The sequence below is a fragment of the Mesorhizobium sp. P2_D6 genome, assembly GCF_056404315.1.
In genome coordinates this window covers 55235-165385 of the sequence record NZ_JBFUEG010000008.1, presented here as the reverse complement: position 1 = coordinate 165385, position 110151 = coordinate 55235, and the positions used below count along the sequence as shown (strand labels likewise).

The window sequence follows — 110151 nt, the reverse complement described above, 5'->3', positions numbered from 1 at the left end:
GATGGCGGCGGGCGGGGAGTTCGGCATCGGCCTGTTCGGCTCGCGCGCGCTCAATGCGCTGCGGTTGGAGAAAAACTATGGTTCATGGGCGCGCGAGTACCGGCCGATCTACGGGCCGCTGGAGGCCGGGCTCGACCGCTTCGTCGCCTATGGCAAGGATGCCGATTTCATCGGCAAGGCCGGCGCTCTGGCCGAGCGCAAGCAAGGCGGCAAGCTCAGGCTGCGCACCTTCATTCTCGATGCCGACGACGCCGATGTCATCGGTGACGAGTCGATCTGGTTCGGCGGCGCGGTGCGCGGCTGGGTGACGTCAGGCGGCTATGCGCATCATCCGAAAAAATCCGTCGCCCTCGGCTATGTGCCGAAGGAGATCGCCGACGAGAGCGACGGCTTCGAGATCGAACTTTTGGGCAAGCGCCATGCCGCACGCATGCAGGCGGCGCCGCTGTTCGATGCTAATTTCGAACGGATGAGGGGATGAAGTTTCACCCCCTTTATCTCGCCCCTGAAGCGGGTCAGCCGTTGCGGCGGTTGTCGAGCGCGAAGGCGCCGGCGCCGGCAAACACCAGATAGAGGAAGATGAAGCAGAAGGAGATGGCGGCGTCGCCGTTGTTGTTGATCGGGAAGAAATCGCGCGGGTAGTGCGCCATGAAATAGGCGATGGCCATTTCGCCGGCCAGCAGGAAGGCGACGGGGCGCGTGAGGAGACCGAGCGCCAGCAAGATGCCGCCGGCGAATTCGAGAATGCCTGCCGTCGTCGTCAGCCCGTTGAGAGCGTGAGGCTCGGCGTTGACCGGGAAGTTGAACAGTTTCTGCGAGCCATGCTCGATGAACTGCAGGGCCGTGATGATGCGCAAGATGCCGAGCATCTGCGGCTGAAACCTGGCGAGACCGTCAAAAAGCTTCATCTAAACTCCATTTTCCAACCCTTTGGCCCGGCCATAGATGATCACTTTGCGTTGGACCATTCACTTCGCGGGGCCTGCCATCAACAATCGGTGATTGGAAATTGCTTCCTGTCGAACTTCGATATTTGTTCTCGGTATGGTTGCATTTATATCGCTATGGTTGTATATCTGTGTGTAGACTCTCCAACCAAATGGGTTCCCCTGGTCATGAAAAAAGTCGTCCTCAGCCTGTTCGCAATCCTTGCAGGCACCAGCTTCGCCATGGCCGCAGACGGCGGCTGTGATGCCTTCAAATGGCCGGTGGCGCGCGAGCAGGCGCTGTTTGCGGCAGCGCCTGCTACGCAGTCCGGCGCTGCCCTCGCGGCTGGCGAGGCCGCGGACCTGGCGCTCGAGCCGGTCGATGCGGTCAGCTATACCGTGCCGCCGGAACGTGCGCCGGCAGCCGGAACGTTTGGCGCGACGGCGAGCGTGACCGTCCCACCGGAAGGCGAGCTCCAGATCAGCCTGTCAGGCGAGGCCTGGATCGATGTGATTCAAGACGGCCATGCCACGAAGTCGGCAGCGTTCAGCGGTGTGAAGACCTGTCCCGGCATTCGCAAGAGCGTGCGTTTCAAGCTGACGCCGGGCGCAGCCACCATCCAGCTCAGTGGCGCCAAGGACGAGAGCATCAAGGTCGCGGTGCTGGCGCCGGAATGATGCGCTTTCTCGTCGCACCGGCGTGCGATGAGGGCAGTTTCCTGTTGATGCGCCTCTGGCCGGATCAGCGTCCCGGCGCGATCAGCGCGAAATAGGCGCCTTGCGGATCGGTGAACTGGGCGATCCATTGGCCGGTCGGCACCGGCATCGGACCCATGACGATCTTGCCGCCATTGTCGGTGACGCGCTTGGCGGCGGCGTCGATGGCATCGACATTGAAGTAGAACAGCCATACCGGCACCGGAAGCTGCTGCGGCTTGTTCATGATGCCGCCGCCGGATTCCGGGCCGGCCCCGAAGGTCTGGTAGATGCCCATCTCGCCGATGTCCATGCTACCGGCATCGGTCCAGCCGAACTGGCTTGAATAGAAGTCGAAGGCCGCCTCCCGGTCGGCTGCATAGAGCTCGTGCCAGCCGACATGGCCGGGTGTGGTCGCTGGAAGGATAGGCTGGTCGGGTCCATTGGGCTGCAGGAACATGAAGGTGGCGCCCTGCGGGTCGGCGACGACGGAAAAGCGGCCGACGCCGGGAATGTCGTCGGGTTCGCGGTGGACAGTTCCGCCGGCGGCCTTCAGCGCCTTGGTCGAAGCGTCCGTGTCCCTGGTGTGGATATAGCCGAGCCAGGCCGGCTTCATGCCCATCTTGGCGGCGTCCTCGGGCATGGTCATCAGCCCGCCGACGCCACGCTCGGCGGAGTTCACCACGACGTAGCGTGGCATGCCGGGAGCCTTGTCGAAGGGCTCGGCCCGCCAGCCAACGACTCTGGTGTAGAACGCTTGCGCGGCATCGAGATCGGTGGTCATCAGTTCGTACCAGAAGAAGGGCATTGGGTTTTTCGGCATTTTTTCGGTCTCCTCACCTTCATGCATCGATCGTCGTCCGATCCATCAAAGGACGATTTCAGCGGCGCAAATCCGACAGCGCGCATGAGAAAATTCAACGGCTGCGTTGACACATCGTTCCGCATTTCGTCGCGCCCGGCCGCTTGCACGTGCGGCGGTTTTCGACTTTCCTTGGGCAAACGAGGGGTTGTCGTTTCATGCGCCGTATGTCGCTCACGCCTGAGCTTGTTTCACTGTGCCATCGGCAGGAGGTGGATCCCGGCCCCGACGGCAGCTGGACGCAGCTCACCGACGAGGATTTCCGGGCCCTTTCCGTGCAGCTTTCCGATGAAGCCGATGCGGGGCCGCTATGGGTGTTCGCCTATGGGTCGTTGATCTGGAAGCCGGCTTTCGAATCTGTCGAACGCCAGCGCGCCACCGCGTTCGGCTGGCATCGATCGTTTTGTCTCGACATGGTGCGCTGGCGCGGTACCGCAGCACAACCGGGGCTGATGATGGCGCTCGAACGCGGCGGGCGATGCGACGGCGTCATCTACCGCCTGCCCGACGGCGACAAGCCACAGCAGATCGAAAGACTTTTGCGGCGCGAGATCGACGACCATGAGAGTGTCAGCTCGGTCCGTTGGGTTCCGGTGCGCACGGCGCAAGGGGTGGTGCGGGCGCTCGGCTTCTGGGTCGGGGTGACGGGCAGGGGGACGTCGCTCGGGCAGCCGCTGGACGCGGTGGCGCGGGTGCTGGCGAGAGCCTGCGGGCATGTCGGCTCGGGTGCCGAATATCTCTACAACACGGTCAGCCACCTCGAGGAATTCGGCATTCGCGACCGCAATCTGTGGCGATTGCAGCAGCTGGTCGCCGACGAGATCCGGTCAATCCATGAGGGCGCTCCGGTCTCTGGCCTTTCGCCGGCAGCACAGAGCGAAAGCCTATAACATGAGTAAAAAAATCATGTTTTTATCCAGCCTTTTCAGCGGCTTGCACCGAAAATTGACCAATTGATAAAAAAATAAAACGTGCTAGCCTTCCCCAAAACGAAAACATGGGGAACTGACGATGCCAGAAGGCCGGTTCAAGGACGGTATTGCCGGTGGCCGGCTGCCGGCCGACCAGTATGCCGAGAATTTTTCCGACCTGCATCCGCCGCTCGATCACCACGAGGCCCTGGTCGAATCCGATCGCTGCTATTTCTGCTACGACGCGCCGTGCATGAATGCATGCCCGACCTCGATCGACATTCCGCTGTTCATCCGCCAGATTTCGACCGGCAATCCGATCGGCTCCGCCAAGACCATCTTCGACCAGAACATTCTGGGCGGCATGTGCGCCCGCGTCTGCCCGACCGAGACGCTGTGCGAAGAGGTCTGCGTGCGCGAAGTGGCGGAAGGCAAGCCGGTGCAGATCGGCCGTTTGCAGCGCTATGCCACCGATGTCGCGATGGCCGAGCACAAGCAGTTTTATCCGCGCGCTGAAACAACCGGCAAGTCGGTCGCCGTGGTCGGCGCCGGGCCGGCCGGCCTTGCCGCCGCCCACCGACTTGCCCGCCATGGCCATGACGTCACCATTCTGGAAGCCCGCCCCAAGGCCGGCGGCCTCAACGAGTATGGCATCGCCGCCTACAAGAGCATCGACAATTTCGCCCAGGCCGAGGTCGACTATGTCACGGCGATCGGCGGCATCGACATCCAGAACGGCAAGGCGCTCGGCCGCGACTACCAGCTGTCGGACCTGATCCGGAATTACGATGCCGTCTTCCTTGGCATGGGGCTTGGCGGCGTCAATGCGTTGCGCGCCGATGGCGAAGACGCGGATGGCGTCACCAATGCGGTGGAGTTCATCGCGGAACTGCGCCAGGCCAGCGATCTGGCCAGCCTGCCGGTCGGCCGGCGTGTCGTCGTCATCGGCGGCGGCATGACGGCGATCGACGCCGCCGTGCAGTCGAAGCTGCTCGGCGCCGAGGAGGTGACGATCTGCTACCGGCGCGGCCAGGAGCATATGAACGCTTCCGAGTTCGAGCAGGATCTGGCCGCCGCCAATGGCGTTACCATCCGCCACTGGCTGCAGCCGAAGCGGGTCATTGCCGAGAACGGCAAGGTGTCGGGCATCGAACTCGAATACACCGCCATGAACGGCGACAGGCTCGCGGGCACCGGCGAGCGGCTGACGCTCACCGCCGACCAGGTGTTCAAGGCCATCGGCCAGAGTTTTGTGCCGGCAGCGCTCAACGGCAGCGGTGCATCGATCGAACTCGAAGCCGGGCGCATCAAGGTCGATGCGGAAGGGCGCACCTCGCTTGCCAATGTCTGGGCCGGCGGCGACTGCATTTTTGGCGGCGACGACCTGACCGTCTCGGCAGTGGCGCAAGGGCGCGATGCGGCTGAGAGCATCAACAGGAGTCTGACGCAGGGATAGAGATCATGGCCTCGGTGGAATCGGGCATCGCCCGTCACTACGACGTATCGGGTCTTGAGCAGCACATTCTTGCCGTGCTCGCCGATACCGGTGTGGACATTGCCCATCTGCGCGCCGGCGATCTCGAAGCGGTCGACGAGTTCCACATCGGCGGTATCGCCGCCACCCGGGAACTCATCGGCCAGATGGGTTTGAAGCCGGGGACCAGGTTGCTCGACATTGGTTCCGGCGTGGGTGGTCCAGCCCGCTTTGCCGCCAACAATGCCGGCGCCGATGTCACCGGCATCGATCTGACGCAAAGCTATGTCGACATCGCGACCAGCCTGTCGAAGCGGGTGGGAATGGCCGACAAAGTCCGGTTCGTGCAGGGCAGCGCGCTGGACATGCCGTTCAGCAACAAAAGCTTTGATACGGCCATGATCCTGCATGTCGGCATGAACCTTCCCGACAAGAAAAAGCTGATGAGCGAGGCGGCGCGTGTGCTCAAGCCGGGCGGCGTCTTTGCCGTCTACGATGTGATGCGGCTCAAGGCAGGTGCGCTGACCTATCCCCTGCCATGGGCATCCGACGAGAGCATGTCCTTTGTCGCCACATCCGACGACTATCGCTCAGCTGCCGCGGCTGCAGGGTTCTCCGTAGCCGCCGAGCGCCCACGCGGCGCCTTCGCCATCGAATTCTTCGCCACCATACGGGCGCGCATGGCTGCGGCGCAGGCGGAAGGCAAAAAGCCGCCGCCCGGCGTCAATCTTATCATGGGCGAGAACGCCCGCACCAAGATCGCCAATCTCACCGCCGCGCTTGAAGGCGGCATTCTCGCACCCGTCGAACTGCTTCTTCGTCTCGGTTGAAAGGGACCTGTCATGGCTGACATCCGCAACAATTTCGTCGGCATCAAATCGCCCAATCCGTTCTGGTTGGCTTCGGCGCCGCCGACCGACAAGGCCTATAACGTCATCCGCGCCTTCAAGGCGGGGTGGGGCGGTGTCGTCTGGAAGACGCTCGGCGAAGAAGGCCCGCCCGTGGTCAACGTCAACGGCCCGCGCTATGGCGCGATCTGGGGTGCGGACCGGCGCCTGCTCGGCCTCAACAACATCGAACTGATCACCGACCGCGACCTGCAGGTCAATCTGCGCGAGATCAAGCAGGTCAAGAAGGACTGGCCCGACCGCGCCATCGTCGTCTCGCTGATGGTGCCGTGCGTCGAGGAAAGCTGGAAGGCGATCCTGCCGGTGGTCGAGGAGACCGAGGCCGACGGCATCGAGCTCAATTTCGGTTGCCCGCACGGCATGTCGGAGCGTGGCATGGGCGCGGCTGTTGGCCAGGTGCCGGAGTACATCGAAATGGTGGTGCGCTGGTGCAAGGCCAACACCCGCATGCCGGTCATCACCAAACTCACGCCCAACATCACCGATGTGCGCAAGCCCGCGCGCGCAGCCCTTGCCGGCGGCACCGACGCGGTGTCGCTGATCAACACCATCAATTCGATCACCGGCGTCAATCTCGACAGCTTTGCGCCAGAGCCAACCATCGACGGCAAGGGCTCGCATGGCGGCTATTGCGGCCCGGCGGTGAAGCCGATCGCCATGAACATGGTGGCCGAGATCGCGCGCGATCCCGAAACCCACGGCCTGCCGATCTCCGGCATTGGCGGCATCACCACCTGGCGAGACGCCGCCGAATTCATGGCGCTCGGCGCCGGCAATGTGCAGGTGTGCACGGCGGCGATGACCTACGGCTTCAAGATCGTGCAGGAAATGATCGCGGGGCTGGAAAACTGGATGGACGAGAAGGGCCATGCCTCGCTCGACGACATTATCGGCCGCGCCACGCCCAACGTCACCGACTGGCAGTATCTCAACCTCAATTATGTCGCCAAGGCGCGTATCGACCAGGACGCCTGCATCAAATGCGGCCGCTGTCACATCGCCTGCGAGGACACCTCGCACCAGGCGATCACCAACATGGTCGACGGCGTCAGGCACTTCGAGGTGATCGAGGCCGAATGCGTCGGCTGCAATCTGTGCGTCAATGTCTGCCCGGTGGAAAACTGCATCACCATGGAGCCGCTGGCCGCAGGCGTGATGGACCAGCGCACCGGCAAGCCGGTCTCGCCGGTCTACGCCAACTGGACGACGCATCCGAACAACCCGATGGCCAAGGTGGCCGCGGAGTAGGGTTCGCTAGCGATCTAGCTCAATCGCCCTGCGCGTCCGCATCAGGCGATTTTGCATGTGTGCGACGCTTCGATTTCAGAGGTCAGCGCCGCCCCTCATCCGCCCTTCGGGCACCTTCTCCCCGTAAACGGGGAGAAGGCAATTGCACCGCCGCTGTCGCCTTTTCCTGCAACGTCGGTAATTGGCGAAATCATCGATGACGGCATCTTTCGCCCCGTTACGGGGAGAAATGCCCGGCAGGGCAATGAGGGGCAGCGCCAACCTTCGAGGGTATTCGCGGAGAACCTTAGCTCTCCACACCACCGTTGGCCGAACGAATATCACCGTCGCTAACATGTGAGATTTTCCATTTTCCTATTGCAGATAAAATTTATCCACGATAAAATGTATCCATGAATTGGAGATGGTCACTATGAAGCTGGGCGAGGGCGTTGAGGCGGCCATCCATTGTGCGGCCACGCTGGCCAGCGTCGAGGGCAACAGCACCATGCCGGGCGCTGCCTTGGCAGAGTCTTTCGGCCTGTCGCCGAGCTATCTCTTGAAGCATCTCAACATGCTGACGGCCGAGCGCATCCTGGAATCGGTACCCGGGCCGGCGGGTGGTTACCGGCTGGCGCGGCCGGCCGAGCGCATCACGCTGCTCGATATCGTGCTTGCCATCGAAGGGCGGGAGCCGGCGTTTCGCTGCGGCGAGGTCCGCCGCAACGGGCCGGTCAAGCTCGACGCGTCCGCCTATGTAAAACTGTGCGGCATCAACGCCGCGATGCTGAAGGCGGAGCGCGCCTATCGCGCGGCTCTCGCGGAAACCCGGTTGTCCGACATCGTGGCTGACTACCAGGCAGAAGGCGATCCGAGATCGATCGCCGCCAGCTGCGCCTTTGTGGCGCGCCATCAGCGGCCGCAGAAATCCGCTTCGACCAAGCAAGTTTAATCCTCGCGAGAGAGACGTGAAAGGAAAGACGATGAAACAGAGACTGCAATTCTTCGCCAAGGCGCCGGAAATCATGAAGGCGGTGTCGGCGCTCAACAAGGCGGTCGACGAATGCGGGCTGGAAGTGGGCCTGCTGCATTTGATCAAGCTCAGGGCTTCGCAGATCAATGGCTGTTCCTACTGCGTCGAGATGCACAGCCGCGAGGCGCGGCGCGACGGTGAGACCGAGACGCGGCTCTATCTGGTCGCAGCCTGGAAGGAATCGCCGCTGTTTTCCGAGCGCGAACGGGCGGCCTTGGCCTGGACCGAGGCGACGACCCTGATTGCCAACAATGGCGTTTCGGACGAACTCTATGCCCGCACGCTCGCGCATTTCTCTGAAGAGGAACTGGTCAAGCTGTCTGTTGCGATCGGCATGATCAACACCTGGAACCGGCTCTGCATCCCGTTCCATGCCATTCACCCGATGCCGGCGGCCAAAGCAGCCTGACCTTCCGGTTTATCCATGGAGCGCCGTCGAGAGGGCGGCGCTCCAACTGTTTTTAAAGGGGAGAGTTTTATGCCTGTCGATTTGCCTTTGACCTTGTTGTTTCTCGGCCGCCTGTTGCTCGGCGGCGCCTTCGTCCTCGCCGGCCTGCGCAATGTTCAGAACGAGACCTTCCTGACCGGGCCGATGGCCGCGCGCGGCGTGCCGCAGGCCAAGCTGACGCTGTGGGCCGGCATCGTCCTGCAGACCATTGCCGGCGCGCTGGTGATGGCAGGTGTGTGGACCGCGATCGCAAGTGCTGCGCTGGTGCTGTTCCTCATCGTCGCCACGCCGATGTTCCACAATTTCTGGGACCATCAGGGCCCGGACCGGGCATCGCGCATCAACGGCTTCGTCGGCAATGTCGCGCTCGCCGGCGGTTTTCTGACGCTGATCGCGCAGTCGCTGTAAGTTTACGCCGCGAAGCGCAAACCACCATCGCAGGTCAGCACCTGACCGGTCATGAAGCCGTTGGAGACGAGGAAGGCGATCGCGCCGGCGACATCCTCGGCGTGGCCGATCCTGCCGACAGGGGTCTTGCCGGCATAGTCGGCAAAGACCGCCTGCCGCTGGTCGTCAGGCATAAAGTCCCACCAGGGCGTGTCGATGACGCCGGGCGCGACGACATTGACGCGCAGCGGCTTCAACTCGACCGCCAGGATCGGCACCACGGTCAGCAGCATGCCGTTGACGGCGGCGATGCCGGCAACGCCGGGCGCGGTCAGTTGCGCCGACACCGCCGATATGAAGGTGACCGATCCCGATTTGTTGAGGGTCGGCAAAGCCGCCTGCAGGCAAGACAGCTGCGGCCGGACTTTCTCGTCGACGCCACCGGCGACGTCGGCAAGGTCCAGGCTCGCGAACGGGCCAAGCCCCTTGCCGCCACTGGCAGCCAGCACAAGGTGATCGAAGGGCCCGACTTCCCCAAAGAACTGGCGGACTTCGTCCGGCTTCGAAGCATCGAAGGCCGCCTTGTCGGCAGCGCCGCCGAGGCTCTTCCAGGCGCTGGTGAGTTTTTCCGGATTGCGGCCGGTGATGGTGACTTTCATCCCAGGGCCGAGCAGTTTGCGCGCGGTCGCCAGTCCGATACCGGACGAGCCGCCGATGATGATTGTGTGTTGGATGTTGCTGGTCATGAATGCTGTTCCTTCGATTTTGCGGAGGCTTGGCCGACGAGGTCGAGGCTTAGAGCTCGCAATTGTTCTCGCGCCTTCGCGTCATAGGCTTGCGCATCGGCACGCGATTCCTTTTGGCCGTCGAAATAGAGGCCGCTCCGCCCTTCAAGGGCGGGCGATGTCGCGAGGTTGAGGATGGCGTCGGCGCCGGTCTCGACCGAACTCCACGGTGTCACACCGGCCTGGCGCACCATGGTGGTGTTCATGTAGCTAGCCGGATGCAAGGCGTTGGCGGTGACGCCGCTGCCCTTCAGCTCTCCGGCCAGGTCGATGGTGAACAGGATCTGCGCCAGCTTGCTCTGGCAGTAAGCGCGCACGCCATCATAGGAGCGCGTCAGCATGACATCGCCGAAATCGATCGCTTGCTGGCCGGCCGAGGCGACATTGACGATGCGCGCCGGGGCGCTGGCCTTGAGCAGCGGCAGCAGCTCCGACGTCAGCAGGAAACCGGCGAGATAATTGACTGCAAAGCGCAGTTCGAAGCCATCGGCGCTGAGCTGCCGCTTGGCGCCGGCGGTACCGATGCCGGCATTGTTGATGAGGATGTCGAGCCGGTTGGTTCTCGCAAGCACGGCCTCAGCGAGGCGGCGAACTTCGGCCAGCGAAGCGAGGTCGGCGGCGAGGAACTCGGCCTTGCCGCCGGCGGCTTCGATTTCGGCGACGGTTGCCTTGCCGCGCGCGGCATCGCGGCCGTGCACCAGCACACGGGCGCCGCCGGCGCCAAGCCGTTGCGCGATGACGCGGCCGACGCCGTCGGTTGAGCCGGTGATGAGGATTGTCTTGTCTTTCAGATCCATGTCGGAGAGCCTCCATATTCGCTCTGGATAACAAGATGGGGCGATCGGCGCGCCGCAAACAGTTCAAACTTTATCCTGGTATCGATACTGCTATACTGAGCCCATGGATGTTTCCGTACCATCACCCGAAGACAGCCGCCGGCGCGAACTTGGCGCCTTCCTGCGCTCACGCCGCGAAAGGCTTTCGCCGTCTGCCACCGGCATTGCAGCCGGCGCCAGGCGGCGTACGCCCGGTCTGCGCCGCGAAGAGGTGGCGATGATCGCCGGCGTCGGCACCACCTGGTACACCTGGCTGGAGCAGGGCAGGGACGTACGGCCCTCCGTGGAGGTGCTGACGGCGCTCTGCGAGGCCTTGCGGCTCGATGCCGCCGAGAAGCGGCATTTGTTCACGCTTGCCGGCCGCCAGCAGCCCGAGCGGCGGCGCATTACCCCGGTCAAGGTCGAAGGTCCCCTGCTGCACATGCTGCAGAGCCTCGTCCTGCAACCGGCCTATATTCTCGGGCCGCGCTGGGACGTGCTGGCCTGGAATGCCGGGGCGGTCGCCATTTTCGGCGATTACGGCCTGTTGGAGGGCGACGCCCGCAATATCCTCCATGGCGTGTTCACCGATCCGCACCGGCGCCATTTGCTGGTCGACTGGGAGCAACTGGCGCGCGCCACCCTTGCCGCGTTTCGCGCCGAGAGCGCGAAATACACCGGCGATCCGGACTTCGAGCGGCTGATTGCGCTGATGATGCGCTCCAGCCCGGAATTCCGCGAATGGTGGCCGCTGCGCGATGTGGTGCATCGTCTGTCCGGCAAGAAGTATCTGCGCCACCCGATCGCCGGCGCGATGGCGTTTGAGCATATGAGCCTGTCGATCGACGACGGCTCGGACATGAAGCTGATCGTCTACACGCCGCTGGCCGAGCAGAATTCGGTTGCGAAGCTGGAAGAGCTGCTCGACGCGATTCCGGTGGAGCGCCGCAGCGCGTAGCGTTGGTGGCTGCAGCCTCTCAGCTTCGCCCTAGAATGACGAAATCAATGTGCGCTTCGGCCAATCTCCACCGTCCGCAGCAGCCCCGACGACCGGCAAGTTGGCCCCCAAGCGCGATCTTGCCTCAGCCTTTCGGCTTCAGCCCATCAATGAACAACTGCTCGAGAAATCGCGCCGCGTCCTCGAAGCGGCCGTCGCCGCCGCGGTCGGCGCCGAGTACGGCGCGGACCTGGACGTCGAAATCGGCGTAGTGCTGCGTCGTCGCCCAGATCGAAAAGATCAGGTGCCAGGGATCGGTACGGGCGATCTTCCCGGCGCGCATCCAGCCCTTGATGACATTGGCCTTTTCGTCGACCAACGTTTTCAGCTCGCCTTCCAAAAGCGGCATGATGCGCGGCGCGCCCTGCAAAATCTCGTTGGCGAACAGCCTGCTCTCCCGGGGAAAATCGCGCGCCATTTCGAGCTTGCGCCTGATGTAACTCCGGAGTTCGGTCAAGGGATCGCCGATATCGTCGAGTTCACGCAGCGGCGCCAACCAGGTAGCGAGCAGCCGCTCCATCAGCGTTTCGTGGATGTCTTCCTTGCGGCGGAAATAATAGAGCAGGTTCGGCTTTGACATCCCCGCGGCTTCGGCGATCTGGTCGATGGTCGAGCCGCGAAAGCCGTTGGTGGAGAAGACTTCGAGGGCTGCTTCCAGGATCAGTTCGCGCTTTTCCTGCTGGATGCGGGTGCGGCGGGGAGCGGAGCCTTCCATCGCGTCGGTCATGCGGCCAAGCCTTGGCCGCGCGGGCCATCTGGACCAATTCTCTGGACCAGTTTTTCCCTGAGCCGTGGAGCGCACTTCGAAGGCCGCATTTCCGCTAGTAATCCCTTGACCGCCGACAGGGCGGTGCTAACGTTTGTCCAATCGGTCAAAATTTGCGTAGCATGAAAACGTCGCAAAGACCAAGTGTTGGAAAGACCAAGCGTTAGCCGCACCGAAACAGGTTACAAGGGGAAGTCTTGGTCATGTCCAACCGGCTGAAAGTCACGCCGAACGATCTCAGCGCATTCTGGATGCCGTTCACGGCAAACCGGCAGTTCAAACAGGCGCCACGCATGTTCGTGTCCGCCAAGGACATGCACTACACCACCAGCGACGGCCGCAAGGTGCTCGACGGCACCGCCGGTCTGTGGTGCGTCAATGCCGGCCATTGCCGGCCGAAGATCACAGAGGCGATTCAGCATCAGGCCGCCGAACTCGACTATGCGCCGGCCTTCCAGATGGGCCACCCCATCGTGTTCGAACTGGCCAACCGCTTGGTCGACATTGCGCCCAAGGGCATGGACCATGTCTTCTTCACCAATTCCGGTTCGGAATCGGTCGATACGGCGCTGAAGATGGCGATCGCCTATCACCGCGTGAAGGGCGAGGGCGCGCGCACCCGGCTGATCGGCCGCGAGCGCGGCTATCACGGCGTCAACTTCGGCGGCATCTCGGTCGGCGGCATCGTCAGCAACCGCAAGATGTTCGGCACGCTGCTCGGCGGCGTCGACCATATGCCGCATACGCATCTGCCGGAGAAGAACGCCTTCTCCAAGGGCGTGCCGGAATATGGCGCGGAGCTTGCCAACGAGCTGGAGCGCATCGTCACCCTGCATGACGCCTCGACCATCGCCGCCGTCATCGTCGAGCCGGTCGCCGGCTCCACCGGCGTCATCCTGCCGCCGAAGGGCTATTTGCAGAAGCTTCGCGAAATCTGCACCAAGCACGGCATCCTGTTGATCTTCGACGAGGTCATCACCGGTTTCGGCCGCCTCGGCGCACCCTTCGCCGCCGACTATTTCGGCGTCACGCCCGACATCATGACCACCGCCAAGGGCGTTTCCAACGGCGTCATCCCGATGGGGGCGGTGTTCGTGAAGAAGGAAATCCACGACGCCTTCATGACCGGTCCCGAGCACATGATCGAGTTCTTCCACGGCTACACCTATTCGGGCAATCCGATTGCGTGCGCCGCAGCACTCGGCTCGCTCGATACCTACAAGGAAGAGGGTCTGCTCACCCGTGGCGAGGAACTGGCGCCGTACTGGGAAGACGCGCTGCATTCGCTGAAGGGTGAGCCGCATGTCATCGACATCAGGAATATCGGCCTGATCGGCGCGATCGAACTGGCGCCGATTGCCGGCCAGCCGACCAAGCGGGCCTTCTCGGCCTTCGTCAAGGCATTCGAGCGCGGCGCGCTGATCCGCACGACCGGCGACATCATCGCGCTGTCGCCGCCGCTGATCATCACCAAGGGCCAGATCAACGAATTGATCGACCATGTGCGTGAAGTGCTGAGGGCGATAGACTAATCTATTGAGCCAATCCGGCGGTGGCGGGAACCGCCGCCGGGTCGGTTATATGAAATGAGAGGATTTTGAATGGCCGCCCCAGGCGAGAATCTGCGAATCAATTCAGACCGTTTGTGGGATTCCATCATGGAGATGGCGAAGATCGGCCCCGGCGTTGCCGGCGGCAACAATCGCCAGACCGTGACCGACGAGGACGGCGAGGGCCGGCATCTGTTCAAGCGCTGGTGCGAGACGGCCGGGCTCGAAATGGGCCTCGACGAGATGGGCACCATGTTCGCCCGCCGGGAAGGCGCCGATCCCAGCCTGCCGCCGGTCTATGTCGGCAGCCATCTCGACACGCAGCCGACGGGCGGCAAATATGACGGCGTGCTCGGCGTGCTGGGCGGGCTGGAGATCATCCGTTCGCTCAACGATCTCGGCATCACCACCAGGCATCCGATCGTCGTCACCAACTGGACCAACGAGGAAGGCTCGCGCTTTGCCCCGGCGATGATGGCGTCCGGCGTGTTCGCCGGCGTCCTGGAGCAGGCAGACGTGTATCAGCACACCGATAAACAGGGAAAAAAATTTGGCGAAGAGCTGGAGCGTATCGGCTGGAAAGGCACGGAGAAGGTCGGCGATCGCAAGATCCACGCCTTCTTCGAATTGCATATCGAGCAGGGGCCGATCCTCGAGGATGAAGGCATCGACATCGGCGTCGTCACCCATGGCCAGGGCCTGAAATGGCTGCAGGTGACGCTGACCGGCAAGGAGGCGCATACCGGTTCGACGCCGATGCCCAAGCGACGCAATGCCGGGCTCGGCATGGCCCGCGTGATCGAGCTGGTGCACGAGATCGCCATGGACTACCAGCCGGATGCCGTCGGTGCGGTCGGCCATATGGAAGTGTTTCCCAACTCGCGCAACATCATTGCCGGCCGTACCGTCTTCACCATCGACATCCGCTCGCCGGAAAAGGAAGTGCTGGACGCGATGGACGGCCGGATCCGCGAAGGCATCGACACGATCTGCGAGGCGCTCGATATCCAGTACAAGGTCGAGCAGGTCGGCGCTTTCGATCCGGTGACCTTCGACGCCGGTTGCGTCAAGGCGATCCGCGATGCCGCCGATCGACTCGGCTATTCGCACCGCAACATCGTTTCCGGCGCCGGCCACGATGCCTGCTGGATCAACCGCGTGGCGCCGACCGCCATGGTGATGTGTCCGTGCGTTGACGGGTTGTCACACAACGAGGCCGAGGAAATTACCAAGGAATGGGCGGGCGCCGGCGCCGACGTTCTGTTCCACGCGGTGGTGGAGACGGCGGGGATTGTGGCGTGAGTCATGGGCGAGCAGGACGATCTGGATTTTGATGCCTTGCTCGCGCTTATTCGCAAGGAGATCGACGAATACAATTATCAGGCGCTTACAGAAGATCGCACGGATCTAGTGGGAGTGCCGGTATCGCAAGATCGTATTGATGCTGACCTTGCTCGGTTTCGTTCGGCATTGGTGAACCCTTACTGGATCGACGTTGTTCGTCGTGACACGATTGAGGATTTGGAGAACGAGACGCCCTTTGTCGAGAGATGCGCGGTGGTGACAGACGATAGAGACAGCTACCTGTTGGCTTATGTGCACCAAAGGCGCGAGTTCGTTCTGGTTGACCGAATGGGCGATCAATACGTGACGATCGGCGTACGAGGTGATCCGGTCGGTTGTTATTTGGCAATGTAGTGGTTTGGCAGGGCAGCCGTCGAAAAGAGCTGGCGCCTCGACAGTCGGAACAAGGGAACAAGAAAAATGACCAAAGTCATCCGAAACGGCACCATCGTCACCGCCGACCGCACCTGGAAGGCCGATGTGCTGATGCAGCACGGCAAGATCGTCGCCATCGGCTCCAACCTGCATGGCGATCATGAGTTCGACGCCACCGGCTGCTACGTCATGCCGGGCGGCATCGACCCGCATACTCATCTCGAAATGCCGTTCATGGGCACTTATTCGGCCGATGATTTCGAGTCCGGTACGCGCGCAGCGCTTTCCGGCGGCACGACGATGGTCGTCGATTTCTGCCTGCCGTCGCCGAAGCAGTCGCTGCTCGAAGCCTTGCAGATGTGGGACAACAAGACCTCGAAGGCGTCCTGCGATTATTCCTTTCACATGGCGATCACCTGGTGGGGCAAGCAGGTGTTCGACGAGATGGCCACCGTCGTCGACAAGGGCATCACCTCGTTCAAGCACTTTATGGCCTACAAGGGTGCGCTGATGGTCGACGACGACGAGATGTATGCGTCGTTCCAGCGCTGCGCCGACCTCGGCGCGCTGCCGCTGGTGCATGCCGAGAACGGCGACGTGGTCGCCGCTCTGTCGCAAAAGCTCTTGGCCGCCGGCAACAACGGCCCGGAGGGGCATGCCTATTCGCGCCCGCCGGAAGTGGAAGGCGAGGCGACCAACCGCGCCATCATGATCGCCGACATGGCCGGCGTGCCGCTCTATGTCGTGCATGTCTCCTGCGAGCAGAGCCACGAGGCCATCCGCCGCGCGCGGCAGAAAGGCATGCGCGTCTTCGGCGAGCCGCTGATCCAGCATCTGACACTCGACGAGAGCGAATATTTCAACAAGGACTGGGACCATGCGGCGCGGCGCGTCATGAGCCCGCCCTTCCGCAACAAATTGCACCAGGATTCGCTATGGGCCGGCCTGCAGGCCGGATCGCTGCAAGTGGTGGCAACCGACCATTGCGCCTTTACCACCAAGCAGAAGCGCAACGGCGTCGGCGATTTCACCAAGATCCCGAACGGCACCGGCGGGCTCGAGGATCGCTTGCCGATGCTGTGGACCACGGGCGTCAACACCGGACGGCTGACGATGAACGAGTTCGTCGCGGTAACCTCGACCAACATCGCCAAGATCCTCAACATGTATCCGAAGAAGGGCGCCATCGTTGAAGGGGCGGATGCCGACATCGTCGTGTGGGACCCGAAGCGCAAGAAGAAGATCACCTCGAAGAAGCAGCAATCGGTGATCGACTACAACGTCTTCGAAGGTTTCGAGGTGACCGGCCTGCCGCGCTTCGTCTTCTCGCGCGGTGAACTGTCGATCGAGGAAGCCGAGGTCAAGGCCAAGCCCGGCCATGGCGAGTTCGTCGCCCGTGAACCGAACGCGGCGGTCAACCGGGCGCTGTCGACCTGGAAGGACATTACCGCGCCACGCAAAGTGGAACGCACCGGCATTCCGGCGACGGGGGTCTGAGGTTGCCGAATTCCGCAGCGTTCATCTCACTGGTCGCGGCGACCGTCATCGCCGGTCCGGCAGAAGCGGCCAGCGTGCTGGTTGGCTCCTGGGGCAACGATGCCGGCTGCGTTGTCGCAAAGGCTGGTTACCAGGACGGCGACGACTATATCGTGCTGACTGCCGAAGGCATCGAGACCTATGGCAGTGGCTGCCGGTTTGCGCAGCAATTGACCTCGGCGCCGGGTACCCAATCGCTTGATGCGACCTGTTCCGCCGAGGGCGAGGCGGGAACGACGGCTGAAACCGTGGTGGTCACCAACGACGGCGAGGGTGGTTTCTTCGTGACCATTCCCGGCCTTGAAGAAATGGGACCGCTGCTACCGTGTTCGTGACGTTGGATTTGGGGGAATGAGTGTGCGTGGTTTTGGTCTCTCTGTGGCGGTGCTTGCCGTTCTGGCTGCCGGTCAGGCTGTCGCGGCCGGCATCGACCTGTCGAAACCCTATGGCGACAAATATGGCTGCATCAACCGCAACGGCCAGGAAGTCGCCGCCGATCAGATGCTGCTTTTGACCGACGAGGCATTGGTCACCGCCGCCAGCGCCTGCACCTTCACGGACAAGCAAGCACAGGCCGATGGATCGCTGGTGGTGACGGCAACATGCGAGGCGGAAGGCGAAGAGGGCTCGGAGCCGACCAAGTTCACAATCAAGCGCAGCGCCAAGAACGCCAAGAAACTGACGATCGCCGACGAAGATGGCAACGTCATGGGCGAGGTTGCGCGGTGCAAATGACGGCGATCCCGTCAGTGTCAGGCCACCAGCGCATCCAGTTCCGGCAGCAGGACGACGCTTTCCTGTTCGTTGGGATCGGTGCGGGCGATGACCGCCGACGAGGGGGCGTTGCTGAGATTGGCCGGCAGATGTGGCACACCGGCAGGGATGTAGAAGAGGTCGCCGGCCTTGACGACGATGTGGTTCTCAAGCCGGTCGCCATACCAGGTGTGGACCTCGCCGGAGAGCACGTAGATCGCCGTCTCATGGCTTTCATGCAGGTGTGCCTTGGCGCGGGCGCCGGGCGGCATGGTGAGCACGTGCATGCAGATGCCGGAGGAACCGACCGACTCCGCCGCGATGCCGGCAAAATAGGTCAATCCCTGCTTGCCTTCATAAGTGCTTTCAGGACGGATAAGGTGACAGGTGGGTTTGGGCGACATCGGCAAGGCTCCGGGCGTCGATTGATGGGGATTGGACGAGTGGAAAACAACATCAACGCAAATGCAACGGCATTTCATCCTGCGCGGCAGCGGCTGCGAAAGGCAGGCTGCGGCAAATGACGGGAACCTCGCCAGCCGTCGTTTCGGCAAGCAAACTTGGCCTCACCTTTCAGACCAATGACGGTCCGGTACAGGCGCTCTCCAATGTCGACCTCACCATCGGCAAGGGCGAGTTCGTCTCCTTCATCGGCCCATCGGGCTGCGGCAAGACCACCTTGCTGCGCGTCATCGCGGATCTGGAGAAGCCGACCTCGGGGACGATTTCGATCAACGGCATGACGGCCGAACAGGCGCGCGAGAAACGCGCCTATGGCTATGTTTTCCAGGCCGCCGCGCTGTTTCCGTGGCGCACCATCGAGCGCAATGTCGGGCTGCCGCTGGAGATCATGGGCCTGTCAAAGGCAGAACAGAGGGAGCGGATCAACCGCACGCTCGACCTCGTCAACCTCTCAGGTTTCGAGAAGAAATATCCCTGGCAGCTTTCTGGCGGTATGCAGCAGCGCGCCTCGATCGCCCGCGCGCTCGCCTTCGACGCCGACCTGCTTTTGATGGACGAGCCGTTCGGCGCGCTGGACGAGATCGTGCGTGATCACCTCAATAAGCAATTGCTGGAATTGTGGGAGCGGACGAACAAGACGATCTGCTTCGTTACCCATTCCATTCCCGAAGCGGTCTACCTGTCGACGCGCATCGTCGTCATGTCGCCGCGCCCGGGCCGGGTCACCGACATCATCGAATCGACGCTGCCGCAGAAGCGGCCGCTCGACATCCGCGAAACGCCGGAGTTTTTGGCGATTGCGGCCCGGGTGCGCGACGGCTTGAGGGCGGGGCATAGCTATGATGATTGAGGGGGTGAACGATGGGCTCCCTCCTCTCCCCAACGGGGAGAGGGTGGCCGGAGCGAAGCGGAGGTCGGGTGAGGGGGCGGCGCCGACGGATCCGACCAAGAGGAAGGCCGGGGCAACCGCTCGTGCCCGAGAGCTTCGGTTTGACGAGACCGAAGCTGAGTATCGGCTTTGGGGGGAACTGAGAGGTCGTCACCTCAACGGCTACAAATTTGTACGGCAAGTGCCGCTCGGTCCTTTCATTGCCGATTTCGTTTGTCGCGAGCAGGGCCTGATTGTCGAACTGGATGGCAGCCAACACGCGGATTCGCTGACCGATCCCGCCAGGACAGCTTGGCTGAATGGTCAAGGTTATTCCGTTCTGCGCTTCTGGAACCACGAGGTTCTGGCAGAGCGCCGAGCCGTTCTTGATACGATCTTGGCTTGCCTTGACGGAAAGATTTCTACCCCCTCACCCGGCCTCCGCTTCGCTCCGGCCACCCTCTCCCCGTTGGGGAGAGGAGGGCGCCTACCCGGCGAGGCCCGCTGATGGACACCTTCCGCGACAAGCTTATCCCCGTAACCTCGATCCTCCTGGGTGTGGTCGTCCTCTGGTACTTCTTCGCCGTCGTCCTCAACGCGCCGTTCCAGCGCGACCTCGACCGGCGTGCCAACGAAACCTCCGGCACCGTCGAATTCATCGGCAAGACGTTGTCGCAGCCGAAGCCGACGCTACCGGCGCCGCATCAGGTCGCGGTGAATTTCTTCGAGAACACCTTTCTGCGGCCGATCACATCGACCCGCAGCCTCGTCTATAATGCCTGGGTGACGCTGTCGTCGACGCTGCTCGGCTTTGCCTTCGGCACGGCGCTCGGCATCATCATCGCAGTCGGCATCGTGCATGTGGCGACGCTCGACCGCAGCCTGATGCCGTGGATCATCGCCTCGCAGACCATCCCCATCCTGGCAGTGGCGCCGATGATCATCGTCGTGCTGGGGGCAATCGGCATCAGCGGCCTGATCCCGAAGGCGATGATCTCGACCTATCTGTCGTTCTTCCCGGTGACGGTGGGCATGGTGAAAGGCCTGCGCTCGCCCGAACTCATGCATCTTGACCTGATGCATACCTACAATGCCAGTGTCTCGCAGACCTTCTGGAAGCTCCGCGTGCCGGCCTCGGTGCCGTTTCTGTTCACCTCGATGAAGGTGGCGGTGGCGGCAAGCCTGGTCGGCGCCATTGTCGGCGAACTGCCCACCGGTGCTGTCGCCGGGATCGGCGCCAAGCTGCTCGCCGGCGCTTATTACAGCCAGTCGATCGACATCTGGTCGGCGCTGGTCGCGGGCTCGGTGGTGGCGGCGCTGCTGGTCATGGTGGTCGGCATTGCCGGGCGCCTCGTCGACCGCGCCATGGGCGGGAGGCCGGCATGAACTGGCTGAAGCCATCCTGGCAAGCGGTGCTGGCCATCGTGCTGTGCCTCGTCGCTCTGGCGCTCGGCGCGATGTCGACGCCGGAAGCGGCTGCACTGGCAAATCCGGCCGCCAGCTTCGACTATCCCTATTTCGGAATAAAGACCCCGATGATCGGCCTGGCCGTGCTGGCGGGGCTGATCTCGATGGCCAGAATTCCGTCGCTGGTCGAGGCCGTGGTGCTGTTTATCGGTGCTCACCTCGTCGCCTGGATGCTGGTCTCGGGCATTACAGGTTTCGAAGGCACGGCATTGGCGCCGTATTTCCTGCTGCTCGCCGCTGCCTGGTTGCTGGCCTGGCGCTGCGTGGCGGTGCTGTCGGGGCTTCGACCGACGGCAAAAGGAGAGCGGATGGCGTTGCGCCTGATCATCCCGGCGATCTTCGGCGCCTGGATCCTGATCATCTGGGAAGCGGTGACGCGCGGCGCCGGCATTCCCTTTATCCTTTTGCCGCCGCCGAGCGCTATCGGCGCGCGCATCGCGAGTTCCCTGCCGGTGCTTGGCGCCGACGTGCGGCAGACCATCTTCAAGGCGGTGATCTTCGGTTATGTCGTCGGCAGCAGCGCCGGCTTCCTGGTGGCCATCGCGGCCGACCGTGTGCCGTTCCTGCGCCGTGGGCTCTTGCCGATCGGCAACATGGTCTCGGCGCTGCCGATCATCGGCGTAGCACCGATCATGGTGATGTGGTTCGGCTTCGATTGGCCGTCCAAGGCAGCTGTCGTCATCATCATGACCTTCTTCCCGATGCTGGTGAATACGGTCGCCGGGCTTGCGGCCTCCGGCCATATGGAGCGCGACCTGATGCGGACCTATGCCTCGAGCTACTGGCCGACGCTGTTGAAGCTCCGGCTGCCGGCCGCGGCGCCCTTCATTTTCAACGCGCTGAAGATCAACTCGACGCTGGCGCTGATCGGCGCCATCGTCGCCGAGTTCTTCGGCACTCCGGTCGTCGGCATGGGCTTCCGCATCTCGACCGAGGTCGGGCGGATGAACATCGACATGGTCTGGGCCGAAATCGCAGTTGCAGCCCTTGCGGGTTCGGTCTTTTATGGCGTGGTCGCTCTTATCGAGAGAGCCGTCACGTTTTGGCATCCCTCTGTCCGTGGTGGATAGGGCGGTGGGTTTTGGGTGTTAACTTCAGAGGGTAAAAACATGAAAAGACTGATGATTCCGTTGCTGGCCGGCGCGATGTCGCTGGCCGCGTTCCAGGCCATGGCCGCCGACAAGGTGACCTTGCAGCTGAAATGGGTCACGCAGGCCCAGTTCGCCGGCTATTATGTCGCCAAGGCCAAGGGTTTCTATGAGGCCGAAGGCCTCGACGTCGACATCAAGCCGGGCGGTCCCGATATCGCGCCCGAGCAGGTGATCGCCGGCGGCGGCGCCGACGTCATCGTCGACTGGATGGGTGGTGCACTGGCCGCGCGCGAAAAGGGCGTGCCGCTGGTCAACATCGCCCAGCCGTTCAAGAAGGCCGGCATGGAACTGGTCTGCCCGAAGGACGGCCCGATCAAGACCGAAGCCGATTTCAAAGGCCACACGCTGGGCGTCTGGTTCTTCGGCAACGAGTATCCGTTCTACGCCTGGATGAACAAGCTCGGCCTCAAGACCGAAGGCGGCCCGGACGGTGTCACCGTTCTCAAGCAGAGCTTTGACGTGCAGCCGCTGATCCAGAAGCAGGCGGATTGCATCTCGGTCATGACCTATAACGAGTACTGGCAGCTGATCGACGCCGGCTACAAGCCGGAACAGCTTACCGTGTTCAACTACTCGGCGATGGGCAACGACCTGCTCGAAGACGGGCTCTATGCCTCGGAAGACAAGCTCAAGGATCCGGCCTTCGAGGACAAGATGGTGCGTTTCGTGCGCGCCTCGATGAAGGGCTGGAAATATGCCATCGACAACAATGACGAAGCCGCAGGCATCGTCATGGACAATGGCGGCCAGGACGAGAACCACCAGAAGCGGATGATGAGCGAAATCGCCAAGCTGATCGACAATGCCGACGGCAAGCTCGATCCGGCGACCTACGAGCGCACCGCCAAGGCGCTGCTCGACCAGAAGATCATCACCAAGGCGCCGACCGGCGCTTACACCACGGCGATCACCGACAAGGCGATCAAATAAGCCTGGTTAGGTCGTTTCGATCTTGAGAGCGACAAAGAGCGGTTCGAAAGAACCGCTCTTTTTCTTTGTTTGATGCATGTCGTTGCCCCAAAACCGCTGCACACTTTTGGGCGACATGCATTGTCAGAGGCGCCGTTCCTTTATGGTGTTCATGACGAAGCTGGTCTCGATCGAGGCGACGCATTTCAGCCGCGCGATCTTTTCCTTGATGAAGCGCTCGTATTGGTCGAGGCTGCCGGTCACCACCTTCAGCACATAGTCGCGCGACCCGGTGACGAGGTGGCATTCCAGCACCTCTTCCCAGCCCCGGATCGCCTCCTCGAACATGACAATCTCGTCCTCGTTCTGGCGGCTGAGCCTGACGGTAGCGATGGCGACCATGCTCCAGCCGAAGGCTGAGGGATCAACCAGCGTGGTATAGCCCCGGATGATGCCGGCTTCCTCCAGCCGCCGCACGCGCCGCAGGCAAGGCGATGGCGACAGGCCGATGCGCTCGGCAAGCTCATTGTTGGTGATACGCGCGTCGGCCTGCAGTTCACGCAGGATTTTAAGGTCGAAATCGTCGGCTATCTTCTGCTGCAATTTTGCTCGCTCCTGGCAGTTTGTTGCCGGGATGCAGCCATGAGAGGCCGAAAATAGCAAGGACTGCGCGTTGGGGATCGCATAAATTGCCACGCGAGACTCCTCCAGAACGCAGGAAAAACCATGACCGCGCCGCGCCCTTCGAAAACCCATATCGGTAACCACAAGCTCCATCCGGAGACGCTGATGCTGAGCTACGGCTACGATCCGCAGCTGTCGGAGGGCGCGGTCAAGCCGCCGGTGTTTTTGACCTCGACCTTCGTGTTCAAGTCGGCGGAAGAGGGACGTGACTTCTTCGACTACACGTCCGGCCGCAAGGAGCCGCCGAGCGGCACGGCGTCGGGCCTGGTCTATTCGCGCTTCAACCATCCCAACTCAGAGATCGTCGAGGACCGGCTGGCGATCTATGAGGGAACGGATGCCTGCATCCTGTTTTCATCGGGGATGTCGGCGATAGCGACGACGCTGCTTGCCTATGCCCGTCCGGGCGATGTCATCCTGCACTCGCAGCCGCTTTACGGCGGCACCGAGACGCTGCTGACGCGCACGCTGTCCGGCTTCGGCATTGGCGCTGTCGGTTTCGCCGATGGCGTCGACGAGAAGGCGGTGCGGGCGGCTGCGGACGCGGCAGTTGCGAAGGGCCGTGTGTCGGTCATCCTGATTGAGACGCCGTCCAACCCAACCAACAGCCTGGTCGACATCGCGCTGATCCGGAAGATCGCCGACGAGATCGGCGGCAAACAAGGATCGACGCCGATCATCGTCTGCGACAACACGCTGCTCGGCCCGGTGTTCCAGCGGCCGATCGAACACGGCGCCGATGTGTCCGTCTATTCGCTGACCAAATATGTCGGCGGCCATTCCGACCTGATCGCGGGTGCGGCCATGGGCAGCAAGGCGGTGACCAAGCCGATCAAGGCGCTGCGCGGCGCCATCGGCACGCAGCTCGACCCGCATTCCTGCTGGATGCTCGGCCGCTCGCTGGAGACGCTATCGATCCGCATGGAGCGGGCCAACGACAATGCGCGCCTGGTGGCTGAATTCCTGCGCGACCATGCCGAGGTCGAGAAGGTGCATTATCTGCCGTTCCTCGGCGAGGATACGGCCGCGGGCCGCGCCTATAAGGCGCAGTGCGGCGGCGCCGGCTCGACCTTTTCTTTCGACATCAAAGGCGGCGAGAAGGCGGCCTTCGCTTTCCTCAACGGGCTGCAGATCTTCAAGCTGGCGGTAAGCCTCGGCGGCACGGAGTCGCTCGCCAGCCACCCGGCGGCGATGACCCATTCCGGCATTCCCTTCGACGTGCGCCAGCGCATCGGCGTGCTGGAGACCACGGTCAGGCTGTCCATCGGCGTCGAGCACCCGGACGATTTGATCGCCGACCTGACGCAGGCGCTGGCCGGCGTTTGACGGCAGCTCTTCTGGAACTGGAAAGGGGGCGAGCGATCCCCAGTCACAAAACCGTGTGTCGGGAAACATTGCGCCGCCCAGCCGTTTCGGTTGACGCATGCGCGCGCCGCGGGAGCCGCGACGCATGGGACATGTAATCGGAGGTTCTTCATGCGCACTCAATCCGTCCTGCCAGTGCTTTCGGCGCTGGCCATTTCGACCGCTTTCCTGTTCGCGTCCCCAGCCATGGCTGAGGTGGTGAAATACAAGGCGACGCTTGATGGCAGCCAGCAGAGCCCGCCCGTCACCACCAAGGGCAAAGGCACCGCTACCTTAACGTTCGACACCAGCAAGAAGAAGCTCAGCTGGAACGTCAAATATTCCGGCCTCAGCGGCCCGGCAACGGCGGCGCACATTCACGGCCCGGCGGCGATGGGTGCGAATGCCGCTCCCGTCATCCCGTTCAAAGGCAAGCTCAAGAGCCCAATCAAGGGCTCGGCCGAATTGACCGATGCGCAGGCCGCTGACCTGGCTGCCGGAAACTATTACGTCAATGTCCACACTGCCGCCAACAAGGATGGCGAGATCCGCGGGCAGATCGAAGCCGTGAAATAACCCCAATCAAACCGACAAAAAGGGGCGGCCGACCGCCCCTTTTTTCGTCAGGCCTTGTCGCGGATCTGCGTCATCGTCCGGGTCGGCGTAATCGCCTCGGGATCGAGCCTGATTTCGACGATTGCCGGCTTGCCGCTGGCGCGGGCGCGCTCGAAGGCGGGGGCGAAATCGGCTGTCCTCTCGACCGTCTCGCCATGGCCGCCATAGGCGCGGGCAAGAGCTGCAAAGTCCGGGTTCTTCAGGTCGGTGGCGACGACGCGGCCGGGATAGTCGCGCTCCTGATGCATGCGGATGGTGCCGTAAATGCCGTTGTTGACGACGATGACGATGATCGGCAGGTCATACTGGACGGCCGTGGCGAATTCCTGCCCGTTCATCAGGAAGCAGCCGTCGCCGGCAAAGGCAATCACGGTGCGGTCCGGGTGCAGCGCCTTGGCGGCGACCGCAGCCGGCGTGCCGTAACCCATCGAGCCGGAGGTGGGCGCGCCTTGCGTGGCAAAGCGGCGGAAGCGATGGAAGCGATGCACCCAGGTGGCGTAATTGCCGGCGCCGTTGGTCAGAATGGCGTCGTCGGGCAGCACCTTTGCCAGGTAGTTCATGATCGGCCCCATCTGGACGGCGCCGGGCCCGGTCTCAGGCGGCGTCGACCAGTCGAGATAGGCGGCATGTGCTTTCGCCGTCTCATCCGCCCAGGACGGCGTGCCAGCCGGCTTGCGCTTGGCAAAAGCTTCGACGAAAGCCAAGGGCGAAGCGTTGATCGCCAGCGTCGGCCGGTAGACGCGGCCGAGCTCGCCGGCATCGGCGTGGACATGGACCAGCGTCTGGTCGGGGTAGGGGCTCTTCAGCAGCGTATAGTCCGAGGACGGCATCTCGCCCATGCGGCCGCCGATCAGCAGCACCAGATCGGCCTGCTTGATCGCCGTTGCCAGCTTCGGATTGATGCCAATGCCGACATCGCCGGCATAGTTCGGGTGGACATGATCGAACAGCATCTGGCGACGGAAGGAGCAGCCGACCGGCAGCGACCATGCCTCGGCAATGGTGCGCATCCGTGCCACCGCTTCCTCGTTCCAGCGCGTGCCGCCGAGGATGACGAAAGGACGCTTGGCCTTGCCGAGCAGCTTCTCCAGTGCAGCGAGCTCGGTCTCGCCCGGCCGCGTTTCGACCGGTGTGTGCGGCAAGGCTGCGGGCGCTTCGACCAGACTGGTCAACATATCTTCGGGCAGCGAGATCACGACAGGACCGGGGCGGCCTGAGGTTGCCACGGCGAAGGCGCGGGTGACGAATTCCGGGATGCGCGCGGCATCGTCGATCTCGACCACCCATTTGGCGATGTCGCCGAAGAACCTCTTGTAATCAACCTCCTGAAAAGCCTCGCGCTCCTTGGCGTGGCTGGCGACCTGGCCGATGAACAGGATCACGGGGATCGAATCCTGCATGGCGATGTGAATGCCGGCCGAGGCGTTGGTGGCGCCGGGGCCGCGGGTGACGAAGCAGATGCCGGGCTTGCCGGTCAGCCGCCCCTGGCAGTCGGCCATCATGGCAGCGCCGCCTTCCTGGCGGCAGACAATGGTGCGGATCGGTGAGTCATGCAACGCGTCGAGCACCGCGAGATAGGATTCGCCCGGCACGCAAAAGATGCGATCGGTGCCGTTGGCCTCGAGTGCGTCGACAATCAATTGTCCGCCGGTCTTCATCGTCCAGATTTCTCCAGTTCGGCAAGGATTTCGTCAGTGTGTTCGCCAAGGCGCGGCGAAGGGCGCTCATAGACCAGCGGTGTGCCGGACATCACCATCGGCGCGCGCACCGAAGGCAGACGGTTGCCGTGGCCATCGTCGAGGTCGAGGCGCATGCCGCGCGCGATGGTCTGCGGATCGGCAAACATCTGGCCGATATTGTTGATCGGGCTCGCCGGCACGCTGGCCGCCTCGAGCTTCGCCAGCAGCGGGTCGCGATCCCAGTCCTTCAGGGTCTGGATCATCTGCTCGCGCAATTTCACCCGGTTGGCGACGCGGGCCGGGTTGGTGGCGAAATCGGCATCCGCTGCGAGATGGTCGAGCCCGACCGCGGCGCAGAATTTGCCGAACTGGCCGTCATTGCCGACCGCGAGGATGATGTGGCCATCCCTGACCGGTACAACCTCATAGGGCGCGATGTTCATATGCGCATTGCCCATCTGCACCGGCGATTTGCCGGAGACGAGATAGTTGAGGTTCTGGTTGCCGAGTGCGGAGATCTGGGTGTCGAACAGCGCCATGTCGATGTGCTGGCCTTCGCCGGTCTTTTCGGCATGGCGAAGCGCTGCCTGGATGGCGATCACCGAATAGAGGCCGGTGAAGATATCGGAAATGGCCACGCCGGCCTTTTGCGGCTCGCGCCCGGCCTCGCCGGTGATCGACATCATGCCGGCCATGGCCTGGATGATGAAATCGTAGCCCGCACGGGGTGCGTAAGGCCCATCCTGGCCGAAGCCGGTGATGGAGCAATAGACGAGGCGGGGATTGATTGCCTTCAGGCTCTCGTAATCAAGGCCATACTTCTTCAGGCCGCCGAGCTTGAAGTTCTCGATTAGCACATCCGAGGTAGCGACCAGCCGGCGTATCGTTTCAGCACCCTCAGGCGTCGAGAAGTCGATGGCGATGGAGCGCTTGCCGCGATTGCACGAATGATAATAGGCGGCCGACAGGTTCTCGCCGTCATGGCTCATGACGAAGGGCGGACCCCATTTGCGGGTGTCGTCGCCGCCATCGGGGCTTTCGACCTTGATGACATCGGCGCCGAGATCGGCCAGCAACTGACCGGCCCATGGCCCGGCCAGGATGCGGGCCAGTTCGACGACGCGGACGCCTTTCAGTGGAGGTTCAGCCATAAAAACACCAGAATGGGTCGGAACCGCAGCCTCTATCAATCCGGGATGCCGCTGTCACGAGCCTTGCGCTGGGCCAGCGATGTCACCGTTTCAGCACGCTGTTGGCCCAGGCGGCAAAATCGTCCATGACGATGTCGCGGTTCACTTCGTTCAGGCTTTCGTGGCGGGTGTCGGCGTAAACCTTTGAAAGCAGATTCGAAAAGCCCATCGCGCGCATGCGTTTGGCGAGATGATCGATGGCTTTGCCGTAGTCGGAAGCCGGGTCTTTCTCGCCGCCGACAATGCTGACGGGAAGATCGCGCCTTATGCCGGCAAAGCCGGAATCCTTGCCGCCCTTCTGCGCCATCTGGACGACGTCGTGCCACATCGAGATCGAGGCATCCCAGCCGCAGAGCGGATCGGCGACGTACTTGGCCACTTCCGCCTCGTCGCGCGACAGCCAGTCGAACAGCGTCTTATGGTTGGGCACGGCCTTGCCCCAGGCCTGGAAGGTCAGCCGGGGCAAGATACGCGAGGGGACATCGGAGCCGAGCCTGAACCGCTCATAAGCCAGGATGGCGAGCGCAAGCTGACCAAGCAGGCCTTGCGAGAAATTGCCGTTCCAGATCGCAGCGGCGCGGACGCGCGGCGAGTGTGCCAACAGGTAGTTCAGCGCCACCGACGCGCCCATCGAGTGGCCGAACAGGATGACCGGCACGCCGGGCTGCTCTTTTGCGATCAAGTCGTGGACGGCGTCGACATCGGCGATCACCTTGGCCGGGCCGTCTGTGCCGGCAAACCTGCCGAGCGGCGCATCGGGCGCCTTGGTCGCGCCGTGGCCGCGGTGGTCGTGGACGTAGACATGAAAGCCGCGCGGCGCGAGGAAATCGGCAAAGCGGGCATAGCGCGCGGCGTGCTCGGCCAGGCCGTGGTTGATCTGGACGACGGCGCGCGGAGTGCCGCTCGCGTGGTTTACATAAAGGTTGAGCGTGGCCCCGGTCGGTGAGGCCAGCGTCGTCTGCTTGTCAAATGCCATGTCTAGCTCCCTCCGCGACTGTTGGGCGACGGCGCGACCGACGTCAAGGGGAGGTCGGGAAACGTCAGCCGCACCTTATGGAGATTGTTTTTTGCGGCGGACGAAAGAAATCGTAATTCTGACATGTCGTACGTTTCTAGCTTGCGGCATGAAACGCTAGGAGTTCTGGAATGCGGATATCGGCGATATGGGCTGCGGTGTTGGTGGCGCTGGCCAGCGCAGGCATGGCGCGAGCCGACGTCAAGATGAGCGGCTCTTTCGTCGCAGACGCTGCCTGTCCGGCAACGCAGGCGATCAAGAGCGGCAAGAATCCGGGCAATATCTCGACTGCGGCCGGACAGAGCTACGACCTTCTGGCTGGCAACAAGGATGCGCCGACGCATTACCTCATCCGCGTGCCCGGCGCCGATCCGGAACGCCGCTGGGTCAAGATCAGCTGCGGCCATGTTTCCGGTGGTAGCGCGGGGCCGGCCGCGCCGGCCGATCAGGGCAAGCCTGCGGCTTCGGGCAAGCCCGAATATGTCTTTGCGCTGAGCTGGCAGCCGGCCTTTTGCGAAACCAAGTCGAGCAAGCCTGAATGCCAGGCGCAGACGGCAGGCGGTTTCGACGCGTCGCATTTCACCTTGCACGGGCTGTGGCCGCAGCCGAACGGCAACTTCTATTGCCAGGTGCCGGCGAGCGACAAGGCCAATGACAATCCGGCCCATTGGGCCGATCTGCCGCCGGTCGATCTCGATGCCAACACGCGCGCCGAGCTTGACCAGGTGATGCCGGGCACCGCCTCCAAGCTCGAACGGCATGAGTGGATCAAGCATGGCACCTGCTACGGCAAGAGCCAACAGGAGTATTTTGCCGAGGCGTTGAACCTCATGCGCGCGGTGAATGCCTCGCCGGTGCGTGAGCTCTTCACCAAGAATGTCGGCAAGCAGCTGACCTCGGACCAGATCCGCAGCGCCTTCGACAGCGCCTTCGGCGCTGGAGCCGGGGCGCGGGTGCGCGTCTCCTGCCTGGTCGATCCGTCAAGCGGCAGGCGGCTGATCGGCGAGCTGACGCTCGGCCTGACCGGCCCGATCGGCCCGGACAGTTCGCTGGGCAGTCTGATGCTCGCCTCCGCACCGACGACCAAGGCCGGCTGCCCGAAGGGTTCGGTCGATGCGGCCGGGTTCCAGTAGGATATCCGTCTGTCGCTTGGCAGTGACGCGGTGATATGGTCTGGACGCATTTCATTCGGCGGGGGTGGCGATGAGTGGCATGACATCAGGCGCGCTGGCGCGCCTGGCTTTCTGGGCCAGGGGGATGACCGCAATCCAGGACGGCCGCATGGAATGGCCGGGCTTTTCCTATACGGACGTGGAATGGGCGCGCATGCGTGACCATGACGCTGAAGTAGACCACAGCTTCGGCAAGGAGCAGGAAACTGTTCAGCACTGCCGTCGGTCCGATCTCTCTTTCTCGAAATCGCGGAAAGCCAGCGATCGATCCTGTTTTGACGCTGAAGGGTTAACCGGAGTTCAGCGCGCTCTGTGGCCGGCGGGAAACTTAACGTGCGGTGTACACCTGGCTTGAAATGGCAAAAGCGATTGCCGTTCGGCCCGGCATCGCCTACATAGCGCCCAACCTCCATTCAATCCGACATTTTCGGTCAACTGTCAGGGAAAGCGCGCGTGGCACGCCAGTTCATCTATCACATGGCCGGCCTCAACAAGGCCTATGGCACCAAGAAGGTGCTCGAAAACATTCATCTGTCCTTCTACCCGGACGCCAAGATCGGCATTCTCGGCCCCAACGGCGCCGGCAAGTCGACGATCCTCAAGATCATGGCCGGCATCGACAAGGAGTGGAACGGCGAAGCGTGGCTCGCCGAAGGCGCCACCGTCGGCTACCTGGCGCAGGAGCCGGCGCTCGACCCGAACAAGACGGTGTTCGAGAACATCATGGAAGGCGTCGCAGCCAAGACCGCCATCATCGAACGTTACAACGAACTGATGATGAACTACTCCGACGAGACGGCGGACGAGTCCGCCAAGCTCCAGGACGAGATGGACCGGCTGAACCTGTGGGACCTCGAACAGCAGGTCGAGATGGCGATGGAAGCGCTTGGCTGCCCGCCCAAAGAGGCCGACGTCACCAAGCTTTCGGGTGGCGAGCGCCGCCGCGTCGCGCTCTGCCAGCTGCTTTTGCGCCAGCCCGACCTTCTGCTGCTTGACGAACCCACCAACCATCTCGACGCCGAAACTACGGCCTGGCTGGAAAAGCATCTGCGCGCCTATCCGGGCGCGGTGATGATCATCACGCACGATCGCTACTTCCTCGACAATGTCACGGGATGGATCCTCGAGCTCGATCGCGGCCGCGGCATTCCCTACGAGGGCAACTACACCAAATACCTCGAAGCCAAGGCCAAGCGCCTCAAGCAGGAAGGCCGCGAGGACGATGCTCGCCAGCGCGCCATCGGCCGCGAGCGCGAGTGGATCCAGTCCTCGCCCAAGGCCCGCCAGACCAAGTCGAAGGCGCGTATCCAGGCCTTCCAGGATCTCCTGGATGCAGCCGACAAGCGGCGTCCGACAGATACGCAGATCGTCATCCCGCATGGCGAGCGCCTCGGCAATGTGGTGATCGAGGTCGACGGCCTGTCGAAGGGCTTTGGCGACACGTTGCTGATCGAGGGTCTGGAATTCAAACTGCCGCCGGGTGGCATTGTCGGCGTCATCGGCCCGAACGGCGCTGGCAAGACGACGCTGTTCCGCATGATCACCGGCCAGGAAAAGCCCGATGCCGGCACGGTCCGCGTCGGCGAGACGGTCAAGCTCGGCTATGTCGACCAGAGCCGCGACGCGCTCGATCCGTCAAAGACCGTCTGGGAAGAAATCTCGGGCGGCGCCGAAGTGGTCAAGCTCGGCAAGTTCGAAGCCAACACGCGCGCCTATTGCGCGTCGTTCAACTTCCGTGGCGGCGACCAGCAGCAGAAGGTCGGCAACCTCTCCGGCGGCCAGCGCAACCGCGTGCATCTGGCAAAAATGCTGAAGACCGGCGGCAATGTGCTGCTGCTCGACGAACCGACCAACGATCTCGACACGGAAACGCTGGCGGCACTCGAAGACGCGCTGGAAAACTTCGGTGGCTGCGCCGTCATCATCTCGCACGATCGTATGTTCCTCGACCGTCTGGCGACGCACATCCTCGCTTTCGAGGGCGACAGCCATGTCGAATGGTTCGAGGGCAATTTCGAGGATTACGAGCAGGACAAGATCCGCCGGCTCGGGCCCGAGGCCGTCAACCCGCACCGCATGACCTACAAGAGGCTGACGCGGTAAGGGAACAACCGGGGCGGCGAATTCTCAAGACGATATGAGGAGCTCAAATGGCTGATTGGTCCGCCGCCCAATATCTGAAATTCGAGGATGAGCGCACGCGGCCGGCGCGCGATCTTGTCGCGCAAGTGCCGGTCGATTTCCCGCGCCGGGTGGTCGACATTGGCTGCGGGCCGGGCAATTCGACCGAGCTGCTGGTCGAGCGCTGGCCGGATGCGCAGATCAGCGGTTTCGACACCTCTCCTGACATGATCGAAAAGGCGAGGGCGCGCCTGCCCAGCGTCAATTTCGACCTCGCGGACGCCTCGACATGGCAGCCGGCCGAGCCGGTCAACGTCATCTTTGCCAATGCGGTGTTCCAGTGGCTGCCCACCCATCCGGCTGTCTTCCAGCGGCTGATGGGCTTTCTCGCGCCCGGCGGCGCGCTCGCCGTCCAGATGCCCGACAATCTGCTTGAGCCCTCGCATCAGCTGATGCGCGAGACCGCGGCCGAAATGCCGTTCACTGCCAAGATGGCGGGTGCGGCGCGCGGGCCGTTGCCGCCGGTGTCGTTCTACCATGATCTGTTGTCGCCGCTCTCCGACCGGGTGGATATCTGGCATACGGCCTACAATCATCCGCTGGCTGACGCCGAAGCGATCGTCGAATGGGTGAAGTCGACCGGGTTGAAGCCCTTTCTCGATCCGCTGGACGCCGACGAGCGCAAAGTGTTTCTGGAGAGCTACACGGCGAAGATCGCCAAGGCCTACCCGAAGACGGCGAACGGCAAGGTGTTGCTGCGCTTCCCGCGCATCTTCATTGTCGCCAAGCGGGCGGGCTAGCGCTCTGGCGAATGCCGGCCAATGTCCTCGGCTTAAGCCGGCGTAAACCGGCCGGGTGAGAAAACTGTTGCGTCGCGCCTATTCGTCGCCCACATGAGGACGACAACGCCTGCGCATGGACGGATTGGAAATGCATCGCGTCATCATCAGCGGCATCGGCGTTGAAATCCCTGAAGCCAAGATCACCAATGAAGAACTGGTCGCCAGCTTCAATGCCTGGGTCGATACCGAGAATGCGCGCCGCGAGGTCTCCGGCGAGACCCTGCTGCAGAAATCGGACAGCGCCTTCATCGTCCATGCCTCGGGCGTCCAGACCCGCCATGTCATCGAGCGGGAAGGCATTCTCGACCCGACCCGCATGGCGCCGCGCATCCCGGCACGGCCCGACGATGCGCTGTCGCTGCAGGCCGAGTTCGGCGTGGCCGCGGCAAAAAAGGCGCTCGACCATGCCGGCCTGAACCCGTCCGATATCGATCTGGTGATCTGTTCGGCCTCGCACCAGCAGCGGCCCTATCCGGCGATCGCCATCGAAATGCAGGAGGCGCTGGGCACCAAGGGCGCCGGCTTCGACATGGGCCTCGGCTGTTCGTCCGCCGCGGCCGCCTTGCACATCGCGGTCAATCTGGTGCGGACGGGCGCGCACAAACGCGTGCTGGTGGTTACACCGGAGATCATCACCGGCCATCTCAATTTCCGCGACCGGCAGACGCATTTCATCTTCGGCGACGCGTCCGTGGCGATGGTGGTCGAGGGTTTGGCCAAGGGCGAGAAACGGCCGGGACGCTTCGAGGTGCTGGACACACGCACCTGGACGCAGATGTCGAACAACATCCGCACCAATCTGGGCTACCACACCCGCACCGCGCAGGACGATCCCTACATGATCAGCCTCGAGGGCAATCTGATCAAACAGGTCGGCAACAAGGTGTTCAAGGAAGTCACCGTCGCCGGCCACAAATTCATCGTCGAGTTCCTGGCCGAACACGGGCTGACGCCGCAAGCCGTCCGGCGCTTCTGGCTGCATCAGGCCAATGCGCGGATGAACGCCATGATCCTGAAACTGGCCTTCGGCCATGAGGTCGACCACGACCGTGCGCCGATGGTGCTGGAGCGGCTCGGCAACACCGCCGGCGCCGGCGCCATCATTGCGCTTTCGGAAAACCACGCCGACATGAAGCCCGGCGATTTCGGCGTGCTGTGCGCCTTCGGCGCCGGCTATTCGATCGGTGGCGCGCTGCTCAGGATGCTGTAGTCAGGCCGGCGTGAACGGCACCAGCATCGGCACGCGGCGGGCGTAGTCGTCATAGGCGCTGCCGAGTTCGCCGCGCAGAAAACGCTCCTCAAGCTTAGCCTTGACGACGATGCCGACGGTGAGAAAGACCGCGCCGGCGATGCCCCAGACCGTGCCCTTGGCCGCCATGGTGGCCAGGATTGCCAAGAGCAGTCCAGTGTAGATCGGATGGCGGACCAGCCCGTAGGGGCCGGTGTCGATGACACGGTGTTGGGCCTTCGCCGTGACCGAAGCCGACCAGAGGCGGCCGAGATGCAGCCGCGCCCACCAGGCGAACAACAGGCCAACGGCAATGATCCCGACGCAGATCCACGCTTCGGCAAGGGTCGGAAACCAGAACCGCAGCCGGCCGGCATAGCCATGCGCGGGAATGAACAGCAGCACCGCGCCGATCATCCACAAAGCGCGATAGCGAAACTCCGCCTGGATGCCGGCGCGCTTTTGCGCGGGGTCGGACCAAAAGGCGGCTAGAAGCCAGGACACGACCCAGATCAGCCAGAGCAATGCGATTGCCGTACCGGGACGCATGGGAGACCTCCACCGACTGTCTACCATGAAGCCGGTGCAGCACGGCGGCAATGCGGCGCAATACGGGACCGGTGCCGCTTTCAGGTAAGAAGATCGTGATCCACGCTCATTCACCCGAGAACATCCACTGCACGCCAAATGCGTCTACCAGCATGCCGAAGCTGGTTCCCCAATATTGCCGTGCCAGCGGTACAGTGATCCTGCCGCCCGAGGCCATGCGGTCGAAAAGCTCCCGCATTTTGGCCTGGTCGTCGAACTCCAGCATCAAAGCGGAGCCTTTCATCGGCTCCGCATCGTCATTGTCCGAGGCATGAAACAGCACGCCCGGGCCTTCGAAGCGCGCATGCAGGATTTTTCCCCGCATGGCTTCGGTTCGTACCGGCATGCCGTTGTCGCCCCAGCGCAGCAGGATGGTTGCCCGGGCGAGCCCGCACGCTTCGTAGAAGGCCAATGCCCGTTCGCAATTGATGGTGAAGAACAGCGAAGGGGAGAGCCGCATCGGGTTGTTCCTGGTCGTTGCGCTTGCCTCGTCAATGCGCGGCGGCGGTTGCGGCTGCGATCAGCGCGTCGCCGGTAAATTGCCTGTCGCCGATGCCCCAGCCGCCGTCGGGCGCATTGACGATGTTGATCCAGGTGTTTTCGGACCTGTGACCGGGCACGCAGAGCTCGGCGACGATGCTGGCGGCAGCGGCGATGAAGTCCCTGCGGGCTTCGAGCGAGCCGAGGCCGATGTTGGGCAATTTCAACTCGACCATGACGACGGGCCGATTGGTACCGCCGGCATAGATGTGGTGCGGCGGCAGGATCTGGACAGTACCGCCGACGATCGCGGTGAAGAACGCATTGCCGGTGGCGCCGGACGCTTCGATCAGGGCGGCGCTGAGACGCGGCAAGATCTCGCGCTCTCCGGCCGGGGTCAGTAAGCCTTGCGGTGCGGTTACGGTGATGGGCATTTTTCTATCCTCTCCTGGAGATCGCATGGACTGCAGTCGCTGCTTGCCATGTTTCGTATCGATTGTTACGATACGTGGAGAAGGTGAGTCAACAGGTTTCGTAACGATCGCTATGGATAATTTGGAAAAGCCGCGTGGCGGCCGGCCGCGTGCCTTCGACCCCGACCGGGCACTGGATGCGGCAATGCATCTGTTCTGGGAGCATGGCTACGAGGCGACGTCGCTCACCATGCTGCGCGAGGCGATGGGGCTGACGCCGCCGCAGATCTACAATGCCTTCACCGACAAAGAGACTTTGTTCCGCAAGGCGCTTGAGCGCTACCACCAGACAGAGATCGGCTTTGCGCTGGAGGCGCTGAGCGCACCGGTGTCGACGGGGGAGGCCATCCGGCGGTTGCTGCTCGGGGCAGCGGAGGCCTATTCCAGGCCCGGCAAGCCCGGTGGCTGCCTGTTCGTCAGCGGTGCGCTGGCGACTTCGCCGCAGGCGCAAGCCATTGCCGATGAACTCAAGACATATCGCAAGGCGAGCGAAGCGGCGATCGCTGGACGGCTGGCGGAGGGCAAGACAAAAGGTGACTTGCCGGCAGGAATTTCCGTTAAGGGCTTCGCCAAATACCTGGCCGGGACCATGAACGGCATGTCGATCCAGGCGCGGGACGGCGCTTCGGTCGAAGAGCTGCGGGCTTTGGCCGAAACCGCTCTTGCGGCTCTGCCGCTCGGGAGGCAAAACCAAGGGCATGATTCAGAGACAAGACACCACGCTGGACCTTTTCCCCGAAGCTGAGAAGCCGGTCGAAATCATCCCGGCCAGGAAGCTGGCCGCCAAGGTGGCGGCACTCTACGTCGCGCCATCGGATCATTTTCAGACGCGCCCGGTGGAAGCATTGCAGCTCGGCTTCGACGGCATATCAGGCGACTTCCACGCCGGCGCCACGCGTCGCTCCGGCGGGCGCGAGCCATGGTATCCGCGCGGCACCGAAATGCGAAACGAGCGGCAGTTGTCGATCGTCGCGGCGGACGAACTGGCGATCGTTGCGGAACGGATGGGGCTAGCCGAGATCAAGCCGGAATGGATAGGCGCCAATCTGCTAATCGAGGGCGTGCCGCATCTCTCGATGTTGCCTTCAGGCACGCTGCTGTTCTTCAAGAGCGGCGTGACCATCAAGGTCGATGCACAGAACGGGCCGTGTCGGCTCGCCGGGCGTTCGGTCGCCGAAAATGCTGATATGGCCGATCACGAGACGGGCGCGCTGGCCTTCCCGCAGGCGGCGAAGCGGTTGCGCGGCCTGGTTGCCTGGGTCGAGAAACCGGGCAGCATCACGGTCGGCGAAGAGATCTCGGCGCGCGTGCCGGAGCAGTGGATTTATCGACCGTAGCTCTACGATACGAGAGCCGGCTGCGCCGCCGGGACGGCGCAACCGGATTTTAGAGACGTGTTCAGGCCGCCTTGCGGTTCTTCTTCGCGCCCTGCGCCTCGATGGAAACGTGGTCCCACTTTTCCCAGAGCGCGATGCGGTTGGCGTATTCCTGCTTGATCATCGGCAGGCCGCCGTCGCCGAAGAATACGCGCAGCGGCGGCTCGGCCGCGTCGACGATTTCGAGCATTGCCGGTCCGGTGGCCTCGGGATCGCCGGCCACGACGCGGCTGCGACGCTCGGCCATGGCGGCGCGGGCGGGTGCATAGGCCTCGATCGCTTTCGAGGTCTTGGCAGAGGCGCCGGACCAGTCGGTCGAGAAGCCGCCCGGCTCGACCAGCGTCACATGGATGCCGAATTCAGCGACTTCCAGGCTGAGCGACTGGCTGAACGCTTCGAGCGCCCATTTCGAGGCGTGGTAGAGGCCAAGCGAGGCAAAGGCGTTGACGCCGCCGATCGACGAGATCTGGATGATGTGGCCGGAACGCTGCGCCCGCATGATCGGCAGCGCCGCCTGGGTGACCCAGAGCGCGCCGAAGACGTTGGTCTCGATCTGGTCGCGGGCTTCCTGCTCGCTGACTTCCTCGATGGCGCCAAAATGGCCATAGCCGGCATTGTTGATGACGACGTCGAGCCGGCCAAAGCGCTTGTGCGCCTCGGCTATTGCCGCATCGACGGCTTTCTTGTCGGTGACGTCGAGCTTTATCGCGGCGATGTTGTCGCCATATTTTGCGACGAGATCGGCGAGCGTGCCGGCATCGCGGGCGGTTGCGGCGACACGGTCGCCACGGGCGAGCGCTGCCTCGGCCCAGACGCGGCCAAAACCTTTCGACGATCCGGTGATGAACCAAACCTTTGATGTCATGATGTGGTGTCCTTGCCCATGCGGGCCGTGAATTGGGGATGGAAACGGAGGCTTCTCCGTTTCTGCCATATACGGCGCATCGCGCGATTTTCCAGAGGCGAGGAGGAATCTTTTTGCCCCGACCGTCCGGCTGAGCAAGGCGCTTGTCTGGTCAGGGGTAGCGCACCGGGCTCGACCAGGCCGGGTCGTCATGCTTTTGCCAGTAGAGCGCCATCAGCCGGCTGGTAAACGGCCCGACCTTGCCGTCGGCGATTGGCATGCCGTCGATGATCGTCACCGGCATGATGCCGCCGGCGGTGGAGGTGATGAAGACTTCGTCGGCAGCCTTCAGCGCGGCGACGCTGACATCGACGGCCGTGGCGGCAAGGCCGGCTTCGGCGCAGAGATCGAAGACAGTGCGCCTGGTGATGCCGGGCAGCACGCCAATGGCCGGCGTCGATAGGCTGCCATCCTTGACGCAGAACACGTTGAAGCCGGGGCCTTCGGCGACATTGCCGTTGAAGTCGAGGACCAGCGCCGTCTCGCCGCCACGGTCATAGGCATCGTAGAGGCCGCGCACCAGGTCGAGCCAGTGGTAGTTCTTGATCGCCGGGTCGATCGAGGCCGGCGGAATGCGCACCTTGTGGCTGATGGCGACATGCAGTCCACGCCGCAACTGCTCGGCATTGGCGACCGAACCGAACGGCACGGCAAATGCCATGAAGCGGTTGATCGCCTGGCGCGGATCGCGGCTGAAGGTCGGCGAAGCGCCGCGCGTGCACAGCATCTCGACATAGGCGGCGCGGTGGCCCGAGAGCGCCACGCAATTGTGCAGGATTTCGCTCACACCGTCGCGGTCGAACGGGACCGTCATGCGCAGTTTCTGCAAGCTGGCGAAGAAGCGGTCGAGATGCAGGTCGAGGCGGAAGAAGCTGCCGTTCCAGACATGGACGGTGTCGTAGGTGGCGTCGGAATGCAGAAAACCCCAATCCAGCACCGAGATTTTTGCTTGCGACATCGGCAGATATTGGCTGTCGAGGAAGGCGATACCGTCGGGATAGGAATGCGGGTCGATATGGCGCTCGGACAGGGTCGGCAATGGCGCAATGCTACCTGCTGCTGCGCTTCGGTTCATGGCGACTGGTGTCCCTTCGGCTCAATGCGGCGCGGGTCAGGCTAGCGGCCTTCAGCCGACGGCATAGAGCCACCCGGGCAACGCTGTTTGTCCTAGGTAGCACATTCGATTTGCCCTATGGTCAGCCTTGAAAATGTCCGGCCGGGAGGGGGCAACATGGGCAGATTTTTTCAGACCATCATCTTTGCAGTTTTCCTCGTCTTCGTTACCGGCGAGGCCTTTGCGCAGTGCGCCCGCGAGGGCGAGGAACTGTGCCAGAGCGGCCAGACCTATCGCTGCGAAAAGACGGGCAGTGAGCTGACGCCGATCTTCCAGAACGTCCCTTGCCTGGTCAACGCGACGGGGCTCAACGGCATCTGGACCGGCAGTGGACATCAAAGCCCGGCAGGGGCCGCCGGCGCCGACTGGGCGATCACGATGACCGTCGGCGATCGCGCTGCGTCGATCGATTATCCGTCGCTCGGCTGCGGCGGATCTCTGACCCAGATTTCGCGGGACGACAGCTCGGCGGAATACCGCGAAAACATCACCTACGGCCAGGACAAGTGCATCGATGGCGGCGGCATCACCGTCCGGTTCTTCAAAGGGAACCTGTCCTGGACCTGGGTCGGGCAGGCCGACGGCCAGCCTTACAACGCCGTTGCGGTGTTAAGCCGGCAGTAGCCGAGATCATTCCTCGTCATCGTCGGCATCGAGCAGGCGCGTAGCGCGCCAGCGGGTCAGCACCATGTTGGTCTGCTCGATGACGAAGAACCGCGCCGAGTCGCGATCATAGCCCTCGGCCAGCAGTTTCTCATAGTCGGTATGGCCGTGCCTGATGTGGGCGATCGTCGCCAGCCATACGGCAATGCTCGGCGGCAGCGTCTTCATATGCACCGCACCAGCCTCGGCGCGGATTTTCTCCATGTCGGCATAGGGCGCCAGCGGCAGCAGCGCGGTCAGCGCCTTGGCAATGGCGCGGCGGCGGCCGGTGGGCGCGCTCATGTCTCGTCGCGCCCGGCAATGGTTGCCCCGGCATAGGCATCGGTCGAGGCGAAATAGGGTTTGATGTCGATCACCGGCGTGCCGTCGAGCACATCGATGGCGTCGATATCGATGCGGCCTGTATCGATGTCGACGGCGGTCAGCTTGGCTACGTGGAGTCCGATCGGGTTCGGCCGGGCCGGGGAGCGCAACGAGAAAACGCCTTTCGGTTCAGCCGCATGGCGGGGTTTCTGGACAATCAGTCCCCGCGGTGCGTGATGCAGCCAGGATAGGATGATGATGTGGCTGGCGCGCTCCAGCGCAAGCAGGCCCTCGCGATAGGGTGGGTCGATGACAACCGTCGCCGCCTGTCCCGTCTCGCGCGCCGCGCGCATGTTCTTCGGGCAGCTTTCCCGCGATGTCCATGGCGAGGCGATGCGGCCGATGAACACGATGTGGCCATCCGGCGGCATGTCAGCCGGGTCTGACTGCAGGAGCTTTTCGCCGTCGCGCGTCTCGAACATGGCTTTCGCCTCTAGCACAGGTTTCCAGTCGATCGTGACGGAAAAGCGCTTTCCGGCCATGGGGATCACACGTGCGGCATTTTCTTGTCAGGAAGCGACATAGGTCTTGCCATGTCGTTAAAGCTGACATAAACATATGTTTATATCTTTTCAACGAGAATACGCCAATGCATGTCTCGCTCGATACGATGGTGGATACATTGAAGGCGGCGGCCGAATCGAGCCGCCTGCGCATCCTGGCGCTGTTGTCGCGCGGCGACCTTACGGTGTCCGATCTCACCGAGATCCTCAGCCAGTCGCAGCCGCGCGTGTCGCGCCATCTGAAGCTGTTGCTGGAAGCAGGGCTGATCGGCCGTTATCAGGAAGGCTCCTGGGCGTTCTTCCGATTGTCAGATACCGATTCCGCGCGCGACTTCGTCATGGGGCTGGTCTCCGGCATTCGCGGCGCCGACCCGCAGGTCGAGCGCGACCTCGAGCGGCTGGCGTCGGTCAAGCGCAAGCGGCAGGATCGCGCCGCCGAATATTTCTCCGAAAACGCTGCGAGCTGGGACCATATCCGCTCGCTGCATGTGCCGGACCGCGCGGTGGAAGCAGCACTCCTCAAACTGGTCGGCAAGCGGCCGTTCCAGTCGATGCTCGATCTTGGCACCGGCACCGGGCGCCTCCTTGAGATCTTCTCGCCGCTCTACCGGCGTGGCGTCGGCATCGATATGTCGCGCGAGATGCTGACGGTGGCGCGCGCCAATCTCGACAAGGCCGGCATTGCCAATGCGCAGGTCCGCCAGGGCGACATCTTTGCGCCGCCGGTCGAGCGCGATGCCTTCGACCTCGTCACCATCCATCAGGTGCTGCACTATCTCGATGACCCCGCCCGCGCCATCCGCGAGGCGGCGAGGTTGCTGCGCCCGGCGGGCCGGCTGGTAATCGTCGACTTCGCGCCGCATGCGCTGGAGTTCCTGCGTGATCAGCATGCGCATGTCAGACTGGGCTTTTCCGATCGGCAGATATCGGAATGGTTTGCCGAGGCTGAGCTCGACCTCGAAGATGCCCAGGAATTCGAGCCGCGCGGCGGCAACGAAGCCAGGCTCACCGTCAAGCTGTGGCTCGGCCGCGACCGCCGCATGCTGATCGCCGAACCTTCCAACGACTCTTTGCCGGCCAAAGCATACCAAATTGGGGAAACCGCCTGATGAACCAGTTCCGCTTTTCCCGCCGTCCCGACATTGGCGACAAGGTCCGCGTCTCCTTCGAATTCTTTCCGCCGAAGACCGACGAGATGGAGGCGAGGCTCTGGGACACCGTCACTAGGCTGGAGCCGCTGAAGCCGAAATTCGTTTCGGTGACCTATGGCGCCGGCGGCTCGACGCGCGAGCGCACGGCCCGCACGGTCAAGCGCATCCTCAACGAGACGACGCTGACGCCGGCGGCGCACATGACCTGCGTTGACGCCGCCCGCCATGAGGTCGACGCCGTGGTTCGCGAATTCGCCGAGATGGGCGTGAAACGCTTCGTCGCCTTGCGCGGCGATCCAGCGGCGGGCGTCGGCACCGCCTACCGGCCGCATCCCGATGGCTATGCCAATGGCGCCGAACTGGTCGGCGCGCTGAAGGGAGCCGGCGATTTCGACATTTCGGTCTCGGCCTATCCGGAAAAGCATCCGGAAAGCCCTGACTTCGCCACCGACTTCGACATGCTGAAGCGCAAGGCCGACAATGGCGCGACCCGGGCGATCACCCAGTTCTTCTTCGACAACGATCTCTACGAGCGTTACGTCGAGAAGGCGCGCCGCGCCGGCATCTACATCCCGATCGTGCCCGGCATCCTGCCGGTGCACAATTTCACCCAGGTCGCCAATTTCTCGGCACGCTGCGGTGCGCTGGTGCCGGCATGGCTGGCTGAGCGCTTCGAGGGGCTGCAAAACGACCCGCAGACGCATGCTTTGGTGGCATCGGCCGTGGCCGCAGAGCAGGTGCTCGACCTTGTCGAGCGCGGCGTCAGCGATTTCCACTTCTACACCATGAACCGGGCTGACCTGGTGTTCGCGATCTGCCACATGATCGGCATCCGCTCGCACGAAACGGAAGTGGCTGGGTCGGCCGCGGCCTGAGTCTCATCGTGATGATCTGAAATGCAAAAGGCCGGGCGAAAAACCCGGCCTTTCGAATTTGTGGGCTATTTGCTGCTATCTTCTTCCGCTCTGGCGGTTACGGAAGAACGCCTATGATAAGGGCGCCAATGAAGGCAAATGCAGCACAGATCATCAATGCGTTGATTGGCCTCGTAAGTCCCATGTCATAGCCTCCTCTATGAAAGAGCTATGGGTGGAGTCTAGGGGCATTTATGCCACAGGCAAGCGGAAAGTATGCTGCAATGCGACACGATTGTGGAATTTGCGACCCGCCACTTGCCGTTAGGCATTGAAACTCTTCGGCAAATGCCCGCTGGCGGGCTGTGAATAAATTGTGACGGGTCTGTGGCGGAAGCGTGGCATGGCAGCGCTACCATCCCCGTTCTAGCGCCGACCGAACAACCGTCCGTCGATCGTCACCAGGCCGAAGGCAATCAGCGCCATGCCGCAGAACTCAAACAGAGCGAGCCGCTCGCCGAGGAACAGTAAGCCGAGCAGGATGGCGCTGGCCGGGACGATGAGCGTGACCAGCGAAGCGTTGGTGGCGCCGGCCGAGGCGACGAGATTGAAATAGAGAATGTAGGCGAAGGCGGTGGAGAGCAGTGCCAACGCCAACACCGCTGCCCAGACCGGCGGCGAGGCCGAGAACAGGCCGGCCGGGCCGTAGGTGAACAGCACCACCGGGATCATGATGATGGTCGACGCCGTCAATTGTCCTGTGGCGATGACAGGCGAGGGCACGCCCTTGAAGCGGCGGGCGATCATCAGCGCGACAGCGTAGGACAGCGAGGCGCCGATCAGCGCGAACTTCGCCCAGACCGGGCCGCCGAGCCCGGCCAGCAGGCCGGGGCCGATCATGACCGCGGTGCCGGCGATGCCGAGCCCGATGCCGGCAAGCTTGTTCCAGGACAGCTTTTCGTCCGATGTCAACGCATTGGCGAGGATCAGCGTCCAGAACGGCGTCGTCGCATTGAGCACCGAGGCGACGCCGGCGCCGAGCGCGGTCTGGCCGGCGAAGATCAGCGAGAACGGCACGACATTGTTGGCGAGCGCCAGCAGGAAAAACAGGCCAGCATGCGGAAAGGCGAGGCGGAAGGACGGGCCGCGAATGGCGAGATAGAGCTGCAGCGCGATCGCCGCGATGGCGACGCGAAACAGCACCAGCACCAGCGGGTGTATCTCGGCAACGGCGATGCGGGCAAAGAAGAATGAACCGCCCCAGATCGCGCCGAGCAGGAGAAGCTGGCCCCAGTCCCTGAGCGTCATCGGTCCGCGCTGCACGGATGTCGTGGCAATTGCCATTTCGAATCGTCCTCCCCAGACGGCGCGAGCGCCAGTCGGTCAGGCAAAAGGCATATCGGGTCCAGCGACAAGGGCCACCCGAAACCTGATCGGATGGCAGACGTACCCATTTGGTCCTAACGCCGTAGCATCAGCGCCGCGAGACACAGAATTGTTTTCTTTAGCCGCTAGCTTGGATTAATTGTGCGCAGCCGAGAAGTTAGGGGATTCGTCCATGCAGCGATTCGAGAATGCCCGCGAGGCGGCGCTGGCGCTTCGTCCTGACGACCCGGTCTACTGCTTTCGCCCGCAGGTGCTGAAGGCGGACGCCAAACAATTCATGGGCATGTTTCCCGGCAAGACCGCCTATGCGGTCAAGACCAATGGGGAGCAGATCGTGCTGAAGGCGCTGGTCGAAGCCGGCGTTACTGCCTTCGATGTGGCTTCGCCCGGCGAGTTCGCCGCCGTGCGTGCGGTCTCACCCGATGCCGAGATGCTTTACATGCATCCGGTCAAGGCGCAGTCGGACATCAAGTTGGCGCTGGAGAAATACGCCATCCGCGTGATTTCGCTCGACCATGAGGACGAAATCACCAAGCTGACGCGCGTGGTGCGTGCGCTCGACATCGATCCGGGCGCCATCAGCGTGTTCGTGCGCATCCAGACCAAAGGCTCGGCTGCTTACGAACTGTCGAAGAAATTCGGCGCCGGGCCGGCCTATGCGGTGGAGCTTGCCGAGCGGCTCAACCGCACCGGCTACAAGGTTGGGCTTTGCTTCCATGTCGGCAGCCAGATCGAGGATCCCGACACTTATGAGCGGGCGCTGGCCTCGGCCGATTGGGTGCGCAACCGACTGACCTTCGACGTGGCCGGTCTCGACGTCGGTGGCGGTTTTCCCGCCGAATATGGCCATGATCCCAACCGCAAGCAGGTCGAGATGCCGTCGCTCGGCCAGATCATGTCGCGGCTGTCGGGCGACCTCAGGGAATATCAGTTCGACCAGATGCCGCTGGTGGCCGAGCCCGGCCGGGTGATCGTCGCGCGCTGCCTTTCACTGATCGTGCGCGTGCTGCTGCGCAAGGGCAAGCGGCTCTACATCAATGACGGCATCTGGGCGTCGCTGTCGGATTCATGGACCGGCAAGATCACGCTGCCGGCGCGTTTCATTCCCGATCCGGCGATCCGCTCGCGCAATGGCGAGGAGAAGAACATCGTGCCGTTCAAGGTCTGCGGCGCGACCTGCGATTCCGTCGACATCCTGTCGAGGCCCTTCTGGCTGCCGGAAACCGTCGACACCGGCGACTGGATCGAGATCGGCCATATCGGCGCCTATTCGCTTTCGCTGCGAACCCGCTTCAACGGCTTTTATCCCGACACTTTCGTCGAGGTGACGACGCCCTTCGACGAAGGCGATGCGCCGCAGGGCTTTGCCAGCCTGGAGACGATGGCGGATTAGGCCACCCCGCCACCGGCCTGGATATTCTCGCCGGTCAGCCAGCGGGCCTCGTCGCTGGCCAGGAAGACCGCGACATCGGCAACGTCGCGCGTGGCGCCAATCCTGCCGAAGGGCGACATGCCGGCGGCCACGGCACGATCGCGCTCGGGAAGCAGGTCCGTGTCGGTGAAGCCTGGCGACAGTGCATTCACGGTGATTCCGCGCGCCCCGAGTTCCCGCGAGAGCACGCGGACGAATTGTTCGACGGCACCCTTGCTGCCGAGATAGAGCGCCGTCTGCGTGAAGAACATCTTGGTGCCGCCAGTGGAGACCGCGATGATCCGGCCGCCGTCGCGCACACGGCGCGCTGCTTCCTGAAGCGTGAAGAACGTGCCCTTGGCGTTGGTTCCGAAGACAAGGTCGAAATCGGCTTCACTCACCTCGATGGACGGCTTGATGATGGCGACGCCGACATTGGCAACGACAATCTCTATCGCGCCCAATTGGTTCTCGGTCTCGTCGAACAGGCGACGGACATCGGCAAGAACGGAAATGTCGGCCTCAATGGCGATTGCCTTTCCGCCCTTGCTGGCGATAGCGACCACGACCTCGTCAGCTGCTTTCCGGTTGCTGACATAATTGACGACGACGGCAGCGCCCTTGGCCGCGAGCCCTTCGGCGATGGCTCGCCCGATACCGCGCGAACTGCCGGTGACGAGTGCGGTTTTGCCTTGCAAGGACTGGGACATGATCAATTCCTTCAACCGTCCAGGCCCGCGGTCGGCAGGCCGATGGTCGAGAAATAGGGCAATACAACTGATCAGATAATGGCCTATTATCTAACTGGCTTGTTAATCCAGGAATACACAATGCGCGGTTCCGAATTCTCCCAGCTCAAGGCATTTGCCGCGATCGTGGAGGAGGGCAGTTTCGTTCGCGCCGCGGCGCGGCTGCGTGTGTCGCCGCCGTCGCTCAGCCAATCGATCCGGCAGTTGGAGGCTCGTATCGGGGTCAGGCTGCTCAACCGCACGACCCGCAGTGTTTCACCGACCGCTGCCGGCGATACGCTGTTTGCCCGGCTGGCCGCTGCATTCGGCGAACTGGACGGTGCTGTTGCCGACGTTCAGGCCGGACGAGACCGGCCGGCGGGATCGCTACGCATCAACGTGTCGCGCGTCGCGGCGATGCGTTTCATCGCGCCTATCCTGGGAGACTTCCAGCGCGCCTATCCCGAAATCGCGCTGACGGTGATCGTCGACGACATGCTGACCGATATTGTCCAGGGCCGGTTCGACGCCGGGATACGTCTCGGCGAGCGGCTGCACAAGGACATGGTGGCAGTCAAGCTCAGCGAGGATCTGCAAATGGCGGCGGTGGCTGCCCCGGCCTACCTCGAAGGCCGCGCAATTCCCCGTCATCCCCAGGATCTGCACCAGCACCAATGCATCAATTTTCAATGGCCGGGCGGCGGCAACATCTACCGGTGGGAGTTTTCGCGCGGCAGACGGGTTCTTGAAATCGCAGTCCAGGGCAGCCTGACCGTCAACGACACCGAGCTGATGCTGAATGCGGCGCTGGGTGGAGCAGGTGTCGCCTACATGATCGACTATCAGGTCCAGCCGTCGATCGGGGCTGGCAGGTTGGTGAGATTTCTTGAGCCCTGGTCGCCCAGCTTCCCAGGCTTCTTCCTGTATCACCCAAGTTCGAGACACGTCCCGCCGGCTTTGCGAGCATTTATCGATTTCGTTCGGGCAAGGACTAGGGAATAGGGAATGCAGCTTGGGGAGGTTCTACTGCCTAGGCCCCTGCTGTCTACTCGCTTTCTTCACAATTTCCCCAAAAGCTCCGGCGTCGGCCAGCCGTCGACCGGTAGCCCAAGCCGCATCTGTTCCTTGCGGATAGCCTCACGGGTGTTGGTGCCCAGAATGCCGTCGACGGTGCCGACGTCATAACCCCTGGCCTCGAGCTTGGTCTGCAATTCCTTCATCTGGTCGCCATTGAGCCCGGTTTCGGGATTGCGCGGGTCGAATTGCTTTGCCCCTGCCAACCGTGCCGCGAGGTTTGCCGCCGTCAGGGCGTAGGTGAAGGACTGGTTCCATTCGAGATAGACGTCGAAATTGTCATAGGCGAGGAAGGCCGGGCCCTTGCGGCCCATCGGCAGCGCCAGGCCGGCCTTCAGGCCGTTGTCGATCAGCGGCGTGCCGTCGGGATTGGTAACGCCCCATTGAGCCCATTGCGACAGCGGCAGCTTGTTGGTGCGGCCGGTCTGCTCCCACGGCATGTCCTCGGGCACGCGCACTTCCTCGATCCAGGGCTGGTCGCGTTTCCAGCCGCGCGACAGCACCTTGTTGGCCGTGGTCATGATCACGTCGGGCACGCTGCGCCTGAGGTCGACGATGCCATCGCCGTCGCCGTCGACGCCGCGCGCTAGATAGTCGGAGGGCAGGATCTGCGTCTGGCCAACCTCGCCGGCCCAGGCGCCGGTGACGTCGGCTGGCACGACGCCGCGATCGATCAGCATCAACAGCGGTACCAGCTGCGGCCTAAACAGCTGCGGGCGGCGGCAGTCATGCGACAGCGTCACCAAGGCGCTTAGCGTGTGGAAATCGCCCTGCACGGCGCCGAAATCGGTCTCCAGCCCCCAGAAGGCGGTGATGATCGGCGCCTGGACACCGAACTGCTGGTCGGCGCGGGCAAAGACGTCGGCGTATTTCTTCAGATTGGCCGCACCCTGCTTCAGCCGGTAGGCCGAGATCATGCGGTTGGAGAACTGGATGAAGGTCTGGGCGAAGACGCCCTGGGCGCGATCGCGCGCCAGCACCTTGTCGTCGATGTTGGCGGCTTCCAGCGCGTCGAGGCCGATAGCGCCGACGCCGGCTGCCTTGGCTTCCGCCGCGACGCCTTGTTTCCAGGCTTCGAAGTCGCCGCCGCATTCCTGCGCTGCCGCCGGCACGGCCGCGGCGCTGAGCAGCAGGGCCGCGAGCAGCCCGGAGCGCAGTCGGTTCTTCGACTGTTTCCGGCCCTGATATCCCTGTGGTTGCAAATCGGTTCGCATGGACCGTCGAAAAGCAGGCGGCAGCGCCGGTGTCAACGGGTGTTCTGCCGCGGCCTGCGGTTTCGGACGGCTTCGCTGCCGTTGCACCGGTGTCAATGCGTGTTCTGCCGCAGCCACTTTTTCCAGGCAGCTTCGCTGCCGTTGAAGACGTTGATATCGGATTTGCCGGTCATGCCGGGAACGATGCCGGTTCCGGTGTATTGCCAGAAGGTGAACGGGTGGCTGCCGTATTTCTGGCGGGGGTGGCCGGCGACCGAGCGCAGCCAGTAGGGATAGCCGCGGAAAGTCGAAAGGTCGTTGTCGTCAAAGAAGTCGACCGAGGTGTAGATGATCGGCTTCTTGCCATAGTGCCGTTCGACGATTTCGAGAAAGGTGGTCATCTCCGCGCGAACCGTCGCCGAATCCGGACGCAGCCGGCAGGTCGGCGATTTCGGGTTCCATTCCATGTCGAGCACCGGCGGCATGGCCGAGCGGTCGACAGGCACGTTTTCGATGAACCAGCGCGCCTGGGTGGCGGCCGGCGTGCAGAAATAGAAGAAATGGTAGGCCGCGCGCGGAATGCCATTGGCTTTGGTGCGGGCCCAGTGCTCGTTGAAATAGTCGTCGAAACGATCGCCGCCCTCGGTCGCCTTGATGAAGGCGAAGGAGATGCCGCTGGCCTTGGCTGTCGGCCAGTCGACCGACGTCTGGTACTTGGAGACATCGGTGCCGTGAACGGCGTAATTCCAGGGCGTGCCGCTGTCCCACTCATGCGGCTTGGAGTCTTCGAAGCGCGGTGCGCGCACCGCAACCGTCGGGCTGCTCGAAGGCGACATCGACGGCACGAGATCGCCGGCGGTCGAGCAGGCGGCCAGCAGCGTCAACGTGATGAGGGCCGCGAAACGGCGCATCGCATTTCCCGAGCCGGAATCAGCCGGTCGCTGTTGGGTTTTGTTGTTGCGGGTAGCCCCACCAGACCAGACGATCGCCCCACAGCATCGCCCGATTCTCCAGTGATCGCCGATCATGGTTGATAACAGGTTGACGGCGCTCGACAAGAACACCGATTTTGCGGAAGCAATGGCGGCAAATCGATGACATCAATCGAGCCGCAAGCCACCGGGCAGCGGAAAAGCAGGGACTTAAAAGATGCGGGTCGTCGTGAACATCGTTAAATGGCTGCTTGGCCTGGTCGTGCTGGCGGTCGCCGCATTGTTAGCCTGGCTCTACATCGCGCCGCCGGAACTGATCCGCGTCGGTTCGGGCTATTCGGCCAAGATCGTCTGCTCGAATGTTTTTATCGCCGGACGTGACCCCCACGAGGTACTTGCCGTAGACGTGCAGGCACCTGGCCATCCACTGCTCAGGCTTATGAAAGTGTCGGTCGACAAGAACAGGGGGACCGTCTCGGCCGGGCTGCTCGGCTTCCTCGGCAAGAGCGTTGCCGTCGCGCGCGACGGCTTGGGTTGCGCCTCGGTTCCCGACGGCGATGTCGGCAAGGTACGGCGTACCACAATCCCTGCCGAAGCGTTGGCGACCACCAAGGGCGATCTGTGGCCGGAGGGCGATCGGGTCGATGCCTCGCAGAATCCCGAGATCGGCAAGATCCTCGACGATGCAGGGATGACCGGCACCGGCATGCGGGCTGTGGTGGTGGTGAAGAACGGTCGCATCGTTGCCGAGCGTTATGGCGACGGCTTTTCGGCGAAGACGCCGCTGCTCGGCTGGTCGATGACCAAGACGGTCAATGCCGCGCTTGTCGGCACGCTGGTCAAGGACGGCAAGATGGCGGTGACCAATCAGGGCCTGTTCGGCCCCTGGAAGGCGGACGGCCGCGCCGCCATCAGTCTCGCCGACATGATGGCGATGTCGAGCGGGCTGGAGTTCAACGAGGATTATGGCGACGTCGCCGACGTGACGCGCATGCTCTATCTCGAGCCCGACATGGCGGGCTTCGCCGAATCCAAGCCGATGACCGGCGAAGTGGGTAAGGTCTTCTCCTATTCGAGCGGCACGGCAGTGATGCTGTCGCGGCTGTGGCAGGACGCGATCGGTGACAAGGTGAAGGCGCTGGCTTGGCCGCGGACAGCGCTGTTCGCGCCGCTTGGCATGCAAGGCGCGGTGCTCGAAACAGACGAAGAGGGCACCTTCGTCGGCTCATCCTATCTCTACGCCACCGGCCATGACTGGGCGCGCTTCGGCCAGTTCCTGCTGCAAGGCGGGGTGTGGAACGGCAACCAGATCCTGCCGGCCGGTTTCGTCGACTGGATGCGCGAGCCGGCGCCGGCCTCGAAGGTCTATGGCAAGGGGCAGTTGTGGATCGAGGCGCCTGGCGATGAGGGAAACCCCGGCGCCGGCGTCGCCGCCGGCCTGCCAAAGGACACCTACTGGATGGAGGGCCATGACGGCCAGACGGTCGCCATCGTCCCGTCGGAGCAACTGGTGGTGGTGCGGCTCGGGCTAACCCCGGCCAAGCTCGGCTACCGGCCGCAGGTGATGCTTGGAGCGCTGGTGAAGGCGCTGCATTAGCCTCTTGGCTGCGCGATCACCGCCAGCCAAGCGTAGCCGCGATAAAGCGTGCGGAAACGGAAGCTTGCGCCGGTTCGCCGAGATTCCGATTCCAGGACTTCGCGCAATGATTCACGCGGCGCGACGTGGAATTTTCTGAGCCAGCCGCGCAGCAATGTCCGGAACCAGTTGGGAAGACCTTCCTGCTGGCCGAAATCGACGACATGCAATGAGCCGCCGGGCGCAAGTGCTGCAAGCGCTGCTGAAACCGTCTTTTCCCAGCCAGGGATCATCGACAGCGAATAGGACACGAAGATGCGGTCGAAACGCTCGACGCCGAACAGTGTCTTGGCGTCGAAATCGGTGGCATCGCCGCGCGCCAGCATGACGCGACCGGACAGGCCTTCGCGCGCGACGGCGGCTGCCGCTGTTTCCAGCATTTCCGCCGAAATATCGAGACCGAAGAAGCGCGCCTCCGGATAGCGGCGGGCGGCAAGCGCGATGTTGCGACCGGTGCCGCAGCCGAGTTCGAGCGCTGTGCCGTTCGCCGGCACGTCCAGCCCCGATATCATCTGGTCGCGGCCGAGCAGGTAATATTTGCGGGTCAGGTCGTAGATATGACGCTGCCAACGATAGACGCCGTCCATCAACTTGGCATGGTCGGCCGGCAGCTCGCTCGTGCTCATGCCGGGCGCTTAACATAGAGGTGGAAGCCGCCATAGATCGCCGAGCGGTCGCGGGCCGAATAGTCGCGCGAGGCCTCGTCCTCGTAGGTCCACTGGTCGAGCAGCGAGGTCGAGACGCGGCCGGGCAGCAGGCTGGGTTCGGCAGCGGTGCGGAAGATGACGCGGGCGCCGACCGAGGCGGTGCGGGTGATCTCCGACCACAGCGCGTTGAGCTGGTCATCCGTCATCCAGTCCTGCGCGTCGAGCAGGATGAAGCGGTCGACGGTCCCGGCATCCTTGCCGGCCAGGAATTCGATCAGGTTGGCGTGGTGGATGCCGACGCGATCGACATTGTTGCGGATCGCCTTGTAATTGGCCTCTTCGAGATAGGCGGGCAGGGCCGCTTCGCCCGGATTGGGGTAGCGGCGGGCAAAGGCCTGCCAGGCGAAATAATTGTTCTTCAACGGAAAATCACAAGCGAGCTTTTCCAGCCGGGCCTTCAGCACGCTGGCCATCGAACCGTCGCCCGAGGTGATCAGCGAATCGTACTGCGCCGGCGGAATGCCGAGACCGAACAGCGACGCCTTGCGCGATGTCGCCCATCGCAACAGCTTCTTGTCGAAGACCGGCGCCAGCTCTTCGTTGAAGAAACGACGCTGGTCGGCGATGCTCTTCGACGCCATGATGCCGGCGGGATCGACACCGAAGAATTTGGCGGTGCGATGGCCCATGGCGATGAACAGGCCGAGCAGGCCGGTCTGGTAGAAATTGCGGTCGAAGACGGTGATGCGCCGGCGGCCGCGCCAGTTGCGACGCTCCCAGTAATGGCGGCTGACCGGATCGAGATGCGGCGCGATGAAGCGGTCATAGGCTTCCGAATTGTGGCTGGTGTCGGCGGCGCCGAAGAAGCGGAACAGGTCGCCCTGTGAAGGCAGATGCCGCACCGCCTCCAGCTTCATCCGGTTCAAGGCGATGTGGGCGGCGTTGAGATCGACCGCATCGACGCGTTCAGGCGACCGGGTGAGGTAAGCGAGGATGTTGCAGCCACCTGAGGCGATGGTGACGACGCGGTGGCCCTGGCCAAGCTGCATGGCCTCCATGTCGACTTCAGGGTCTTCCCAGATCTGCGGGTAGACGAGGCCGGAAAACAGAAGCGCGAACAGCCGCTCGGAAAGGCCGGCCTTCGACAGCGGGCGGTTCTGGTAGACGGCTTTTCCAACTTCCTTGCCACGGCGAAAGACCAGATCTGCCGAAACGTCCGTCATGGCTAATGATTCCCCATTTGCTTTGGCGCAAGCGGGTAGCGCAGCGTCATGACAGGCCAGTGACAGCCTGTTGACTGCCGGATGTCAGCTCCCGGATATCAGGCTTTGCCAAACCCTCCCGGCGTCGGCGTCGTCAGGATGACGGCGTCGCCGGCGTCGAGCACTGTCTGGTCGCAGGCCTTCAGCGTCTCCACGCTGCCGTCCTGGCGGCGGACCTCGGTCGAGCCGACCTCGCCATCGCCGCCGCCATCCAAGCCTTTCGGCGGGCGGTTGCGATGCGAGGAGAGGATGGCGCATTCCATTTTTTCGAGGAAACGGATCGTCCGCTTGGTGCCGTCGCCGGCACTCCATCTGCCTTTGCCACCGGATCCCCGGCGGATGTGAAAATCCTCGAGCAGCACGGGAAAGCGCAGTTCCAGTACTTCCGGATCGGTGAGCCGCGAATTGGTCATGTGGGTGTGGACGCCGGAGGTTCCGGCAAAGCCGCGGCCGGAGTTCATCTGCCCGGCCGGCGAGCCCGAGCAGATCGTCTCGTAATACTGGTACTGCTTGTTGCCGAAGGTCAGGTTGTTCATCGTGCCTTGCGCGTTGGCCATGGCGCCCATGGCTCCGAACAGCGCGTTGGTGACATGCTGCGAGGTCTCGACATTGCCGGCGACGACGGCGGCGGGGTAGCTGGGTTTCAGCATGCAGCCGTCGGGGATGATGATGTTGATTGGCCGCAGACAGCCGGCATTCATCGGGATCATGTCCTCGACCATGACGCGGAAGGCGTAGAGCACCGCTGCACGGGCGACGGGCTCCGGCGCGTTGAAATTGTTCTTCATCACAGGCGACGTGCCGGTGAAGTCGACGGTCGCCTCGCGCTTTTGCCGGTCGACCGTGATCTTCACCTTGATCACCTGGCCGGTGTCGGTCGGGTATTCATATTCTGATGCGTCGGGCAGCCGCTCCAGCACGCGGCGCACGCTTTCGGCGGCATTGTCCTGGACATGGCCCATATAGGCCTCGACGACATCGAGGCCGAAATGGGCGACCATCTTGCGCAGTTCGGCGACGCCCTTTTCGTTGGCGGCGATCTGCGCCTTGAGGTCGGCGATGTTCTGGTGCGGGTTGCGAGCGGGGTAGGGGTGGTCGGTGAGCAGCGTCTGCAGTTCCGCCTCGCGGAATTTTCCGCGATCGACAACACGGAAATTGTCGAACAAAACACCTTCCTCGTCGACGGTGGTGGCGAGCGGGGTCATCGAGCCGGGTGCCGTGCCGCCAATGTCGGCATGATGGCCGCGTGACGCCGCCCAGAACAGGATTTTCGGCGATTGGCTAATCTCCCCCCTTGTGGGGGAGATGCCCGGCAGGGCAGAGGGGGGCGTGACAGAGCGCAACGCCGGCGGGACAGCGCCCCCCTCTGTCGGCTTCGCCGACATCTCCCCCACAAGGGGGGAGATCGGGCGCTGTTCCTCGAACACCGGCGTCACCACAGTGATGTCAGGCAGATGTGTGCCGCCATTGTAGGGGGCATTCAGCGCAAAAACGTCGCCGGGGTGGATGTCACCGGAGTTCAGCCGGATGATCGTCTCGACCGAGCGGTCCATGGAGCCTAAATGCACCGGCATGTGTGGCGCGTTGGCGACCAGCGCGCCGTGGCGGTCGAAGACGGCGCAGGAAAAATCCAGCCTTTCCTTGATGTTGACGGAATAGGCGGTGTTCTGCAGCGTGACGCCCATCTGTTCGGCGATCGACATGAAGAGGTTGTTGAAGACCTCCAGCATCACCGGATCGGCTTCGGTACCGAGGGCGGCCGTGCGCACTTTCCGTTCGGTGCGGCGGATGACGACGTGATTGAGGTCAGTGATTTCGGCCTGCCAGCCCGGTTCGACGACGATGGTCTGGTTCGGTTCGATGATGAGAGCGGGGCCTGGAACCAGATTGGAGGGGCGCAGATTTTCGCGGCGATGGATGCCGGCCTCATGCCACCGGCCCTCGGTGTAGATGCGCCGCGTTCCGGAAGCGCCGGCTTCAACCTTTGTGGGTCCGGCCGGCGCAACGGCCTCGACCCTGGCCTCGGCGATTTCGGCGCCTTCGACGCCGACCGTCTCAACGATCATCGGCTTGTCATCATAGACGAAACCGAACTGCGCCTTGTGGGCGATTTCGAAATCGCGCCTGGCCTGGAAGATCGAGTCCCGCTCGAAATTCACCGGCAGCGTCGTGTCGGTGCCGTCATAGCGAATGTGCAACACCGGCTTTGCGGCAACCTTGTCCTCGGTGATGCCTTGCGCCGCAAGTTCGGCGATGACGGCTTTTTTCAACGTGGCAATGAGGCTGCCGATCTCGGCCCTGGATTCTTCGGCAAGCGGCTTGAGCAGCGCCTGTTGGCGCGAGGCGAAGACGGACGACAGGCCGATGCCATAGGCCGACAGCAGGCCGGAGAAGGGGTGGATCAGCACGGCCTCCATCCCGAGCGCGTCGGCAACCAGGCAGGCATGCTGGCCGCCGGCGCCGCCAAAACAGTTCAGCAGATATTCGGTGACGTCGTAGCCGCGCTGGACGGAGATCTTCTTGATGGCGTTGGCCATGTTTTCCACCGCAATGGTGACAAAGCCTTCGGCGGCGGCCTCTGGCGTGCGGCCTTCGCCGATTTTGGCGGCGAGTGCGGCGAATTTCTTGCGCACGGCCGCCACATCCAGCGGCTGGTCCTGGCCGGGTCCGAAAATCGCCGGGAAGAAATCGGGCTGCAGCTTGCCCAGCATCACATTGGCGTCGGTGACGGCGAGCGGGCCGCCGCGCCGGTAGGCGGCTGGCCCGGGATTGGCGCCGGCGGAATCCGGGCCGGCGCGGAAGCGGCCGGCTTCGTAATGCAGGATCGAGCCGCCGCCGGCGGCCACAGTATGGATGCGCATCATCGGCGCGCGGATGCGTACGCCGGCAACCTCGGTGTCGAAGGCGCGCTCATACTCGCAGTCATAGTGGGCGACATCGGTCGAGGTGCCGCCCATGTCGAAGCCGATGACTTTCTCGAAACCGGCGAGCTTCGCCGTCTCGACCATGCCGACGACGCCGCCGGCCGGGCCGGACAACAGCGCATCCTTGCCCTGGAACATGTCGGCGGCGGTGAGCCCGCCCGACGACATCATGAACATGAGGTGGGGGGACTGGCTGATCTCCCCCCTTGTGGGGGAGATGCCCGGCAGGGCAGAGGGGGGCGTGACAGAATGAGGCGCTGGCGGGACAGCGCCCCCCTCTGTCGGCTTCGCCGACATCTCCCCCACAAGGGGGGAGATTGGCGCTGCACCCAACTCTCCCGCCACCGTCTGCACATACCTCGACAGGATCGGCGAGAGATAGGCATCGACCACGGTGGTGTCGCCGCGACCGACCAGCTTGATCAGCGGCGAAACCTCGTGGCTGACCGAAATCTGCGAAAAGCCGATCTTCCGGCAGACTTTCGCCACCGCCTTCTCGTGGTCGGGGTGTTTCCAGGCATGCATGAAGACGATCGCGACCGCGTCGATGCCGTCGGCGCGGGCCTGTTCGATGGCGGGACGGCAAGCGGCGATGTCGAGCAGGCGCTCGACATCGCCATTGGCGCGCACGCGTTCGTTAATCTCGATGACCCGCTCATAGAGTTGTTCGGGGAGGATGATCTCCTTGGCGAAGATATCTGGCCGCGCCTGATAGGCGATCTTCAGCGCATCGCGAAAGCCCTTGGTGATCAGCAAGAGCACGCGGTCGCCCTTGCGCTCCAAGAGCGCATTGGTGGCGACGGTGGTGCCCATCTTGATGTCGCCGATCAGGCCGGGCGGGATGGCGGCGCCGGATTTCAGGCCCAGCAATTCGCGGATCCCGGCTATCGCTGCATCAGGGTAGGCTTCAGGATTTTCCGACAGGAGTTTCCTGGGATGCAACCCGCCTTCCGGGTCGCGTCCGATCACGTCGGTAAAAGTGCCGCCGCGGTCGATCCAAAAATCCCATTTCTTGTCCACGCAGAGCTCCTGCATTTCATTTGGTTTCAGACTGTTAGTTCGCCATCGCACGGCCTGCAATCGGCTAAGGGGATGTTACATGCCGAAACGCAACGTTACGAAACTCATGGCCGTCTGATGCATTTCCCCTTCGAGCGTTCACAGCAATGTGAGCGTGTAGTGAAGGAGAGATGTTATGAAAAAGCTCATTCTTGCGTCCGTTTCTGCCCTGGCCCTGCTCGGCGTTGCCGCCTGCAGCGACAGCGGTACGGACAACACCACCACCCAGAGCACCAATCCGCCGGCGGCCGACCAGCCGATGCAGCCGGCAAACCCCGATACCCCGAAGCCTGCTGAACCGGCTCCGGCAACGCCTGCTCCTGCCGCCCCCGCGCAGTAGCAGCAGTCTCGGTCACTTTGATGTGACGAGAGAGGAGGCCGGCTTCGCGCCGGCCTTCCTGCGTTTAGGGCCGGGGCCGGCCGTTTCGTGGGCTACGCTCGGCTCATTCCTACGATTTGCGATCTGGCGCGTCAGCGTTTGCGTAAATCGATCCACCCTGCGGCGCTGTCTTGGCTTGATAGCGGTGGCTGGCGGCCCTAATAAGCGCTTATGTCGATTTGGGATCGCCTTGGCGAGTTCATCAACCGCGTTTCCTCTTCAGCCAATTCGGGCGTCGCCGAAGTGGTCGAGGCTGTGCGCACTGTTTTTTCCGGCGATGCGGATCTGCGCCGGCGCGTTGCCTTCTCGGTGGCGATGATTGCGCTGTCGGCCAAGATGGCCAAGGCCGACGGTATCGTCACCCAGGACGAGGTGCGGGCCTTCCAGGAAATATTCGAGGTGCCGAGAGAGCAGACCCGCAACGTGGCGCGGCTCTACGATCTGGCTAAGCGCGACGTTGCCGGGTTCGAGACCTATGCCGAGCGCATGGCGCAGATGTGCGGCTCGGGCCATTCGAACTGCGTCATGCTGGAAGACATACTCGACGGCCTGTTCCATATCGCCAAGGCCGATGGGCTGGTGCATGAACGCGAAGGCATTTTCCTGCACCGCATCGCCGAGATTTTCCGCATCGACGAGGTGCACTACGAGGCGATCATGGCCAGGCACGTCAATCTTGGCGCCGGCGACCCCTATGTCGTGCTGGGCATCGAGCGCGGCAAGCCGTTCGAGGAGGTCAGGAAGCGGTATCGCAAGCTGGTCTCCGACAATCATCCGGACCGGCTGATCGCGCGCGGCCTGCCGCAGGAGTTCATCAAGATCGCGACGACGAGGGTCGCGGCGATCAACGCGGCCTATGAAATGATCGAGCGGGGCCTTAGGCACGCATGAGCGGCTTCCTGCCCGACGAGCCAGGCGCCGAGGTCAGGGTATCGCCGAATTTCGCCCCGCGGCGCGAGACGCTCAGACCCGACATGATCGTGCTGCACTATACCGGCATGGCGACGGGTGCTGCGGCAGAAGCGTGGCTGTGCGACCCCGCCAGCGAAGTTTCCTCACACTATCTCGTCCACGAGGACGGCCGTATCGTCCAGATGGTGCGCGAGAGCGACCGGGCCTGGCATGCCGGCGCAAGTTCCTGGTTCGGGCGCACCGACATCAACTCCTGCTCGGTCGGCATCGAAATCGTCAACCCCGGCCATTCGCTCGGCTATTCGACCTTTCCCAAGCGGCAGATCGAGGCGGTGATTGGGCTATGCAAGGGAATCATCGGGCGCCATTCCATTACGGCGCAACGGGTGCTCGCCCATTCCGACATCGCGCCAGGGCGCAAGATCGATCCGGGCGAGAAATTCCCCTGGAAGGTGCTGTTTGCGGCGGGGGTCGGCCATCTCGTGCCTGCGGCGCCAATCCGGCGCGGCCCGGTGCCGAAAGCCGGCGATACCGGCGCCGAGGTCGAGGCGCTGCAGTCGATGCTGGCGCTCTACGGCTATGGCGTGGAAATATCCGGTGTCTTCGACCGCCAGACCGAAATCGTCGTCGAAGCGTTTCAGCGGCATTTCCGGCCACGCCTGGTGGATGGCGTCGCCGACGGCTCGACGATCCGCACGCTGCAAAGCCTGCTGACTTCCCTTAGGTCAGTTGCGCCTAAATAACCTTTTCCTGATATTAGAGTTACAGCCTGTCACTGAAAGTGAATTGCCTCGCCTTGTTCGACACCAATTCGGCCCTCAAAGGCAGTTCGTGCAAGTTATCAGGCCTTCATCCCCCCGGAAGTCCCGATATTGATTAGGCGTTGCTGCGTGAAGATCTTCGCGCGGCTCAAACAGAACAGGACCACATGCAGAAATTGACCGTTGTAACGGCAGCTATTGCTGCCGGCGTGATGACTTTTGCCTTCAATGCGGCCGATGCCGCACCTCTGAGCCAGAGGGCAGACCAGGGCTTCATCGCCGCACCCGCCAAAACCGCCATGACGAAAGCGAGCCCGAAAGCCAAGAGGACAACCACTGCCAAAGTGCAAAAGGCAGCCGTGGTGAAGGTCAGTAAAGCGACGGCCAAGAGGCATTTGAAGCGCGGCAGGAAGAGCATCGACCTGACGACGACCGCGTCGATCCGCCCAAGCACCGCTTCAGAGTCGACGGCGGCGGCCGCCCTCGGCGGCCAGTATTCGGCGATCATCGCCCGCTATGCGGCGGCCGAAGGCGTGCCGGTATCGCTGGCCAAGGCGGTCATCAAGATCGAGAGCAACTACCGGCCCAACATCGTCGGCAGCGCTGGCGAGATCGGTCTGATGCAGATCAAGCCGGCAACGGCGCGGATGATGGGTTACAGCGGTTCGGCCAAGGGCCTGTTCGATCCCGATACCAACATCAAGTATGGCATGAAGTATCTGGCCATGGCGCGCAACCTCGGCGGCGGCACGACCTGCGGCACCATCCTGAAATACAATGCCGGCCATGCCGCGACGCGGATGAACCCGGTGTCGGCCGCCTATTGCGGCAAGGTCAAGGTGCAGATGGCTGCATTGGGATCGCCGGCATAAGTCTGCTTTTTCATTTGCGTTTTCGCACGTGAACCCCTTTATACGCACTGCCAGCTGGCCGGGCGGCCGCACCCGCAAAGCCGAAAGGCTGCGGGTGAGGAAAGTCCGGGCTCCATGGAGACACGGTGCCGGTTAATGGCCGGCGGGGGCGACCCCAGGGAAAGTGCCACAGAAAGCAAACCGCCACGATTTATCGGGGTAAGGGTGAAAGGGTGGGGTAAGAGCCCACCGCGCGACTGGCAACAGGAGCGGCACGGTAAACCCCACCGGGAGCAAGACCGAATAGGGACGGTGCGAGGGGAAACCTTCGAGGGCTGTTTCCGGCCCACCGTCCGGGTAGGTTGCGTGAGGCGCATGGCAACATGCGCCCAAGATGAATGGCCGCCACGTTCTCGCTCCGCAAGGGGCGAGGGCCATACAAAACCCGGCTTACAGGCCAGCTGGCAATTCTCCACGATGTCGAAGATCTTTTGAGATCAGCAGGTTGCGCCCTTGGGCGCGCCTATTGATTCAAGCCCCGATCTTGTCCAGCGATGCCTCGATCGCCTGCCAGAGTTCTTCCACCGGCTCGCAACCGACGGACAGGCGAACGAAGCCGGGCGGAACGGCGTCGCCGCGCTTGGCCCGCCTCTCGGCGGAGGTGTGGACGCCGCCGAAGGACGTTGCCGCCTGCATCAGTGCGCAATTGTTGATGAAATCCTCCGCCTTGTCCTCGGAAGCGAGTTCGAAGGAGACGAGGAAGCCGAAGCGCTCCATCTGGGCACGGGCGAGGTTATGCGACGGGTCGCCTTCCAGCCCGGGATAGCGCAGGCCGCTCACGGCTCGGTGGTTTTTCAGACGCTTCGCGATCACCTCCGCCGAAGTGCACATGCGGTCGAAGCGCACGTCCAGCGTCTCCAGGCCGCGATGCACCAGCCAGGCCTCGAACGGGCCGGGAATGCCGCCCGCCATCTCGCGCCAGCCGGTGACAGCGGCGATCATGTCGGGATTGCGGCTGGCGACATGGCCGAACAGCACGTCGGAATGGCCGTTGGCCGCCTTGGTGTCGGCGGCAACGACGATGTCGGCGCCGAGATCCAGCGGGCGTTGGCCGAACGGGGTCATCGTCGTGTTGTCGACGACGACGATCGCGCCCGCCCGGTGCGCAGCCTCGGCGACGGCCGTGATGTCGCAAATATCCAATCGCGGATTTGAGGGCGTTTCGATGTAGACGAGCCGATAGCCGTCGAAGCCGCCGTCGAGAAAGGTCGATGTCGGTCTGAGATCATAGGTGATGCCGAATGGCTTCAGGAAACGCTCGGCCAGCGCGCGCGTGGCGTGATAGCCGTCCGAGGGCAGCAGGACGCGGTCGCCCGATTTCAACAGGCCGAAAAACACCGCCGAGATCGCTGCCATTCCCGAGGGGAAGCCGACGCATGGAGCGTCTTCCAGATGCGCCAGCATGTGCTCGACCGCATCCCAGGTGGAGTTGCTGTAGCGACCGTACTGACTGTAGCCGGCGCCATCGCCTGGATTATGGAAAATGGCAGCCATGGTCAGCGGCAAAGGGATGGGGTCGCCTTTGGCAAGTCCGTCGCGACGCAGATGGGCAAGGGAGGCCGCGCGCGACCTGGCTGTTTCGGACATGGATTTTCTAACCTTGTTGCTAGGCGGAAAGACGGCTGACGCTATGCGCGGTAGCGATGCGCGGCAAGCCGCTTCCGGTTGGGCCAAGCCGCTCTAAACGCTTCGTTAGGCTTAATGGACGATAAAGACGCGAGCGTCGTCAAAGCTGCTCTCACCGGTTGTGGCGCGCGCGTTTGTGAAGCCTGATCCCGTTGACGCCCATAGTGCCCCATGATATCCCATTTCGACACCAAAGCCTTCGTTCCGCGTCAAGGTAAAGCGTACGCCAATCGGGCAGCCGCGGCGGCTGTGCGTTTGCAGGGTTTTGCCGTTGGGACCGAAGCAGATTTTCGGCAGGGGACGTGCCTCACTGGCGCGGACGAAAACATGGAGAGGGGTGCGGCGGCGGAAGCCGCTGTAGAGTGTCATGGACCGGTTTCTGTCAAGCGCGGTGAACAGGATCGATGCGAAGGGGCGGGTCTCCGTTCCGGCGCATTTCCGCGCGGTCGTGCAGAAACGCGGCTATTCGGAGCTCTACGCGCTGCGCGGCCTGGATGTCCCGGCGATGGATGTCGGCGGGCTCGACCTGCTCGACCGCTACGAGCAGCGCATCGCGCTGGAGGATCCTTTCCTGCAGACGGCGGACGACATGTCGTTCTTCTGCCATGGCGACGGGACGTTCCTGAAACTCGATCAGGACGGCCGCATCACGATGACCGATTTCATCCGCGAGCATACGGGCATCTCGAGCGAAGTGGCTTTTGTCGGTCGCGGCAATTTCTTTCAAGTTTGGGAACCCGGGCGGCTTGCCGCCTATGGGGCGCAGGCGCGCGCCCGGCTTTTGCAGCTTCGGCAGGGGACGAAGCCTGGGGAGCGACCGGAATGATGTCGGATCACGGCGATGATATCAGCGCCGTTGGCGGATCGGTCCGTCACATTCCGGTCCTCCTTGGCGAAGTGCTGGAAGCGCTCTCGCCCAAAGCTGGCGATGTGATCGTCGACGGTACCTTCGGCGCTGGCGGCTACACCAAGGCGATCCTGGCGAGCGGCGCCTCGGTGGTGGCGATCGATCGCGATCCGGACGCCATCGCCGCGGGGCGGACCCTGGAACAGCAATCCGGCGGCAGGCTGAGGCTGGTGCAAGCGCCGTTCTCGACGCTGGACGAGCAGGTCGAAAGCGCCGACGGCGTTGTGCTCGACATCGGCATTTCCTCCATGCAGGTCGACCAGGCCGAACGCGGCTTTTCGTTCCGCGCCGACGGGCCGCTCGACATGCGCATGGCACAGGCCGGCTTGAGCGCTGCCGATGTCGTTAATTCGTTCAAGACGGGCGATCTTGCCCGCATCTTCGGCTTCCTTGGCGAGGAGCGCAACGCCGGCCGAATCGCCCGCATGATCGAGAGCCGGCGCGAAAAACGCCCGTTCGAGCGTACGCTCGACCTTGCCGATGCCATCGAGACGCATATCGGTCGCGCGCCGAAGGACAAGATCCATCCCGCCACCCGCGTCTTCCAGGCGCTGCGCATTTTCGTCAATGACGAGCTTGGCGAACTGGCCAAAGCCTTGGTGGCGTCCGAACGCGTGCTGAAGCCCGGCGGGCGGCTTGCCGTGGTGACGTTCCATTCGCTGGAAGACCGCATCGTCAAGCGCTTCATCGCCGACCGCGCCGACGCGGTGACTGGCTCGCGCCATATGCCCGAGGCGCATGCACGCAGCGCCACCTTCCGCAAGGCCGGTGGCGGCGTGACGCCCGGCGACGCTGAAATAGCAGCCAATCCGCGGGCGCGCTCGGCCAGGCTTCGCGCTGCGATCCGCACCGAGGCGCCGGCCCGCGCCGGCGATCTTTCGATTTTCGGCCTTCCAAAGCTTCCCGGCATCCAGGCGCCGCGAGAGAGGTGAACAATTGTTTCGAACCAGCGACATAGTCCTGATCGCCGTCATGGTCTCGGCCGCGGCCCTGACCTACAAGGCCAAGCGCGAGGCCGAGGAACAACTGGCTTCGGTGCAGAAGATCGAGGCGCAGATCCGCTATGAGGAGGACACGATCGATCTGCTCAAGGCCGACTGGAGCCTGCTGACCCAGCCGTCGCGCCTGCAGAAGCTGGCTGAAACCTACAAATCGCAGCTCGCACTCGAGCCGGTCAATGCGCGGCAGATCGTCGGGATCGACGACCTGCCGGCAAAACCGCTCAACATCGAGGACCTGTCGTCGCAGCGGCTTGGCGGTATGGCCGATATCTCCGGCAAAGAACCAGCCGGCAAGGATCCCGTCGTGACCGGAGCCATCGTCCAATGACCGTCGGGTTTCCAATGAGCGTCAAGCTCCCGAAGATCGGTGGGTTGCTGAAGCGGCGCGCAAGGACCGGCGAGGACGGCTCGATCGTCGTCGAGGGTGCGCGCAAGGCGACCGGCGGCAAGGCCAAGACCCGCATCATCATGACGATGGCGGTCTTCTTCGGCATCTATTCGACCATCGCCGGGCGGCTGGTCTATCTCGGTTTCCAGAACCCCGACATGTCGAACGGGCCGCAGAGCCGGGTGACGGCATCGCGGCCCGATATCGTCGACCGCAACGGTGAGGTGCTGGCGACCGACATCAAGACGGCATCGCTGTTTGCCGAGCCGCGCCGCATCGTCGATGCCGACGAGGCGATCGAAAAGCTGTCGACCATTCTGCCTGACATCGACCCCGAGCAGACTTATCACAAGCTGAAGAGCGGCGCCGGCTTCGTCTGGCTGCAGCGGCAACTGACGCCCAAGCAGCAGGCCGACATCATGCAGCTCGGCATTCCCGGCATAGGCTTTCGCACCGAAAAGCGCCGCTTCTATCCGGCAGGCGTGACCTCGTCCTACATTGTCGGCCTCACCAACATCGACAATCAGGGCATCTCCGGCATGGAGAAGTACATTGACGAGCAGGGCCTAAGCGACTTGCAGGCCTCTGGCCTCGCGGTGGCAAAAGACCTGAAGCCGGTGCAGCTTTCGATCGACCTGCGCGTCCAGCACGTGGTGCGCGACGAGATCGCCGCCGGCCTCGAACGCTATCGCGCCATGGGCGCCGGCGCCGTCGTGCTCAACATCAAGACCGGTGAAGTGGTGGCCATGGCCTCGGTGCCGGATTTCGATCCGAACAATCCCTACAATGCGCAGGACAAGGACCGCCTGAATCGCATGTCCGCCGGCCTCTACGAAATGGGCTCGACCTTCAAGAGCTTCACCTCGGCGATGGCGCTCGATTCCGGCAAGGCCAACATGAATAGCCGTTTCGACGCGTCGCATCCGATCCGTGTCGGCCATCAGGCGATCCACGATTTCCACGGCAAGAACCGCGTGCTGTCGCTGCCGGAAGTGTTCCTCTACTCCTCCAACATCGGATCGGCCCGCGAGGCCGAAATGGTCGGCATCGAGGGGCATCGCGAATTCCTGCATCGCCTCGGTATTCTGGACAGGATGCAGACCGAACTGCCTGAAGTCGCGCGCCCGACCGAGCCCAAGGTCTGGAAACAGGTCAACTCCTTCACCATCGCCTTCGGCCATGGCGTGTCGACGACACCGCTGCAGGCCGCTGTCGGCTGCGCGGCGCTGATGCAGGGCTACCTGATCCAGCCGACATTCCTGGTCCGCAGCGAGCAGGAAGCCATGGCGGTGGCCAAGAGAGTGGTCAGCGAAAAGACGGTGGAGGGCATGCGCTACCTCTACACGCTCAATGCCGAGAAGGGCTCGGCCAGAAACGCCCGGGCCCCCGGCTACCGTGTTGGCGGCAAAACCGGAACGGCTGAGAAGGTCATCAATGGCCGCTACTCCAAGGAACTGAATTTCAACACCTTCGTCGCCGCTTTCCCGATGGACGATCCGCAATATCTGGTGTTTACGATTGCCGATGCTCCGCACCCGGAAAAGCCCGGGATGACCGACGTTGCCGCCAACAATGCGGGGGTTATGGCCGGCAATATCATCCGGCGAGCAGCGGCCATGCTTGGCGTGAAGCCAGATTTCAGCCATGAAAATGGTGCAACGCTGGTTTCCTATCAGTGATTCTTAGGGCGCGCCGGCAACTGCGCGCTATTTTGTTGCGATGAACGGGGTTCGATGCACCTGAAAGATTTAGCCGGTATCCTGCCTGTCGAGGGAACAGCGTCCCGCGATCTGGAGGTAACCGGGATTTCGTCGGATTCCCGCCAGGTCAAACCCGGCGTCGTCTTTTTCGCGCTCGCCGGCAGCAAGGCGGACGGCGCCGCCTATGCCGTCGATGCGGCAAAACGCGGCGCGGCAGCGGTTGTCGTGGGTAAGGCCAGCGCGATAGCCGGCCTGTCGGTTCCGGTGCTGAGCGTCGATGATCCGCGTCTGGCGCTGGCGCTGAGCGCCGCGCGTTTCTTCGGCAAGCAGCCTGAAACCATGGTCGCGGTGACCGGCACCGCAGGCAAGACGTCGGTCGCCGCCTTTACCAGGCAGATCTGGGAGCAGGCCGGTTTTGCCGCCGCTTCGATCGGCACCACCGGCGTGGTGGCGCCGGGCCGCAACGAGTATGGCTCGCTGACCACGCCCGATCCAGTGGCTTTGCACCAATTGCTCAAGGAATTGGCTGAGGCCGGCGTCACGCACGCATCGATGGAAGCTTCCAGCCACGGTCTCGACCAGCGCCGCCTCGATGGCGTCAAGCTCGCCGCCGGTGGTTTCACCAATCTCGGCCGCGACCATATGGACTACCATCCGACGGTCGAGGACTATCACCGCGCAAAATTGCGCCTGTTCGACACACTGCTGTCGAAAGGCGCGCCGGCCATCATCTTTGCCGACGATCCGTGGTCTGCGCCGACGGTTAAGGCAGCGCAGGCGGCCGGGCTCAAAGTGCTGACGGTCGGCCGCCACGGCGATTTCCTCAAGCTGAAGCGGGTCGAGCACGAGCGCCACCGCCAGCGCGCCGAGGTCGAAGCCGATGGCGTGCTCTACGAAATCGACCTGCCGCTGGCCGGCGACTTCCAGATCGCCAACGCCCTGGTTTCGGCGGGCCTGGCGATTTCCACTGGAACGCCAGTCGCCAAGGCCTTGATGGCATTGGAGAAACTCCAGGGGGCACCGGGCCGGCTTGACCTTGTCGGCGCGACTGCCAATGGCGCGCCGGTCTATGTCGACTATGCCCACAAGCCGGATGCGCTGGAAAATGTGCTGGCTGCTGTGCGCCCGTTCACCACCGGCCGCGTCATTGTCGTGTTCGGCTGCGGCGGCGACCGCGACCGGGGAAAAAGGCCGATCATGGGCGAGATCGCCACACGGCTTGCCGATGTCGTCATCGTCACCGATGACAATCCGCGTTCGGAAGTGCCGGAAACGATCCGCGCCGCGATCCTGACGGCGGCGCCCGGCGCCATCGAGATCGGCGACCGCCGCAAGGCGATCCACGATGCCGTCGCCATGCTCAAGGCCGGCGACACGCTGATCGTTGCCGGCAAGGGTCACGAAGAAGGTCAGACTATCGGCGCCGAGACATTACCTTTCTCAGACCATGAGGAAGTTCGCTCGGCGTTGCGGGAGCGGGCCGCATGAGCGTGCTCTGGACTGCCGATGCGCTGGTTGACGCCATGGGCGGACGGCCGCTCGGGCCAATGCCGGAGGGCATATCGGGGATCTCGATCGACAGCCGCAGCCTGCAGCCGGGCGACGCCTTCTTCGCCATCAAAGGCGAGGCGATGGACGGCCATGATTTCGCGACCGCGGCGATCAAGGCCGGCGCCGGCGTTCTGGTTGTCGCCGAAGGCAAACTGCCATCGCTCGGGCGACTGACGGCGCCGATGATCGTCGTGCAGGATGTGCTGACGGCACTCGAAAAACTTGGCGTCGCCGCGCGCGAGCGTTCCAAGGCGAAGATCATCGCGGTGACCGGCTCTGCCGGCAAGACCACCACCAAGGAAGCGCTGCGCCATGTCCTGTCGGCCGTCGGCAAGGTGCATGCCTCGGCGCAATCCTTCAACAATCATTGGGGTGTGCCGCTGACGCTGGCGCGCATGCCGGACGATTGCGACTATGCGGTGTTCGAGATCGGCATGAACCATCCCGGCGAGATCCGGCCGCTGGTCAAGATGGTCCGGCCGCATGTCGCCATCGTCACGCTGATCGCCGCCGCACATCTCGGCTTCTTCAAAAATCTCGACGAGATCGCCAAGGCCAAGGCAGAGATTTTTGAAGGCATCGAGCCCGGCGGTGCTGCCTTGCTCAACCGTGACGATGGGCGCTGGAAGCTGCTCGACAAAATGGCGCGCGCCGCCGGCGTCGAACATGTCTTCGGCTTCGGCGAAAATGCTCGTTCAACTTATAAGCTTACCAAATGCGAGCTGCATGCCGATCATTCCGACATCACCGCCAGAATCGGCAGTCAGGACATCGTTGCCCGCATCGGCGCGCCCGGCCGCCACATGGTGCAGAATGTGCTCGCGGTTCTCGGCGCGGCGCATCTGGTTGAAGCCGACATCGGCAAGGTGGTGGGGGCCCTGGCCGATCTCTCTGCCGAGCGCGGCCGCGGCAAGCGCCACGTGCTGCGCCATCCCGGGGGACCGATCACGCTGATCGACGAGAGCTATAACGCCAATCCGGCGTCGATGAGTGCCGCCATGGCGCTGCTCAACGCGACGCCAGTGTCAGGCGAGGGCCGCCGGATCGCCGTACTCGGCGACATGCTCGAGCTCGGCGAACATTCGGCAAAGCTGCATGCAGCCCTTGCCGATCTGATCGTCGGCACCGAAACACGCAAAGTCTTTCTTGGCGGCCCGGAGATGCGGGCGCTGGCTGATATCCTGCCCGACGAGATCGAAACGGACTACCGCGCCGGCGCCGAGGATCTGAAGCCGGTATTGCTGTCGGCGCTGAAGCCTGGCGACGTGGTGATGATCAAATCGTCGAAAGGCATCGGTTTTTCAAAACTGGTCGATGCCTTGCTCGGCAAATTTCCGGCTGAAGCCGCAGGCGCGAAACAGAACTAGTCCGGGGGACGGAATCGCATGTTTACATTGCTCGTCGATTTTGCGGACAAGATCTCGGTCTTCAATGTCTTCCGCTACATAACCTTCCGCACCGGCGGCGCGCTGATCACCTCGGCGCTGATCGTTTTCATCTTCGGACCGACCATCATCAATTCGCTCAGGCTCAGGCAAGGCAAGGGCCAGCCGATTCGCGCCGACGGGCCGCAGACGCATTTCAAGAAGGCCGGCACGCCGACCATGGGCGGGCTGATGATCCTGTGCGGCATCATTGGCTCGTCGCTTCTGTGGGCGAACCTCTCCAGCATCTATGTCTGGGTGGTGCTTCTGGTGACGCTGGGCTTCGGTTCGATCGGGTTTTACGACGACTATCTCAAGGTGACGAAGCAGTCGCATCTCGGCTTTTCCGGCAAGGCGCGGCTGGCGCTGGAATTCGTCATCGCCGGCATCGCTGCCTGGGTGATCATGCATAATGGCCAGGCGCCGTTCTCATCGTCGCTGACCTTTCCCTTCGCCAAGGAATTCATCGTCAATCTCGGCTGGTTCTTCGTGCCGTTCTCCTGCTTCGTCATTGTCGGCGCCGGCAATGCGGTGAATTTGACCGATGGCCTCGATGGGCTGGCGATCGTGCCGATCATGATCGCGGCGGCGTCCTTTGGAGTCATCGCCTACCTCTCCGGCAATGCGGTGTTCGCCGAATATCTTCAGATTCATTTCGTGCCCGGCACCGGTGAACTGGCCGTTGTGCTCGGCGCCGTCATAGGCGCCGGCCTCGGCTTCCTCTGGTTCAACGCGCCGCCGGCGGCGATCTTCATGGGCGACACCGGTTCGCTGGCCATGGGCGGCCTGATCGGCACGGTTGCGGTCGCCACCAAGCATGAGATCGTGCTGGTCATTGTCGGCGGATTGTTTGTCGTGGAAATCCTGTCGGTCATCATTCAGGTCGGTTACTTCAAGATGACCGGCAAGCGCGTCTTCCTGATGGCGCCGATCCACCATCATTTCGAAAAACTCGGCTGGACCGAAAGCCAGGTGGTGATCCGCTTCTGGATCATCGCCGTCATCCTGGCGCTGGTCGGCCTGTCGACCCTCAAGCTGAGATAGGAGCCCGCTTGATCCCCGCCGCATCCTTTTCGGGCAAACGCGTTTCGCTCTTCGGGCTCGGTGGCTCGGGGGTCGCCACGGCGCGCGCGCTGATCGAGGGCGGGGCCGACGTTCTGGGCTGGGACGACAATCCCGACAGCGTCGCCAAGGCCGCCGGCCAGGGCATTGCTACCGCCGATCTGCGCGGCGCCGATTGGGCGAAATTCTCGGCCTTCGTGCTGTCGCCCGGCGTACCGCTGACCCATCCCAAGCCGCACTGGACGGTGGAACTGGCGCGCGGCGCCGGCGTCGAGGTGATCGGCGACATCGAGCTGTTCTGCCGCGAGCGGATCGCGCGCGCGCCCACAGCCCCCTTGATCGCCATCACCGGCACCAACGGCAAGTCGACGACCACGGCGCTGACTGCGCATATCCTGAAATCGGCAGACCGCGACACGCAGATGGGCGGCAATATCGGCCGTGCCATCATGACGCTCGATCCGCCGCAGGCGGACCGGCACTATGTCGTCGAATGCTCGTCCTACCAGATCGACCTGGCGCCCTCGATCAATCCGACGGCCGGCATCCTGCTCAATCTGACGCCCGATCATCTCGACCGCCATGGCACCATGCAGCACTACGCTTCGATCAAGGAGCGGCTGGTCGCCGGCAGCGAGACCGCCATCGTCGGCGTCGACGATTCCTGGTGCGCGCAGATCGCCGACCGGCTGGAACGGGCGGGCAGGCAGGTTATCCGCATCTCCAAGCGGCTGCCGCTGACCGATGGCTATTTCGCCGACGGCTCCAATCTGATGGAAGCCGTGCATGGCCGCTATAGCCGCGTCGCTTTCCTCGAAGGCATCGGTTCGCTGCGCGGCCAGCACAATGCGCAGAACGCACTTGCCGCAGTTGCCGCCTGCCTCAAGGTAGGCTTAAGCCTCGGCGAGATACAGGCGGGGCTCGAGAGCTTCCCGGGCCTTGCGCATCGCATGGAGCAGGTCGGCCGCAAGGACCACGTGCTGTTCGTCAACGATTCCAAGGCGACCAATGCCGATGCGGCGGCACCGGCGCTGTCGAGTTTTCCGCGCATCTACTGGATCGCCGGCGGGCTGCCCAAGGAAGGCGGTATCGAGCCGCTGCGCGGTTTCTTCCCGCGCATCGCCAAGGCCTATCTGATCGGCGAGGCGGCGCCTGCCTTTTCGGCGACGCTCGGCGAAGCCGTGCCCTATGAAATCTCGGGCACGCTGGCCGCCGCGGTCGACCATGCCGCGAGCGACGCGGCCGAGGATGATAGCGGCGAGGTGGTGGTGCTGCTGTCGCCGGCCTGCGCCAGCTTCGACCAGTTCAAGAATTTCGAAGTTCGCGGCGAAGCCTTCAGGCAAGCTGCGAATGCTATCGAGGGCGTGAAACCCATCGGAGGGGCACGATAATGCAAAGCCGTCTCGACAAAAGCCCGGTTGCAACCTGGTGGTGGACGATCGATCGCTGGTTCCTGGCGGCATTCCTGTCGCTGATGGGCTTAGGCATCGTGCTCTCCTTCGCGGCAAGCCCAGCGGTGGCCGAACGCATCGGCCTCGACAGTTTCCACTTTGCCACCAGGCAGATCATCTTCACCGTGCCGGCGCTTGGCGTGATGCTGGCGGTCTCATTCCTGGAATCGCGGCAGATTCGGCGCATGGCGTTGGTCATCCTGTGCATCATGCTGGTGCTGATGGTGGCGGTGCTCTACATCGGCGTCGAAGTGAAGGGCGCGCGGCGCTGGGTGTCGTTTGTCGGCATGTCGATCCAGCCGTCGGAATTTTTGAAACCTGCCTTTGTCATCGTCTGCGCGTGGCTGTTTGCCGAACACAAGCGCCAGCCTGACATTCCAGGCAATTTGTTCGCGATGCTGCTTTTGATCCTGGTCATCTCGCTTTTGGTGGCGCAGCCCGATCTTGGCCAGACCATGCTGGTGACCGGCACCTGGGGCGTCATGTTCTTCATGGCCGGCCTGCCATGGCTGTGGATCATCGCGCTTGGCGCCACCGGCGCCAGCGGCCTGTTTGCCGCCTATACGGTGTTCCCGCATGTCGCCGCCCGCATCGACAAGTTCCTGACCGGCGAAGGCGACACGTTCCAGGTCGATATGGGCCGCGAGGCGCTGATCAACGGCCACTGGTTCGGCGTCGGACCGGGCGAGGGCACGGTCAAGCGCGTCATCCCCGATGCGCATGCCGATTTCGTGTTTTCGGTCGCCGGCGAAGAGTTCGGGCTGATCATGTGCTTCTTCATCATGTCGATCTTCGCCTTCATCGTGCTGCGCGGCCTCAACACGGCGCTGAAGGAGCATGACGATTTCACCCGCTATGCCGTCGGCGGCCTTGTCACCGTGTTCGGCCTGCAGTCCGTCATCAACATGTGCGTCAATCTGCAGCTGATGCCGGCCAAGGGCATGACTCTGCCTTTCATCTCCTATGGCGGCTCCTCGCAGATCGCGATTGCCATCTCGATGGGCATGGTGCTGGCCTTGACGCGCAAGCGACCGGAAAAGCGCAAGCAGATGGGCTTTGCCCTGTCGCAGCGTGCTTTGCCGGCGGAGTGATATGGCGCGCGGTGTCATTCTTCTCGCGGCGGGCGGAACCGGCGGACATCTGTTTCCGGCCGAGGCGCTGGCGCATGAGCTGATCGAACGCGGCTGGAGCGTGCATCTGGCAACCGACGACCGCGCGGAGCGGTTTGCCGGCCACTTCCCGGCCGCCGCCATCCATCCGATCCAGTCGGCGACCATGGGCTCGAAAAACCCTGTCGCGTTGCTTGGCGCGTTCTGGAAGATTTGGCGCGGCGTGCGCCAGGCCTCCGCTGTCATCGGCAGGATCAAACCTGACGCGGTCGTCGGCTTCGGCGGTTATCCGACCCTGCCGCCGCTTTATGCGGCGACACGGCGCAAGGTGCCGACGCTGATCCACGAACAGAATGCGGTGATGGGCCGCGCCAACCGGGCGCTGTCCAGCCGTGTCGATGCCATTGCCGGCGGCTTCCTGCCCGAAGATGAAAGTGCTGCCGGCGCCAAGACGGTGATAACAGGCAATCCGGTCAGGCCGCCGATTTTGGAAGCAGCAAAGACGCCGTACATGGCATCCCAAGGGGAAGAGCCGTTCCGGCTATTGGTGTTCGGCGGCAGCCAGGGCGCGCAGTTCTTTTCCGACGCCATGCCGGCGGCGGTCGCACTTCTGCCGGATGCGCAACGCAAGCGGCTGGTGATCACCCAGCAGGCCCGCGCCGACGACGTGGCGCGGGTGAAGACGGGCTATGCGGCCCTTGGCGTCCATGTCGAGGTCTCGCCCTTCTTCACCGATATGGCACAGCGCATGGCCACCGCGCATCTGGTGATCTCGCGCTCCGGCGCCTCGACGGTCTCCGAGATTGCTGTCATCGGCCGGCCGGCGCTGCTGGTGCCTTATCCCCATGCGCTGGACCATGACCAGGCGGCGAATGCAGCCGCTCTTGCCGCAGCCGGCGGCGGCGAGGTGCATCCGCAATCGTCGCTGTCGCCCGAGCGCATCGCGGCGCTTGTTGGCGGGCTGATGGACAATCCCGAGCGGCTGGCGGCCATGGCTGCCGGCGCAAAGTCAGCCGGCCGGCCGGACGCGGCACGGTTGCTCGCCGATCTCACAGAGGCTATTGCGTCCAGAAAAACCGTATCGGATTTCAGGAAAGGGACGCATTGATGAAGATGCCGCAGACCATCGGCCTTGTGCATTTCATCGGCATTGGCGGCATCGGCATGAGCGGCATCGCCGAGGTGCTGCACAATCTCGGCTACAAGGTGCAGGGCTCCGACCAGGCCGACAGCGCCAATGTGCAGCGGCTGCGCGACAAGGGCATCGAATGCTTCGTCGGCCACAAGGCCGAGAATATCGGCGCCGCCGAAGTGGTGGTGGTGTCGACCGCGATCAAGAAATCCAATCCGGAGCTGAAAGCAGCGCGCGAGAAGCTTTTGCCGATCGTGCGCCGCGCCGAGATGCTGGCCGAACTGATGCGCTTCCGCCAGGCCGTCGCCATCGGCGGCACGCATGGCAAGACGACGACAACCTCGATGGTGGCGACGCTGCTCGACGCCGGCGGGCTCGACCCGACGGTTATCAATGGCGGCATCATCAATGCCTATGGCACCAATGCCCGTATGGGCGATGGCGAATGGATGGTGGTCGAAGCCGACGAGAGCGACGGCACTTTCCTCAAGCTGCCGGCCGAAATTGCCGTCGTCACCAACATCGATCCCGAGCATCTCGACCACTATGGCAGCTTCGACAAGGTGCGAGAGGCCTTTCGCCAGTTCGTCGAGAACGTGCCATTCTACGGCTTTGGCGTGATGTGCACCGACCACCCGGAGGTGCAGGCGCTGGTCAGCCGCATCGAGGACCGCCGCGTCATCACCTATGGCGAGAACGCGCAGGCCGATGTGCGCTTCACCAACCATCGCATGGCCGGTGCTGCCTCCGAGTTCGACGTGGTGATCCGCGACCGCAAAACCGGCGGCCAGACGACGATATCGGACTTGCGCCTGCCGATGCCCGGCCGCCACAATGTCTCCAATGCGACGGCCGCGATTGCGGTCGCGCATGAGCTCGGCCTTTCGGCAGAGGCGATCAAGAAGGGGCTGTCGTCCTTTGCCGGCGTCAAGCGGCGCTTCACCCACACGGGTTCGTGGAATGGCGTCGAGATCTTCGACGATTATGGTCACCACCCGGTCGAGATCACAGCGGTGCTGAAGGCGGCGCGCAGCGCCACCAAGGGCCGCGTCATCGCCATCGCGCAGCCGCACCGCTTCACCCGCCTGCACGATCTGTTCGACGAATTCTCGGTCTGCTTCAACGATGCCGACACGGTGATGGTGGCCCCGGTCTATGCAGCGGGCGAAGAGCCGATCGACGGCGTGAGTTCGGAGGCGCTGGTGTCGCGCATCCGCTCCGGCGGTCACCGCGATGCGCGATATATCGACAGTGCCGCTGCCATCGCCCCCACCATCCGCGAATTGGCCAAGTCCGGCGACTTCGTTGTCTTCCTCGGCGCCGGTAACATCACCCAATGGGCCTATGCGCTGCCCAGGGAACTTGGCGGTGCGGTCTCATGATGCGCGGCCAGGATCTGATCGACAGACTTGGCGACCGACTTGCCGGCCTGCGTGGTCGCATCACGCCCAATGCCGAGATGGACAAGATCACCTGGTTCCGCGCCGGAGGGCTGGCCGAGGTGCTGTTCCAGCCGGCTGACGAGGAAGATCTTGCCGCCTTCCTGCGCGCCGTGCCGGAGGAGATCCCGCTCACCGTCGTCGGCGTCGGCTCTAACCTCCTGGTGCGCGACGGCGGTATTCCGGGTTTCGTCATCAGGCTTTCGGCCAAGGGTTTTGGCGAAGCCGAGGTCATATCGCCGACCGGCATCAAGGCGGGCGCTGCGACGCCGGACAAACGCGTTGCGGCCGTCGCCTATGAGGCCGGCATTGGCGGCTTTCATTTCTATCACGGCATTCCCGGCGCCATCGGTGGCGCGCTGAGAATGAATGCCGGCGCCAATGGCGTTGAGACACGAGAGCGGGTCGTAGAGGTGCGGGCGCTCGACCGCAAGGGCAATCTGCACACGCTGAGCAATGAAGACATGGGCTATGCCTATCGTCACTCGGCAGCACCTGCCGGGCTGATCTTCACCTCCGCCATTTTCGAAGGCGTGCCGGAAGACAAGGCGGCGATCAAGGCGGCGATGGATGCCGTCCAGACGCATCGCGAGACGGTGCAGCCGATCCGCGAGAAGACTGGCGGCTCGACCTTCAAGAATCCGGAAGGCACCTCGGCCTGGAAGGAGATCGACAAGGCCGGCTGCCGTGGACTGATGATCGGCGGCGCGCAGATGTCGCCGATGCACTGCAACTTCATGATCAACACCGGAACCGCGACCGGCTACGACCTCGAATATCTCGGCGAGACGGTGCGCGCCCGCGTGCTTGTAAATTCCGGCATCCGGCTGCAGTGGGAAATCAAGCGCCTCGGCAATTTCCGCCCCGGCCACGCGGTGCAGGAATTCCTCGGACAGCTCCTTTAGCGCGAGCTGAAGTTCATGTGATGCTTGAACTTCAAACGGTCTGAAACAACAGCGCGACCGTTGCCCGAAAGACTCACAACACGGTTTTTGCCGCCGTTTTCGCGGAAAGTGAATCTGTCGGAATCATAAGCACTTGCCAGCGAATCAACTCTCTGATTCTCTGCCCTAAAGCGTTTCCTGATTTGAGTCGTTCGACGCGTCGACCGCGTTTTCCGTCTGGGGGGGGCAACCTGCCGGGAGACTCGGACTCCATCTGGTCGCTGAATGCGTGGTTGCGGGCCCGCCGTGAGAGGGATGACGGGAAATGAAGAACAAGCATGTGGCTGTCCTCCTGGGCGGATTCTCGTCCGAGCGGCCCGTGTCTCTGTCTTCGGGAAAGGCGTGTGCGGATGCGCTTGAGAAGGAAGGCTACCAGGTTACCCGCGTCGACGTTGCGCGCGACGTCGGCGCCGTACTTGGCGAGCTCAAGCCTGATGTTGTCTTCAACGCGTTGCACGGTCCGTTCGGCGAGGACGGCACCATCCAGGGCATCCTCGAATATCTGGCCATTCCCTACACCCATTCGGGTGTGCTCGCCTCGGCGCTCGCCATGAACAAGGAGCAGGCCAAGAAGGTTGCCAAGGCTGCCGGCATCGCGGTGGCGGAATCGAAGGTTGCCAGCCGCTTCGCCATTCAGAACAGGCACCCGATGAAGCCGCCCTATGTGGTGAAGCCTGTCAATGAAGGCTCGAGCTTCGGCGTTGTCATCGTGCATGAAGGGCAGTCGCATCCGCCGCAGGTCATCGGCTCGTCCGAATGGAAATATGGCGAGACCGTCATGGTCGAGCGCTACATCCATGGCCGCGAGCTGACCTGCGCCGTCATGGGCGATGTGGCGCTCGGCGTCTGCGAGATCATCCCGACCGGCCATTCCTTCTACGACTATGATTCAAAATACGTCGCCGGCGGATCAAAACACGAAATCCCTGCTAAAATTTCACCGAATATTTACCAAAAAATACAGACACTGGCGCTCAAGGCACATCTGGCTATCGGCTGTCGGGGCGTTTCCCGGTCGGACTTCCGCTATGACGATCGTCACTCCGAAAACGGCGAAATTGTCTGGCTCGAGATCAACACTCAGCCGGGCATGACGCCGACGTCTTTGGTGCCTGAAATCGCCGCCCAAGCGGGGCATTCGTTCGGCGATCTGTTGAGTTGGATGGTGGAGGACGCTTCGTGTCTGCGTTGAAATGGGGACAGGACAAGGGCAGGGGCGGCGCCGGGCCGGCGCTGTTCGGCATGCCGTTGTCGTTCGACCATTTCGTGCTGCCGCGCGTGCTGCGCCGGCCGGTGCGCGTGCTGGCGCGCCTGGGTGGCGGCGACTTCGTCGCGCCGCGCTTTTCCGCGGCCATCCTGTCCGCTTCGCTCATCGCATCGAGCAGCCTCTATGGCGCCATTCTCGGCGGCCATGCCGACGACATCGTCCAGAGTATCACCGCCCGCACCGGCTTTGCCGTCGACCAGATCAAGGTGGTCGGCAACCGCCAGACCTCGGAGATCGACATACTGGACCGGCTTGAACTCGATGGCTGGACGTCGCTGATCGGCTTCGATGCCGAGGCAGCGCGCGAGCGCATAGATACGCTGCCCTGGGTCGAAGTGGCGGCGGTGCGCAAGGTCTATCCGCATTCGCTGGAAGTTCGTGTCGAGGAGCGCGAACCCTTCGCGCTCTGGCAGCAGGGCTCGGAGCTTTCGGTCATCGAGCGCTCCGGCGCGGTGATCGCGCCGTTCTCGGGCGGCAAGCAGGCCTTGCTGCCGCTGATCATCGGCACCGGCGCGCCGGCCAAGGCGCCCGACTTCCTGGCCAAGATCAAGAAGTATCCAGAACTCGCGGCGCGGGTCAAAGGCTATATCCGCATCGGCGAGCGGCGCTGGGACCTGAAGCTGGAAAACGGCATCACCGTCAAACTGCCCGAGGATGGCGAGGACCAGGCGATCGCCGAGCTGGTTCGGATGGATCATGACAACGGTCTTCTGACATGCGATATCGCCGCCGTCGACATGCGCATCTCCGATCGCCTGGTCGTGCAGCTGACGCCGGAAGCGGCGACGCAGCGCCAGGCGGCGCTCAACGAAAAACCGCAAAGCCTCAAGCGCAAGTCGGAGACGAAGATATGAGCTGGCTTGGCGGCAACAGCGATGCCTCTTCGCGCCGCTCCGGCACGCTGACCGTGCTGGATGTCGGCTCAAGCAAGGTTTGTTGCGTGGTGGCGAAACTGAAGCCGCGCGAGGACGGCAAGCTGTTGCGCGGCCGCTCGCACCGCATCCAGGTGATCGGCATCGGCCATCAGAAGTCGCAAGGCGTGAAGTCGGGCGTGGTCGTCGATCTCGACCGCGCCGAGCACGCCATTCGCCTGTCCGTCGACGCCGCCGAGCGCATGGCGGGACTGACGGTGGATTCGCTGATCGTCAACATGACGGCCGGCCGGCTGAAGAGCGAAACCTATTCGGCCACCATCAACCTTGGCGGCCATCAGGCCGACGAGGCCGACATCAAGCGCGTACTTGCCGCCGGCGCCAAGCAGGCGCTGAAGGCCGAGCGCGACGTGATCCATTCGCTGCCGGTGGGCTTTTCGCTGGACGCCGAACGCGGCGTGCGCGATCCGCGCGGCATGGTCGGCGACCAGCTCGGCGTCGACATGCATGTGCTGACCGGTGACGCCGCACCGCTGCGTAATCTGGAGCTCTGCATCAACCGCTCGCATCTGTCGGTCGAGCGCATGGTGGCGACGCCCTATGCCAGCGGACTTGCGGCGCTTGTCGATGACGAGCTCGAAATGGGCGCGGCCTGCATCGACATGGGCGGCGGCACGACGACGATCTCGGTGTTTTCGGAAGGCAAGTTCGTCCATGGCGACGCCATTGCCATCGGCGGCAATCACGTGACGCTGGACATGGCCAAGGGCCTGTCGACGTCGCTCGACGCCGCCGAACGCCTGAAGGTGATGCATGGCTCGGCGCTGCCCGGCAGTGCCGATGACCGCGACCTGGTGTCGATCCAGCCGATCGGTGAGGAAGGCGAGATGCCGCTGCAGATCCCGCGCTCGGTGATGACGCGCATCATCCGCGCCCGCATCGACGAGACGCTGGAGCTTCTGCGCGACCGGCTGAACAAGTCGGGCTACGGCAATGTCGTGGGAAAACGCGTCGTGCTGACCGGCGGCGCCAGCCAGCTTGCCGGCCTGCCCGAGGCGGCGCGCCGAATTCTGGGACGCAATGTGCGCATCGGCCGCCCGCTCGGTGTGGCGGGGCTGCCCGAAGCCGCCAAGGGGCCGGCTTTCTCGACGGCGGTCGGACTGCTGATCTATCCGCAGATGGCGAGTTTCGAGAGCCATCCGGCGAAAGGAATTTCCGGTCTCAGGATGACCGGAACGGGCGGAAAACTGCATCGCATGAGTCAGTGGTTGAGAGACAGTTTCTAATTGACGGGGACAGCCCCATAGGCGGCCGCGGCGGCGAAGCGGCGGGAAAGGCAAAGGACGGAGACAATGACCATCAATCTGCAAAAGCCGGACATCACCGAGCTCAAGCCGCGGATCACCGTGTTCGGTGTCGGCGGCGGTGGCGGCAATGCCGTCAACAACATGATCACCGCGGGCTTGCGCGGCGTAGAGTTCGTCGTGGCCAACACCGACGCGCAGGCGCTGACCATGTCGAAGGCCGAGCGGTTGATCCAGCTCGGCGCGCATGTCACCGAGGGCCTCGGCGCCGGATCGCAGCCGGAAGTCGGCCGCGCGGCGGCGGAAGAGTGCATCGATGAGATCATCGATCACCTCTCCAACACCCATATGTGCTTCGTCACCGCCGGCATGGGCGGCGGCACCGGCACGGGTGCCGCCCCAGTCGTTGCCCGCGCGGCGCGCGAAAAGGGCATCCTCACCGTCGGCGTCGTCACCAAGCCGTTCCATTTCGAAGGCCAGCGCCGCATGAAGACGGCGGATATGGGCATCGAGGAACTGCAGAAGTGCGTCGACACCCTGATCGTCATTCCCAACCAGAACCTCTTTCGGCTGGCCAATGACAAGACCACCTTCGCCGACGCCTTCGCCATGGCCGACCAGGTGCTCTATTCCGGTGTTGCCTGCATCACCGACCTGATGGTCAAGGAAGGCCTGATCAATCTCGACTTCGCCGACGTCCGCTCGGTGATGCGCGAGATGGGCAAGGCGATGATGGGCACCGGCGAGGCTTCGGGCGAGGGCCGCGCGATGGCCGCCGCGGAGGCAGCGATCGCCAACCCGCTGCTCGACGAGACCTCGATGAGAGGCGCCAAGGGCCTGCTGATCTCGATCACAGGTGGCCGCGACCTGACCCTGTTCGAAGTCGACGAAGCCGCGACCCGCATCCGCGAGGAAGTCGACCAGGACGCCAACATCATCCTCGGCGCCACTTTCGACGAGGAACTCGAAGGTGTCATCCGCGTCTCGGTGGTCGCCACCGGCATCGACAAGTCGGCGGCCGAAATCGCCGCGGTGCCGATCTCGATCCGCGCCGTGCCACCGCAGCAGAAGCCTGTCAGCCGTCCGGCTCCGGCCGCGGAAGGCCGGCCAGCGCCGGTCCAGCCGACTTATGAGCAGCGCGCGACCGATCCGGTCGCCGAGGCGATCCAGCTTGCCGAGGCCAACGCTGCGGCAATGGCTCGTCCGGCGCCGATGGCTCAGGCGGAGGACTTCCGCCCGCAGAGCAAGATCTTCCAGGCCCCGCCGGCGCAGCCTCAGCCAGTCGTGCAGCAGGTGATGCAGCCGGCGCCGCTGCGGGAAATGCCGCAGCCGGTGGCTGCCGCGCCGCAGCGCATGCCGCGGGTGGAGGATTTTCCGCCGGTGGTGAAGGCCGAGGTGGAAGCCAAGGGCCGTCCGGCCGACCATGAAAACAGCGGGCCGATGGGGCTGCTCAAGCGGCTGACCAACGGACTGACGCGCCGCGAGGAAGAGCCGGCCCGATTGCAGCCGGCACAGCCGCGCGAACCGAAACTACGCCAGGCAGCGCCCGAAATGCGCCGCCTTGCCAGCCAGGATCCGCAGCTTTATGCGCCGCGCCGTGGCCAGCTCGACGATCAGGGCCGGTTGACTCCGCAGACCCGGTCTGCCCAGGAAGACGACCAGCTGGAGATCCCGGCGTTCCTGCGCCGCCAGGCCAACTGAACCGTTAACGGTATGTAACACTTGTTAACAGGCAGACGAGAGATCGTTTGCCTGTTAACGCTTAAAGTGATTTAATAACAAGGTGTTACGATGTGACGCTCGCAGCAGGTCGCGGTTACACAGAGTAAGAAACCGTGATTTGGAGTCTCCCTGACGGGCCACTATCTTTGCCGCAGCACTTTCGGTGTGCTGGGATTCGGGGAGTTGGCCCTGCCTGCCGATAATCAAGAGCCGCGCCCTTCGGGGCTTCAAAGCGGACATGGGCGTTATGGGCTATGGGGTTTGTCTTGCAAGACTACCAGACGACACTTCGATCGCGTGCGACGCTAACAGGTACCGGTGTTCACAGCGGCAAACCGGTCACCGTCAATTTCCTCCCCGCGGACGCTGACACGGGCGTCGTCTTCCACCTTTCGACCGGAAGCGAGAGCCGTGAGTTCCGTGCGCTGGTCGCCGAAGTCGGCGCGACCGATCTCTGCACCATGCTTGGCGATCCGGCAGGCGAGCATATCGCCACCGTCGAACATCTGATGGCGACGCTCTTCGGACTCGGCATCGACAACATCGTCATCGAGATCGACGGCCACGAGGTTCCGATCCTAGACGGCAGCGCGGTGGCGTTCGTGGAAGCCATCGACCAGGCCGGCATCGAGACGCTGGCTGTCAAGCGCCGCTACATCAGGGTGGTCAAGCCGGTTCGCATCGAGAACGGCGCGTCCTGGGCTGAATTCAGGCCCTATAGCGGCACGCGCTTCGAGGTCGAGATCGATTTCGAAAGCCCGGCGATCGGCCGTCAGCTGTTCGCCTCCGACATCAATCCCGACGTCTTCCGCCAGGACATTGCGCGTGCCCGCACCTTCGGTTTCATGAAGGATGTCGAGCGGCTGTGGGCGGCAGGCTATGCGCTGGGCTCCTCGCTGGAGAACTCGCTGGTGATCGGCGACGACAATCGGGTGATCAATATGGGTGGCCTGCGCTATCCCAATGAATTCGCTCGCCACAAGACGATGGACGCGATGGGCGATCTGGCGCTGGCCGGTGCCCGTTTCATCGGCTGCTTCCGCTCCTATCGCGGCGGCCACCGGATGAACGCCGCAGCGTTGCGGCGCCTGCTGTCCGACCGTTCGGCCTTCGAGGTCGTCGAAACCACACGCCGCGAGCGCGGCCGCACCGCCGAGATGAGCGCCGTCACCGGTCCCGTCTTTGCGCCCTGGGTGATCTGATTCTTAACGATTTTCTGGCTTTCTGAGCGCTGGCTGGTGTTGCACGGATGCATCACCGACCGGTGAAAGCGCATAGCTTTCGAGGCAACACCAAGCCGCCACAAAAATGTGCGATTGGCTAGACATAGCGTTGCTGGGCAAGACAGTTATGGTTTATGGCTGCTGCCGTCGATTAGACGCATGTCGCTCAAAAGTGGGGACCAGTTTTGAGGGAACGCCATGCGAAAGGCATTGAAATAACGCCGAAAGGGCGCAATCCAATCATGTTCTTCACGCGAGTTGGTCAATCGAAAGCGCCGTATCGGGCTGTTTTCCTGGCGCTTTCGATAGTTGTGCCATCGCTGTTCCTGTCGGCCTGCATGTCGTCCGAGAAAGACGTCGATTTGTCGACCTATGTCGACCAGACCGAACCGGCCGACGTCCTTTACAATCAAGGCCTTGCCAATCTCAACGCCGGCCGCCTGGATGAGGCGAGCAAGAAGTTCGACGCCGTCGACCGTCAGCATCCCTATTCCGAATGGGCCCGCAAATCGATGGTGATGGGCGCCTTCGCCGACTATCGCGCCGGCCACTATGACGAGGCGATCGGCTCGGCCAAGCGCTATCTTACGCTCTATCCGTCGACCGACGACGCCGCTTATGCCCAGTATATCATTGGCCTGAGCTACTACCGCCAGATCAAGGACGTCACCCAGGACCAGAAGGAAGCACGCCAGACCGTGCAGACGATGCAGGATCTGGTGACGCGCTGGCCGACTTCGGAATATGTCGACGACGCCAAGGAAAAGATCCGTTTTGCCAACGACCAGCTCGCCGGCAAGGAGATGCAGATCGGCCGCTACTATCTCGAACGGCGCGAATACATCGCCGCCGTCAAGCGCTTCCGCAACGTGGTCGAAAACTATTCCAACACCCGCCATGTCGAAGAGGCGCTGGCGCGCCTGACCGAGAGCTACTACGCGATGGGCTTGACCTCGGAAGCGCAGACGGCCGCGGCCGTGCTCGGCACCAACTATCCCGACAGCCAGTGGTACAAGGATTCCTACAAGCTCTTGCAGAGCAATGGGCTTGAGCCGCGCGAGAATGCCGGATCGTGGATATCCAAGGCCGGGAAGCTGATCACCGGCGCCTGACGCCTGAGCATCGCCTGAAGCGATCTCAGCGCTTTTCGGATTGATCCGACGCTCAAACAAAAAGATAGTGCGGCGCTGCGACTCCACAAGTCGCATGCCGCATTGAGGCGCGTCGCGCGCTTTAAGTCTTGGTTTTGTGCATGCCGTTGTCCCAAACCGGTCCGCTTGGGGCGACATGCGATAGGTTCGGGTTCTGATGCTTTCCAGACTGTCGATCCGCGATATCGTCCTGATCGAGAAGCTGGATATCGACTTCCAGCCCGGCCTTTCCGTGCTGACCGGGGAAACCGGCGCCGGCAAATCCATCCTGCTCGACGCGCTATCGCTGGCGCTCGGCGCGCGCGGCGACGCCTCGCTGGTGCGCCATGGCGCCGCCCAGGGCCAGGTCATCGCCGTGTTCGACGTGCCGCGCAACCATCCGGTGCGTGCGCTGCTTGCCGAAAACGCCATCGAGGATGACGGCGACATCATCCTGCGCCGGCTGCAGACGGCGGATGGCCGCACCCGCGTTTTCGTCAACGATCAGCCGTCCAGTGTCACACTGATGCGCGACATCGGCCACGCGCTGGTCGAGATCCACGGCCAGCATGATGAGCGGGCCCTGGTCGATCCTGGCGCGCATCGCGAATTGCTGGACAGCTTTGGCGGCCATCTTGGTGCCGCCCGCGCGACAGGCGAGGCGTGGCGCTATTGGCGCGGCTGCGAGCAGGACTTTGCCCGGCATCGCGCCAAGGTCGAGGCGGCGGCGCGCGAGGCCGATTATCTCAGGGCATCGGTGGCCGAGCTGGCCAAGCTCGATCCGCAGCCCGGCGAGGAAACGCAACTGGCCGAACTGCGCGCCACGATGATGCGGGCGGAAAAGATCGCCTCGGAAATACACGACGCGCAGGATGTGCTGTCAGGTCCATCCTCGCCGCTGCCGCAACTGGCCAGCCTGCTCAGGCGCCTGCAGCGCAAGGCCAGCGAAGCACCTGGCCTGCTTGAGGATGTGGTGAAGTCGCTCGATGAGGCGATGCTGTCGCTGGATGCGGCACAGTCCGGTGTCGAGGCGGCGCTGCGCGCCACCGAATACGATCCGCAGCGGCTGGAGAAAGCGGAAGAGCGGCTGTTTTCGCTGCGCGCGGCGTCACGCAAGCACAGCGTGGCGGTCGACGATCTGGCACAGCTGCGCGACACGATGTCGGCCGACCTTGCCGATCTCGATGCCGGCGAGGAACGTCTGCATGGGTTGGAGAAACAGGCCGCCGCGGCGCGCGAGGCCTATGACATTTCGGCGGCCCAGCTGTCCTCGCTTCGCCATGCGGCTGCGATCGGCCTGACCAAGGCTGTCATGGCCGAACTGCCGGCGCTGAAGCTCGAGCGGGCCGAGTTCATCGTCGGGCTGACCAGCGATGGCGAAAACCGCATGGAAGAAGGCATCGACCAGGTCGAGTTCTGGGTGCGCACCAATCCCGGCACAAGGCCCGGCCCGATGATGAAGGTTGCGTCCGGCGGCGAGCTGTCGCGCTTCCTTCTGGCGCTCAAGGTGGCGCTGGCCGACCGTGGCTCGGCGCCGACATTGGTCTTCGACGAAATCGACACCGGGGTGGGCGGCGCCGTGGCCGATGCCATCGGCCAAAGACTGGCCAGGCTGTCGACTCGGGTGCAAGTGCTGTCCGTCACCCATGCGCCGCAGGTGGCGGCACGTGCGGCGACGCATTTCCTGATCTCCAAATCCGGCGGCTCGGACAAGGTCGCCACCGGCATCGCCGAGATGGACCGGGCGGCGCGCCAGGAGGAGATCGCACGCATGCTGGCCGGCGCCACCATTACAGACGAGGCGCGCGCGGCGGCGGAGCGGTTGCTGCGCGAGAACACGGCGGCGGCTTAACAACCGGCAGATGCCCGAATTGGCTTTTCCGGAAAGAGTCAGGATATGGCGACATCCTGCTGTTCGGGTTTGATTTTTCCACAGCCTATCTCGCTGCCGGCAAATCCTGATTTATAGTGGCCCACCAGAATTCGAGGACCGCGCCGCATGTCTGAAAAACCAGTCGAATCGTTGAGCGAAAGCGAAGCCGCGGATGAGCTTGCGCGGCTGGCCGAGGAGATCGCCGGCCACGACCGGCGCTACCATGCCGAGGACGCGCCGACGATCACGGACGCCGAGTACGATGCGCTGCGGCGGCGCAACCTTGCCATTGAAGAGCGCTTTCCCGGTCTGGTGCGCGAGGATTCGCCCTCGCTGCGGGTCGGTGCCGCGCCGGCCGAAGGCTTTGCCAAGGTGCGCCATGCGGTGCCGATGCTCAGCCTCGCCAAGGCCTATACCGACGAGGACGTCACCGATTTCATCGAACGTGGCCGCCGCTTCTTCGACCGCGACAAGGATCTCGACATCGCGTTTACGGCCGAGCCGAAGATCGACGGGCTGTCGGCGTCGTTGCGCTATGAACGCGGCATGTTCGTTCAGGGCGCCACGCGCGGCGACGGCGCGGTGGGTGAAGACATCACCGCCAATCTCAGGACCATCGCCGACATTCCAGCCAAGCTGAAAGGATCGGGCTGGCCCGAGACCATCGAAATACGCGGCGAGGTCTACATGACTTATGCGGAGTTCGAGGCGCTGAAGGCGCGCTCGGCGGCGGTCGGCGGCCAGGACTACGTCAATCCGCGCAACACGGCTGCCGGATCGCTGCGCCAGAAGGATGCCTCCGTCACCGCCAGCCGCAATCTCAAATTCTTCGCCTATGCCTGGGGCTACACGACGGCAGATCCCGCGCCGACGCAGTACGAATCCGTGCAGAAATTCGCCGAATGGGGCTTCAAGGTCAGCCCGCTGATGGTGCGGGCGAAGTCTGTCGAGGATCTCATCGCGCAGTATCACAAGATCGAGGAGCTGCGTTCATCGCTGGGCTACGACATCGATGGCGTCGTCTACAAGGTCGACCAGCTGGAATTGCAGCGTCGCTGGGGGTTCGTGACCGGTGAGCCGCGCTGGGCAGTTGCGCACAAATTCCCTGCCGAACAGGCGATGACGACGGTGCAGAAGATCGATATCCAGGTCGGCCGCACCGGCACGTTGGCGCCGGTGGCGCGGCTGGCGCCGGTCACGGTTGGCGGCGTGGTGGTCGAAAACGTGACGCTGCACAATGAGGATTACATCAAGGGATTCGACAGCAACGGCCTGCCGATCCGCGACGGCATCGATGTGCGCATCGGTGACACGGTTGTCATACAACGGGCAGGCGACGTCATTCCGCAGATCGTCAGCGTCGTCATCGACAAGCGGCCGGGCGATGCGGTGCCTTACGAATTCCCGCACATTTGTCCGGTCTGCGGCTCGCCGGCGACGCGCGAGGTCAACGAGAAGACCGGCAAGGAGGATTCGCGCCGACGCTGCACCGGCGAGCTGATCTGCGCCGCGCAGGCCGTGGAACGGCTGCGCCATTTCGTGTCGCGCGGGGCGCTCGACATCGAGGGTCTCGGCGCCGAAAACATCGACCTGTTCTTCAATTCGGGGCTGGTCAAGACCGCCGCCGATATCTTTACCCTGAGGGATCGCCGGCCGGCGGTCACCAGAGCGCTGGCCGAGCGGCGCGAGGAGCAGGCGAGGCAGCGCGAGGCGGCATCGGGCAAGGCGCGCAAGAATGTGCGCGGCGTCGAGGACCGCAACTATGAAGGCCTCGACAAGCTGTTCGCGGCAATCGATTCGCGCCGTGAGCCGGAACTCGACCGCTTCATCTTCGCGCTCGGCATCCGCCATATCGGCGAAACGACGGCCGCCGTGCTTGCCAAGACGTTCTCAACCATCGAGGAGCTGATCCGCGTCGGCAAGGAGACGGCAGCGGCGGAAGACCCGCACAGTGTTTTCCCCTCGATCAACGGCATCGGCGACACGGTGATCGATGCGCTGCGCGATTTCTTCGGCAATGAGCGCAATGACGACGTGCTCGACAGACTGCTCGAGCAGGTCAAGCCGAAGCCGTACATCGTCACCCTCTCGGCCGACAGCGAGGTTGCCGGCAAGACCATCGTCTTCACCGGCACGCTGGAAAAGATGACCCGGTCCGAAGCCAAGGCGATGGCAGAACGGCTCGGCGCCAAGGTAGCAGGTTCGGTGTCGGCGAAGACCGACCTCCTGGTGGCCGGGCCGGGCGCGGGCTCCAAACTAAAGCTTGCCAGCGAACTCGGCGTCGAAGTCATCGACGAGGACACATGGCTGCAACGGGTCGGCAAGGCGTGACCGGCGGCTCGTTCAAAGGATTTGGCCAGAAGGCCATTCCGTTCCTGAAGGCGCTCGACTTCCACCAGAGCCGCGAATGGTTCCAGGAAAACCGGGCGCTTTACGACAGCGAACTGCACGAGCCGTTCTGCGATCTAGTCGAGACGCTGACCGAGCGCTTTGCAGCGGCGGGTCTGGGCTTGCGCGGCGACCGCAAGAAGTCGCTGTTTCGCATCAATCGCGACGTGCGCTTTGCCAAGGACAAACGGCCCTACAACCAGCATCTGTCGGCCATGCTGTCGCCGGACGGCACCAAGATGGAGCAGGGCGTGTTCTTCGTCTATGTCGGGATCGACCGCTGCTTTGCCGACGTTGCCTGGTGGAACCCGGAGCCGCCCCTGCTGCTGGCGATGCGCAAGGCGATTATCGCCCGGCCAGCCGAGTTCCGAAAACTGCTTTCAACGCTGAAGAAAAACGGCTTCGAACTCGAAACCGAGGGTCGGTTGAAGCGCACGCCGCGCGGCTTCGAGCAGGTCAACGAACCCGATCTTGTCGACGCCATCCGCAACCGGCACTTCTATGTTCAGCACATGATCGATCCGGCCGGCATCCACGCGCCAGCGCTGGTCGACGAGCTTGTCGATTTCACCTTGCGCGCCAAGCCGTTGCTCGACTGGGGCAGGGCGATCCAGGGCACCGCGCTGCGGAGCTAGTCCAGGCACACTACGCGGCTACATCCGCATCAAAAGACCGCCGTCGACGGCGAGCTCGATTCCGGTGATGTAGCTCGCTGCGTCGGAAAGCAGGAAGAGCGCGGCATTGGCCATGTCCTGCGGCGTGCCGATGCGGCCGAGCGGCGCATAATTGGCAACGGCAGCGCGCTTTTCCTCGGTGTCCCAGCGCGCCTGCAGCGGCGTCAGCGCCATGCCCGGGCAGATCGAATTGGAGCGGATGCCATCGCCCGCCAACTGCATGGCGAGCGACTTCGACAGTGCACAGACGCCGGCCTTGGAGGCCTGGTAGGCATCCTGCGGGGTTAGGTCGCCGCGATACCACTGGATGGTCGAGAAATGGACCATGGCGCCGCCACGCCCGCCCGCGCGCATGTGCGGAACGACCGCTCGCGCCGTGTGTACGAAGGACTTCAGATTGATGTTGAAGACCTGGTCCCAGACGTCGAGATCCATTTCGAGGGCGGACTTGTCGCGGCCGAACCAGAGCACGCCGGCGACATTGGCGAGATAATCGATGCGGCCACGCGAGCGGCCGGCAGCATCGATGGTCTGTTCGACAAAGGCTGCGTCGGTGAGGTCGCCCTGGGCGAAGGTAAGTTTGTCATCATAGGCGGCAAGCGAGGCCGGACGCGGCTTGACGTCGATGGCGGTGACCGCCGCGCCGGCATCGAGCAACGCCAGCGTGATCGCCTCGCCCATGCCGCCGCCGGCGCCGGTGACGACGGCATGCCTGCCGGTGAAATCATAAGCGATCATCTGAAACCCCTCGTGTGCTTTTGCGATCCCTGACATCAGTTTCGCTGATTTGTTGCCTCAAGCGAATTCGTCTGACTTTTCAGCCGCCGGCTCCTACATAGCAGCGCGAGCTGGGAATGTGACATGTCGGCAGAGACCTTAACCGAAAATTCTGTGGCCAATGATTTCTGGGACGGTGTGCGCCTGTCCATGCCAGTGGTGGTTGCCGCGGCGCCGTTTGGGCTGCTGTTCGGCGCCATTGCCGTCGACAATGGCTTTTCCGTTCTCGAAGCTTTTGCGATGAGCGCGCTGATCTTCGGCGGCGCCAGCCAGATGGTTGGCATCGAATTGTTCGGCCAGCATGTCGCGCCATGGCTGATCGTGCTGTCGATCTTCGCGGTCAACTTTCGCCACGTGCTTTACTCCGCCAGCATCGGCCGGCGCATCGCGCACTGGCCTGTCATTCAGCAGGCGTTTGGCTATTTCGTGCTCACCGATCCACAGTTCGCGGTGGCCGAGCGCAAAGCCGAAGCCGGCGAGACCGTTGGCTTTGCCTGGTATATGGGGCTGGGCCTGCCGGTCTATGTGTTCTGGGGCATCGAAAGCGCGCTGGGCGCGGTGTTCGGCAAGCTGATCCCGGACACGCACGCGCTCGGCATCGACTTCCTGCTGCCGATCTATTTCCTCGGCCTGGTCATGGGTTTTCGCAAGCGGCCACTGTGGCTGCCGGTAGTGATTGCGAGCGCCGCCGCGTCGATCATCGCCTACAAGACGGTCGGTTCGCCCTGGCACGTTTCCATCGGCGCCGTTGCCGGCGTGCTTCTGGCGGTGATCCTGCCGCCGCACCACAGCGGCGTGGAGGCAAAGCGATGAGCACCACCTTCTGGATCATCATTGCCGGCGCGATCGCCACCTATCTCACGCGTGTCGGCGGCCATCTGGTGATTTCGCGCTTCGACCATATCCATCCGCGCGTCGAGGCGGGTTTGAATGCCGTGCCGGCGGCGGTGCTGACGACGCTGGTGGCGCCGGCGGCCCTTGGCGCCGGGCCGGCGGAATGGGCGGCACTGGTTGTCGCCGCTGTGGTCTCGCTGCGCGGCGGGCTGATGGCCATGTTTCTGGCCGGTGCGGTGGTGCTGATCCTGGCGCGGCAGTTCGTCGGGTAGGCAAATCTGCCGTCCCAATCGTTTCGAACTGTCGGCGCTGCCCCTCATTGCCCTGCCGGCGTTCGTCACTCGAAAAGCCAAGCAATTGGCTTTTCGTCCGCTTCGCTGACCGCTCCTCAACTCCCCGTAAACGGGGAGAAAGAAGCTCACCTCAGATCTTGGCGTCGTGCGGCAGCGGGGCGGTTGCTTTCTCCAGCCAGGCCAGCGTCTCGCCGTCGAGCATCGGGCCGATCTCAGCCAGCACGCGCGCGTGGTAGGCGTCGAGCCACCGCAATTCGTCGCGGTGCAGCAGGTCGGTGCGGATCAGTCTGACGTCGATCGGCGCCAGCGTCAGCGTCTCGAAGCTGTGCATGGCGATGTCGCCGCCATCGACCTGATCGGCCGGTGTCACCAGGATCAGGTTCTCGATGCGGATGCCATAAGAACCTTCCTTGTAGTAACCGGGCTCGTTGGACAGCATCATACCGGCGAGGAGTTTCTCGGTCCCGGTGCGGGCAATGCGCTGCGGCCCTTCATGCACGGCGAGGTAGGAGCCGACGCCATGGCCGGTGCCGTGGGCGAAGTCGCAGCCATGCTTCCACAGCGCCATGCGCGCCACCGCGTCGATTTCCGAGCCGCGCGTGCCGGCGGGAAAGCGCAGCGTCGAAATGCCGATCATGCCCTTCAGCACCAGCGTGAAGCGTTCGCGCATCTCCTCGGTCGGCTGGCCGATCGGTACGGTGCGGGTGATGTCTGTCGTGCCGTCCTGATATTGGGCGCCAGAATCGAGCAGGAACAGCTCGCCAGCCGCGAGTTTGCGGTTGGTGGCGCGCGATACACGATAGTGCATGATGGCGCCGTTCGGGCCAGCGCCGGAAATGGTGTCGAAAGAGACGTCGCGCAACGGCATCTGCGTTTCCTCGCCGGTCTGACGGCGCGTCTCTTCCAGTTTGGTGACGACCGTTATTTCGTCGAGCGAGCCTGGCTTCTGCCGCTCCAGCCAGCACAACAGCTTTGCCACCGCCGCCCCGTCGCGGCGATGCGCGGCGCGGCTGCCGGCGATTTCGGCCTGGTTCTTGGTGGCACGCGGTATGCGGGCGGGATCGGGCGCGGCAACAAAGGTTCCGCCATTGTCCTCGACCAGCATTCTGAGCTTTTCGGCCGCCAGCACCGGATCGAGCGCGATCCTTGCGCCACCTTTGGCAAGGGCGATGATTGCCGCCTCGAATTCGCCGGGCTCATGCAAGCCGGCAAGCTGGGTGAGATAGGCGGCGACGGTGCGCGAAAACTTGCGCTGGTCCATGAACAGCTGGTGCTTGCCGTCGGCTGCGAGGACCGCGAAACCGAGCGCCAGTGGCGTGTGCGGCACGTCGCCGCCACGAATGTTGAAGGCCCAGGCGATCGAGGAGGGGTCGGTCAGCACGGCGTGCGAGGCGCCGTCCTTGGCGATCGCCGCTGCCAGCCGCACCAGCTTGTCCTTGGCCAGTTCGCCCGCAAAGCCGATCGGGTGGATCTCGACCGACGCCACCGGTGGTGCCGGCTGATCCTTCCAGATGATATCGATCGGGTTCTTGTCGAGCGGAACCAGCGTGGCGCCGGATTGCTCGGCCGAAACATTCAGCGCCTTGACCTCGTTGATCGTGTGCAGCCAGGGGTCGAAGCCAAGTCGCGCGCCCTTGCCGAGATTGTCCTTGATCCAGGACGCTGGCGGGTTGTCGACGAGGCTCTCGATGGCGAAAATGTCGAGATCGACTTCGTGGCGGACCTGCAGCGTGTAGCGGCCGTCGACGAACATGAAGGCTCGGTCGCGCAGCACAAGGGCGACGCCGGCCGAGCCGCTGAAGCCGGTCAGCCATTTCAGTCGCGCCGAGCGGTCGGCGACATACTCGCCCTGGTGCTCGTCGGCGCGGGGCACCAGGAAACCATCGAGGCCATTATCCGCCAGCCATCGCCGCAGCAGCTTCACGCGCGGCTTGCCGACGCTGGGATCGCCGGCGGAGTCAAAGGTCTGGAACATGATAGGCCTCCTCAGGTGCTTGGCTTGAGCGTAGCGCATGCCCCCGAAAACCGGAATCGATTTTCGAAAGAGCGGATTGGTCCAAAGCGCTCGACTTAAAGCGCGTCGCGTCTGAACGGATTCAGGCGACGCGCTTTAAGTATTTATTTTATGCATGTCGTCGTCTCAAAACCGGGACCACTTTTGAGCGACATGCATTAGTGCTTGAGGTGGATGGTCACCCAGCCTTCGCGATGCAAGGTCCTGACATGGCGGAAATTCTGGCCGACATAGGCCGAGATCACCGCGTTGCACTGGCGATCGAGGATGCCGGACAGCACGATCGAGCCGCCGAGGCTGATATGCCTGGCCATTTCCGGCGCCAGCCGCACCAGCGGCCGCGCCAAGATGTTGGCGACGATGAGGTCGAAAGGCGCGCGCTTGCCGAAGATCGGGTGGTGGAAGCCGGGCGCCGTTACGGTCTCGACCAGCGCCTTGACGTGGTTGAGGCGGGCATTGGCGGCGGCGACCCTGACGGCGATCGGATCGATGTCGGTCGCCAGCACCGGAATATGCGCCAGCTTGGCGACGGCGATCGCCAGCACCGCGCTGCCGGTGCCGAGGTCGAGAGCATTTTTCGGATGCTCGCGCCGCACGACCCGTTCCAGCATTTCCAGGCAGCCGGCCGTGGTGCCGTGATGGCCGGTGCCGAAGGCAAGGCCGGCCTCGATCTCGATGGCGAGTTCGCCGCTATGGCGCTTCCGGCGGTCATGCGCGCCATGGACGAAGAAACGCCCGGCGCGCACCGGCTTCAGCCCTTCCAGCGAACGCGCCACCCAATCGATGTCGGGCAAGACCTCGCGTTCGATCGGCTTCGACAGGGAAAGGCCAGAAAGGATATCTCTCAGCCGTGCCTCGACCGCGTCGACATCGCCGTCGGCATAGAGCGAGACTTCATGGATGTCGCGGTCCTCGTCGACTTCGAGCACGGCGAGCGGCAGGCCTTCATCCTCGAAAGCCATTTCGAGCGCGGCAAAGATGCTGTCGGCCTCGACCTTCCCGGCGGTGAAATGCAGCCTGGTCTGCGTCATCAGCTTTGGGCGCCAGCCGCCAGCCGCTTCAGCTTGGCTATCGCCGTGTCGGCGCTCTCGCCGTAAGCGATCGTGCCGGCGAACTCGCCCTTGGCATTCAACAACAGCACCGAGGCGGTGTGGTCCATCGTGTAGTCGCCGTCGCCGGTGTCGACCTTTTTCCAGTAGATGCTGAACGACTTCGCCATCGCGTGCACCTTGTCGGGATCGCCCGATATGCCGACGATGCGGTCGGAAAAATTGCTGACATAAGTGTTCATCACCTGCGGCGTGTCGCGCTCGGGGTCGACGGTCACGAAATAGGCGTTGAGGGTCTTGCCGTCGTCGCCCAGCGTCTTCAGCCAACCGGCCAGTTCGAACAGAGTGGTCGGGCAGACTTCCGGGCAGTGGGTGAAGCCGAAGAAGACGACGCTGGGATGGCCCCTGAAGGCAGCTTCGGTGATCGGTGCGCCTTTCTGGTCGACCAGCGTGAAGGGGGCGCCGAACGGCTCGCCGCCATAATGGCCCTTGTACCAGTCGAAGGTGAGCCAGCCGATGCCGGCCGCCATCAGAACCAGAATGCCGACCAGGATTGCACGCATCATCGGGAAGTGTCCGTCGTGATTTTGATGGACGCCGGATTGGCGCCTGCGGCGGCAGTCTTAGCCGGTAGCGGCGGTCAAGGCAAAGATGCCGCGTTGCCGCAACCCACTCTCGATGCTGCCTCGCACGTGGCCGGAGTTACCAACCGCAATTTGACCGATTCAGGCCTCTACCTATCTTGACGGTCTGTTCTCTTGCTGTGGAACCAGCCAATGTCGGATATGTCTGTGGCTTCCTACTCAAAGACCCAGATCTGGCTGCACTGGAGCATTGCTGCCCTGATCCTGATCCAGTTCCTCGCCCATGACGGCATGGAGCATGTGTGGCGTGCCTTTCGCAGGGGGCAGGAGGCGTCGCCCAGTGACGTGCCGCTGGCCTATATGCATGTCGTGATCGGCCTGGCCGTGCTGGTTCTGGCTGCGTGGCGGCTTTGGCTCAGGGCGACGCGCGGCGTTCCGCCGGTATCGGGTATGGAGCATCCGGTGTTGAAACTGCTCGCCAAGGCGGTGCATTTCGTTATCTACGCCCTCATCTTCATCGTCCCGCTCTCGGGCACCGCCGCATGGTTTGTTGGTGTGCCAGGGGCAAGTCTGGCGCATGTGCTGGGCAAGGACATCCTGCTCTATGTGGTGCTCTTGCATTCGGCAGGCGCGCTGGTTCAGCATTTCGTCTTCAAGACCGACGTGCTGCGGCGGATGCTGGCATTCCGGCAGGCCTAGCTTGCAAAGCCGGGCAGTTCGCCCCACCTGTGGTCGGCAACCAGAACCTGAGGAGGCTCCCTTGCAGAGACGGATTGGGCAGAAACTGATCGGTGGCGCATTGGCCGCATGCATTGTCCTCGGCGCCGGCGCTGCCGCAGCCGAGGAGGTCGGCAAGGTCGGCGTCGACTGGCTCGGCAACGACATCATCGTCGAGGCGATCAAGGACCCGAAGGTCGACGGCATCACCTGCCACGTCTCCTATTTCGACCGCGGCGTCATCGACCGGCTGCAGAAAGGCAACTGGTTCGAGGACCCATCGGATTCGTCGATCTCGTGTCGCCAGACCGGGCCGATCACCATCGGCGACATCGACATGAGCGAAGGCGGCGAAGAGGTGTTCAAGCAAGGCATCAGCCTGATCTGGAAGAAGCAGGTGGTGAACCGCATCTACGACAAGAAAAACCAGACGCTGATTTATCTCTCGCATTCACGCCAGGTGCAGGACGGCTCGGCGAAAATGTCGGTAACCACCGTGCCGCTGTTCGGTCAGAGCGTGGTGTGGACCAACGGCCAGCCGAAATAGGGCGGACTCTGTGGGTTGTTTGGCCGCGGGACAATTGCTTCCGCAATTGCGCGGAGGTAAATCCGCGCCATGGACCGTACTGAAAACCTTGTCCTCAAAGACCCAGAGCCGCGCATCCATCCGACCGCGGAGCTGAAGGCGTGCAAGCTCGGCCGCTATGCCTCGATCGGCGAGCGGGTGGTGCTGCGCGAGGTCAATGTCGGCGATTTCTCCTATTTCGAGCGCCACGCCGAGGCGATCTACACGACGATCGGCAAATTCTGCTCGATCGCCGCCAACAGCCGCATCAACGCGCTGGAGCATCCGATCGAGCGGGTCACGCAGCACAAGCTCAGCTACCGCCCGAACGAGTATTTCCGCTGGCTGGGTGTCGATGCCGCGTTTCGCGCACGGCGGCAGGCAAAGGCCGTCAGCATCGGTAACGATGTCTGGATCGGCCATGGCGCGGTCATCATGCCCGGCATCAGCATCGGCAATGGCGCCATCGTCGGCGCCAATGCTGTGGTGACCAGGGATGTGCCGGCCTATGCGATCGTCGCCGGCGTGCCGGCCAAGCCATTGCGCCGGCGTTTTACGCCTGAGATCGCGGCGCGGATCGAAAGCCTCGCCTGGTGGGACTGGCCCCCGGAAAAACTCGCCAAAGCGGTTCCCGACATGCAGGCCTTGCCGATCGAGCATTTTCTCGACCGCTGGGAGCAAGAGCGCTCCTGAGCGCGGCGGTCGGGTTAGCATGCCGCCAGCTCTCGCCGCGCGTGCGCGTCTTCATCGACTGGCTGGTCGATATCCTGGCGCCGAAATTCTGAGACAGTGCGGCTGTCGCTTCCGGGATGGCTCTCAGGCAGGAACCCCTTCCGCTATGCGGGGGTGGCGCAGCGGAAGGGGCTTTGTAGATAAACCGCTGTGAAGCGGAAGGAACAGGCTCTCCGGCCTGCATGGCGACTATGGCAGGAAACCCATAAGGCGGCTTTTCAGGGTGCTGCGCTTTTGGCGTGTATTCAATTGTAGCCGCGATATCGCTTGCGCCAGGGAACCGGGAGCGGCTGCCGGTTGTTTCTGGCTGGAGCGATGAATGCGGCTCCGATCGGCTGGGCCTCTTGAGGGATTTTTTGAATAATGGAAAAGCTGTTCACCAAGATCGCCAACACGGTTGCCCATCTGGCCGGGCTGCCGCTGACCTTTGTCGGCTGTTGCGCGATCGTCATCGTCTGGGCGGTCAGCGGACCGTTCTTCGGCTTCTCCGATACGTGGCAGCTCGTCATCAACACCGGAACGACGATCATCACCTTCCTGATGGTGTTCCTGATCCAGAACACCCAGAACCGCGACGGCGCCGCGGTCCAGGCCAAGCTCGACGAATTGATCCGGGTCGGCAAGGGCCACAACCATTTCATCGGCATCGAGCATCTGACCGAAACCGAGGTCGAGGAAATCAGGGACAAATGCGAACGCGCGGCAAAACGACATGACACCGAGCTCGCCGAACTGGCCGCCAAGAAAGCCGTGACCCAGAAGCGCACTGCGAAAAAGCGCGCTGCCTGAGTCCAGCTTTGCCTGAATTCGCTGCTCAGCGCTCCATGAAGGCCGCAAAAGCGTCCTTGTGGTCAGGGTGCCAGCGCGAGAGGGCAGGGCGGTTCTCGATGATGTCGCCGATCGCCCAGGCCATGCGTTTTTCGTCCGTCGGCCGCTTCACCTCATTGTCCGGGCAAAGGATGTAGAAATCGCCACGCATGAGGGAGGCCAGCATGAAGTCGATGACCTGCTCGCCGGTCCAGGCGCCGGCCGGTTTTTCGGTCGCGCCCTCGGTGATGCCGGTGAAGGTGAAGCCGGGAATGAGAAGATGCGCCGCGACCTTGGCGCCCGGTTCGTTGCGCAGTGCATGCGCCAGGCCTTCGGTGAAGGTTTTCAGCGCCGATTTGGAGACGTTGTAGGCGAGGTTGCCGGGCGGGGTGGTGATGCCTTGCTTGGAGCCGGTGTTGACGATCAGGCCTGGCTTGCCCGACGCCAGCATGGCTGGCGCGAAGGCCTCAACGCCGTGCACGACGCCCCAGAAATTGATGTCGATCAGCCGCTTCCAGGCGTCGCCGTTTTCCCAGGGCTTTCCCGGATTGTTGCCGACGCCGGCATTGTTCATCAGCAGCGAAACAGTGCCGAAGGCACTGTGCGTCTTTTCCGCCAGCCGGGCGAGCTCGTCGGCTTTCGAGACGTCGGTGGCGACGGCGAGCACGGCATCCTCGCCGGCGATCGCGGCGACCGCCTGGCGGGCCGCATCGAGGCGCGCACCGCCGATGTCGGCGAGCACCAGTCTCATGCCCATCGCCGCAAGCCTCTTGGCCGCGGCAAGGCCGATGCCGCTGGCGCCGCCGGTGACAACGGCGACATTGCCTGGGCTGAGGGAGGGCAGAGCGGACTGGATTTCGGCATCGCTGGTCATGGTCAGGTCCTTGTTTTGGGGTTGCGCCGAACTTAGCGCCAGACGCGGCCCAGGCAAGCCCGTTGCCGTGGCTTCGGGTTGACCGGAGCGGTGGGCGCTGCGCATGCTGCCTGCCATCGAAGGAGATCGACCGATTGACCGACTGGATTGCAATCCTGAAGGAGCAGACCGCCACCGGTGACCAGATGGGCCGCGAGGTGCCGCAGATGCTGGCCAATCCCGATATCAGCGAAGCCCAGGTGAAGACGCTGTTTTCGGCGTTGGAAAAACAGGCTGAGTTCGTCGAGAAATTGCGCATGGCGCTGGAGAAATTCGGCCACGACTTTTCGATCATCAAGGCGGCGGAGCGGCTGGAGGAGCGCTATGCCGACCTCGCGGCGTCGGTTGCCGAAAAGCTGAAGGCCATGCGCAAGTAGCGCCAGCTACTTTTCGATCACCCTTGAAAACCGCGTATCCGGCACGAACCAGACGGCAGCCACCAGAAAGTAGATCGCGACGCCGATCCACTGGTTGACGAACGTCAGCAGCACGGCTGTTATGTAAAGCGCCACCGAAATCTTGCCCTTGCGGTCACTGCCCAGCGCCTTGGCGAAGGCGGTCTCGTTGCCATGCAGATGGTGCAGCTTGGTCACAAGAATCCTGTAGGCGACCCCACACAGCACGAGGTCGACGCCATAGACGGCGACAGGAACCGGCGCGAAATGATTCTCGCCCATGAAGGCCGTGGTCGCCGGGATCAGCGACAGCCAGAACAGAAGATTGAGGTTTGCCCACAGCACGCGGCCGTCGACGCGTTGCACGGTGTGGAACATGTTGTGCAGATTGTTCCAGTAGATGCCGACATTGATGAACGACAAGACATAGCTGAAGAAGATCGGCCACAGCGGCGCCAGCGCGGAAAGATCCTCGCCATGCGGCACTTTCAGCTCCAGCACCATGATGGTGATGATGATGGCGACGACGCCATCCGTGAATGCCTCGACCCTGCCTTTACCCATGGTTCCTCCCTCTCGTTGGACGGACGTTACGGGAGGATTTCGTGCAAGACCATCCTGACAAGATTGTCAGGAGCGGGTTCGGCAGGCGGAACGGCAATCCTTACATAGACGTTGGGCTTCGATCGGGGCGTTGGGGCAACTGGCCGGAGTTTGCTATGACCAGCTATGCCGAGACGACGACACGCGGCCATGAACGCGGCGGCCGTGCCGCGATGACTGCGGTTGCCGCCATGATCGCGGCGCTGTTCGCCGGCAGCACGGCGCTGACGCCGCTTTACATCATCTACAAGCAGGCTTTCGGTTTCTCGCAGATCACGCTGACGCTGGTCTACGCCGTCTATGTCGTCGGCAATCTCGGCGCATTGCTGATGTTCGGACGCTTGTCCGACGGCATTGGCCGCCGTCCTGCGGCGCTGGCATCGATGGCGGTGGCGGTGGTAAGCGCGCTGGTGTTCCTCCTGGCCGAGAATGTCGCCTGGCTCGATGCGGCCCGCATCCTGAGCGGCCTTGGCATAGGCATCGGTGCGGGAACAGGCACGGCCTGGCTTGCCGAGCTGATCGAAGGCAAAGACAAGTCGCGCGCGGCTGTCATCGCCACCAGCACCAACTTCGTAGGCCTTGGCCTTGGCGCGCTGGCCTCTGGGCTGCTCGCCGAATATGCGCCCTGGCCGCTCAGGCTGACGTTTACGGTCTATCTGGCGGTGCTTGTCGTGGTAACGCTGCTGATCTGGCGCACGCGTGAAACCGTCTTGCAGCCTGGGCGACTGGCCGATGTTTCGCTGCGGCCACGGCTGTCGGTGCCTGCCGATATCCGCGCCGCCTTTGTGGCGCCGGCGGTGACCGGCCTCGGCGCCATGGCGCTGGTCGGCTTCTATGCAGCGCTGGCGCCGAGCATTCTGGCGCAGCAGCTGCATGTAGCCAACCATGCCGAAGCAGGCGGGCTGTTCTTCGAACTGTCGATCGTGGCCGCAGCCACAATTCTGGCCACGACCAGACTGCCCAGCCGTGCCGGCATGCTGGCGGCGCTGGCACTGATGATCCCCGCAGTGGCGCTGGTCGTCGCGGCTCAGTTTTTTGCCTCGATGTCGCTGATGATTGTCGCCACTACTCTCTGCGGCGTGGCGGCCGCGCTCGGCTATCGCGGCGGCTTGCAGGTGGTGAACCAGATCGCGCCGGCCGACCGTCGCGCCGAAGTGGTGTCGGCGTTCTTCATCTGCTGCTTCTGCGGCAATGCGCTGCCGGTCATCGGCATCGGCCTGTTGTCGAACTGGAGCAGCCCGACGACGGCAAGCCTGGCCTTTGCCGGCATGATCACTCTCTTCTCCGTAATCGCATTGGGGTTCGGCGCAAAATACGCGCGCTGAGAATCACCCGTTAGGCGTCTCGGGGGCCATGTTGGCTCGCTGGCGCGGTATGCCGAGGCCGGTGTCGGGCGGCTCGCCGGCGGCCGGACGGTCCTCGATCATGTGCATGGTGCGCCAGCGGCCGAAGCGATAGTAGGCGGCGGCCAGCACCAGCGAGGTGATCGAGCCCGCCGGAAAGCTCCACCACAGCGCCTCCTGGCCGATGTAGCTGCGGAAGAAATAGGCAAAGCCGGTGCGCACGACCAGCACCGAAATCACCAGGATGATCAGCGGCGGCATCACGGCACCTGTCGCGCGCACGGTGGCGAACAGCACGATGGTGATGCCGAACAGGATGAACGACCAGGACGCCACCTTGTTGATATGGGCGGCAATGTCGATCGCCGTGCTGTCGCCGCTGAGGAACAGGCCGAGCACCGGCCTGTCGAAGAAGAACAGCAGCGCCACCAGTGAGCCGGTGAGCACCAGGTTGAAGCCGACGCCGGAGGCGGCGACCTTGCCGATGCGGTCCCAGCGCCCGGCGCCGACATTTTGCGCCGCCATCGACGACACCGCGGCGCCGATGGCCAGCGCCGGCATCTGGATGTACGTCCACAGCTGCGCGGCGATGCCGTAGGCAGCAGCGACCTGCGAGCCGTAGGAATTGACGATGCCCATCACCGTCAGTGCGGCCGCCGAAATCACGATCATCTGCAGGCCCATCGGCACGCCCTTGAAGACGACGATCCGGAGCAGCGTCGGGTCGGGCCGCAGCAGAGCGAGGTCGGCGCCGGCGATCCTGAGCGGATGCTTGCGCGCATAAAGCACCACGAGGATGGCGATCACGCTCACCGTCTGGCCGACCAACGTCGAGGTGGCGGAGCCGGCAATGCCGAGCTCGGGGAAGGGGCCGATGCCGCGGATCAGTAGCGGATTGAGCACGATGTCGAGCACGACGGCGAGCGCCATGAAGAAGAACGGCGTGCGCGAATCGCCCGCACCCCGCAGCACCGTCATGACGAAGGACAGAAGGTTCATCATCGGCACGGCGACGAAGATAATGCGCAGATAGGAGCGCGCCAGCGGCAGCGCATCTGGTGGGGTGCCAAGCGTGTTGAGAATGGCGTCGACCCAGATCCAGCCGCAGACGGCGAAGACCACCGAGACGAGGAAGAAGAAGGTGGCGCTGGTGCCGACGATGCGCCGCGCCTCGGGCAAATCGCGGGCACCGACCGATTGCGCCACCAGTATGGTCGCCGCCATGCCGATGCCGAACACCGTGCCGAGGATGAGGAACAGCACCAGATTGGCGTTGGACGTCGCGGTCAGCGCCGATTCGCCGAGAAAGCGGCCGACCCAGACGGCGTTGATCGAACCGTTGAGCGATTGCAGCACGTTGGAGCCGAGCACCGGCAGCGCGAACAAAAGCAGCGTGCGCGGGATTGGGCCGCTGGTGAGGTCGACGGGGCGCCGGCGCGCGGGCATTTTTTCGTCCATGGGCTGCTCGGCGAAGGTTCATCTCAAAGTCCGCCCGGCAATGATTGCCGATTTGACTGGCAAGGTCGATGCGCCATCGGAACATTCCGCCCGGCTGCCTCGCGCCAATCAGGTTCTCAAAGCATCCGGAATGGGCTATGGATCGACGCCGCGTGGGGCCGCAAACCGGGGGGATCATGTCCGGCAATCCGCTTTTTTCCGAGCGCCTGAACCGGCGCGCGTTTCTTGGGGCATCCGCCTTGGGCGCCGCTTCCGTGGCGCTTTCGGCCTGCACAACCACGGACGTGGCGCCGCCGCCGGTGGCAGCGCCGCCGCCTCCAAGCGATTCGGCTTTCGACGCTGCCGAAAGCATGTACGCGGCACGCGTCGACGAAGGCTTTTCGCTGCCGGCGATCCCCATATCCAAGCTCGATCCGAAGTTCGTGCGCCAGATCGTGACCGACCCGACCGGCGAAAAACCGGGCACCATCGTCGTCGATACGTCGGAGCATTTCCTCTATCAGGTGCGCGATGGCGGCAAGGCGATCCGTTACGGCGTCAGCCTAGGCAAGGCCGGGTTCGGCTGGACCGGCAGCGCCGTGGTCCAGGCGCGCAAGAAGTGGCCGGTGTGGACGCCGCCGCCGGAAATGATCCAGCGCCGCCCCGAGCTGGCGAAATACAAGGACGGCATGCCGCCGGGACCGCAGAGCCCGCTCGGCGCCCGCGCGCAGACGGCAAGGACACGATGTACCGGCTGCATGGCACGCCGGAATGGGATTCCATCGGCAAGAACGCATCGTCTGGCTGCGTGCGGTTCATGAACCAGGACATCATCGACCTCTACAGCCGGGTCAACGGCGTAACCCAGGTCCACGTGCGCGCGAACTTTTCGATCGCCGGGGAGAGCTCCGCCGTGTCGAACAGGACCGCCGAGCCGATCGATGCCGGCGTGCCGAGGGATGCAGAGATCTTGAAATAGGCGTCAGCGGTATCGCTGATCGCCGCTAAAAAAGCGGACGCGCCCGGCGCGTCCGCTTTTTTCTATTGTATGCGACTACTTCTTGGCGAGGCCCGGCAGCGTGACCTGATAGACCAGGAACATGGTGTCGACATCGGCGCCGTCTTCGGCCTTGTAGTGCGCGCCGACCTGGAAGCCGTCCTGGGCGAGGAAGTCATTGTCGTTGCCGACGAACAGGAAATAGTCGTCCGGCAGCGCCGGATCGAACACGCTGACCACCGACATCGCCTCCCACTTCTCCGACAGGTTGTTCTTGTCATTCGGCTTGCCGTCATGCAGGCCGAAGCGGCCGAGTTCCTTGTTGTCGTTGATGTCGATGAACGGCGTCAGCTTGGCCGGCGTCACTGAAGGGTCGAGCACGCCCTTGGGCGCCACAGGCTTGTCGGCGGCATCGAAGGCGCCGCCGGCAATGTCGGTCGCACCTGAGACGTCGACGACGAAGATCTGGCGCACCAGCGAGGTGTCGCCCTTCACGCCCTGGCCGCTGCCGCTGTCGCGCGCCAGCATCAGGAAGGTCTTGTCGGACAGCGCCACGATCTCGCTCTGCGCGGCGACCTTGGTCTTGCCCTTGCCGTCCTTGAACACCGGCAGCGGTATGACATATTCGTGCGCCAGCTTGAGATGGGCCGGGTCGGAGGCGTCATAGACCAGGGCGCGGGTGTTCTGGCGCGTCGCACCGGAATCGCCGCCATCCTGGCGCGGCGCCGACTGCAGCACCGCGATCAGCGACTTGCCGTCCGGCGTCAGCGCCATGCCTTCGAGGCCCTGGTTGTTCTGGCGGCCGGTCTCGGGATCCTTCGGATCTGGCTCGGCCGCGCCGGGGCCTGGATTGTCGGAGGCGAAGTTCGGCGTGCCCTTGCGCATCGGTACCAAGGCCGCCGGCGGCTGCGTTGCCGACAGCAGATGGCCCTCGGCCGAGAAGCGGTAGATGTTAGGGCCGTATTCGTCGGAGATGAACATGGTGCCGTCGGGCAGCCGGGCGATCGCCTCATTGTCGAGCGCCAGCTTGCCATTGGCCTCGGGCAGGATCGGCAGGTCGCCGCTTGCCGCGCGCACGCCGTTGAGCGGATCGAGGCCGGTGGCGTCAGCGCCCTTGTCGTCGGTGAGCAGCAGGGAATCGGCAAGCGTCGCCTTGACGCCGGTCTGTTCCTCGCCGGCGGCGGGTGTGGCACCCAGCGGGGTCGGCGTGAGCTCGATAGCGATAGTGTTGAGGCGCGGCCGGTAGTCGGTGGTGCCGACGACATTGTAGCCACGGTCCGGCAGCAGCCACAGCGAACCCTTGTAGCCGTTGGCGTCATGCGTCCAGCTTGCGGCGTCGATCGACATGCCGGAGCCGGAGCCGAAGGTCTCGCCGAACTTGTCCTTCAGGTCGGCCGGGAGGCGACCGACGCCGACCAGGCCCTTGTTGACGAAGCTGACGCCGCCGACGGTGGCGGTGCTATCGGCAAGGGCAGGGGTCAAAGCGGTAAACAGCGCCAATGCGGCGCCGAGCGACACGGTTCGGTGCGAGATTTTCATGGAGATCCTCTTTGTGACAAGCCTTCAAGCGGCCGAGACTGCAAAGGGCGTCGCGTCGCATCGACGATGTCGCCCCCGGCAAAGCGGTCTAGGACGCGAACATGATACTTGCGTGACAAGGCGTTCTGCCGGCCATTGGCATTCGGTGCTTGCCGTGCAGAAATGGCTGCATGCAGGAAACACTCATCGCGGTGGCCGTTTTCCTCTGCCTGACGGCGGCGCCGCTGGTCAGCATGGCTGTCTATGGCAAATTGCCCGCGCATCACCGCGAGGACGACACCAACAATGTGGTACGGCTGGCCGCCAACCTGTTCGTCGTCATGACCTCGCTGGTGCTTGGTCTCATGATCAACTCGGCCAAGAACACTTTCGAGTCGATCGACCGCAACGTACACACATATGCGACCGAGTTGATCCTTCTCGACCGGTCGCTTCGACAATATGGGCCCGAGACGGCCGAGGTCCGTCAGCCGCTGGTCGCTTATGTACAAAGACAGACCAACAACTGGACAGAAGCCAACGAAACACCCCTCGTCGCCAACCGGCTGTCTGAACGTCTGTTGACCGAGATCAGCACACGATTGACCGCTCTGCAGCCTGCTGACGCAGCGCATGGTTCCCTGCTGGAGGACGCCCACCAGCATCTGCAGAAGGTGGTGGAACTGCGCTGGGCTTTGATCGAGCAATCGGAAGGTACCATCCCGCGGCCGCTGATCGTTATGCTCGTTGCCTGGCTGGTGCTGATCTTCGCCAGTTTCGGTTTCAGGGCGCCGCGAAATGCCATCACCATAGAGACGTTCGTGGTGTCGGCAGCGCTGATTGCCGGGGCGCTTTACCTGATCCTCGATATGGATGTGCCGTTCTCCGGCCCGATCCAGATTTCGTCGGCGCCTTTGCAGAGGGCTTTGGTCGAATTGCAGCAGTGAGGCGGAACCCGCGGCGCTCCAACGCATTCCTGGATACGGCTGGATTTGCCGGTCCATTTGCGGGAGGGCGACATGGGTTTCGATCAGTATCACGAGCCGCCGGAAGAACTGACGCAGAAGGTGCGGACCTTCGCCCGCATGATTACCTCGCTGATCGAGGAGGCGGAGGCGATCAGCTGGTACGAACAGCGCATGTCGGTGGAAAAGGACCCGCAGGCCAAGGCGATCATGAAAAACGCGCAAGGCGAGGAGTTCAAGCATTTCGGCATGGATCTCGAATTCCTGCTGCGCCAGAAGAAAGACTGGCGGGCGGAGCTGAAGGAAATCCTGTTCACCACCGGCGACATCGTCAAGGCTGGCGAGAAGGGCGAGAAGAAGGTGGATTGAGGCCGACCGGCCTACTTCCCGCGGCGGATCAATCGCTGTCGCGCGCAATCAGTTCCAGCGGCCAGACTTCGCGGATGATGCGCGTGCCTTCGGGGCCGGCGAAGGCGGGGAGCGAGGCCAGCAGCATTTCGGCCAGCCGCCGGCCCATGGGCTCCAGCGACGGACGGAAAGCGGTCAGCGCCGGCGAAAAGTAGCGGCAAAGCGGCGTGTCGACGATGACGATCACCGCGATGTCGTGGCCGGGCTTGATGCCCATCTCGGCCAGTGCCTTGCAGCCGCCGAGCGCCATTGCGTCATTGTTGAAGATGATGGCTGTGGGCCGGTCCTTGGAGAGCATCACGCGCGGCGTCACCTGGTAGCCTCCGGCCTCGTTGATGAAGCCGTCGGCGATCAGGCCGGAGTCGACTTCGATGCCGTGCCGCTTCAGCGCCTTGCGGTAGCCGTCGAGGAACAGGTAGCCGAAGTTGAGATCGAGCGAAGGGCGGATGGCGGCAATGCGGCGGTGGCCGCGCGCGACCAGCCGGTCGACGGCTTCATCACCCGCCCTCTCGAAATCGATATCGAGCGAAGGATAGGTGTCGTCGCCGGATTGGCTTCGGCCAAGCGTGGCGAAGGGAAAGCCCACCTTGCTGAGATAGTCGATCCGATCGTCTTCCCGCCGTGTATTGGCCAACACGACCGCGTCGGCCCGGCGCGTCTCAACCACGCGGCGCAGCCTCTCCTGCTGATATTGGCCGGGCTCACCCATGACGACCATCAGATCCAGGTCATACTCGGCGAGCCGCGCCTGCAGACCGGTCAGGAACGGGATGAAGAACGGTTCGCCATATTGCTGGTCGCCGGGATGCGGTTGCAGCATGAAGGCGATCGAATGGGTGGCACCCTGTCTGAGGCTTCGGCCCGACTGGTTCGGCGAGTAGTTCAGCTGCTTGGCGGCGGCGAGCACGCGCTGGCGGGTGTCGGCATTGACGTCGGCGCGGCCGTTCAGCGCCCGCGACACGGTGCCGATCGAAATGTTCAGGTGACGCGCAAGGTCGTGGATGCTGGACGCCAAGGACTTCTCTCCGCCAACCCTTGGCTAGCACCGGCTGCCGCTCAGGCCAAGGCTTCGGGATGATTTTTGCATGCAGCCGATTGACATTCTACGCCATCCGGTGTGTTCTCGTAAACGTTTACGGAAAAACGTTTACGGTGATGCCGTGGATGCCGTGACATTCGGTCTGGAGGGACCGGACGGGAGGAATGCCGGATGATGAATGCCGTCCTCGTCGGCTGCGGTGCGATGAGCAAGGCCTGGCTCGATGCCGCAAGGCAAATCGACGGGCTCGCCATTGTCGGCCTTGTCGATCTCGACGCCGAACGGGCGAAGGCAAGGGCGCGCGAATACGGGCTGGACGGCGCCGTCATCGGCACCAGCCTCGACGCTGTGCTCGGCCAGACAAGGCCGGACGCGGTGTTCGATGTCGTCGTTCCCGCCGCCCGCCGTGATGTCGCCTTTGCCGCCTTTGCCCACAATTGCCATTTGCTCACCGAAAAGCCGCTCGCGGATACTCCGGAAAACGCCCGCGCCATCGTCGAGGCGGCGAGCCGCGCGGGGCGCGTCCATGCCGTCGTGCAGAACCGGCGCTATGTCGCCAATGTCCGGCGCATAAGGCGGTTTCTGGATTCCGGCGCCATCGGCAAGCCGACCAGCATCCATGCCGATTTCTTCATCGCCCCGCATTTCGGCGGCTTTCGCGAGGAGATGGCGCATGTGCTGCTGCTGGACATGGCGATCCACACCTTCGATGCCGCCCGCTACATGGTCGGCGGCGAGCCCGCCGGCGTCTATTGCCAGGAATGGGAGCCGGCCAATTCCTGGTATCGGCAGGGCTCGTCGGCCAGCGCCGTCTTCGATCTCGGCGGCGGCAAGATTTTTACTTACGCCGGCTCCTGGTGCGCCGACGGCTTTCGCACCAGCTGGGAAGGCAGCTGGCGCATCATTGCCGAGCGCGGCAGCCTGACCTGGGATGGCAGTGATGCGCTGAAGGCGGAAGTGGTGGCGCCGGGCCGCGAGGGGATTTTCGACAAAACGCAGGCGATCGACGTGCCGGCGCTCGATCCGGCCGACCGCGTCGGCGGTCATCTCGGCATCATCAGGGATTTCATCCACGCCATCGAGACCGGCAGCGAGCCGGAGACGCGCGGCGCCGACAACATCAAAAGCCTGGCCATGGTTTTCGGCGCCATCGAAAGCGCCGAGACCGGGCGGCGGGTAGCGATTACACAGGGAACATAGTGATGCCAAATCCGCTTCTCGACATCCGGATCGGCACCATGGTGCGGGCCAATCTCGAAGACCCGGCTGCCTACATCAAAGAGATTCTGCCGCTTGGGTTCGAAAGCATCCAGCCCTTCTTCTGGCAGACGCTGGGCGGCAAGGACTTGCCGCGGCTGGCCGGCCAGATTCGCGAGGCGATCGGCGATGCCGATGTCAGCGTGTCCTCGCTCGGCGTGTTCGGCAATCCGCTGGAGGATGGCGAAGTCGATCGCGGCGTGCTCGCGGCCTGGGAAACCGTCATCGACAATGCGCATCTGTTCGGTGCCTCGATGGTCAGCGGCTTCACCGGTCGCCTGCGCGGCAAGAAGCTGACCGACAGCCTGCCGCGCTTCCGCGAGGTCTGGGGCCCGCTGGCAAAACGCGCCGCCGACAAGGGCGTTCGGATCGCCTTCGAAAATTGCGCCATGGACGGCAACTGGGCGGCCGGCGACTGGAACATCGCCCACAATCCCGATGCCTGGGAGCTGATGTTCAACGAATTGCCCGACGACAATCTCGGGCTGGAATGGGAGCCCTGCCATCAGCTCGTCTACCTGATCGATCCGATGCCGCAGATCCGCAAATGGGCGCCGCGCATCTTCCATGTCCATGGCAAGGACGCGACAGTGCGCTGGGATGTGCTCCGCGAGCACGGCGTGTTCGGCCGGCTGCCTTTCGTGCAGATGCGCACACCCGGCTTCGGCGACAGCGACTGGACGCGGGTGATCAGCGAATTGCGGCTGGCCGGCTACAAGGGCGCCATCGACATCGAGGGCTGGCACGATCCGGTCTATCGCGGCGATCTCGAGATCACCGGCCAGGTGCGCGCGCTCGACTATCTCAAGCAATGCCGGGGAGGTGCGACCTATCTGCCGAACCCGGTGTGACGGAGCGGCCGGCGGGAGGAGCCGGCCTGAACAGTTTGCCAAGCACTACTGACAAGCGAATGTCGAAAACCCCTCGGCTCACCGAGGACAAAAGGGAGGAACGTGCATGAGCATCGCAATGAGAACGACACTTCTGCGCTCGACCGTCGTGGCCGCCGCCACCGCGCTCTGCGCCGCCATCTCCACCTTGCCGGCGCGGGCGCTTGACGCCCAGTGGTGCAAGGATGTCCACATCCGCTTCTTCGTCGGCGGCGCCGAGGGCGACGCTTTCGGCACCATCGTCTATAATGGCGCCAAGCAGGCGGCGGCCGATCTCGGGCCGAAGGTCGACTACATCTTCTCGCAGTGGGACGTCGAGAAGATGGTGCAGCAATTGCGCGAGGCCGTCGCCGTGAAGCCAAACGGCATCGCCATGATGGGCCATCCGGGCGACGCCGCGATAATGCCGCTGGCCGAGCAGGCGCATAAGGACGGCATCAAGATGATGTACCAGAACGTGCCGGTGCCGAAGGTGGTGGAAGCGTTCGGCGGCGGCTATGTCGGCGCCCAGCAGGAGCAGCAGGGCCGCGCGCTCGGCGCCGAAGCGTTCAAGCTGGGCAAGCTCAAGTCCGGCGACAAGGCGATCATGATCGGCCCGTTCGAGAACGAGGCCCGCGGCGCGCGCGAGCGCGGCACGGTGGCCGCGCTCAAGGAGGCCGGCGTCGAGGTCATCCAGCTGTCGTCGCCGCCGAGCGGCGAATGGGCGTCCGACCCCAATCTGGCGATCCCGGTGATCACGGCAGCGCTGCTCAACAATCCTGACGTCAAGGCGGTCGGCTATCCCGGCGGCCAGATGCTCGGCAATGTCGCCACCTACATGCAGGCGGCAGGCCGCAAGCCCGGCGACATCTTCAATTTCGGCTTCGACACCAGCCCGCAGATCGTCGAGGCGTTCAAGGGCGGCTGGGTGCAGCTGACGGCCGACCAGCAGCCGTTCCTGCAGGGCTACCTGCCGATCCTCAGCCTGTGCCAGCAGGTGGTGCTGGGCCTGGCGCCGATGAATGTCGACACGGGCGCCGGCTTCGTCACGCCGCAGAATTACGAGATCGTCGCCGAGCTCGCCAAGCAGGCGCTGCGCTGACCTCCCAAGCTGTCGGCTGGGCCTGAGCCCAGCCGGCAGGACCGCTGGCGAGAATGCCAATAAGCGACAATGAACGCGAGGATCGCCATGGCCGAACGCATCATCGAACTGCGCGACATCAGCAAATCCTACGGCCAGGTCTATGCGCTGGGCGGGGTCAATCTCTCCGTCGACCGCGGCGAGGTGGTTGGCCTCATCGGCGACAATGGCGCCGGCAAGTCGACGCTGATCAAGATCCTGTCGGGCGTCGTCAAGCCGACCAGCGGCGAGATCCTGGTGCGCGGCAAGCCGGTCACCGGCTGGAGTGCGGCGCGCTCGCGCGACGCCGGCATCGAAACGGTGTTCCAGGACCGGGCGCTGGCGGTGCAGCAGACCATCGTGCGCAACATCTTCATGGGCCGCGAACTCACCGGCTTCATGGGCTTTCTGAGGGTTAACAAGGAGATCGAGGAGGCGAGCCGGCTGATGCGCGAGATCGGCTTCACCTCAAAGGTGTTCACGCCGCATTCGATCGTCGGCCAG

Annotated in this window: 110 protein-coding genes, 1 other RNA gene and 2 pseudogenes (2 of these 113 only partly in view); 78 read left to right on the top strand and 35 right to left on the bottom strand. The window is 63.4% G+C overall.

The genetic code is table 11. The annotated features are described in order from the left end of the window. Positions 1 to 481, top strand: a pseudogene (locus AC1D1L_RS18815) (GcvT family protein) (it extends 1945 nt beyond the left edge of the window). Between the two features lie 34 nt (positions 482 to 515). Here AC1D1L_RS18815 and AC1D1L_RS18810 read toward each other — a convergent pair. Continuing rightward, positions 516 to 908: a DoxX family protein gene (locus AC1D1L_RS18810; protein ID WP_477342975.1), complete on the bottom strand. Its 393-nt coding sequence runs from the start codon at positions 906 to 908 to the stop codon at positions 516 to 518. A gap of 207 nt (positions 909 to 1115) precedes the next feature. On the opposite strand from AC1D1L_RS18810, the gene AC1D1L_RS18805 reads away from it, so the two are divergent. Continuing rightward, positions 1116 to 1604 (top strand): hypothetical protein, encoded by a 489-nt coding sequence (locus AC1D1L_RS18805; protein WP_436260682.1) that lies wholly within the window; start codon positions 1116 to 1118, stop codon positions 1602 to 1604. A 64-nt stretch (positions 1605 to 1668) separates the two neighbouring features. On the opposite strand, the gene AC1D1L_RS18800 is transcribed toward AC1D1L_RS18805, so the two are convergent. Continuing rightward, positions 1669 to 2445 carry a VOC family protein gene (locus AC1D1L_RS18800; protein WP_477342974.1) on the bottom strand — a complete coding sequence of 259 codons (777 nt, stop codon included), beginning with the start codon at positions 2443 to 2445 and terminating at the stop codon, positions 1669 to 1671. 197 nt (positions 2446 to 2642) lie between these two features. On the opposite strand from AC1D1L_RS18800, the gene AC1D1L_RS18795 reads away from it, so the two are divergent. From AC1D1L_RS18795 to AC1D1L_RS18765, 7 genes are all read left to right on the top strand, one after another. Continuing rightward, entirely contained in the window at positions 2643 to 3374 is a 732-nt protein-coding gene (locus tag AC1D1L_RS18795; protein ID WP_477342973.1) for a gamma-glutamylcyclotransferase, read from the top strand. Between the two features lie 121 nt (positions 3375 to 3495). Next, positions 3496 to 4851, top strand: coding sequence for an NAD(P)-dependent oxidoreductase (locus tag AC1D1L_RS18790; protein WP_477342972.1), 1356 nt, complete (start codon positions 3496 to 3498; stop codon positions 4849 to 4851). 5 nt (positions 4852 to 4856) lie between these two features. Next, positions 4857 to 5699, top strand: a complete 843-nt coding sequence (locus AC1D1L_RS18785) for a class I SAM-dependent methyltransferase (RefSeq protein WP_477342971.1) — start codon at positions 4857 to 4859, stop codon at positions 5697 to 5699. 12 nt (positions 5700 to 5711) lie between these two features. After that, positions 5712 to 7025 carry an NAD-dependent dihydropyrimidine dehydrogenase subunit PreA gene (gene preA / locus AC1D1L_RS18780; RefSeq protein WP_477342970.1) on the top strand — a complete coding sequence of 438 codons (1314 nt, stop codon included), beginning with the start codon at positions 5712 to 5714 and terminating at the stop codon, positions 7023 to 7025. A 412-nt stretch (positions 7026 to 7437) separates the two neighbouring features. Next, positions 7438 to 7956 (top strand): RrF2 family transcriptional regulator, encoded by a 519-nt coding sequence (locus AC1D1L_RS18775; protein ID WP_477342969.1) that lies wholly within the window; start codon positions 7438 to 7440, stop codon positions 7954 to 7956. Positions 7957 to 7987: 31 nt separating this feature from the next. Then, complete coding sequence (locus tag AC1D1L_RS18770) at positions 7988 to 8446, top strand: carboxymuconolactone decarboxylase family protein (protein WP_112560322.1); 459 nt, start codon at positions 7988 to 7990, stop codon at positions 8444 to 8446. A 69-nt stretch (positions 8447 to 8515) separates the two neighbouring features. Continuing rightward, on the top strand, positions 8516 to 8893 hold the full coding sequence (locus tag AC1D1L_RS18765; protein WP_477342968.1) for a DoxX family protein: 378 nt from the start codon (positions 8516 to 8518) through the stop codon (positions 8891 to 8893). Between the two features lie 2 nt (positions 8894 to 8895). Here the strand turns inward: AC1D1L_RS18765 and AC1D1L_RS18760 are convergent, their stop codons facing one another. Beyond that, positions 8896 to 9618: an SDR family oxidoreductase gene (locus tag AC1D1L_RS18760; RefSeq protein WP_477342967.1), complete on the bottom strand. Its 723-nt coding sequence runs from the start codon at positions 9616 to 9618 to the stop codon at positions 8896 to 8898. Beyond that, the gene (locus AC1D1L_RS18755; RefSeq protein WP_477342966.1) at positions 9615 to 10454 is read right to left on the bottom strand and encodes an SDR family oxidoreductase; all 840 of its coding nucleotides are present in this window, start codon (positions 10452 to 10454) and stop codon (positions 9615 to 9617) included. The genes AC1D1L_RS18760 and AC1D1L_RS18755 overlap by 4 nt, the downstream gene beginning before the upstream one ends. 103 nt (positions 10455 to 10557) lie before the next feature. On the opposite strand from AC1D1L_RS18755, the gene AC1D1L_RS18750 reads away from it, so the two are divergent. Next, on the top strand, positions 10558 to 11430 hold the full coding sequence (locus AC1D1L_RS18750; RefSeq protein WP_477342965.1) for a helix-turn-helix transcriptional regulator: 873 nt from the start codon (positions 10558 to 10560) through the stop codon (positions 11428 to 11430). 124 nt (positions 11431 to 11554) lie between these two features. Here AC1D1L_RS18750 and AC1D1L_RS18745 read toward each other — a convergent pair whose 3' ends face one another. Continuing rightward, a complete protein-coding gene (locus AC1D1L_RS18745; RefSeq protein ID WP_142868293.1) occupies positions 11555 to 12184 on the bottom strand; it encodes a TetR family transcriptional regulator C-terminal domain-containing protein in 630 nt (209 codons plus the stop codon). A gap of 254 nt (positions 12185 to 12438) precedes the next feature. Here AC1D1L_RS18745 and aptA point away from each other — a divergent pair, with 254 nt between their 5' ends. From aptA to AC1D1L_RS18715, 6 genes are all read left to right on the top strand, one after another. After that, positions 12439 to 13767 carry an omega-aminotransferase AptA gene (aptA, locus tag AC1D1L_RS18740; protein WP_477342964.1) on the top strand — a complete coding sequence of 443 codons (1329 nt, stop codon included), beginning with the start codon at positions 12439 to 12441 and terminating at the stop codon, positions 13765 to 13767. A gap of 69 nt (positions 13768 to 13836) precedes the next feature. Further along, complete coding sequence (locus AC1D1L_RS18735; RefSeq protein WP_477342963.1) at positions 13837 to 15087, top strand: Zn-dependent hydrolase; 1251 nt, start codon at positions 13837 to 13839, stop codon at positions 15085 to 15087. Positions 15088 to 15090: 3 nt separating this feature from the next. Beyond that, complete coding sequence (locus tag AC1D1L_RS18730; protein ID WP_477342962.1) at positions 15091 to 15483, top strand: hypothetical protein; 393 nt, start codon at positions 15091 to 15093, stop codon at positions 15481 to 15483. A 66-nt stretch (positions 15484 to 15549) separates the two neighbouring features. Then, positions 15550 to 17001 carry a dihydropyrimidinase gene (hydA, locus tag AC1D1L_RS18725; RefSeq protein ID WP_477342961.1) on the top strand — a complete coding sequence of 484 codons (1452 nt, stop codon included), beginning with the start codon at positions 15550 to 15552 and terminating at the stop codon, positions 16999 to 17001. Positions 17002 to 17003: 2 nt separating this feature from the next. Next, on the top strand, positions 17004 to 17375 hold the full coding sequence (locus tag AC1D1L_RS18720) for a hypothetical protein (RefSeq protein ID WP_477342960.1): 372 nt from the start codon (positions 17004 to 17006) through the stop codon (positions 17373 to 17375). 16 nt (positions 17376 to 17391) lie between these two features. Beyond that, positions 17392 to 17775: a hypothetical protein gene (locus AC1D1L_RS18715; RefSeq protein ID WP_477342959.1), complete on the top strand. Its 384-nt coding sequence runs from the start codon at positions 17392 to 17394 to the stop codon at positions 17773 to 17775. 17 nt (positions 17776 to 17792) lie between these two features. Here AC1D1L_RS18715 and AC1D1L_RS18710 read toward each other — a convergent pair whose 3' ends face one another. Beyond that, a complete protein-coding gene (locus AC1D1L_RS18710) occupies positions 17793 to 18197 on the bottom strand; it encodes a cupin domain-containing protein (protein WP_477342958.1) in 405 nt (134 codons plus the stop codon). Between the two features lie 116 nt (positions 18198 to 18313). Between AC1D1L_RS18710 and AC1D1L_RS18705 the strand changes: the two genes are divergently transcribed. From AC1D1L_RS18705 to AC1D1L_RS18685, 5 genes are read left to right on the top strand one after another with little or no spacing between them, the layout of a single operon-like run. Then, the gene (locus AC1D1L_RS18705; RefSeq protein WP_477342957.1) at positions 18314 to 19105 is read left to right on the top strand and encodes an ABC transporter ATP-binding protein; all 792 of its coding nucleotides are present in this window, start codon (positions 18314 to 18316) and stop codon (positions 19103 to 19105) included. Beyond that, on the top strand, positions 19095 to 19631 hold the full coding sequence (locus AC1D1L_RS18700; protein WP_477342956.1) for an endonuclease domain-containing protein: 537 nt from the start codon (positions 19095 to 19097) through the stop codon (positions 19629 to 19631). Before AC1D1L_RS18705 ends, AC1D1L_RS18700 begins: the two co-directional genes overlap by 11 nt. Next, a complete protein-coding gene (locus AC1D1L_RS18695) occupies positions 19631 to 20509 on the top strand; it encodes an ABC transporter permease (protein ID WP_477342955.1) in 879 nt (292 codons plus the stop codon). Before AC1D1L_RS18700 ends, AC1D1L_RS18695 begins: the two co-directional genes overlap by 1 nt. After that, a complete protein-coding gene (locus AC1D1L_RS18690) occupies positions 20506 to 21660 on the top strand; it encodes an ABC transporter permease (RefSeq protein WP_477342953.1) in 1155 nt (384 codons plus the stop codon). Before AC1D1L_RS18695 ends, AC1D1L_RS18690 begins: the two co-directional genes overlap by 4 nt. Positions 21661 to 21699: 39 nt before the next feature. Beyond that, positions 21700 to 22671 carry an ABC transporter substrate-binding protein gene (locus AC1D1L_RS18685; protein ID WP_477342952.1) on the top strand — a complete coding sequence of 324 codons (972 nt, stop codon included), beginning with the start codon at positions 21700 to 21702 and terminating at the stop codon, positions 22669 to 22671. Positions 22672 to 22794: 123 nt separating this feature from the next. Here the strand turns inward: AC1D1L_RS18685 and AC1D1L_RS18680 are convergent, their stop codons facing one another. Then, complete coding sequence (locus AC1D1L_RS18680) at positions 22795 to 23253, bottom strand: Lrp/AsnC family transcriptional regulator (protein ID WP_112560478.1); 459 nt, start codon at positions 23251 to 23253, stop codon at positions 22795 to 22797. Between the two features lie 123 nt (positions 23254 to 23376). Here AC1D1L_RS18680 and AC1D1L_RS18675 point away from each other — a divergent pair, with 123 nt between their 5' ends. Together AC1D1L_RS18675 and AC1D1L_RS18670 are read left to right on the top strand one after the other, a co-directional pair. Then, the gene (locus AC1D1L_RS18675; RefSeq protein ID WP_477342951.1) at positions 23377 to 24660 is read left to right on the top strand and encodes a cystathionine gamma-synthase family protein; all 1284 of its coding nucleotides are present in this window, start codon (positions 23377 to 23379) and stop codon (positions 24658 to 24660) included. Positions 24661 to 24810: 150 nt separating this feature from the next. Then, on the top strand, positions 24811 to 25254 hold the full coding sequence (locus AC1D1L_RS18670; RefSeq protein ID WP_352559916.1) for a CHRD domain-containing protein: 444 nt from the start codon (positions 24811 to 24813) through the stop codon (positions 25252 to 25254). Between the two features lie 47 nt (positions 25255 to 25301). Here the strand turns inward: AC1D1L_RS18670 and AC1D1L_RS18665 are convergent, their stop codons facing one another. The 3 genes from AC1D1L_RS18665 to AC1D1L_RS18655 all read right to left on the bottom strand — a co-directional run bounded on the left by AC1D1L_RS18665 (position 25302) and on the right by AC1D1L_RS18655 (position 29138). Further along, positions 25302 to 26951: a thiamine pyrophosphate-binding protein gene (locus AC1D1L_RS18665; protein WP_477342950.1), complete on the bottom strand. Its 1650-nt coding sequence runs from the start codon at positions 26949 to 26951 to the stop codon at positions 25302 to 25304. Next, positions 26948 to 28123 carry a CaiB/BaiF CoA transferase family protein gene (locus AC1D1L_RS18660; RefSeq protein WP_477342949.1) on the bottom strand — a complete coding sequence of 392 codons (1176 nt, stop codon included), beginning with the start codon at positions 28121 to 28123 and terminating at the stop codon, positions 26948 to 26950. The genes AC1D1L_RS18665 and AC1D1L_RS18660 overlap by 4 nt, the downstream gene beginning before the upstream one ends. 82 nt (positions 28124 to 28205) lie before the next feature. Continuing rightward, the gene (locus tag AC1D1L_RS18655) at positions 28206 to 29138 is read right to left on the bottom strand and encodes an alpha/beta fold hydrolase (protein ID WP_477342947.1); all 933 of its coding nucleotides are present in this window, start codon (positions 29136 to 29138) and stop codon (positions 28206 to 28208) included. A 170-nt stretch (positions 29139 to 29308) separates the two neighbouring features. Between AC1D1L_RS18655 and AC1D1L_RS18650 the strand changes: the two genes are divergently transcribed. The 5 genes from AC1D1L_RS18650 to AC1D1L_RS18630 all read left to right on the top strand — a co-directional run bounded on the left by AC1D1L_RS18650 (position 29309) and on the right by AC1D1L_RS18630 (position 34522). Then, positions 29309 to 30310: a ribonuclease T2 family protein gene (locus AC1D1L_RS18650; RefSeq protein WP_477342946.1), complete on the top strand. Its 1002-nt coding sequence runs from the start codon at positions 29309 to 29311 to the stop codon at positions 30308 to 30310. 70 nt (positions 30311 to 30380) lie between these two features. After that, a complete protein-coding gene (locus AC1D1L_RS18645) occupies positions 30381 to 30704 on the top strand; it encodes a hypothetical protein (protein ID WP_477342944.1) in 324 nt (107 codons plus the stop codon). Between the two features lie 98 nt (positions 30705 to 30802). Further along, positions 30803 to 32452 carry an energy-dependent translational throttle protein EttA gene (ettA, locus tag AC1D1L_RS18640; RefSeq protein ID WP_112560345.1) on the top strand — a complete coding sequence of 550 codons (1650 nt, stop codon included), beginning with the start codon at positions 30803 to 30805 and terminating at the stop codon, positions 32450 to 32452. Positions 32453 to 32499: 47 nt separating this feature from the next. Then, positions 32500 to 33270, top strand: coding sequence for a trans-aconitate 2-methyltransferase (tam, locus tag AC1D1L_RS18635; protein ID WP_477342942.1), 771 nt, complete (start codon positions 32500 to 32502; stop codon positions 33268 to 33270). Between the two features lie 130 nt (positions 33271 to 33400). Beyond that, positions 33401 to 34522, top strand: a complete 1122-nt coding sequence (locus AC1D1L_RS18630; protein WP_352583846.1) for a beta-ketoacyl-ACP synthase III — start codon at positions 33401 to 33403, stop codon at positions 34520 to 34522. Here AC1D1L_RS18630 and AC1D1L_RS18625 read toward each other — a convergent pair whose 3' ends face one another. The 3 genes from AC1D1L_RS18625 to AC1D1L_RS18615 all read right to left on the bottom strand — a co-directional run bounded on the left by AC1D1L_RS18625 (position 34523) and on the right by AC1D1L_RS18615 (position 36042). Continuing rightward, a complete protein-coding gene (locus tag AC1D1L_RS18625; protein ID WP_477342941.1) occupies positions 34523 to 35089 on the bottom strand; it encodes a methyltransferase family protein in 567 nt (188 codons plus the stop codon). A gap of 106 nt (positions 35090 to 35195) precedes the next feature. Then, the gene (locus AC1D1L_RS18620) at positions 35196 to 35588 is read right to left on the bottom strand and encodes a VOC family protein (protein WP_477342940.1); all 393 of its coding nucleotides are present in this window, start codon (positions 35586 to 35588) and stop codon (positions 35196 to 35198) included. A gap of 31 nt (positions 35589 to 35619) precedes the next feature. Continuing rightward, positions 35620 to 36042: a hypothetical protein gene (locus AC1D1L_RS18615; RefSeq protein WP_477342939.1), complete on the bottom strand. Its 423-nt coding sequence runs from the start codon at positions 36040 to 36042 to the stop codon at positions 35620 to 35622. Between AC1D1L_RS18615 and AC1D1L_RS18610 the strand changes: the two genes are divergently transcribed. Continuing rightward, a complete protein-coding gene (locus tag AC1D1L_RS18610) occupies positions 36035 to 36826 on the top strand; it encodes a TetR/AcrR family transcriptional regulator (RefSeq protein WP_477343116.1) in 792 nt (263 codons plus the stop codon). The two genes, AC1D1L_RS18615 and AC1D1L_RS18610, sit on opposite strands and share 8 nt — an antisense overlap. Further along, on the top strand, positions 36780 to 37418 hold the full coding sequence (locus AC1D1L_RS18605; RefSeq protein ID WP_477342938.1) for an MOSC domain-containing protein: 639 nt from the start codon (positions 36780 to 36782) through the stop codon (positions 37416 to 37418). The genes AC1D1L_RS18610 and AC1D1L_RS18605 overlap by 47 nt, the downstream gene beginning before the upstream one ends. A gap of 61 nt (positions 37419 to 37479) precedes the next feature. Here AC1D1L_RS18605 and AC1D1L_RS18600 read toward each other — a convergent pair whose 3' ends face one another. Together AC1D1L_RS18600 and AC1D1L_RS18595 are read right to left on the bottom strand one after the other, a co-directional pair. Next, on the bottom strand, positions 37480 to 38322 hold the full coding sequence (locus AC1D1L_RS18600) for an SDR family oxidoreductase (RefSeq protein WP_477342936.1): 843 nt from the start codon (positions 38320 to 38322) through the stop codon (positions 37480 to 37482). Positions 38323 to 38473: 151 nt separating this feature from the next. Further along, positions 38474 to 39436 (bottom strand): D-amino acid aminotransferase, encoded by a 963-nt coding sequence (locus tag AC1D1L_RS18595; protein ID WP_477342935.1) that lies wholly within the window; start codon positions 39434 to 39436, stop codon positions 38474 to 38476. Between the two features lie 156 nt (positions 39437 to 39592). On the opposite strand from AC1D1L_RS18595, the gene AC1D1L_RS18590 reads away from it, so the two are divergent. Then, positions 39593 to 40099: a hypothetical protein gene (locus AC1D1L_RS18590; RefSeq protein ID WP_477342934.1), complete on the top strand. Its 507-nt coding sequence runs from the start codon at positions 39593 to 39595 to the stop codon at positions 40097 to 40099. Between the two features lie 6 nt (positions 40100 to 40105). On the opposite strand, the gene AC1D1L_RS18585 is transcribed toward AC1D1L_RS18590, so the two are convergent. Both AC1D1L_RS18585 and tsaA read right to left on the bottom strand, forming a co-directional pair. Beyond that, entirely contained in the window at positions 40106 to 40420 is a 315-nt protein-coding gene (locus tag AC1D1L_RS18585) for a DUF2293 domain-containing protein (RefSeq protein ID WP_477342933.1), read from the bottom strand. After that, positions 40417 to 40923 (bottom strand): tRNA (N6-threonylcarbamoyladenosine(37)-N6)-methyltransferase TrmO, encoded by a 507-nt coding sequence (gene tsaA / locus AC1D1L_RS18580; protein WP_477343115.1) that lies wholly within the window; start codon positions 40921 to 40923, stop codon positions 40417 to 40419. The genes AC1D1L_RS18585 and tsaA overlap by 4 nt, the downstream gene beginning before the upstream one ends. A gap of 167 nt (positions 40924 to 41090) precedes the next feature. On the opposite strand from tsaA, the gene AC1D1L_RS18575 reads away from it, so the two are divergent. Both AC1D1L_RS18575 and metF read left to right on the top strand, forming a co-directional pair. Beyond that, positions 41091 to 42113, top strand: coding sequence for an ArsR/SmtB family transcription factor (locus tag AC1D1L_RS18575; RefSeq protein WP_112560360.1), 1023 nt, complete (start codon positions 41091 to 41093; stop codon positions 42111 to 42113). Further along, the gene (gene metF, locus AC1D1L_RS18570) at positions 42113 to 43030 is read left to right on the top strand and encodes a methylenetetrahydrofolate reductase [NAD(P)H] (RefSeq protein WP_192258471.1); all 918 of its coding nucleotides are present in this window, start codon (positions 42113 to 42115) and stop codon (positions 43028 to 43030) included. Before AC1D1L_RS18575 ends, metF begins: the two co-directional genes overlap by 1 nt. 405 nt (positions 43031 to 43435) lie before the next feature. On the opposite strand, the gene AC1D1L_RS18565 is transcribed toward metF, so the two are convergent. Next, positions 43436 to 44353, bottom strand: a complete 918-nt coding sequence (locus AC1D1L_RS18565) for a DMT family transporter (protein WP_477342932.1) — start codon at positions 44351 to 44353, stop codon at positions 43436 to 43438. A 214-nt stretch (positions 44354 to 44567) separates the two neighbouring features. Between AC1D1L_RS18565 and AC1D1L_RS18560 the strand changes: the two genes are divergently transcribed. Beyond that, a complete protein-coding gene (locus AC1D1L_RS18560) occupies positions 44568 to 45788 on the top strand; it encodes an alanine racemase (RefSeq protein ID WP_352559937.1) in 1221 nt (406 codons plus the stop codon). Here AC1D1L_RS18560 and AC1D1L_RS18555 read toward each other — a convergent pair. Then, on the bottom strand, positions 45785 to 46516 hold the full coding sequence (locus tag AC1D1L_RS18555; RefSeq protein ID WP_477342931.1) for an SDR family oxidoreductase: 732 nt from the start codon (positions 46514 to 46516) through the stop codon (positions 45785 to 45787). The genes AC1D1L_RS18560 and AC1D1L_RS18555 overlap by 4 nt on opposite strands. Before the next feature lie 120 nt (positions 46517 to 46636). Between AC1D1L_RS18555 and AC1D1L_RS18550 the strand changes: the two genes are divergently transcribed. Next, positions 46637 to 47536: a LysR family transcriptional regulator gene (locus AC1D1L_RS18550; protein ID WP_477342930.1), complete on the top strand. Its 900-nt coding sequence runs from the start codon at positions 46637 to 46639 to the stop codon at positions 47534 to 47536. A 56-nt stretch (positions 47537 to 47592) separates the two neighbouring features. Here AC1D1L_RS18550 and AC1D1L_RS18545 read toward each other — a convergent pair whose 3' ends face one another. Next, on the bottom strand, positions 47593 to 48822 hold the full coding sequence (locus AC1D1L_RS18545; RefSeq protein WP_477342929.1) for a lytic murein transglycosylase: 1230 nt from the start codon (positions 48820 to 48822) through the stop codon (positions 47593 to 47595). A gap of 92 nt (positions 48823 to 48914) precedes the next feature. After that, on the bottom strand, positions 48915 to 49712 hold the full coding sequence (locus AC1D1L_RS18540; RefSeq protein WP_477342928.1) for a glycoside hydrolase family 25 protein: 798 nt from the start codon (positions 49710 to 49712) through the stop codon (positions 48915 to 48917). A gap of 238 nt (positions 49713 to 49950) precedes the next feature. Between AC1D1L_RS18540 and AC1D1L_RS18535 the strand changes: the two genes are divergently transcribed. Beyond that, positions 49951 to 51330, top strand: a complete 1380-nt coding sequence (locus AC1D1L_RS18535; protein ID WP_477342926.1) for a serine hydrolase domain-containing protein — start codon at positions 49951 to 49953, stop codon at positions 51328 to 51330. On the opposite strand, the gene AC1D1L_RS18530 is transcribed toward AC1D1L_RS18535, so the two are convergent. The 3 genes from AC1D1L_RS18530 to AC1D1L_RS18520 form a co-directional block, all read right to left on the bottom strand. Then, a complete protein-coding gene (locus tag AC1D1L_RS18530; protein ID WP_477342924.1) occupies positions 51327 to 51995 on the bottom strand; it encodes a class I SAM-dependent methyltransferase in 669 nt (222 codons plus the stop codon). The genes AC1D1L_RS18535 and AC1D1L_RS18530 overlap by 4 nt on opposite strands. After that, entirely contained in the window at positions 51992 to 53239 is a 1248-nt protein-coding gene (locus tag AC1D1L_RS18525; protein ID WP_477342922.1) for a BtaA family protein, read from the bottom strand. Before AC1D1L_RS18525 ends, AC1D1L_RS18530 begins: the two co-directional genes overlap by 4 nt. Before the next feature lie 98 nt (positions 53240 to 53337). After that, positions 53338 to 57222 carry a hydantoinase B/oxoprolinase family protein gene (locus tag AC1D1L_RS18520; RefSeq protein WP_477342920.1) on the bottom strand — a complete coding sequence of 1295 codons (3885 nt, stop codon included), beginning with the start codon at positions 57220 to 57222 and terminating at the stop codon, positions 53338 to 53340. Between the two features lie 175 nt (positions 57223 to 57397). On the opposite strand from AC1D1L_RS18520, the gene AC1D1L_RS18515 reads away from it, so the two are divergent. The 5 genes from AC1D1L_RS18515 (at position 57398) to rnpB (ending at position 60633) form a co-directional block, all read left to right on the top strand. After that, positions 57398 to 57601, top strand: a complete 204-nt coding sequence (locus AC1D1L_RS18515; RefSeq protein ID WP_112560371.1) for a hypothetical protein — start codon at positions 57398 to 57400, stop codon at positions 57599 to 57601. 210 nt (positions 57602 to 57811) lie between these two features. After that, positions 57812 to 58531: a TerB family tellurite resistance protein gene (locus AC1D1L_RS18510; RefSeq protein ID WP_477231536.1), complete on the top strand. Its 720-nt coding sequence runs from the start codon at positions 57812 to 57814 to the stop codon at positions 58529 to 58531. Next, positions 58528 to 59295 carry an N-acetylmuramoyl-L-alanine amidase gene (locus AC1D1L_RS18505; RefSeq protein WP_477342917.1) on the top strand — a complete coding sequence of 256 codons (768 nt, stop codon included), beginning with the start codon at positions 58528 to 58530 and terminating at the stop codon, positions 59293 to 59295. The genes AC1D1L_RS18510 and AC1D1L_RS18505 overlap by 4 nt, the downstream gene beginning before the upstream one ends. Before the next feature lie 185 nt (positions 59296 to 59480). Beyond that, on the top strand, positions 59481 to 60185 hold the full coding sequence (locus tag AC1D1L_RS18500; RefSeq protein WP_477342915.1) for a lytic transglycosylase domain-containing protein: 705 nt from the start codon (positions 59481 to 59483) through the stop codon (positions 60183 to 60185). Between the two features lie 50 nt (positions 60186 to 60235). Then, positions 60236 to 60633: RNase P RNA component class A (gene rnpB, locus AC1D1L_RS18495), an RNA gene on the top strand. A gap of 62 nt (positions 60634 to 60695) precedes the next feature. Here rnpB and AC1D1L_RS18490 read toward each other — a convergent pair. Both AC1D1L_RS18490 and AC1D1L_RS18485 read right to left on the bottom strand, forming a co-directional pair. Continuing rightward, positions 60696 to 61811 carry a cystathionine gamma-lyase gene (locus AC1D1L_RS18490; RefSeq protein ID WP_477342914.1) on the bottom strand — a complete coding sequence of 372 codons (1116 nt, stop codon included), beginning with the start codon at positions 61809 to 61811 and terminating at the stop codon, positions 60696 to 60698. A gap of 111 nt (positions 61812 to 61922) precedes the next feature. Continuing rightward, on the bottom strand, positions 61923 to 62219 hold the full coding sequence (locus tag AC1D1L_RS18485) for a hypothetical protein (protein ID WP_477342913.1): 297 nt from the start codon (positions 62217 to 62219) through the stop codon (positions 61923 to 61925). On the opposite strand from AC1D1L_RS18485, the gene mraZ reads away from it, so the two are divergent. The 21 genes from mraZ to AC1D1L_RS18380 all read left to right on the top strand — a co-directional run bounded on the left by mraZ (position 62218) and on the right by AC1D1L_RS18380 (position 88372). Then, entirely contained in the window at positions 62218 to 62676 is a 459-nt protein-coding gene (gene mraZ, locus AC1D1L_RS18480) for a division/cell wall cluster transcriptional repressor MraZ (RefSeq protein ID WP_477231532.1), read from the top strand. The genes AC1D1L_RS18485 and mraZ overlap by 2 nt on opposite strands. Continuing rightward, complete coding sequence (gene rsmH / locus AC1D1L_RS18475) at positions 62673 to 63689, top strand: 16S rRNA (cytosine(1402)-N(4))-methyltransferase RsmH (RefSeq protein ID WP_477342912.1); 1017 nt, start codon at positions 62673 to 62675, stop codon at positions 63687 to 63689. Before mraZ ends, rsmH begins: the two co-directional genes overlap by 4 nt. A gap of 4 nt (positions 63690 to 63693) precedes the next feature. Continuing rightward, positions 63694 to 64086 carry a cell division protein FtsL gene (gene ftsL / locus AC1D1L_RS18470; protein ID WP_477301192.1) on the top strand — a complete coding sequence of 131 codons (393 nt, stop codon included), beginning with the start codon at positions 63694 to 63696 and terminating at the stop codon, positions 64084 to 64086. Between the two features lie 14 nt (positions 64087 to 64100). After that, entirely contained in the window at positions 64101 to 65825 is a 1725-nt protein-coding gene (locus AC1D1L_RS18465) for a peptidoglycan D,D-transpeptidase FtsI family protein (protein WP_477342911.1), read from the top strand. A 54-nt stretch (positions 65826 to 65879) separates the two neighbouring features. Further along, positions 65880 to 67334 carry a UDP-N-acetylmuramoyl-L-alanyl-D-glutamate--2,6-diaminopimelate ligase gene (locus tag AC1D1L_RS18460; protein WP_477342910.1) on the top strand — a complete coding sequence of 485 codons (1455 nt, stop codon included), beginning with the start codon at positions 65880 to 65882 and terminating at the stop codon, positions 67332 to 67334. Then, positions 67331 to 68764, top strand: a complete 1434-nt coding sequence (locus AC1D1L_RS18455; RefSeq protein WP_477342909.1) for a UDP-N-acetylmuramoylalanyl-D-glutamyl-2,6-diaminopimelate--D-alanyl-D-alanine ligase — start codon at positions 67331 to 67333, stop codon at positions 68762 to 68764. Before AC1D1L_RS18460 ends, AC1D1L_RS18455 begins: the two co-directional genes overlap by 4 nt. A gap of 18 nt (positions 68765 to 68782) precedes the next feature. After that, positions 68783 to 69865 carry a phospho-N-acetylmuramoyl-pentapeptide-transferase gene (gene mraY, locus AC1D1L_RS18450; RefSeq protein WP_112560382.1) on the top strand — a complete coding sequence of 361 codons (1083 nt, stop codon included), beginning with the start codon at positions 68783 to 68785 and terminating at the stop codon, positions 69863 to 69865. Positions 69866 to 69873: 8 nt separating this feature from the next. Further along, entirely contained in the window at positions 69874 to 71274 is a 1401-nt protein-coding gene (gene murD / locus AC1D1L_RS18445) for a UDP-N-acetylmuramoyl-L-alanine--D-glutamate ligase (protein WP_477342908.1), read from the top strand. After that, positions 71274 to 72425: a putative lipid II flippase FtsW gene (gene ftsW, locus AC1D1L_RS18440; RefSeq protein ID WP_112560384.1), complete on the top strand. Its 1152-nt coding sequence runs from the start codon at positions 71274 to 71276 to the stop codon at positions 72423 to 72425. Before murD ends, ftsW begins: the two co-directional genes overlap by 1 nt. Position 72426: 1 nt before the next feature. Beyond that, the gene (murG, locus tag AC1D1L_RS18435) at positions 72427 to 73551 is read left to right on the top strand and encodes an undecaprenyldiphospho-muramoylpentapeptide beta-N-acetylglucosaminyltransferase (RefSeq protein ID WP_477342907.1); all 1125 of its coding nucleotides are present in this window, start codon (positions 72427 to 72429) and stop codon (positions 73549 to 73551) included. Further along, on the top strand, positions 73551 to 74957 hold the full coding sequence (gene murC / locus AC1D1L_RS18430) for a UDP-N-acetylmuramate--L-alanine ligase (protein ID WP_352583902.1): 1407 nt from the start codon (positions 73551 to 73553) through the stop codon (positions 74955 to 74957). Before murG ends, murC begins: the two co-directional genes overlap by 1 nt. Continuing rightward, complete coding sequence (gene murB, locus AC1D1L_RS18425) at positions 74954 to 75919, top strand: UDP-N-acetylmuramate dehydrogenase (RefSeq protein ID WP_436260624.1); 966 nt, start codon at positions 74954 to 74956, stop codon at positions 75917 to 75919. The genes murC and murB overlap by 4 nt, the downstream gene beginning before the upstream one ends. 304 nt (positions 75920 to 76223) lie before the next feature. Next, entirely contained in the window at positions 76224 to 77150 is a 927-nt protein-coding gene (locus AC1D1L_RS18420; protein ID WP_477342906.1) for a D-alanine--D-alanine ligase, read from the top strand. Then, positions 77138 to 78079, top strand: a complete 942-nt coding sequence (locus tag AC1D1L_RS18415) for a cell division protein FtsQ/DivIB (RefSeq protein ID WP_477342905.1) — start codon at positions 77138 to 77140, stop codon at positions 78077 to 78079. The genes AC1D1L_RS18420 and AC1D1L_RS18415 overlap by 13 nt, the downstream gene beginning before the upstream one ends. Further along, entirely contained in the window at positions 78076 to 79383 is a 1308-nt protein-coding gene (gene ftsA, locus AC1D1L_RS18410; RefSeq protein ID WP_477342904.1) for a cell division protein FtsA, read from the top strand. Before AC1D1L_RS18415 ends, ftsA begins: the two co-directional genes overlap by 4 nt. Positions 79384 to 79449: 66 nt before the next feature. Further along, positions 79450 to 81102, top strand: coding sequence for a cell division protein FtsZ (gene ftsZ, locus AC1D1L_RS18405; protein ID WP_477342903.1), 1653 nt, complete (start codon positions 79450 to 79452; stop codon positions 81100 to 81102). A 275-nt stretch (positions 81103 to 81377) separates the two neighbouring features. Beyond that, positions 81378 to 82325, top strand: a complete 948-nt coding sequence (gene lpxC, locus AC1D1L_RS18400; protein WP_112560392.1) for a UDP-3-O-acyl-N-acetylglucosamine deacetylase — start codon at positions 81378 to 81380, stop codon at positions 82323 to 82325. A 263-nt stretch (positions 82326 to 82588) separates the two neighbouring features. Continuing rightward, a complete protein-coding gene (locus AC1D1L_RS18395; RefSeq protein ID WP_112560393.1) occupies positions 82589 to 83458 on the top strand; it encodes an outer membrane protein assembly factor BamD in 870 nt (289 codons plus the stop codon). Positions 83459 to 83654: 196 nt separating this feature from the next. After that, positions 83655 to 85328: a DNA repair protein RecN gene (gene recN / locus AC1D1L_RS18390; RefSeq protein WP_192258441.1), complete on the top strand. Its 1674-nt coding sequence runs from the start codon at positions 83655 to 83657 to the stop codon at positions 85326 to 85328. A 147-nt stretch (positions 85329 to 85475) separates the two neighbouring features. Continuing rightward, entirely contained in the window at positions 85476 to 87680 is a 2205-nt protein-coding gene (gene ligA, locus AC1D1L_RS18385; protein ID WP_477342902.1) for an NAD-dependent DNA ligase LigA, read from the top strand. Continuing rightward, on the top strand, positions 87653 to 88372 hold the full coding sequence (locus AC1D1L_RS18380) for a DUF2461 domain-containing protein (protein ID WP_477342901.1): 720 nt from the start codon (positions 87653 to 87655) through the stop codon (positions 88370 to 88372). The genes ligA and AC1D1L_RS18380 overlap by 28 nt, the downstream gene beginning before the upstream one ends. A gap of 18 nt (positions 88373 to 88390) precedes the next feature. Here AC1D1L_RS18380 and AC1D1L_RS18375 read toward each other — a convergent pair whose 3' ends face one another. Continuing rightward, a complete protein-coding gene (locus AC1D1L_RS18375; protein WP_477342900.1) occupies positions 88391 to 89149 on the bottom strand; it encodes an SDR family NAD(P)-dependent oxidoreductase in 759 nt (252 codons plus the stop codon). Between the two features lie 123 nt (positions 89150 to 89272). On the opposite strand from AC1D1L_RS18375, the gene AC1D1L_RS18370 reads away from it, so the two are divergent. After that, complete coding sequence (locus AC1D1L_RS18370; protein WP_477342899.1) at positions 89273 to 90001, top strand: AzlC family ABC transporter permease; 729 nt, start codon at positions 89273 to 89275, stop codon at positions 89999 to 90001. Then, entirely contained in the window at positions 89998 to 90294 is a 297-nt protein-coding gene (locus tag AC1D1L_RS18365) for an AzlD family protein (RefSeq protein ID WP_192258437.1), read from the top strand. Before AC1D1L_RS18370 ends, AC1D1L_RS18365 begins: the two co-directional genes overlap by 4 nt. Before the next feature lie 151 nt (positions 90295 to 90445). Here AC1D1L_RS18365 and AC1D1L_RS18360 read toward each other — a convergent pair whose 3' ends face one another. The 3 genes from AC1D1L_RS18360 to AC1D1L_RS18350 form a co-directional block, all read right to left on the bottom strand. Further along, positions 90446 to 92290 (bottom strand): aminopeptidase P family protein, encoded by a 1845-nt coding sequence (locus AC1D1L_RS18360; RefSeq protein WP_477342898.1) that lies wholly within the window; start codon positions 92288 to 92290, stop codon positions 90446 to 90448. A 197-nt stretch (positions 92291 to 92487) separates the two neighbouring features. Continuing rightward, complete coding sequence (locus AC1D1L_RS18355) at positions 92488 to 93360, bottom strand: 50S ribosomal protein L11 methyltransferase (protein ID WP_477342897.1); 873 nt, start codon at positions 93358 to 93360, stop codon at positions 92488 to 92490. After that, positions 93360 to 93944 carry an SCO family protein gene (locus AC1D1L_RS18350; protein ID WP_477342896.1) on the bottom strand — a complete coding sequence of 195 codons (585 nt, stop codon included), beginning with the start codon at positions 93942 to 93944 and terminating at the stop codon, positions 93360 to 93362. Before AC1D1L_RS18350 ends, AC1D1L_RS18355 begins: the two co-directional genes overlap by 1 nt. Positions 93945 to 94154: 210 nt before the next feature. On the opposite strand from AC1D1L_RS18350, the gene AC1D1L_RS18345 reads away from it, so the two are divergent. The 4 genes from AC1D1L_RS18345 (at position 94155) to AC1D1L_RS18330 (ending at position 96765) form a co-directional block, all read left to right on the top strand. Further along, positions 94155 to 94661, top strand: coding sequence for a cytochrome b (locus AC1D1L_RS18345; RefSeq protein WP_477342895.1), 507 nt, complete (start codon positions 94155 to 94157; stop codon positions 94659 to 94661). Positions 94662 to 94722: 61 nt separating this feature from the next. Continuing rightward, a complete protein-coding gene (locus tag AC1D1L_RS18340) occupies positions 94723 to 95226 on the top strand; it encodes a CreA family protein (protein WP_192258432.1) in 504 nt (167 codons plus the stop codon). A 69-nt stretch (positions 95227 to 95295) separates the two neighbouring features. Beyond that, on the top strand, positions 95296 to 95937 hold the full coding sequence (locus AC1D1L_RS18335; protein ID WP_477342894.1) for a DapH/DapD/GlmU-related protein: 642 nt from the start codon (positions 95296 to 95298) through the stop codon (positions 95935 to 95937). Between the two features lie 402 nt (positions 95938 to 96339). Further along, complete coding sequence (locus AC1D1L_RS18330; RefSeq protein ID WP_477342893.1) at positions 96340 to 96765, top strand: low affinity iron permease family protein; 426 nt, start codon at positions 96340 to 96342, stop codon at positions 96763 to 96765. Positions 96766 to 96790: 25 nt separating this feature from the next. Here AC1D1L_RS18330 and AC1D1L_RS18325 read toward each other — a convergent pair whose 3' ends face one another. Then, positions 96791 to 97657 (bottom strand): SDR family NAD(P)-dependent oxidoreductase, encoded by an 867-nt coding sequence (locus AC1D1L_RS18325; RefSeq protein ID WP_477342892.1) that lies wholly within the window; start codon positions 97655 to 97657, stop codon positions 96791 to 96793. 134 nt (positions 97658 to 97791) lie between these two features. Here AC1D1L_RS18325 and AC1D1L_RS18320 point away from each other — a divergent pair, with 134 nt between their 5' ends. Continuing rightward, on the top strand, positions 97792 to 98073 hold the full coding sequence (locus tag AC1D1L_RS18320; RefSeq protein WP_095773965.1) for a hypothetical protein: 282 nt from the start codon (positions 97792 to 97794) through the stop codon (positions 98071 to 98073). Positions 98074 to 98079: 6 nt separating this feature from the next. Here AC1D1L_RS18320 and AC1D1L_RS18315 read toward each other — a convergent pair whose 3' ends face one another. Continuing rightward, positions 98080 to 98655: a TMEM175 family protein gene (locus tag AC1D1L_RS18315; RefSeq protein ID WP_477342891.1), complete on the bottom strand. Its 576-nt coding sequence runs from the start codon at positions 98653 to 98655 to the stop codon at positions 98080 to 98082. 155 nt (positions 98656 to 98810) lie between these two features. On the opposite strand from AC1D1L_RS18315, the gene AC1D1L_RS18310 reads away from it, so the two are divergent. Next, positions 98811 to 100019, top strand: a complete 1209-nt coding sequence (locus tag AC1D1L_RS18310; RefSeq protein WP_477342890.1) for an MFS transporter — start codon at positions 98811 to 98813, stop codon at positions 100017 to 100019. Positions 100020 to 100022: 3 nt separating this feature from the next. Here the strand turns inward: AC1D1L_RS18310 and AC1D1L_RS18305 are convergent, their stop codons facing one another. Further along, complete coding sequence (locus tag AC1D1L_RS18305) at positions 100023 to 101495, bottom strand: MATE family efflux transporter (protein ID WP_477342889.1); 1473 nt, start codon at positions 101493 to 101495, stop codon at positions 100023 to 100025. Positions 101496 to 101563: 68 nt separating this feature from the next. Here AC1D1L_RS18305 and AC1D1L_RS18300 point away from each other — a divergent pair. Together AC1D1L_RS18300 and AC1D1L_RS18295 are read left to right on the top strand one after the other, a co-directional pair. Next, positions 101564 to 102291 (top strand): annotated as a pseudogene (locus AC1D1L_RS18300) (L,D-transpeptidase); the annotation flags it as partial. Beyond that, positions 102292 to 102453: a hypothetical protein gene (locus tag AC1D1L_RS18295; RefSeq protein ID WP_477343129.1), complete on the top strand. Its 162-nt coding sequence runs from the start codon at positions 102292 to 102294 to the stop codon at positions 102451 to 102453. A gap of 75 nt (positions 102454 to 102528) precedes the next feature. On the opposite strand, the gene AC1D1L_RS18290 is transcribed toward AC1D1L_RS18295, so the two are convergent. Continuing rightward, positions 102529 to 104010, bottom strand: a complete 1482-nt coding sequence (locus AC1D1L_RS18290) for an esterase-like activity of phytase family protein (RefSeq protein WP_477342888.1) — start codon at positions 104008 to 104010, stop codon at positions 102529 to 102531. A gap of 170 nt (positions 104011 to 104180) precedes the next feature. On the opposite strand from AC1D1L_RS18290, the gene AC1D1L_RS18285 reads away from it, so the two are divergent. Both AC1D1L_RS18285 and AC1D1L_RS18280 read left to right on the top strand, forming a co-directional pair. Continuing rightward, positions 104181 to 104936, top strand: coding sequence for a bestrophin-like domain (locus AC1D1L_RS18285; RefSeq protein WP_477342887.1), 756 nt, complete (start codon positions 104181 to 104183; stop codon positions 104934 to 104936). A 72-nt stretch (positions 104937 to 105008) separates the two neighbouring features. Beyond that, entirely contained in the window at positions 105009 to 105323 is a 315-nt protein-coding gene (locus tag AC1D1L_RS18280; protein WP_477342886.1) for a ferritin family protein, read from the top strand. Between the two features lie 28 nt (positions 105324 to 105351). Here AC1D1L_RS18280 and AC1D1L_RS18275 read toward each other — a convergent pair whose 3' ends face one another. Next, the gene (locus AC1D1L_RS18275; RefSeq protein WP_477342885.1) at positions 105352 to 106377 is read right to left on the bottom strand and encodes a LacI family DNA-binding transcriptional regulator; all 1026 of its coding nucleotides are present in this window, start codon (positions 106375 to 106377) and stop codon (positions 105352 to 105354) included. Positions 106378 to 106572: 195 nt separating this feature from the next. On the opposite strand from AC1D1L_RS18275, the gene AC1D1L_RS18270 reads away from it, so the two are divergent. The 4 genes from AC1D1L_RS18270 to AC1D1L_RS18255 form a co-directional block, all read left to right on the top strand. Then, complete coding sequence (locus AC1D1L_RS18270; RefSeq protein ID WP_477342884.1) at positions 106573 to 107601, top strand: Gfo/Idh/MocA family protein; 1029 nt, start codon at positions 106573 to 106575, stop codon at positions 107599 to 107601. A gap of 2 nt (positions 107602 to 107603) precedes the next feature. Beyond that, positions 107604 to 108509 (top strand): sugar phosphate isomerase/epimerase family protein, encoded by a 906-nt coding sequence (locus AC1D1L_RS18265; protein ID WP_477342883.1) that lies wholly within the window; start codon positions 107604 to 107606, stop codon positions 108507 to 108509. Between the two features lie 106 nt (positions 108510 to 108615). Continuing rightward, positions 108616 to 109629, top strand: a complete 1014-nt coding sequence (locus tag AC1D1L_RS18260) for a substrate-binding domain-containing protein (RefSeq protein ID WP_203278670.1) — start codon at positions 108616 to 108618, stop codon at positions 109627 to 109629. 87 nt (positions 109630 to 109716) lie between these two features. Beyond that, on the top strand, positions 109717 to 110151 hold the 5' portion of the coding sequence (locus AC1D1L_RS18255) for an ATP-binding cassette domain-containing protein (protein WP_477342882.1). The gene runs 363 nt beyond the window's last position; the window shows 435 of its 798 coding nt (coding positions 1-435); the start codon lies at positions 109717 to 109719; the stop codon falls past the right edge of the window.

Excerpts from the sequence above, each read along its gene's own strand:
- AC1D1L_RS18810 (WP_477342975.1), bottom strand. The coding sequence starts at position 908 with ATGAAGCTTTTTGACGGTCTCGCCAGGTTTCAGCCGCAGATGCTCGGC.
- AC1D1L_RS18805 (WP_436260682.1), top strand. The coding sequence starts at position 1,116 with ATGAAAAAAGTCGTCCTCAGCCTGTTCGCAATCCTTGCAGGCACCAGC.
- AC1D1L_RS18800 (WP_477342974.1), bottom strand. The coding sequence starts at position 2,445 with ATGCCGAAAAACCCAATGCCCTTCTTCTGGTACGAACTGATGACCACC.
- AC1D1L_RS18795 (WP_477342973.1), top strand. The coding sequence starts at position 2,643 with ATGCGCCGTATGTCGCTCACGCCTGAGCTTGTTTCACTGTGCCATCGG.
- AC1D1L_RS18790 (WP_477342972.1), top strand. The coding sequence starts at position 3,496 with ATGCCAGAAGGCCGGTTCAAGGACGGTATTGCCGGTGGCCGGCTGCCG.
- AC1D1L_RS18785 (WP_477342971.1), top strand. The coding sequence starts at position 4,857 with ATGGCCTCGGTGGAATCGGGCATCGCCCGTCACTACGACGTATCGGGT.
- preA (WP_477342970.1), top strand. The coding sequence starts at position 5,712 with ATGGCTGACATCCGCAACAATTTCGTCGGCATCAAATCGCCCAATCCG.
- AC1D1L_RS18775 (WP_477342969.1), top strand. The coding sequence starts at position 7,438 with ATGAAGCTGGGCGAGGGCGTTGAGGCGGCCATCCATTGTGCGGCCACG.
- AC1D1L_RS18770 (WP_112560322.1), top strand. The coding sequence starts at position 7,988 with ATGAAACAGAGACTGCAATTCTTCGCCAAGGCGCCGGAAATCATGAAG.
- AC1D1L_RS18765 (WP_477342968.1), top strand. The coding sequence starts at position 8,516 with ATGCCTGTCGATTTGCCTTTGACCTTGTTGTTTCTCGGCCGCCTGTTG.
- AC1D1L_RS18760 (WP_477342967.1), bottom strand. The coding sequence starts at position 9,618 with ATGACCAGCAACATCCAACACACAATCATCATCGGCGGCTCGTCCGGT.
- AC1D1L_RS18755 (WP_477342966.1), bottom strand. The coding sequence starts at position 10,454 with ATGGATCTGAAAGACAAGACAATCCTCATCACCGGCTCAACCGACGGC.
- AC1D1L_RS18750 (WP_477342965.1), top strand. The coding sequence starts at position 10,558 with ATGGATGTTTCCGTACCATCACCCGAAGACAGCCGCCGGCGCGAACTT.
- AC1D1L_RS18745 (WP_142868293.1), bottom strand. The coding sequence starts at position 12,184 with ATGGAAGGCTCCGCTCCCCGCCGCACCCGCATCCAGCAGGAAAAGCGC.
- aptA (WP_477342964.1), top strand. The coding sequence starts at position 12,439 with ATGTCCAACCGGCTGAAAGTCACGCCGAACGATCTCAGCGCATTCTGG.
- AC1D1L_RS18735 (WP_477342963.1), top strand. The coding sequence starts at position 13,837 with ATGGCCGCCCCAGGCGAGAATCTGCGAATCAATTCAGACCGTTTGTGG.
- AC1D1L_RS18730 (WP_477342962.1), top strand. The coding sequence starts at position 15,091 with ATGGGCGAGCAGGACGATCTGGATTTTGATGCCTTGCTCGCGCTTATT.
- hydA (WP_477342961.1), top strand. The coding sequence starts at position 15,550 with ATGACCAAAGTCATCCGAAACGGCACCATCGTCACCGCCGACCGCACC.
- AC1D1L_RS18715 (WP_477342959.1), top strand. The coding sequence starts at position 17,392 with ATGAGTGTGCGTGGTTTTGGTCTCTCTGTGGCGGTGCTTGCCGTTCTG.
- AC1D1L_RS18710 (WP_477342958.1), bottom strand. The coding sequence starts at position 18,197 with ATGTCGCCCAAACCCACCTGTCACCTTATCCGTCCTGAAAGCACTTAT.
- AC1D1L_RS18705 (WP_477342957.1), top strand. The coding sequence starts at position 18,314 with ATGACGGGAACCTCGCCAGCCGTCGTTTCGGCAAGCAAACTTGGCCTC.
- AC1D1L_RS18700 (WP_477342956.1), top strand. The coding sequence starts at position 19,095 with ATGATGATTGAGGGGGTGAACGATGGGCTCCCTCCTCTCCCCAACGGG.
- AC1D1L_RS18695 (WP_477342955.1), top strand. The coding sequence starts at position 19,631 with ATGGACACCTTCCGCGACAAGCTTATCCCCGTAACCTCGATCCTCCTG.
- AC1D1L_RS18690 (WP_477342953.1), top strand. The coding sequence starts at position 20,506 with ATGAACTGGCTGAAGCCATCCTGGCAAGCGGTGCTGGCCATCGTGCTG.
- AC1D1L_RS18685 (WP_477342952.1), top strand. The coding sequence starts at position 21,700 with ATGAAAAGACTGATGATTCCGTTGCTGGCCGGCGCGATGTCGCTGGCC.
- AC1D1L_RS18675 (WP_477342951.1), top strand. The coding sequence starts at position 23,377 with ATGACCGCGCCGCGCCCTTCGAAAACCCATATCGGTAACCACAAGCTC.
- AC1D1L_RS18670 (WP_352559916.1), top strand. The coding sequence starts at position 24,811 with ATGCGCACTCAATCCGTCCTGCCAGTGCTTTCGGCGCTGGCCATTTCG.
- AC1D1L_RS18665 (WP_477342950.1), bottom strand. The coding sequence starts at position 26,951 with ATGAAGACCGGCGGACAATTGATTGTCGACGCACTCGAGGCCAACGGC.
- AC1D1L_RS18660 (WP_477342949.1), bottom strand. The coding sequence starts at position 28,123 with ATGGCTGAACCTCCACTGAAAGGCGTCCGCGTCGTCGAACTGGCCCGC.
- AC1D1L_RS18655 (WP_477342947.1), bottom strand. The coding sequence starts at position 29,138 with ATGGCATTTGACAAGCAGACGACGCTGGCCTCACCGACCGGGGCCACG.
- AC1D1L_RS18650 (WP_477342946.1), top strand. The coding sequence starts at position 29,309 with ATGCGGATATCGGCGATATGGGCTGCGGTGTTGGTGGCGCTGGCCAGC.
- AC1D1L_RS18645 (WP_477342944.1), top strand. The coding sequence starts at position 30,381 with ATGAGTGGCATGACATCAGGCGCGCTGGCGCGCCTGGCTTTCTGGGCC.
- tam (WP_477342942.1), top strand. The coding sequence starts at position 32,500 with ATGGCTGATTGGTCCGCCGCCCAATATCTGAAATTCGAGGATGAGCGC.
- AC1D1L_RS18630 (WP_352583846.1), top strand. The coding sequence starts at position 33,401 with ATGCATCGCGTCATCATCAGCGGCATCGGCGTTGAAATCCCTGAAGCC.
- AC1D1L_RS18625 (WP_477342941.1), bottom strand. The coding sequence starts at position 35,089 with ATGCGTCCCGGTACGGCAATCGCATTGCTCTGGCTGATCTGGGTCGTG.
- AC1D1L_RS18620 (WP_477342940.1), bottom strand. The coding sequence starts at position 35,588 with ATGCGGCTCTCCCCTTCGCTGTTCTTCACCATCAATTGCGAACGGGCA.
- AC1D1L_RS18610 (WP_477343116.1), top strand. The coding sequence starts at position 36,035 with ATGGGCATTTTTCTATCCTCTCCTGGAGATCGCATGGACTGCAGTCGC.
- AC1D1L_RS18615 (WP_477342939.1), bottom strand. The coding sequence starts at position 36,042 with ATGCCCATCACCGTAACCGCACCGCAAGGCTTACTGACCCCGGCCGGA.
- AC1D1L_RS18605 (WP_477342938.1), top strand. The coding sequence starts at position 36,780 with ATGATTCAGAGACAAGACACCACGCTGGACCTTTTCCCCGAAGCTGAG.
- AC1D1L_RS18600 (WP_477342936.1), bottom strand. The coding sequence starts at position 38,322 with ATGACATCAAAGGTTTGGTTCATCACCGGATCGTCGAAAGGTTTTGGC.
- AC1D1L_RS18595 (WP_477342935.1), bottom strand. The coding sequence starts at position 39,436 with ATGAACCGAAGCGCAGCAGCAGGTAGCATTGCGCCATTGCCGACCCTG.
- AC1D1L_RS18590 (WP_477342934.1), top strand. The coding sequence starts at position 39,593 with ATGGGCAGATTTTTTCAGACCATCATCTTTGCAGTTTTCCTCGTCTTC.
- AC1D1L_RS18585 (WP_477342933.1), bottom strand. The coding sequence starts at position 40,420 with ATGAGCGCGCCCACCGGCCGCCGCCGCGCCATTGCCAAGGCGCTGACC.
- tsaA (WP_477343115.1), bottom strand. The coding sequence starts at position 40,923 with ATGTTCGAGACGCGCGACGGCGAAAAGCTCCTGCAGTCAGACCCGGCT.
- AC1D1L_RS18575 (WP_112560360.1), top strand. The coding sequence starts at position 41,091 with ATGCATGTCTCGCTCGATACGATGGTGGATACATTGAAGGCGGCGGCC.
- metF (WP_192258471.1), top strand. The coding sequence starts at position 42,113 with ATGAACCAGTTCCGCTTTTCCCGCCGTCCCGACATTGGCGACAAGGTC.
- AC1D1L_RS18565 (WP_477342932.1), bottom strand. The coding sequence starts at position 44,353 with ATGGCAATTGCCACGACATCCGTGCAGCGCGGACCGATGACGCTCAGG.
- AC1D1L_RS18560 (WP_352559937.1), top strand. The coding sequence starts at position 44,568 with ATGCAGCGATTCGAGAATGCCCGCGAGGCGGCGCTGGCGCTTCGTCCT.
- AC1D1L_RS18555 (WP_477342931.1), bottom strand. The coding sequence starts at position 46,516 with ATGTCCCAGTCCTTGCAAGGCAAAACCGCACTCGTCACCGGCAGTTCG.
- AC1D1L_RS18550 (WP_477342930.1), top strand. The coding sequence starts at position 46,637 with ATGCGCGGTTCCGAATTCTCCCAGCTCAAGGCATTTGCCGCGATCGTG.
- AC1D1L_RS18545 (WP_477342929.1), bottom strand. The coding sequence starts at position 48,822 with ATGCGAACCGATTTGCAACCACAGGGATATCAGGGCCGGAAACAGTCG.
- AC1D1L_RS18540 (WP_477342928.1), bottom strand. The coding sequence starts at position 49,712 with ATGCGCCGTTTCGCGGCCCTCATCACGTTGACGCTGCTGGCCGCCTGC.
- AC1D1L_RS18535 (WP_477342926.1), top strand. The coding sequence starts at position 49,951 with ATGCGGGTCGTCGTGAACATCGTTAAATGGCTGCTTGGCCTGGTCGTG.
- AC1D1L_RS18530 (WP_477342924.1), bottom strand. The coding sequence starts at position 51,995 with ATGAGCACGAGCGAGCTGCCGGCCGACCATGCCAAGTTGATGGACGGC.
- AC1D1L_RS18525 (WP_477342922.1), bottom strand. The coding sequence starts at position 53,239 with ATGACGGACGTTTCGGCAGATCTGGTCTTTCGCCGTGGCAAGGAAGTT.
- AC1D1L_RS18515 (WP_112560371.1), top strand. The coding sequence starts at position 57,398 with ATGAAAAAGCTCATTCTTGCGTCCGTTTCTGCCCTGGCCCTGCTCGGC.
- AC1D1L_RS18510 (WP_477231536.1), top strand. The coding sequence starts at position 57,812 with ATGTCGATTTGGGATCGCCTTGGCGAGTTCATCAACCGCGTTTCCTCT.
- AC1D1L_RS18505 (WP_477342917.1), top strand. The coding sequence starts at position 58,528 with ATGAGCGGCTTCCTGCCCGACGAGCCAGGCGCCGAGGTCAGGGTATCG.
- AC1D1L_RS18500 (WP_477342915.1), top strand. The coding sequence starts at position 59,481 with ATGCAGAAATTGACCGTTGTAACGGCAGCTATTGCTGCCGGCGTGATG.
- AC1D1L_RS18490 (WP_477342914.1), bottom strand. The coding sequence starts at position 61,811 with ATGTCCGAAACAGCCAGGTCGCGCGCGGCCTCCCTTGCCCATCTGCGT.
- mraZ (WP_477231532.1), top strand. The coding sequence starts at position 62,218 with ATGGACCGGTTTCTGTCAAGCGCGGTGAACAGGATCGATGCGAAGGGG.
- AC1D1L_RS18485 (WP_477342913.1), bottom strand. The coding sequence starts at position 62,219 with ATGACACTCTACAGCGGCTTCCGCCGCCGCACCCCTCTCCATGTTTTC.
- rsmH (WP_477342912.1), top strand. The coding sequence starts at position 62,673 with ATGATGTCGGATCACGGCGATGATATCAGCGCCGTTGGCGGATCGGTC.
- AC1D1L_RS18465 (WP_477342911.1), top strand. The coding sequence starts at position 64,101 with ATGAGCGTCAAGCTCCCGAAGATCGGTGGGTTGCTGAAGCGGCGCGCA.
- AC1D1L_RS18460 (WP_477342910.1), top strand. The coding sequence starts at position 65,880 with ATGCACCTGAAAGATTTAGCCGGTATCCTGCCTGTCGAGGGAACAGCG.
- AC1D1L_RS18455 (WP_477342909.1), top strand. The coding sequence starts at position 67,331 with ATGAGCGTGCTCTGGACTGCCGATGCGCTGGTTGACGCCATGGGCGGA.
- mraY (WP_112560382.1), top strand. The coding sequence starts at position 68,783 with ATGTTTACATTGCTCGTCGATTTTGCGGACAAGATCTCGGTCTTCAAT.
- ftsW (WP_112560384.1), top strand. The coding sequence starts at position 71,274 with ATGCAAAGCCGTCTCGACAAAAGCCCGGTTGCAACCTGGTGGTGGACG.
- murG (WP_477342907.1), top strand. The coding sequence starts at position 72,427 with ATGGCGCGCGGTGTCATTCTTCTCGCGGCGGGCGGAACCGGCGGACAT.
- murC (WP_352583902.1), top strand. The coding sequence starts at position 73,551 with ATGAAGATGCCGCAGACCATCGGCCTTGTGCATTTCATCGGCATTGGC.
- murB (WP_436260624.1), top strand. The coding sequence starts at position 74,954 with ATGATGCGCGGCCAGGATCTGATCGACAGACTTGGCGACCGACTTGCC.
- AC1D1L_RS18420 (WP_477342906.1), top strand. The coding sequence starts at position 76,224 with ATGAAGAACAAGCATGTGGCTGTCCTCCTGGGCGGATTCTCGTCCGAG.
- ftsA (WP_477342904.1), top strand. The coding sequence starts at position 78,076 with ATGAGCTGGCTTGGCGGCAACAGCGATGCCTCTTCGCGCCGCTCCGGC.
- ftsZ (WP_477342903.1), top strand. The coding sequence starts at position 79,450 with ATGACCATCAATCTGCAAAAGCCGGACATCACCGAGCTCAAGCCGCGG.
- lpxC (WP_112560392.1), top strand. The coding sequence starts at position 81,378 with ATGGGGTTTGTCTTGCAAGACTACCAGACGACACTTCGATCGCGTGCG.
- AC1D1L_RS18395 (WP_112560393.1), top strand. The coding sequence starts at position 82,589 with ATGTTCTTCACGCGAGTTGGTCAATCGAAAGCGCCGTATCGGGCTGTT.
- recN (WP_192258441.1), top strand. The coding sequence starts at position 83,655 with ATGCTTTCCAGACTGTCGATCCGCGATATCGTCCTGATCGAGAAGCTG.
- ligA (WP_477342902.1), top strand. The coding sequence starts at position 85,476 with ATGTCTGAAAAACCAGTCGAATCGTTGAGCGAAAGCGAAGCCGCGGAT.
- AC1D1L_RS18380 (WP_477342901.1), top strand. The coding sequence starts at position 87,653 with ATGGCTGCAACGGGTCGGCAAGGCGTGACCGGCGGCTCGTTCAAAGGA.
- AC1D1L_RS18375 (WP_477342900.1), bottom strand. The coding sequence starts at position 89,149 with ATGATCGCTTATGATTTCACCGGCAGGCATGCCGTCGTCACCGGCGCC.
- AC1D1L_RS18370 (WP_477342899.1), top strand. The coding sequence starts at position 89,273 with ATGTCGGCAGAGACCTTAACCGAAAATTCTGTGGCCAATGATTTCTGG.
- AC1D1L_RS18365 (WP_192258437.1), top strand. The coding sequence starts at position 89,998 with ATGAGCACCACCTTCTGGATCATCATTGCCGGCGCGATCGCCACCTAT.
- AC1D1L_RS18360 (WP_477342898.1), bottom strand. The coding sequence starts at position 92,290 with ATGTTCCAGACCTTTGACTCCGCCGGCGATCCCAGCGTCGGCAAGCCG.
- AC1D1L_RS18355 (WP_477342897.1), bottom strand. The coding sequence starts at position 93,360 with ATGACGCAGACCAGGCTGCATTTCACCGCCGGGAAGGTCGAGGCCGAC.
- AC1D1L_RS18350 (WP_477342896.1), bottom strand. The coding sequence starts at position 93,944 with ATGATGCGTGCAATCCTGGTCGGCATTCTGGTTCTGATGGCGGCCGGC.
- AC1D1L_RS18345 (WP_477342895.1), top strand. The coding sequence starts at position 94,155 with ATGTCGGATATGTCTGTGGCTTCCTACTCAAAGACCCAGATCTGGCTG.
- AC1D1L_RS18335 (WP_477342894.1), top strand. The coding sequence starts at position 95,296 with ATGGACCGTACTGAAAACCTTGTCCTCAAAGACCCAGAGCCGCGCATC.
- AC1D1L_RS18330 (WP_477342893.1), top strand. The coding sequence starts at position 96,340 with ATGGAAAAGCTGTTCACCAAGATCGCCAACACGGTTGCCCATCTGGCC.
- AC1D1L_RS18325 (WP_477342892.1), bottom strand. The coding sequence starts at position 97,657 with ATGACCAGCGATGCCGAAATCCAGTCCGCTCTGCCCTCCCTCAGCCCA.
- AC1D1L_RS18315 (WP_477342891.1), bottom strand. The coding sequence starts at position 98,655 with ATGGGTAAAGGCAGGGTCGAGGCATTCACGGATGGCGTCGTCGCCATC.
- AC1D1L_RS18310 (WP_477342890.1), top strand. The coding sequence starts at position 98,811 with ATGACCAGCTATGCCGAGACGACGACACGCGGCCATGAACGCGGCGGC.
- AC1D1L_RS18305 (WP_477342889.1), bottom strand. The coding sequence starts at position 101,495 with ATGGACGAAAAAATGCCCGCGCGCCGGCGCCCCGTCGACCTCACCAGC.
- AC1D1L_RS18295 (WP_477343129.1), top strand. The coding sequence starts at position 102,292 with ATGAACCAGGACATCATCGACCTCTACAGCCGGGTCAACGGCGTAACC.
- AC1D1L_RS18290 (WP_477342888.1), bottom strand. The coding sequence starts at position 104,010 with ATGAAAATCTCGCACCGAACCGTGTCGCTCGGCGCCGCATTGGCGCTG.
- AC1D1L_RS18285 (WP_477342887.1), top strand. The coding sequence starts at position 104,181 with ATGCAGGAAACACTCATCGCGGTGGCCGTTTTCCTCTGCCTGACGGCG.
- AC1D1L_RS18280 (WP_477342886.1), top strand. The coding sequence starts at position 105,009 with ATGGGTTTCGATCAGTATCACGAGCCGCCGGAAGAACTGACGCAGAAG.
- AC1D1L_RS18270 (WP_477342884.1), top strand. The coding sequence starts at position 106,573 with ATGATGAATGCCGTCCTCGTCGGCTGCGGTGCGATGAGCAAGGCCTGG.
- AC1D1L_RS18265 (WP_477342883.1), top strand. The coding sequence starts at position 107,604 with ATGCCAAATCCGCTTCTCGACATCCGGATCGGCACCATGGTGCGGGCC.
- AC1D1L_RS18260 (WP_203278670.1), top strand. The coding sequence starts at position 108,616 with ATGAGCATCGCAATGAGAACGACACTTCTGCGCTCGACCGTCGTGGCC.